We start from the raw sequence: 115,343 nt of genomic DNA, 5'->3' as shown, positions 1-115,343 counted from the left end.
TCCACGCGCTGACGTCCTTGATCGCCACCCGGTACATGCCACCCGTCTCCGGGATGCCGAAGCTGCCCTGGAGGATCCGGGCGAGGTGGAAGTGCAGATGCGTGGGCTCCTCGCCGCGCCCGGGCCGTCCCGCCCGCCGGTCGTCGGCGAAGACGTCGGCGAACGGGCCGAGGCGGTCCGATGCCTTCAGCACCTCCGCGACCCGCTCCCTCCACACCGCCTCGGGGGCCAGCCGGCCGGTGATGACGGCCCCGCCGACGACCACGGTCAGCGACATCTGATTGCTTCGCTCGTTCTCCACCGCGGCCGAGAGGGCCACGAGCATCTCATCCGGATTCGACACGGCCACGAATTCTATGCGAGCCGTCCCCCCTGGCGCTGGCCCGGGGCGCGAACCGGCTTCGCGCCGAGGCGGCGACTCCCGGCCCAACGGCAGGGGGCTCGGCGCGGAAGAAAATCTACCTTCGCCAGAGTAGACATTCTCATCCGGCGCGATTACGCTTCTTCCCGTAGACACGGTCGAAGAGACCCGGCAGAGACGAACTGGCGGGTAGCTGTACGGGAGGCGGCGGTGCGCACGTCGTGCGGCCGCCACCTCGACCAGTACCGATCAACCCAGTGATCGATTCGGAGAGAAACGGAGGAGCAGACGCCATCAGGACGCCCGGCCCGGGATGACTCGGCCCGGGTGCCGCGAGTTCCCGGAATGGAGTGTGGTTCCCGGTCAAGCAGCTGCGATCCCCCCGCGCCCCCTCCTCGAGACCGGGCGACGGAAGCAGAAGGCCGACGCGGCAGTAGCGCCGGCGGATGGTGTTCAATTCCTTCGGGGCCCTGGTGCCGTACGGCACCAGGGCCCCTCGACGCGTTGCACAGCGAGGTGACATGACAGCGGACAATCCCCTTGGCGATCGTCTGGACGACGACGACTACCCCGCCTACACGATGGGGCGGGCAGCCGAGATGCTCCGCACCACTCCGGGCTTCCTCCGGGCCATCGGCGAGGCCCGCCTCATCACTCCGCTCCGGTCGGAGGGAGGACACCGCCGGTACTCCCGCTACCAGCTGCGCATCGCCGCCCGCGCCCGCGAGCTCGTCGACAAGGGCACCCCGATCGAGGCCGCGTGCCGCATCGTCATCCTCGAGGACCAGCTCGAGGAGGCGCAGCGCATCAACGCCGAGTACCGCCGCGCGGCGAGCGAGGCGAGCGGGACGGCCGGCGGCTCCGTTCCCGGCTCCGGCTCCAGCTCCAGCTCCAGCTCCAGCTCCAGCTGAGGACTTACCGCCGCCCGGTGGCGAGAGGTCCGGCGACGCGGACGTCCGGGGAGGGAGCCTAGACGTCGCTCGACGGGCGTCCGCCCCCGTGGGGCGGCATCGCGGCCTCGGCCTCCGCCTTGGCGTCGTGGACCGCGGCGGCGGCCTGCCTCGCGGCCTCGCCGGTGGCGGCGGCGGCGTCGAGGGAGACCCCCGGGACCGCCGGGTTCCGGCCGGCATCGCCGACGTCCCCCGCCTCACCGGTGTCGCCGGTGTCGCCGACAGGGGCGGCCGGGACGGACCCGGGAGCGACTTCCGCCGCGTGGTCGCCGACCGCGCGGCTGACGGTGCGGACCGCCTCGGTCAGCTCACCGGGGATCACCCAGAACGTGTTGTTCTCGCTGCGCGCCAGCTGCGGGAGGGTCTCGAAGTACTTGTAGGCCAGCACCTTCGGGTCCGCGTTGTTGCGGTGGATGGACTGGAAGACGAGCTCGACCGACTTGGCCTCGCCGTCCGCCCGCAGGATCATCGCCTGCTGCGTGCCCTGGGCCTCCAGGATGTCCTTCTGCTTGGTGCCCTCCGCGGTGAGGATCTTGGCCTGCCGTTCTCCCTCGGCGTGCAGGATGGCCGCCCGCTTGTCCCGTTCGGCCCGCATCTGCTTCTCCATCGCCTCCTTGATGGTGTGCGGCGGGTCGATGGCCTTGATCTCGACGCGGTTGACGCGGATCCCCCACTTCCCCGTGGCGTCGTCGAGGACGGCGCGCAGCCGGGAGTTGATCTCCTCACGGGAGGTGAGCGTCTTCTCCAGGTCCATGGAGCCGATGACGTTGCGCAGGGTGGTCACGGTGAGCTGGTCGATCGCCTGGAGGTAGTGGGCGACCTCGTAGGCCGCCGCCCGCGGATCGGTGATCTGGAAGTAGAGCACCGTGTCGATGTTCACCACCAGGTTGTCCTCGGTGATCACCGGCTGGGGGGTGGACGAGTAGACCTGCTCGCGGACGTCGAGCTTGGTGTTGACGCGGTCCGCCACCGGGACGACCAGGTTGAGCCCCGGCTGCAGGGTCCGGCGGTACCGGCCGAACCGTTCGATGTTGTAGCGACGCGCCTGCGGAACGATCCGCACCGAGGCGGCCACGAGGAAGACGACGACGAGGGCCGCCACGAGGATGGGGACGACATAGGGATCCACAACGCCTCCGCTGCTGTGCTCAGCCGTTTCAGGGAAGGAGGTCGCGGGGGTGGACCACGGCCGTCGCGCCCTCGATCTCCATGACGTCGACCAGCGCTCCCACCGGGATCACCAGACTGTCGTCGAGCGCCCGGGCGGACCACTCCTCGCCGGAGAGCTTGACCAGGCCGTGGGTCCCGGTGACCTCCCGGACGACCTCGGCCCTCCTGCCGATCAGCGCGTCACTGCCCTCACGCACGACGGGCTGCCGTGCCATGTGCCGCAGCGCGACGGGCCGAACGCCGACGACTCCCGCCACCGCCGCCAGCCCGAACGCCAGCAACTGACCCGGCAGGCCGACGCCGATGCCGGCCACCACGGCGGCGACCAGCGCGGCGGCCGCGAGCAGCCCGAGGAACAGGGCGAGGGTGAAGAACTCCGCGGCGCCCAGCGCCACGGCGGCGAGCAGCCACACGTACCACGGCATCGCACTCCCCTCCTTCAGGGGCTGCCATTCCACGCTACCTCGGCGACCCTCCCAGCGGCCTCCGGCTACGCACCGCGGCGGTCGGGACCGTCCCGCTCGCTCCGGTCGTCCCGCTCGTCCCGGTCGTCCCACAGGCTCTCGACCACGCGTGACGGGCCGCCCGCTTCGCGGACCCGGTCCATCGCCACGCGGACGAACGCCCGCAGCCGGGCCGTCTCACGGCCGGTGGGCCACACGAAGGCGTAGTCGATGCCCGGTGCGTCCGTGAACGGCCTGAACACCAGGCCCGGCCGGCTGTAGTAGTGCGCGCCGGCCGCGGCCACCGGGGTCACGCCCTTGCCCGCGAGGACGAGGGAGAGCGCGTCCTCCCAGTGCGTCATGGCCTGCCCGTGCGGGATGGGCCGTCCCGAGGGGGTCAGCCGCGGGAAGTGGTAGTCCAGCCAGTGCCTCGGCGCGCTCCCGCCGACCGTCAGCAGTGTCGCCTCCGCCAGGTCCTCCAGGCTGACCGCCTCGCGTCGCGCGAACGGGTGCGCGGACGACATCAGCAGCATCCTCGGCTGGGACACCAGCACCGGGCCCAGCGTCAGATCGGGTTCGGTCATCGGCGGTTCGGTGATCTGGACCTCGACCTCCCCCGCCCGCAGCGGACCGAAGGGGTCCGATATCTGCACCTGCCGGATCTGCACGTCCACCCCTGGATGCCGGCGCCCGAACGCCTCGGCGACGCTGTGCAGCAGGTGGCCCGTGAACGCGCCCGAGAAGCCGATCCGCAGCGAGCCGGTGATCCCCCGCCCGGCCGCCATGGCCCTGGTGACGGCCTCCTCGACCGCCCGCCACGCGGGTGCGAGATCGGCCCTGAGCTGTTCCCCGATGGGGGTGACGGCGACCTGGCGGCTGGTGCGGTCGAACAGCCTGGCGCCGATGCGCCGCTCCAGCCGGGCGACGGTCCGGCTGACCCTGCTCTGGGAGACGCCCACCCGCTCAGCGGTCCGTCCGAAGTGCAGTTCCTCCGCGAGGGTCAGGAAGATCTCGATCTCCTGGCGTTCCATCTCCGCGTCTCCCGCGCCGTCGTCTCCGCGACCTCGAACGATGAGCCCGGCGAATCGATCGTTGCACAGACCGTCCTTGTTGCGCAGGTCTCCGCTCCCGAAGCTGGGCGGGTCAGCCGTATCGTCGACCTCAGGAAGGACAGCCGCATGGCCGTCACCGAGTCCTCTCCCCCCGCCCACGCCGCGGCCCCGCCCGGGGACGCCGCCGGCGTGGCCGCCTTCGCGGCGCGCGAGTGGCTGGTGCTGATCACCCTGTGCTGCGCCACCTTCATGTGCGGCCTGGACTTCTCCGTCGTCACCGTCGCCCTGCCCGAGATCGGCACCGCTCTCGGCTTCTCCTCGGCGGGCAGCCTGCAGTGGGTGGCCACCGCCAGCCTGCTGCCGTCGGCGAGCCTGCTCCCCCTGTTCGCCCGGGTCGCCGACCTGATCGGCCGCAAGCGGCTGTTCACCCTCGGCGTCGCCGTGTTCACCCTCTTCTCGCTCGGCGCGGCTCTGGCGGACAGCCCCGGCGTGCTCATCGCGACCCGGGTCGGCCAGGGCACCGCCGCCGCCATGATCGCGCCGGCCGCCATCGCCCTGCTGACCGGCTACTTCCGGGAAGGGCCCAAGCGCGCCCGCGCCCTGGGCCTCAACGGGGCCGTCATGTCGCTGGGCTTCGTGCTCGGCGCGCTCGGCGGCGGTGTCGTCACCAGCGGCCTCAGCTGGCGCTGGACCATGGTGGTGCTGTGCGTGATGGGCGCCCTGGCCCTGGCCGGCGCGCCGGCGCTCCCGTCGATCGAGGAGTCGGGCACCGCACGGCGGATGGACGTCCCCGGCGCGGTCCTGGCCACCTGTGGTCTCTTCGGCCTGGTCTACGGCATCTCCACCGGTGGCGACGAGGGCTGGAGCCGCCCCGGCGCCCTCGGTCCGATCGCCGGGGGTCTGGTGCTGCTGGCCCTCTTCCTGCTGGTCGAGCGGCGCCACCCGGAACCGTTGGTGCCGCTGTCGGTGCTGGGCCGGCCGTCCGTGAAGTGGTCGGGGCTGCTCGGTGTCATCACCTTCGGCATGTGTGCCGGCACGACGGTGCTGCTGAGCCTGTACATGCAGGACGTGCTGGGCTTCACCGCCCTGCAGGCGGGGCTGAGTTACCTCGGTGAGGGTGTGGCCGCCACACTCGGCGGCATGTACGTCGCCCGGCTCCTCGGCCGGTTCGGCGGCGTGCGGGTGCTCGCGGCGGGTCTGCTCGTCCAGGGCGTCGGGACGGTCGCGATGTTCGCCCTGCCCCAGGACGTGGACCTGGTCGCCCTGCTCGTCACCTCGTCCGTCATGGGCCTCGGCCACGTGTTCAGCGTCGTCTCCTTCATCACGGTGATGACCACGGGGGTGACCGAGGAGGACCAGGGCGTCGTCGGCGGTCTGTCGCAACTGCCGCAGTACGTCGCCGCGATCGGCGTCTCGGGCCTCGGCGCGATCGCCGCCGCCCGCACCGGCGCCCTCACCTCGGGCGCCACCCCGTCCCGCGCCGCCGTCCTGGGCGGGCTGCACGCGGGCATGGTCACGGCCGGTGTCGTGGCCCTGGTGGGCGCCGCGCTGACCGGTGTCCTCCTGCGCGGGCGGACCACGGCGTAGACCCGGCCCTCACCGCGGACAGCCGCGGCGCCGCCCGGCCCGGGCGGCGCCGGTCATGGCCGAGGACGGGACCTCAGGTCCAATGCCGGGGATCCAGGCCGAGCGGCCCCGGCTTCACGGACCGCACCGCGTCGGTGCGGAAGCCGGAGGTACCGCCGGGGATCAGCCAGAGGCCCGGTGTGCTCCTGACGTAGTAGCCGACGGCCCGGGCCACCACGTCGGCGTGCCGGTCGCCGTCGACGTCCAGCAGCGGGAAGGTGGCGGCGAAGTTGTCCCGGCCGGACGGGTACCGCTCGCCGGGGACGCCCGGGGTGTCCAGGTCGACGACAACGGCGCGGGAGGGGTCGGGACCCTCGGGGGTGCCCGGGACCAGCGTGACGCGGCCGCTCCTCCGGTCCTCCCCGGGGCTGTTGACGACCAGGTCGGGGTGGCCGTCCCCGGTCACGTCGCCGGTGCCGGCGTCGCTGCCGAAGCGGTCACCGTGCTCGGAGTCTCCGGGGACGCCGGGGGTCTCCTGGTCGAGGGTGACCGTCTTCCGGCCGGTGCCGAGGCCGCCCTCCGCGCCGTACACGACCGTCAGCCGCCCGGCGGTCGGGTGGCGGTCGTAGTCCACGCGCCGGTCGCCGTGGACGAGGAGGTCGGTGCGGCCGTCGCCGTCCACGTCGCCGGCGGCGGGAACGGTCGGCCCGTCGGCGACCTGGTTGTCCGGGTCCGGCGGGTACCGCGCCGGCTCCGGTCCGCCGGGGCCGCCGCGGAAGTAGGTGTCGACGGGCACGAACTCCGGCTCGTCCTGGTCGGGCACGGGCGTCTGGGTGGTGGTGAACAGCAGGTCGTCGTAGTCGTCGCCGTCGAAGTCGCCGGCGGTCAGGGCGCCCCCGACGGTGTTCCACTCCTGGCGGACCTCGCGCGCCGGGGCTCCGTCGCGGCCGAACGGGCCGTACGCGATCCGGCCGGGACGGGGCCGCACCCCGGGGTCGTGGGAGACGCGGCCGACGCCGCCGTCGATCAGGTCGGGGTGGTCGTCGCCGTCGACGTCGGCGACCGCGGCCAGGTGGAAGTCCCCCTCGGCCCGCACCGGCACCGGGTCGCCGAGGCCGTCGCGCCCGCCGTGCAGGATCACCGCCTCGCGCGCGCCGCCCGGCCCGGGGGCGCCGCCCGGGTTCGGGTCCCGGCGCGCGGCCAGGTCCGTGTAGCCGTCGCCGTCGAGGTCGGCGCGCAGCAGCGGGCCCTCGAGGCCCGCGAAGACGCGGTGGCGGGCGGTGTCCAGGCCTCGGCGTGAACCGGGGACCACCACCAGCCGGTGGCCCTCGGGCTCGCTCCGGAGCTTCGGGTCCTCCGCGACGACGGTGGTGGCGAAGTCGTCGTAGCCGTCCTTGTCGAAGTCCCCGAGGGACCGGTCGCCGTGGCCGTTCCGGTCCCGTGGGGCGGGAGGCCGCTGGTCGTCGTCGCCCCGGCACCCGGCGAGCGAGAACACCGCGACACCGGTCAGGGCGACGGCCGCGCGGAGGATCCGGCGGATCCGGCGGGTCCGGGGCGAGCGGCTCATGCGTGCCTCCTGGGAGATTGCCTGGCCGGAGTAACACCCGCCGGGCACGGCCGCCGGTTCCCGCCCGGAGATCACAAGTGGGTCCCGGAGAGCACCAGCTCCGGAGATCAGCAGACCCCGGGGATCAGCAGGTCCCGGGATCAGCAGGCCCCGGAGATCAGCAGGCCCCAGGGATCAGCAGGTGCCGGGGATCAGCAGGCCCCAGGGATCAGCAGTCGGTGAGGGGGGCGGCCACGGCGGCGGTCATCCGGGCGGCGAGTGCCGCGATCTCGGCCCGCAGCTCCTCCCCGCCCTCGACGCGGAAGGCGAACGGCACCCTGGCCAGCCACTCCTGCGCGTACATGGCCGGGTTACGCGTGCTGCCGACCAGGACGCACCCGTCGTCGTCCAAGGGCTCCAGCCTTCCCATCGGCGGGTGCACGAACGGGGCCACCTCGGCGAGGGGCGCGTCGAACACCACGCGGGTGGCGAACGCCCAGCCGACGCCCAGGTTCCGCTCCAGCACCGCCACCGGGTCGAGGTCCTTGGGCGGCGTGAAGGCGTGCCGGGTCCGCCGGACCGCGCGGATCCGGTCGACCCGGTAGGTGCGGACGGCGTCCGCGCGGTGGGAGTGGCACAGCAGGTACCAGCGCCCGTGGCGGACGACGAGGGCCCAGGGGTCCACCTCGGCCTCCCACTCGCGCCCCGACTCCCCGCGGTGGGTGAGCGACACCCGGTGCCGGGACACGACGGCGTCGACCAGTTCGCCCGAGACGGCCGGGTCGGGGCGGGCGGAGTACGGGTCCGGGGCGGCCGCGGCGTACTCCCGCAGCTGCGCCGCCTGCCTGCCGACGCCGTCCGGCAGCGCCTTGACGACCTTGCCCAGGGCGACGCCCACCAGGTCGTCCGCGTCGGCCGCCGCGGGCTGGGAGCCGAGCACCGCCATCACCAGGCCCAGGGCCTCGGCCTGCGTGAAGTGCACGGGAGGCAACCGGGTGCCGCGGCCGAGCCGGTACCCGCCGCCCGGTCCGCGGGCCGATTCCACGGGGACGCCCGCCTCCCGGAGGATCTCCACGTAGCGGCGCGCGGCACGTTCCGTGACGTGCAGCCGGGCCGCGAGTTCGGCGGCCGTGGTGCCGGGCCGGGCCCGCAGCATCTCCAGGGCGCGCAAGGCCCGCGCGGTGGGGCTCAGTTCATTCACCACACCGGCAGGCTAGTCCGGGGCCCGCACGCGCCCCCGTCCGGAGGGCCCGCGTGCGTCCGCCCGGCATACCGGCAGGGGAACGTCCGGATCTGCTCGTACGGTGACGTCGACGGCCTCGGGGACGACTTCCGCTAGGCCCGTGCGACCACCTCAGGGAAGGCACCCTTCATGGACATCCTGCTCATCGGCGGACTGTGGCTCGACGGCACCGCGTGGGACCGCGTCGCGGCGGAGCTGGAGGTGCTCGGCCACCGCGCCGTGCCGGTCACGCTCCCCGGCCAGGGGGACGGCGCCGCCTCCGCCACGCTGGACGACCAGCTGGCGGCGGTGCTCGCCGCGGTGGACGCGGCGCCCGGCCGGCCGTTGGTGGTGGGGCACTCCGCCGCCTGCACCCTGGCCTGGATGGCCGCCGACCGGCGGCCGGAGCGGGTGGCCCGGGTCGCGCTGATCGGCGGCGCCCCCACCGGCGACGGGCAGCCCTACGCCGACCTCTTCGAGGTGAGCGACGGCGTGGTGCCCTTCCCCGGCTGGGGCCCGTTCGACGGCCCGGACGCCGCCGACCTGGACGAGGAGGCCCGCAAGGCCTTCGAGGCGGCCGCGGTGCCGGTGCCCGAGGGCGTGGCCAAGGGTGTGGTGCGGCTGACCGACGAGCGGCGGTTCGACGTGCCGGTCGTGCTGGTCTGCCCGGAGTTCACCCCCGCGCAGGCGCGGGAATGGATCGACGCCGGCAAGGTTCCCGAGCTCGCCCGGGCCGGGCGGGTCGGCTTCGTCGACATCGACTCCGGTCACTGGCCGATGCTCACCCGGCCCGCCGAGCTGGCCCGCCTCCTGGCCGCGGAGGCCGCGAAGGCCGCGGAAGCCACGAAGGCCCTGGCTGCCACGGAGCCCGTGACAGCCACGGAGACCGTGACAGCCACGGAGACCGTGACAGCCACGGAGACCGTGGCCGGCACGGAGGCCGTGGCCGGCACGGAGACGGCGGCGGACACGGCCGGCTGACGAACGGGGCGGCCCGGCCGGTCGGAGCCGTCGGTCAGACCGCTTCCGGGTGCGGGGTCGAGGCCGGCCGGGGACGGGGGACGGACGGCGGCCCGCCCGCCGGGGGCGCGGCGGGCCCGGCCCACCGGCCGACGGTCCGGACGTAGCCGACGACCACCGAGGCCGTGACCAGCAGCAGGAGCGGTCCGGCGACCCACGGGTACGCGGCCATCTCCTCCGGCAGCCACCGGTAGGACACCAGGAGCGCGACGAAGACCGCGGCGCCGTGGACGGTCAGCCGGACGCCCGGCCGGCACCAGCCACGGTCGTGGGCCCGCAGCGCCGCCTCGATGGTGAGCGTGAACACCACGCCCGCGAGGAGGTCCACGCCGTAGTGGTAGCCGAACCCGAGCGTCGCGCAGAGCGTGGCGACCAGCCAGAAGGTCCCCGCGTACCGCAGGGTCCGCGGGCCCCGGCGGGAGTGGATGAAGATCGCGGTGGCCCAGGCGGTGTGCAGGCTGGGCATGCAGTTGCGCGGCGTGATGCCGTCGAACGGCATGGGCAGCGGGGAGCCGGTCGGCGGCAGCGTGCGCGGCCAGAGGTCGGCGACGGCCCAGGGCTCGCTGGGCGGCATGTGCGGCGCCCACAGGCTGACGGACTCCCAGTGCGCGGCACCGGTGCCGTAGGCGAAGACCGGGCCGACCACCGGGAAGATCATGTAGCAGGCCGGTCCGAGGAGGCCTATCACCGTGAACGTGCGCACCAGGTGGTGGCGCGGGAAGCGGCGCTCCACCGCGACCCGGCGCAGCTGGTACAGCGCGACGACGACCGCGGCCAGTGCCAGGTTGCCGTACACGAGCTCGAGGACGTTGAAGCCGACCGGGCCGGTCGCGGTCACCAGCCGTCCGGCCAGCCAGGACGGGTCGCCCAGCGCGTGGTCGGCGGCCGCCAGGTACTGGTCGAGGACCAGGGGGCGGGTCTCGGAGGTGATGAGCAGCCAGGTGTCCCCGGTCTTGCGTCCGGCGAGCAGCAGCAGTCCCAGCCCGACGCCCTTGAGCAGCAGGACCCGCTCCCGCCCGGTGCGGCGGGTGACCGCGACGACCGCGAGACCGAGGATCACCCACAGGGCGCCGTTGCCGAAGGGGTGGCCGCCGCTCGTGCCCGCGCCGACCGCCCAGCGCAGGACGAGCAGCACCACGTCGACGCCGACGGCCGCGCCGATCGCGACGAAACGTTCCCGCCAGGTCAGGACCACCAGCGTCAGCGCCAGGGCGGAGTAGAGCAGTCCGCCCGAGTCCGGTGGGTACACCAGCTCCCGTGCCTGGCTGGCGAGGGGCCCGGGTATGCCCAGGTGCCGGGCGGCGACCTCGAGGGCGACGAGGAACCCGAGGGTCACGACGGCGGCCACGCCCCAGAACCACGCCGGCGGCCGGCGCCGCCCCTCGACCTCGCCGCCGTCGGCTCCGCTGCCCAAGCCCCGAGACACCCTCACGCCCTCGCTCCGTCCCCCGTTACGTATCGCGCGAGCGAAGCACGGGCCATCCGCGCAGGTCAAGAGCGCCGCCGGTCGTGCTAGCTGTCCTCCACCGGCACGGCGTCGCGCCAGACGGTGACGTCCAGGGTGACGTAGTGGCTGGAGCTGCTGCTCGGCGACCGGCCGACGAAGGTCACCAGGGCGATCAGACCGCTCCGGGTGGTCGCGCACAGCTGCCTGCCGCGGGAGAGCCGGTCGACGGAGATCGTCTGCGGGAGGAAACGGGTGTCCGCCTTGCACGCCTCCAGGGAACCCTCCGTCTCCTTGTCCAGCAGGACGAGTTCGGTGGTGTAGTGCCCGAGGTGGCAGTCGGTGAACGAGCAGCCGAAGTACAGGTCGTCCTTGTTGTTGTACCGCGGGGCCAGCGGTTCGTCGCTGAACACGAGGTGGTAGCCCTCGGGCAGGTTCACCCCCTTGTGGACCTCCGGGTCCGGGGTGGTGGCCTCGCGCGGCGTCCCGTCCCGCGGGTCGGCGGGCGCGGTCGCCCCGCCGGACGCGGCGGCGGCGCCGGTGCGCTTCGGGCCGGCGTCGGTGGAGGGCGCGTCACCGCGCCCGAGGTAGCCGGCGAGCGCGGCGACGGCCAGGGCCAGGACCCCGCCGAGGACACCGAGGACGACACCCGCCCTGCGCCGTCGGGGCGGCGGACCGGTCACCCCCGGAGCGGAGGGCCCGGCCGGCCAGCCGGACCCGTGGGCGGGCGGCGGGGTGGGGGAGGCGCCGTGCGCCGGGGTGCCGGGTCCGGCGCCGTACGCGGGGGCGGTGACGGTCGGGCCGTACGCGGGTGCCGCGGCGGTCGGACCGTGCCCCGGGGCCGCGGCCGCGGGCGCGGGTGTGTGCGGTGCGTGCGGCGTGTGCGGGGCGGATCCGTACGCGGGGGCGGTCCCGGTCGGCGCGTAGGCGGAGCCCGCGGGCGGTGTGGCCGGCGCCTGGAGTCCGGCGGACACCGCGGTCGGCGGGTGCCGGGGCAGGTCGGGCGCCGTCACCGGGTGCTGCTCCGGGGCGGCGGAACGCCCGGACTCCCCGGCCGGCGCCGTCCCGGGTCCCGTCGAGGGCAGCGGTGCGGGGGCGGCGTAGTGCCGGTTGATGGCGGTGGTCAGGGGGCCCGGGAGCCAGTCCTCGGGGCGGCGGAGCTGGGTGAGGTCGGAGGCGGCGCTGCACAGGGCGAGGACCTCGGTGAGCGAGGGGCGCGCCTGTTCGTCCTTCGCGAGGCAGCGGCGGACGAGTTCGTCCAGTTCCCCGGGGAGCCCGGTGAGGTCGGCCTCCTCGTGCACGATCCGGTACAGCACCGCGTGCGACGGTCCCTCCCCGTGCGCGGCCCGGCCCAGCGCGGCGAAGGCCGCGACCTGACCGAGGGCGAACACGTCGGACCGCGGCCCCACGGTGCGGCCCGCCGCCTGCTCCGGCGACATGAAGGCGGGCGTTCCCACGGTGACGCCGCTGCCGGTCAGCGCGGTGCTGTCGGCGGCACGGGCGATGCCGAAGTCGATGACGCGGGGGCCGTCCCCGGCGAGCAGCACGTTGGACGGCTTGAGGTCCCGGTGCACGATGCCGGCGCCATGCACCACCTGCAGGGCCTCGGCGACCCCGGCGGTGAGCAGCAGCACGGTCGCGGCCGGCAGCGGCCCGTGCTCGGCGACGGCGGACGCCAGGGTGGGTCCGGGCACGTAGGCGGTCGCCAGCCAGGGCCGCGGGCCCTGGGTGTCGCTGTCGATCACGGGCGCCGTGTACAGGCCCTGCACCCGTTCGGCGGCGCGCACCTCCTGGGCGAACCGCCGCCGGAACTCGGGGTCCTCGGCGAACTCGGGCCGGATCACCTTGAGCGCCACGGGCCGGCCGCCCGGGGTGTGGGAGAGGTACACCTTGCCCATGCCGCCCGCACCGAGGCGGGCGGTCAGCCGGTAGCCGCCGACCGCTGTCGGGTCGTCCGCCTCCAGCGCCTTGAACATGCCGTCGGCGGATATGCCCGCACCGTTCATCGATCCCCCCGGAACGCCTGTCGCTCAGCAGCGGGGGCAGCCTAACGCGAAGCGGAACCCCGGGCACGGCCTCGGCGGAGCGGGCGGGAACCCCCTCGGGCGCGCGGAGCCCGCCAGTCGCGCGGGGCCCCTCAGGCTGGCGGGGCCCCTCAGGCGCGCGGGGCCCCTCAGGCGGGCGGTGCGGCCGGGTCGGCGGACGACGACAGGTGGCACAGCAGCAGGCAGACGTCGTCGTCGCGCTCGGAGTCGTGCAGGAGCGGCTTGAGCAGGGCGTCGGCCGCGGCCTCCGGATCGTGCTCCAGTTCCGGTGTGGTGAGGGTGCCCAGGGTGCTGCCGAGCCGGGCGATGCCCGGGTCGATGCCCTGGGAGCGGCGTTCGACCAGGCCGTCGGTGTACAGCGCCAGGGTCGAACCGGCGGGCAGTTCGGCCTGGTGATCCGCGTAGACGTAGGGCACCGGGATGCCCAGCATCACGCCCGGCTTGGCGTGCAGGACCCGCACGACGCCGTCGGGGTCGCGCACCACGGCGGGCGGGTGGCCGGCCGAGGCCCAGGTGATCTCCCGCTCACCGGGCCGGAAGCGGGCGATCATCGCGGTGGCGTACAGGTCCGGCTGCAGGTGCCGGAGCATGCCGTGCAGGCGCGTGAGGATCCCGGCGGGGCTCTCGTTCTCCACGGCGTAGGCGCGCAGCGCGGTGCGCAGCTGGCCCATGACGACGGCGGCGTGCAGTCCGTGCCCGGTGACGTCGCCTATGACCGTCAGCAGGCTGCCGTCGGGCTGGAGGAAGGCGTCGTACCAGTCGCCGCCGATGTTGAGACCGCTGGTGGCGGGCAGGTAGCGGGCGGCGAGCAGCATCCCGGGCGGGGAGGGCAGCTCGGTCAGCTGGGCGCGCTGCAGGGTCTCGGCGGTGTCGCGGTACTGCTCGTGACGGCCGGCGTTGTCGAGGGCGATGCCGACGCGGCGGGCCAGCTCGACCAGCATCACCGAGGCGTCCGGGTCGAAGCGCGGGCCCGGGCAGGTCAGGGTGAGGACGCCCAGCGGGTGGCGCGCGCCCAGGGGTATGGCGAGCAGCGGGCGGTGCGGGAACAGGGCGGACGGCGGGAGGTCGTCCACCCCGGGCAACCCGCCGGGATGCCCGGCGGCGTGCTGCGGGCGGCCGGTGCGGGCGGCGGTCACCGCGGCGGCGGGATGGTCCCGGATGCCGCGGGGGTGGTCGTCGTCGTTCTCCTCGTCGAAGAGCCAGACGTCGAGGTGGTCCGCGTGCTCGGGCACCAGCAGGTCGGACAGGCGGCGCAGGATGACGGTCCGGCTGAGCGACGAGGTGATGGCGGCGCTCGCGTCACCGAGGAAGGTCAGCAGGTGCCGGGCCCGCTCGGCCTCGGCCCGGGTGACCCGTTCGGCGTCCAGCAGGTCGCGCTGCGCCGTGGCGGCGGCCTCCAGGTCGGAGTGCAGCGCCACGACGCCGAGGTTGGTCCGCTCGAGCTCCTCCCGGTGCAGGCCGACGAGCTGTTCCTGTTCGTCCAGGAGGCGCAGGACCACCTCGGTGTCCTCGTCGGCGCTCAGCAGCGCCTCGGGCAGCGGCATCCCGTTCTGCGGGATGCCGTCGGCGGGCGGCCTGGGAAGCGGGCAGGAGACGGTGCACCCGTCGTCGTCCACCGGCGGCTCCGGGGAGCCCGACGGCCGCACGAACGCCTCCAGCCGGGCGGCCCCGTTCCCCTCGGCGAGGGCCCGGACGCGGAGCTGGAGTTCCCAGCCGCTGCCCTCGGCGAGACAGCGGCGCAGCCGGGCGGTCAGCTCGGTGACGAAACGGGCCCGGTCGCGCGGCGCAGCCCCCGCCTCCAGGGCGACGCCGGCGGCCGCGGCGCGGGCCAGCGCCGCGTCGGCGACGGAGGTGACCGGCCAGGTGTCCCGCCTGGCCGGCCCGGGCTTCACCGCGGCCTTCTTCCGCGGCGCCCCCTTCGGCCCCACGGCCTTCCCGGCGGCAGCCGCCTTCCGCGCGGAGGGCGGCGTGGCCGCCGGCTTCCGGGACGGTGACTCGGCCACCACGGCCTCCCCGCCCGAGGCCTGCGAAGCCGCCGCCTTCCGCGCGGAGGTCTGCGGAGCCGCCGGCTTCCGGGACGGTGACTCGGCCACCACGGCCTCCCCGCCCGAGGTCTGCGCGGCCGCCGCCTTCCGCGCGGAGGTCTGCGGAGCTGCCGCCTTCCGCGGGGAGGTCTGCGAAGCCGCTGCCTTCCGCGCGGAGGCCTGGGCAGCCGCCGGCTTCCGGGACGGTGACTCGGTGGCCACTGCCTCCCGGGCAGAGGGCTGCGAAGCCGCCGGCTTCCGGGCGGAAGGCTTCGGCTGCGCGGCTTTCCGGCCCGAGGGCTGCGAAGCTGCCGCCTTCCGGGCGGAGGTCTGCGCGGCCGCCGGTTTCCGGGACGGTGACTTGGCGGCCGTGGCCTTCCGACCCGGGGACTGCGGAGCCGCCGGCTGCGGAGACGGGGGCTCGGGGGCCGTAGGCTTCCGGGCCGGGGACGCCGGCGTCGTGGCCCTGCGGCCCGTACGCTGGGGAGCCGGCGGTTTCCCGGCGGAGGTCTGGTGGGCAGGAGCCTGCGGCGTCAGGGGAACCCGGGGCGACGGCAGACCCGCGGCTTCCGCGGCCGGCGGCCCCTTCTGCGGGCGGCCGGTCGTCATGCGCGCCCCCGGACCCGGGGACCCGGCCGGCAGACGGTCGGCTCGCGGCCCGCCCGTGCGGGGCTGTCGAGTTCCGCCACCTGCATCGTCTCCCTGCTGCGTACGACCATGGCCCGACCGGATGGCACACCGCAGACAATTATTGCCACAAGACAACTATCGACGCGAGTATCCGCACCGGGGACAACACCCGATCCTGCCCCCCGTAGGGGCCTGTGAATCACGCGTCCTCCTGCCTCCCGTGCCAGTCAAGACACACGATCAGGGCATCGTCGTCCGGCAGACGCTTGCCGCGGTGGCCGGTGAGCTCCCGCAGGATCGCCCGCGGCACCTCGGCGGCCGGCAGCAGCCGGGTGGACTGGATCGCTCCGGAAAGCGCCGCGTCCCCGTACGTCTCGCCCTTCGGGGAGGCGACCGCGTGCACCCCGTCGCTGACGAAGACCAGCCGGTCCCCCGGGAGCACCTGGAACTCCTGGGCGATGTAGTCGGTCTCCTCGAACATGCCCAGGGGAAGCTGCGCGTCGAAGGTCATGTGTTCCACGACGCCGTCCCGCAGCCGCAGCACCTGGGGCGAGCCGGCGTCCACGACCCGGGCCCGGCCGGTGGCCAGGTCGAAGTCGAGCATGAGGACGGACAGGTAGCAGCGTCCCTGGTAATGGGCGTAGACGGCGTGGTCGGCCAGGGCGGCCTGGTCGGCGATGTCGAGTCCGCCCCGGCGGGCGTTGCGCAGCGCGTTGATGGCCAGGTTCGTCAGCAGCGATGCCTCGATGCCCTCGCCCATGCCGTTGGTCACGTACAGCGTCAGACGGTCCGCGGTGGCCGACCAGTCGAAGTTGTCGCCGAAGATCGCGTAGGCCGGCTCCAGCTGGGCGCCCAGTTCGTACTCGGGCCGGGCGCAGGCCCGGCCGGGCAGCAGGTGCCACTGCATCTCGGCGGCCAGGGTCAGCCGGTCCTTGCGGCGTGCCTGCATGAACAGGTCGGTGTCGCGCTCGGCGACGATCACCTCGTGGCCCAGCACCTCGGCGATCTCGGTCAGTTCCTCCTCCCAACGACGGACGGCGTCGTCGTCGGGAAGGGTCACGGACAGCACTCCGAGGCGGTCACCGCGCACGCTGACCGGAAGGTGCAGGCGTCTTCGCCCGTCGCGCGCCTCCTCGCAGTACGGCCGCTGCGAGCCGAAGGCGCGACCGCCCGGACTGTTGTGCACCGGGACGGGTTCCAGCGTGTGCGGCAGGACCGACACCGGCTGCAGGACGCTCAGACCGTAGTCGGCCATGAACAGCTCGACGTCCAGCGCGTCGTACTGAGCCATCAGTACGCCCCGTGCGGCGTCGAGCAGCGCGTGCGGCTCGGCTCTTCGCAGAGCACGTTCAGCGGCCACAAATCTATGCATAGGGAGATGTTCACCAATCTTTCGCCGGACGGCACAACCGTCCTGCCCACGTGGCAGGGGTGGGATGGTCCTCTACGAGCCTGGTCGGTCACTGTGCGTCACGGGCGGCCGGTGGGCTCGCCTAGTACGCTGACAGGCACCCCAGTGCCTGCGAGAGTGTGACCGTGACTGCCTTCCGCCGCTGCCCCGAGCCCGACGAGGTCGCACGTGTGACCACGACGGCCGCAGAGCTGCTGGAAGTCGTGTGGGGCCGCGCTTCGACGGCGCCCACCTCCGCGTCCCAGCTGCGCGTGCTGCACATCCTCGAACACCACGACGGCGTCAAGCTGCGCACCCTGGCCGAGTACCTGGCGTCCACGCCGCCCTCCACCAGCCGGCTGTGCGACCGGCTGCAGGCGGCCGGATTCGTCGAGCGGGTGGCGAGCCCGGAGGACCGCCGGGAGGTGCGGCTGCACCTCAGCAGCCGCGGCCGGGTGTTCCTCGCCGAGCTGCGGGCCCGCCGGGAGCGGGAGCTGCGCACGGTGCTGGCGGACATGCCGGCCGCCAAGCGGATCGCACTGCTGGAAGGGCTGGAGGCGTTCTGCGCGACGGCGCAGACGCAGATCCTCGGCGACGAGGCCTCGGACTCCGGCGACAGCCGGACGGCCTGACGCGGCGTTCACCACATCGGCGCCGCGGTCGTCGTCGGCCCTCGGCGACGGTGCCCAGCACCCGGAGGCGATCTCCGTCCACCGGAGCATTCCAGGTCCTTCCCCGCGCACGTCCGACGCGATTACTCTGTTGCCTGGCGGCTATCATTGTCAAACGGCAACAATTCGTTCGACCGCCCTTACTTGACCCCTGATACCCCCTCTTGGGCCGTTATGACGGGGCCGTTCGGCCCCATCGGAAAAACCCCAGGTCACAGGCCTGGGGTCTCGGCGCTTCGGCCCGTGGTCCGGGCCGTCCACCGGGTGCCCGCCACCGCGCCCCGCCTCCCCGCGACGGCACGCAGGCACAGGAAGAGCAGCAGCCCGAAGGGGGACAACAGGACGGTGAGAACCAGCAGCGGTCCCATCAGCAGGGGACGCAGCCCCAGGCGCCGGCCCTCCAGGTACATCCACTGACCGATCAGCAGGTCCCAGGCGACGAGACGACGCGGACGGTCGGCCCCCAGGCCGGGGCGAGGATCATCAGCGCCCACACGGGCGCGGCCGGCCAGAAGGACAGCTCGAAGAGGACACCGGTCACGACGCGACCTCCTCGGGGGCCGAACCTGCCGTCGGGGCCCGGCCTTTCGCGGGGGCCGCCGGTGCCGCCTGCGCCCGTTTCGCCGGTGCCGCCTGCGCCCGCCCCGCTGGTGCCGCCTGCGCCGCCTGCGCCGCACGTCCCGCCGGTGCCGCCGCCCGCAGCGAGAGCACTCCCCCGATCACCACGGCGACCAGGACCGCCGCGGCCGCCGCCGACATCGCCCCGTCCGGCCGGAGCAGGGGCGGCCGGCCAGCGCCTGCCACAGCACCCGCAGGAGGACCGCCGCGTACGCCGCCGAGGCGAGCAGCACCAGGCGCATGCGGACCCGGTCGTCGGCCAGGCGGACGGACCGCGTGCCGCGCCTGAGCACCGGAGCGAACCCGGCCCGGCTGTCACGCCGGGAGCCGCCGGGCGCCCGATGCCGCCGGAGCGAGCCGGCCCACCGTGACGCCGGGAGCCGCGTGGGTCCGCCGGGGTGGTCGCGTCCGATGCGCCGCGGGGGCACAACCCTTTGGGCGTCGGGCACGTCGTACGTCACCGAGACACTCGGTAGGTACCCCCGACGGGAGCATGACCTTGCGTAGACGCACTTTCGCCGTTGCGGTGGCGGCCGCCGTGGCCGTCGCCGGACTGGCCGCGCCGTCCGCCGGCGCGGCGCCCTCCGGGCTGCGGGACGACTTCAACGGCGACGGGTACCGCGATCTGGCCATCGGCACGCCGAAGGCGGACGGCGGCACGGTCACCGTCGTCTTCGGCTCCTCCTCCGGCGTCGGCCCGGCCCGGTCGGTGAACGTCACCCAGGACACCCCCGGCGTGCCCGGCGCCTCGGAGTCGGTGGACCAGTTCGGTGAGAACGTCATCAGCGGCGACGTCAACCACGACGGCTACGCCGACCTGATCGTCGGCGCGCCCTGGGAGGAGGTCGCCGGCAAGCCGCGGGGCGCGGTGACCGTCGTGTGGGGCGGCGCGAAGCCGTTCACCTCCGGTGGCCTGATGCTCACCGCGCCGGACGCCACGGCCGACTTCTTCGGCACCGGCGCCGCCTTCGCCGACCTCGACGGGGACGGCAGCGACCAGCTGGTCGTCATCGGCGGCAACACCTTCTGGTACTACGGGGACGGGGGACCCACCCAGGACGGGGCGCTGGCCCCGGAGTTCGGGTTCCTGCCCGACGGCGTCGTCCTGGACGGCGTCACGGCGGGCCACTTCACCTCCAAGGACGTCAGCGACTTCGTCCTGAACGGCAGGCTCCAGGAGGACGGCGTGGGCGTCGGCTCCTACGTGGGCCTGCTCCACGGCGGTCCCGGCGACATCGGCCACCACTCGTCGGTCCTGGCGAGCGGTTACGGCCCCGGCGGGGCCTCATGGGACCGGGCCGCCGCGGCGGGCGACATCAACGGCGACGGGTACGACGACCTGGTGACCGGCTGGTCGGACACGCCGGAGGGCGGCTCCTTCACCGTGCGGTACGGCAGGTCGGGCAGCCTGTCCACGGGCACGACGTACACCCAGGCCACCGCGGGCGTCCCGGGGACGCCGGAGGCGAACGACCACTTCGGCGAGGCCGTCGCGGTGGGCGACGTGACGGGCGACGGCTACGCGGACGTCGCGATCGGCGCCCCGATGGAGGACGTCGGGTCCCACCGCAACGTCGGCAACATCGTGTTCCTCAAGGGCGGCCGCCCCGGCCTGACCACCAGCGGCGCCCAGTCCTTCCACCAGGCCACCTCGGGCGTCCCGGGCGCCGCGGAGGCCGGTGACCACTTCGGCTCCTCCGTGCGGCTGCGCGACATCAACGGCAACGGCCGCGCCGACCTGGCGGTGGGCGCGTACGGCGAGGACGTGGTGTCCGGCGGCTACGACGACGGCGCCGCGTGGGTCCTGCGCGGCACGGGCACCGGCCTGACGTCCTCCTACGCGACGGCCTTCAACGCCACCGACTTCGGCTACCGGACGGTCGTCGGCCGCAAGTTCGCCGACGTCCTCGGCCGCTGACCCACGACGACCACCCATCCCCTTACATCCGAAGGAGGCGCGAGGCATGCGCGACAGGATCCTTCCCACGGCGGTGATCTGCGCGACGGCCCTGCTGGGCCTGGCCGCGCCCACCGGCGCACAGGCCGCGGAACGGGCCGTTCCGCAGGGCGACCTCAACGGCGACGGCTACCCCGACCTGGCGGTGGGCGCGCCCTCCGCCCCGGTCGACGGCAAGGCCGAGGCCGGTTACGTGCACGTGCTGTGGGGCGGCCCCAACGGCCCCGGACGGCACGGCTCCGTCCGGATCACCCAGGCATCCCCCGGCGTTCCGGGCACGCCCGAGGCGGGCGACCTGTTCGGCTCCGCGGTGGCCGTCGACGACGTCGACGGTGACGGCATCGCCGACCTGGTGGTGGGCGCCTCCAGCGAGTCGCTGACCAGCGACAGGTACGCCGAGCACGGCACCGTCACGGTGCTGCCCGGTGGCGCTGCGGGCTTCCCGGCCGGATGGACGGTCGCGCGCGGCGCCGACGAGTACGCGCGGATCGGCTCGGTGCTCGCCGTCGGCGACGTGAACGACGACGGCGCCCCCGACCTGGCGCTCGGCCGCAGGGCGGAGGAGCACGGCGACGCGGTCCTGCGACCCGGCCCGCTCACCGCCGACTCGCCGGACACCCTGGGCGGCGTGATCGCCCGGGCGACGTTCGGCGGCGTGATCGCCCTCGCCACGGGCGACTTCGACGCGGACGGCGACGACGACCTCGCCGTCTCGGTGAAGGCGCTGGAGACCAGGTCCGTCGAGATCCACCGGTGGCAGGACGGCGTCCCGCAGCGGCTGTGGAGCACCCCGGCCTCGGCCGCCACGCTCGCCGTCGCCGACTTCGACGCGGACGGCGCGGACGACCTGGCCCTCGGCTACTGCTATCCGAACTACGAGTCCGACACCCCGGACTGCGCGGACACCTCCACGGGCCGCGCCGAGGTGTTCACCGGCGGACTGGTGAAGGTCGCCTACGGCTCGGCCACCGGCGGCTTCGGCGCCCGCACGCAGGAGATCCAGCAGGACACCCCGGGGATCCCCGGCACCGCCGAGGCCGACGACCGTCTCGGGACCGCGCTCGCCGTGGGCGACTCCGACGGCGACGGCCACCCCGACCTCGCGATCGGCGACGCGAACGAGGCGGTCGGAACGGCCAAGAACGCGGGCATGGTCACCGTCGTGCACGGCGGCCCCACCGGTCTGCTCGCGGCCGACGGCACGGCCCGCGCGGCCGGCTTCACCCAGAACGGCGCCGGGGTCCCCGGCACCGCCGAGGCGGGCGACCTGTTCGGCGCGTCCGTCCACCTCCAGGACCACGACGCCGACGGCCACGCGGACCTCACGACCGGCTCCCCCGGCGAGAACTCCGCCACCGGCGGCGTCTGGCTCCTCCCGGGCGCGGCCCAGGGCCCCACGGCGACGGGCTCCCGGGCGATGAGCCCCGGCGGCCTCGGGCTTCCGGCGTCCACCGCCCCGCGGTACGGGCAGGTCCTCGGGCAGAGCTGATCCACGCCCCCGAGCCCCGGGGCAGCAGGCGCGGGAGAGAGCCCCCGCACCTCCTGCCCCGGGGGTCCGCGACCCCGGGGTACCGGGCGGCCCGTGGATTGACTACCGTCCCGCCTACAACCTTTGCCACGCCTGCGCAGTCATGTACATGAGGCCGGGGGACATCGCGTGGGCGCACGCCTCGCGACCTGTCGGGGCGCCGGGCCTGCCGCGCCGTCCGTGCGGGGCCCAGGCCGCCTCCGTCCCCTGCCTCCTGCCGACGCACCAAGGCGTCGACATACGTGAGGTAGGAGCTTTGACACGTCGTACGACACACGCCTACCGCCCGCTGAGCATGAAGCGCAGAGCCTGGATCACCCTGGGCGCCGTGCTCCTCGGCGGCGGTGGCGTGGCCACTTACGCGATGGCCGACCCGCCGGCCGGCACACCGGCCGACGAGGCCCGCTCCAAACGCCCGGTGCGGGTCTACGACCTCTCGCTGCCGGGCCAGGGCCCCAAGAGGGAACTGCCGCGCACCTCGACCAAGCTCTTCTCGCTGCTGGGCGTCTCCTGGGACGCCGCCGAGAAGGAGCTCGAGGGCACCGCCCAGGTGCGCACCCGTAGCGCGGAGACCGGCACGTGGAGCGGCTGGAAGGACCTTGAGTTCCACGCCTCCCCGCCGGACGAGCCCACCGCCGAGATGCGCGGCGCCTCGGAGCCGCTCTGGGTCGGCCCGTCCGACGGCGTCGAGGTGCAGGTGGTCCGCGAGGACGGCAGCACCACGGCGATGCCCAAGGGCATGCAGGTCAACATGGTCGACCCGGGCGTCGTCACCACCGCGGAGACGAAGTCCACGGACGTCCTGATCGAGCCGGCCGCCTTCGCCGCGGCGAGCGACGAGAGCGCGACACCCACCCCGCCGGCCACCGAGCCCGCCCCCGGGGACACCGAACCGGCCCCCCAGGACACCGAGCCCGCTCCGGCGACCTCGGAGCCCGCCGGGGCAACCACCCCGCCGGCCACCGAGCCCACCGCGACCGGCTCGCCCTCGGCCACCCCGTCCGAGACGGCCCCGACGAAGCCGCCGGCGCTCCCCTCCACCGTCACGCAGCCCCCGATCATCAGCCGGGCGCAGTGGGGCGCGGACGAGTCGAAGGTCGAGGACCCGGCCGAGTACATCGAGAAGGTCCAGGCGGTCTTCATCCACCACACGGTGGGCTCGAACAGCTACAGCTGCGCGCAGTCCGCCTCGCTGGTGCGCGGCGTGATGGAGTACCACGTCAACATCGAGGGGTGGAACGACCTCGGCTACAACTTCCTGGTCGACAAGTGCGGCCAGGTCTTCGAGGGCCGCGGCGGCGGCGTCGACCTCCCGGTCATGGGCGCCCACACCCGCGGGTTCAACAGCTACTCCGCCGGCATCGCCTTCCTCGGCGACTTCGAGGGCGTGGACGGCAAGCCGGCCGGCAGGCCGACCCGGGCCGCCCTGGAGTCGGCGGCCCGCGTCGCCGCGTGGAAGCTCGGCCAGTACGGCGGCAACCCGACCGGCAAGGTCACCCTGGAGGCCGCAGCCGACACCGGCGTCTGGAAGAAGGGCGACCAGGCCACCCTCAACGTGATCTCCGGTCACCGCGACGCCTTTGCGACCCAGTGCCCCGGCGCCACCCTGTACTCCAAGCTCGGCGAGATCCGCCGCGTGGCGGCGAGCCCGCTGCGCAACGCGGCAGTCCCCACCGCCGACTTCAACCGTGACGGCGTCAACGACCTGGTGGCCGGCATCCCGCGGGCGTCGAGCTCCGCGGGCAACGTGGTGGTCGTCCCCGGGTCCACGGACGGTCCCGACGGGCCGCTGCGCAAGGTCCTCTCGCAGAGCTCCGCCGGCGTTCCCGGCGCCTCCGAGGCGGGCGACAACTGGGGCGCGGCCACTGCCTGGGGCGACGTCGACGGGGACGGCTACGCCGACCTCGTGGTCGGTGCGCCGGGCGAGGACGGCAGCGCCGGAGCGGACGCCGGCGCCCTCACCGTGCTGTACGGTCCCACGCTCACCCGGGGCGACTTCGTGGCCGACCCGGTCGCGAAGGCCGGCGCCAAGCTGGGCGGCACCGTCGCGGTCGGCGACTTCGACGCCGACGGCAAGGCGGACGTGTTCGCGGCCGGCGCCGGCAACGGCGGCGTCTGGAGCACCAGCCTGAGCGGCAAGGGCACCCAGAAGGGCACGCTCACCGCCTCCACCGGCTCCGTGGCCTACCTGGACTCGGCGACCGGCGACTTCAACCGCGACGGCTACGCCGACGTGGCGCTGAACTACCGTGACCAGTCCTCGATCGGCCGGGTCACCTGGTTCAAGGGCTCCGCGGCCGGTCTGGTGAAGGTCAGCGTCCTGTCCGTCAAGGGCGGCCGCTCCATCGCGGCGGGCGACGTCAACGGCAACGGCTACGACGACATCGTCATCGGCCAGCCGTACACGGCGGAGTCCGGCGCCAAGGCCGGCGGTCAGGTCACCGTCGTCCCCGGCACCTCCACCGGCTTCACCACCACCGGGATGAAGACCGTCCACCAGGACACCGCCGGCGTCCCGGGCACGGCCGAGAGCGGCGACGCCATGGGCTGGTCGGTGTCGGCGGGCGACTACAACCTGGACGGCTACGCCGACGTCCTGACGGGCGCGCCCCGCGAGGACATCACCCGTAGCGGCAACCGCGCCGACGCGGGCATGGTGTTCCTGCTGAAGGGCAGTTCCTCCGGCCTCACCGGCACCGGGGCGCTCGGCTACAGCCAGGACACGGCCGGCATCAGCGGCTCGACCGAGACCAACGACCGGTTCGGCTCCTCCGTGGTGCTCCAGGACCTGTCGGGCTGGGGCCGTGCGGACCTGGCCATCGGCGCGGAGGGCGAGGACGCCTACAACGGAACCGTCTTCCAGATGGACTCCGGCAGTTCCGGCGTCTCCACCGAGGGCGGCGTGTACTACGGCCGCTCCCTGCTCGGCACTCCTGCCGGCGGCTACCTGGGCCAGACCCTGCAGCCGTAGCGGTGACGGCGTCACGGTGTGAACCGTGGCGCCGCCCGCGCCGGGCCGGTGAGCGCTCCTCGGGGCGCTTCCCGGTCCGGCGCTTTTTATTCCACTTGCCGCATGAATTTCCGTACAGTTTTTCTTGGCACTTCCCGCGAGGACGGCTCGACTTTTCGCGGGAGTCCTGTGCTACGGTGGTGACCAGTTGCAGTTTTGGTTACCAGAGACTTCTTGAGTGCTCTCAGACGACCTTTACGTCTACGGAGCACTCTTTTGTATTTCCGGACATTGCCAGAGCAGCGACCCCGGGTCCACGAGGTGTGGGCCTGGAAACTGCCCAGAAGGAGATTCACATGGCATCCGGCACCGTTAAGTGGTTCAACGCGGAAAAGGGCTTCGGCTTCATCGAGCAGGACGGCGGCGGCGCCGACGTCTTCGCCCACTACTCGAACATCAACTCCTCCGGCTTCCGTGAGCTGCAGGAGGGTCAGCGCGTGAACTTCGACGTCACGCAGGGCCAGAAGGGCCCGCAGGCGGAGAACATCACCCCCGCCTGACGCGTACCGCGCTCCGCGCACCACGCATCGCAGGGCCGGGCCCGCACTCCTCGTGAGTGCGGGCCCGGCCTTTCGTGTGCCCGGCGGGCAGGGGATGCTGGTGCCATGCGCATGGTCGTGACCGGGGCCACCGGTAGCTTGGGCACGCTGGTGATCGAAGGACTGCTGGAGAGGGTTCCGGCGGACTCGGTGGTCGCGGTGGTGCGGGACAGGGAGAAGGGCGCGGCGCTCGCGGCGCGGGGCGTACGGCTGACGACGGCCGACTACGAGGCCCCGGACACCTTCCACGGCGTCTTCCGCGCCGGCGACCGGGTCCTGCTGATCTCCGGCAACGACGTGACGGCCGACCGGGTCGCGCAGCACCGCACGGTGGTCGACGCGGCCGCCGCGGCGGGGGTGGGGCTGCTCGCGTACACCGGGGTGCCCGGGGCGCTGCAGGCCCGCCTGGCCGACGCCCACCGGCGCACGGAGGGCCTGATCCTCGCCTCCGGCCTGCCGTACACGCTGCTCCGCAACAACTGGTACACCGAGGCGTACACCGAGCAGCTTCCGCTGGTGCTGTACCTGGGCGCCGTCGCCCGGGCCTGCGCGGACGGGCGGGTGGCCTCCGCCTCCCGCGCCGACTACGCCGCCGCGGCCGTGGCCGTGCTCACCGGCGCAGGGCACGAGAACCGGACGTACGAGCTCGGCGGCGACACCGCGTGGAGCCTGGCCGAGTACGCGGCCGAGGTGAGCCGCCGCGCCGGCCGGGAGGTCCCGTACCGGCCACTGACCTTCGACGGCTACCTCGCCCACCTGACCGCCGCCGGGGTGCCCGCGCAGGCGGCCGAGCTGCTGGCAGGCGCGGACGTCTCGGTCGCCCGCGGCCAGCTGGCCGCGACGCCCGGCACGCTGTCCCGGCTGATCGGCCGCCCGACCACCCCGATGCACCGTTCCGTCGCCGAGGCCATGGCGGGGCTCACCGCCGCAGGATGAGTGAGCGGGGCGGCAGCCGCCGGGCATCGGCCGAGGGGGTGCCGGTCGAACGGGCGCCGGCCGAACGGGCGCCGGCCGAGCGGGTGCCGATCGACGGGCGTCGGCCGGTCAGGTGCCGACTGCTCCTCCTGGGCCACGGGCGCGTGCTCACTCCCCTCTGACGCGCCGGGCCGGGAGCGGCGTTACGGACGGGACGCAGAAAACTCGCACCGGCCGGGCACAGCACCGCACATGCGGGACCACTGACCGGCGCACGCTGGCATTCGCGGCGGAAAGTGCCATAGGTTGACGCACATGCGTGAGTACTCCATGGCTCGGGCGGCCCGGTTGCTGGGGGTCAGTGCCGACACGGTGCGGCGGTGGGCGGACGCCGGGCGGCTGCCGACCCGGCGGGACGACGGGGGACGGCGGGTGGTGGACGGGCGGGACCTCGCGGCCTTCGCGGTGGAGCTGGCGCGGCACGGTGACGAGGAGCGCCCCGCGTACACCTCGGCGCGCAACGCGTTCGCCGGCATCGTGACCGGGGTGACGCTGGGCGACGTGGCGGCCCAGGTGGAGATCCAGGCGGGCCCGCACCGGCTGGTGTCGCTGATGACCCGGGAGGCCGTGGAGGAACTCGGCCTGGAGGTCGGCGTGGAGGCCACCGCCCGGGTGAAGGCGACCAGCGTGCACGTCGACCGGCCTGTGGAGCAGCGGTGAGGCGCGGGCGGCGGTGGGCCGGGGCGGCCCTGACTGCGGCCGTGGTCCTCTCCGGGTGCGGCACGCAGGAGGCGGAGCCGACGGTGACCGTGTTCGCCGCCGCCTCCCTCAAGGAGTCCTTCGGCACGCTGGGGGAGAAGTTCGAGGACGAACACCCGGGCACCAACGTCGAGTTCAGCTTCGGCGGCAGCGACACCCTGGCCGCGGGCATCACCGGCGGCGCACCCGCCGACGTGTTCGCCGCCGCGGACGAGGCCACCATGGCCCGGGTCACGCAGGCGGGCGAGGCGTCCGGCCGGCCCGAGGCGTTCGCCCGCAACCGGCTGGCGATCGTCACCCTGCCCGGCAACCCGCACGGCGTGCGGAGCCTGGGCGACCTGGCCCGCCCGGAGCTGAAGGTGGTGCTCTGCGACGTCTCCGTGCCGTGCGGCGCGGCGGCCCGCACGGTGCTGTCCACCGCCAGGGTCCGTGTCCGCCCCGCCTCCTACGAGCAGGACGTCAAGAGCGCGCTGACCAAGGTGCGGCTGAAGGAGGCCGACGCGGCGCTGGTGTACGCCACCGACGTGAAGGCGGCGGGCGACGCGGTGACCGGCGTGGAGTTCCCCGAGGCGGACACCGCGACGAACAGCTATCCCATCACCGTCCTGAAGAACGCGCCGCAGCCCGAACGGGCCGCCGAGTTCGTCGAGTTCGTCCGCTCGGCGCAGGGCCGCCGGGTGCTGCGCGAGGCGGGCTTCCTGGAACCGGGCCCGGGCGCGCGGTGAGCACCGCCCGGCCGGCCGCGCGCGCCCCGCTGGCCCTGCTGGTGCCCGCGGCGGCCGGTCTGGTGTTCCTGCTGCTGCCGCTGGCCGCGCTCCTGCTGCGCGCACCGTGGGCCGCCCTGCCCGCGCAGCTCGGCAGCCCCCGGGTCTGGGAGGCGCTGCGGCTGTCGCTGCTGACGGCGACCGCGGCGACCGCGCTGTGCCTGGTGCTGGGCGTGCCGCTCGCCTGGGTGCTGGCCCGCACCGACTTCCCCGGCCGGCGGCTGGTCCGCGCCCTGGTCACGCTGCCGCTGGTGCTGCCGCCGGTGGTCGGCGGTGTGGCGCTGCTGCTGGCACTGGGCCGGGACGGCCTGGTGGGCCGGCTGCTGGACGACTGGCTCGGCGTGACACTGCCGTTCACCACGGCGGGCGTGGTCGTCGCCGAGGCGTTCGTGGCGATGCCGTTCCTGGTGATCAGCGTGGAGGGCACGCTGCGCGCCGCCGACCCGCGGTTCGAGGAGGCGGCGGCCACCCTGGGGGCGTCCCGGTTCACCGCCTTCCGGCGGGTGACGCTGCCGTTGATCGCCCCCGGCGTCGCGGCGGGCGCGGTGCTGGCCTGGGCGCGGGCGCTCGGCGAGTTCGGGGCGACGATCACCTTCGCGGGCAACTTCCCGGGGCGCACGCAGACCATGCCGCTCGCCGTCTACCTGGCCCTGCAGAGCGACCCGGCCGCCGCCGTGGCGCTCTCGCTGGTGCTGCTGGCGGTCTCGGTGGCGGTCCTCGGCGCGATGCGGGACCGGTGGACGACGGGAGTGGGGGCGGCGTGACGACGGACGGACAGACGGCGGACCGTCCGCCGACGGGCCCCGCGGCGGAGAGTGCGGGGGCGGGGGGCGCGGTGACGGGAGGCTCACCGGCGGGAGGCGCTGCGGCCAGTGGCTTCCCGGCGGGAGACACTGCGGCGGAAGGTGCTGCGGCCGAGGGCTTCCCGGCAGGAGACGCTGCGGCGAAGGGTGCTGCGGGCGAAAGCACCCCTGCGGGCGGCGCCGCAGCCGCGGGTTCTGCGGCGGAAGGCTCCCCGGCGGGCGGCCCCGCGGCCGAACGCTCCCCGGCAGGAGGCCCCGCAGCCGAACGCTCCCCGGCAGGGGGGCTGGACGCCCGGTTGGTGGTGCGGCGCGGGGCGTTCCGGCTGGACGTGGCGCTGAGCGCCGCACCGGGCGAGGTCGTCGCGCTGCTCGGCCCGAACGGCGCGGGCAAGACGACCGCGCTGCGCGCCCTGGCCGGTCTCTCCCCGCTCGACGGCGGCCGCCTGCGTCTGGACGGCGAGGACCTCGCCCCGCTGCCCGCCGAGCGCCGCCCGGTCGGCGTCGTCTTCCAGGACCACCTGCTCTTCCCCCACCTGTCCGCGCTGGACAACGTGGCGTTCGGCCTGCGCTGCCAGGGCGTGCCGCGACGAGAGGCCAGGGCCGAGGCGGCGCGGTGGCTGGAGCGCGTGGGTCTGGCCGAGCACGCCGCGGCCCGCCCGCGGCGCCTGTCCGGCGGCCAGTCCCAGCGGGTCGCGCTGGCCCGCGCGCTGGCGACCCGCCCCCGGCTGCTGCTGCTCGACGAACCGCTGGCGGCACTCGACGCGCGCACCCGGCTGGAGACCCGCGCCACGCTGCGACACCACCTGGAGGAGTTCGAGGCGGTGGCCGTGCTGGTCACCCACGACCCGCTGGACGCCATGGTCCTGGCGGACCGGCTGGTGGTGGTGGAGGAGGGCCGCGTGGTCCAGACGGGCACCCCCGGCCAGGTCGCCCGCCGCCCCCGCACCGACTACGTCGCCCGCCTGGTGGGCCTCAACCTCTACCGCGGCACCGCCTCCGGCCACCGGGTGCACCTGGACGACGGCGCGGCCGTGGTCACCGTGCCGGAGGACCTGTCCGGCGAGGTCTTCGTGGCCTTCCCGCCGTCGGCGGTGACCCTGCACCGCGAGCGGCCGACGGGTCCCGCCGACGTGAGCAACGTGTGGCGGTGCCGGGTGGCCGGGATCGAGACGCACGGCGACCGCGTCCGCGCGGAGCTCACCGGCCGGCTGCCCCTGGCGGCCGACCTCACCACGGTCCGTGCCGCCGACCTGGGGCTCACACCGGGCGGCGAGGTGTGGGCCGCGGTCGAGGCCGGGCGGACGCACGCCTACCCGGTCGAGGCCGGGCCGACGCACGCCCCTCCGGTCGAGGCCGGGCCGACGCACGCCCCTCCGGCGTCATAACCGGTCGGTCGTCCGCTCGACCGCCTCGTTCTCCGTGGTCCCGGGACCCGGCGGCACCGCGGCGGACGGCCCCAGGTGGGCCGCCAGGACCAAGGCCGCCACCGTCACCAGCGCGGCACCCACGGCGCGCAGGTGGCGTGCGTGCGAACGTGCGATCAAGGCGACCTCGCCAAGTCCGGGAAACGACAGGTGAACGACGATCAACGTGCGGCTCAACCTAGGCCCGCGTCAGCCCGACGGCAAGGGGCTCAGGGGTGCGGGCACGTGGGCGGCTTTTGCGGACATGTCCGCGCGGCATGAACACGGTCGTCCACAGGTTGTGAAAAGTGGAGGGAGGTACGGGAGTACCGGAGCCGAGCCGCAGGAGTCGTCGTGACCGTCAGTCCCCCGCCCGAGCAGAACCCCGCCGAGCGCAGCGCCCCCGACCTGTCGTCCAGGGACCCCAACTGGTGGCGGCAGGCGGTGATCTACCAGGTGTACCCGCGCAGTTTCGCCGACGCGGACGGCGACGGGCTGGGCGACCTGCGCGGTGTCACGCGGCGCCTCGCCCACCTGGCCACCCTGGGCGTGGACGCGGTCTGGCTGAGCCCCTTCTACCCGTCGGAGCTCGCCGACGGCGGCTACGACGTCGCCGATTACCGCGACGTCGACCCGCGCCTTGGCACGCTGGAGGACTTCACCCTGATGGTGGCCGAGGCGCACCGGCTGGGTCTGAAGGTGATCGTCGACCTCGTCCCCAACCACACCTCCCGCCGGCACGCCTGGTTCGAGGAGGCGCTGCGGGCGGGCCCCGGCTCCCCGGCCAGGGACCGGTACGTCTTCCGTGACGGCCGCGGCCCCGGCGGCGAACTCCCGCCGTCCGACTGGCACTCGGTGTTCGGCGGCAGCGCCTGGGAGCGGGTGCCGGACGGCCAGTGGTACCTCCACCTGTTCGCCCCGGAGCAGCCGGACCTCAACTGGGACAACGAGGAGGTCCGCGCCGACTTCCGCACCACCCTGCGGTTCTGGTCGGACCGCGGCGTCGACGGCTTCCGGGTCGACGTGGCGCACGCCCTCGCCAAGGACCTCACCGAGCCGCTGCGCGATCTCGGCGACCTGGCGGCCGGCGGTGACGAGGCGCTGGAGGGCATGGCCCCGGGAGAACACCCGCTCTACGACCGGGACGAGGTGCACGAGGTCTACCGCGACTGGCGCAAGATCCTCGACTCCTACTCCCCGCCGCGGATGGCGGTGGCCGAGGCCTGGGTCCCGGGCGAGCGGCGGGTGCTGTACGCGCGGCCCGACGAACTCGGGCAGGCGTTCAACTTCGAGTACCTGCGGGCCCCGTGGGACGGCGAGGCGCTGCGCGAGGTGATCACCTCCTCGCTGGACCAGGCCCGCGCGGCGGGCGCCTCGGCGACCTGGGTGCTGTCCAACCACGACGTCATCCGGCACGCCACGCGCCTCGCCCTGCCGCCCGAGGTGGACCCGGACGCCTGGCTGCTCTCCGACGGCCGTGAGCCGGCCGTCGACGTGGAGCTCGGGCTGCGGCGGGCGCGGGCGGCCACCCTGCTGATGCTGGCGCTGCCGGGTTCGGCCTACCTGTACCAGGGCGAGGAACTGGGCCTGCCGGAGGTCGCCGACCTGCCCGCCGAGGCGCTGCAGGACCCGATCTGGGAGCAGACGGGGCACACCCGCAAGGGGCGCGACGGCTGCCGGGTGCCGCTGCCGTGGACGCGGGGCGGCGCGGGCTTCGGGTTCGGTCCCGCGTCCGGCGGAGGGTCCGGCGGCGGGCCGGGCGGCGGCTCGGGTGGGGCGTCGGGCGGGGCGTCGGGCGGCGGACTGCCGTGGTTGCCGCAGCCGGAGCACTTCGCCGAGCTGTCCGTGGAGGCGCAGGACGGGGTGGAGGGCTCCACGCTGGAGCTTTACCGGGCGGCACTGCGCGTCCGCCGCGGGCTGCTGAGCGCGGACGAGTCCCTGACCTGGCTCGACGGCTCGCCCCCCGGCGTCCTGCACTTCGCCCGCCCGGGTGGCTGGCAGGTCGTCGCCAACACCACTCCTGCGGCGGTCCCGCTCCCGGCGGGGCGCGTCCTGCTCGCCAGCGGCCCGCTGAACTCCTCGGGCGCCGAGCTCCCGGCGGACACCACGGTGTGGCTGAAGGCCTGACACAGAGCGGGCCGCCGGCACGGGTCCGGCAGGGCGCGCAGCACGGGTCCGGCAGGGCGCGCAGCACGGGTCCGGCAGGGCGCGCAGCACGGGTCCGGCAGGGCGCGCAGCACGGGTCCGGCAGGGCGTGTGACGCGCTCCATGCCCGGCAGGGCCCTGCGGGAGGCGGGCCCCCGCCTACCGTGGGGGCATGTCCCCGCTGGCCCGGATCGCCCATACCTTCACGCCGCGTTTCGCCGAGTTCGCCTTCGAGCCCGGCTTCACGGCGGCCGTGGACCAGCACGTGGCGGAACTGCGTGACCGGCTCGGCACCGCCGGCCCGGCCGCGGGCCTCACCCCGGCCGCGCCGGACCCGGCCGACCTCACGGACTACGCCCTCGGCTTCCTCGACGCGCTCGACGACCTCGACTGGCGCGAGCCCCCGGGTCACGACTACGCCGTCTGCCGCCTCACCGCCATCACCTGGTTGGTCCACCACCACGACCTCCTCCCACCCCCCGCCACGCCCTGAACCGCACCCACCCCCGGCCCACCGGGCCGGAGGCGGTCCGCCGGGCGGGGCGGCGGCCCACCGGGCCGGAAGCGCACCGGGCGGGGGACCGCCCACCGAGCCGGGAGTCGGGCCACCGGGCCGGGCGGCGGCCCACCAAGCCGGAAGCGCCCACCAAGCGGGGGACTGCCCACCGAGCCGGAGGCACCCCACCGGGCTCGTGAGGCTACCCACCGGGCGGGGCAGCGGCCCCCCAGGCCGGAAGCGCCCCCCAGGCGGGGGACCGCCCACCGAGCCGGAGGCACTCCACCACGTCGGAAGCGCCCCACCATGCGGAGACGGCCCACCGCCAGAGGCGCTCTCAACGGCCGGAAGCGCCCCCACCGGGCCGGAAGCGCCCACCAGGCGGGGGACCGCCCACCGAGCCGGAGGCGGACCACCCGGCCGGAAGCGCCCCACCGGGCCCGGGAGCGCCCCACCGGGCCGACGAGGTGTCACCCCTCCCGGGGGTGGCGCTCGCCCTCGGGACGGCCCGTGCCGTCCCCTTCCCCCTCCCGTTCCGCCCGGTACGCCGCCACCCCGCTCCGCGCCGCCGCGACCTCCTGCTCCGCCCGCGTCAGCCACCGCTCCCACCGCGACCGCATCGGCCCGATCAGCCCGCCCCCGACGCCCACCACCGCGATGCCTCCCACCGTCGCGAGCCCCGCGTACAGCACCGGGAGGACCACCCCCGTCGCGACCCCCGCCTGGCTCGCCGCCGCGACGAACCCCAGGAGCAGGACGACCGCCCACAGCACCCTCGCCACCGCGCCCCCGTACGCGGCGGACGCGAGCACCGAGCCCACCACCCTCCGCACCGCGTCCGCGACCGCCAGCGTGACCACGACCAGCAGCACCGCCACGATGCCGCGCGGCAGCCACGCCACCACCCCGTCGACCACCGCACCGACCGGGTTCGGCCCGAACACTCCCAGCGCCAGCCGCAGCACCGCCAGCATCAGCAGGTAGAACACCAGCCGGCTGATGATCCCGGTCAGGTCGTGCGGTGAGTCCCGCAGCAGCAGCCGTACCCCCGACCGCGCCGCCGGCCTTTCCGAACCGGCCCTGCGCAGCATCCGTTCCAACACCTTGGCGGCCGTCCTGGCGACGACCCACCCGACGACCAGCACCACCAGGAAGACCGCCAGCCGCGGTACGAACGCGACGACCTCCGACCAGGCGTCGTCCAGCCCTCCGGTGAGGTCCACGGCCAGGCGTCGACGGACCATCGGCGGACCCCTTCCTCAGCACGCACCCTGCCGGTGCCCTCACCACGTTCACCACTCCCCCGCACCGCTGCGGCACGCCCGCGCGGCAGGTCCGCCCGCCGACGCCCGTCCTCATCCCTGCTCGGTCACCCGCCCCCGGCGCCACGCCCGGACCCGCGGCGCACCGGCCGCGGCAGCCGGAACGGCACCGGCCCGAGACGGACCCGCCCCTGCGGATGCGTCACACCGCCCACGTCCTCGGCGTCGGGGCCGGGGCCGGGGCCGGGGTCGGGGTCCGCGTCGAGGTCGGGCTCGGGGTCGTCCAGCGACCTCGCCGGCTGACACCACGGCGGCGGCTCCTCCGGTCCGGGTCGCCGGACACAGAAGATCGTCGTGTCGTCCTCCAGGTGGTCGTCGGAGTGCAGCAGCACCCCGTCACGCACGAACCGGGCGATCCCCCGCGGCCTGCGCAGCGTGGGGCTCCGGGCGGCCGCGCGGGCGACCTCCTTCCGGAGCGGGTAGAACTCCCCCGCCTTGTTCCGCGCCTCCGTCACCCCGTCGGTGGTGAGCAGCAGGGTGGAACCCACCGGCACGGTGGTCCGCACCATCGGCGGTGGCTGGTCGGCGATGTCGCTCAGCCCCAGCGGCAGGCCGTGCGCGCCGGGCAGGGGAGCGCACTCCCCCGAAGGGCTGATCAGCAGCGGCGGTTCGTGACCGAAGTTGACGATGTCGACCACGTCCGGCTCGTCGGCCGGGAAGTCGAGCATCACCGCCGTGGCGAACCGGTCGCGGTCCTGCTCGGCTCCCAGGTCGAGGCGGTAGGCGACCTGTCTCTTCAGCCGGATCTCCAGCCGGGAGGCGATCACCGACAAGGACCGCTCGTGGTACGCGGCCTCCCGGAACGTGCCGAGCAGGGCCGCCGCCGTCTCGACCACCTCCAGCCCTTTGCCCTGCACGTCGCCGATGAGCACCCGCGTGCCCCAGGGGCTGGGCTGGATGTCGTAGAAGTCGCCGCCGACCCGCGCCTCGCTGTTGGCCGGCAGGTAGAGCGCCGCGTGTTCCAGCCCGCCCAGCCCTGGCGGGAAGGGCCGCAGGACCGCGCGGCGCGTGGTGTCGGCGACCACCGACATCTGCCGGAGCTTGTCGGCGTGGGCGACGCGCACCGCGCAGGCGAGGACGGAGAACGTCCCGCCGATGATCAGCAACACGAGGACCGGCCACACACTGACCATCGGCCGGGAGACCAGGGTGACCAGCCCGTACGCGGCCAGCGCCAGCACCGCGAGGACGGCCGTGGCCCGCACGCTGCACAGCGCCGCGGCCACCCCGGGGACCAGCACCAGCCAGGAGGCGGCCCGGAACCAGTCGGGCGTCGACACCTCCGCCACGATGCCGATCACTCCGATCAGCACCGGGAGCACCCAGTTGACCGCGTGGCCGCGCCAGTACAGGAGGCGCTCCACCCCGGCCTCGCGCACGAACACGGCACGCGGCGCCGCCGGATCGTGGACCGGGCCTCCGGTGGCGCTTCTCCCGGCAGGGGGCGTGGGCTGCATGTTTTCAGCGAAACACGGGCCTGGGACGCCTGCATCCGGTCGTGGACACAGGCGCGTTCCCGAGTTGCCCGTTCACTCGTACGGGTGTCCGCTGGATATCGGAGCCGGGCTTTGTCCACAGGCCGCCGCAGGACCGCGGCGTTCGTTGCATGCTCGGGGTCCGGCTCGACGACCGCCCGGTTTCCGGCGGAGAGGAGCGTTTCCATGACGTACGCGCCACACGCCCCCCGGGGCTCGCTGTCCCGGCGGCCTCCCGGCACCTGGCACGAGGGCGCCGACTCGCGCCCGCAGGCCGACACGCGGCTGCTGGGCGACCGCGGGACGAAGGCCATGAAGACGGTCGCGACCGTGGGGTCCGGGCTGATCTACGGCTACTGGGCCGCGGCCAACACCCGCGACGGCGGCCCGATCACCGGCTGGAACACGTTCTACGGCTTCATGACGGCGCTGGCCTTCATGCTGGCGCTCGCGGCGATGCTGGCGCTCACCCCGCGGTTGTCCCGCGGCATACGCGCCGTGGCCTGGGCCGCCTTCACCGGCGTCGCGCTGGGCTTCCTGGTGAGCACCACCGACACCAGCGTCATCCGCTCCGTCGTCCTGGGCGGAGCCCTGGCGGTGGGCGTCTTCGTCTCCGCCCTGTACCGGATACAGACCCGCCCGAGGCCCGGGGACGCCCGGACGGGCGACCCCGGCTACCCGGTCACCGACCGGCAGGACGCACTGCGTGTGGAGGAGTACGGGCAGGAGTCCTTCACCGCCCGGACGGCGCGGGAAGCCGTGGGGCCGGCCGCCTCCACCGCGCCGGCCGCGCCCGCGTCCCCCACGGCCCCCGCCTCCGCGGGGCGGCCCGCGGACCACGGCACGGTCGGGCACCGGCAGTTGCGGCGGCGGCGCGGCGGCGGCAAGGTGCGGCTGCTGACGCGCAGGCGCAGGATGGCCCGTTCCATCCGCCGGCACCACTGATCCGGGCTCCGCGGGGCCGGGCCGACGGCCCGGCCCCGGTGGCCGCCGCCTCACCCGGTCGGACGCGCGTCGCTCGCCCCGGCCGGACGGGCGGCGTCTCCTGGGAGGGTGAGTCCCCGCACGCGCCGTCTCCGTGACGTGCTGTCGGCGGCCCTGACCGTCGCGGCGTGCCTTCTGCTGCCGTTCGGCGCGCTCGCCGCCTGGGCGGTGCACCAGGTCGCCGACACGAGCAGGTACGTCGAGAGCATGGCGCCCCTGTCCTCGGACCCCGCCGTGCGCGGGGTGATCGCCGACACGGTGGGCGCCGGGATCGTGCACGAGCTGACGGACCGGCGCGACCTGCCCCCTTCGGCGGCGCCCTTCGTCCACAGCGCCGTGGACTCCTTCACCCGGACCGCGGCGTTCCGGGCCGTCTGGGACGCCGGCAACCGGGCCTCCCACGAGGCGGTGCTGAAGGCCCTGCGCGAGCGGGGCGACGGCCCGGTCACGGTGGACCTGGCGCCGATCACCGAGCGGGTGCGGCACGAGCTGGCCGACGAGAACGTGCCGCTGGCCGGCAGCATCCCCGTCCGGCACGCGCGGGTGGCGGTGCTGGAGCCGCAGGAGCTGCGGCGGCTGCGGGGCGGGCTGCGCACCCTGGAGGTCGCCGGGGTGTGGCTGCCGGTGTCGGCGGGGGTGCTGGCGGTGGCCGGCATCGCGGTCGCGGTCCGGCGCCGCCGCGCCGTCACCGCGACGGCCCTCGGCACGGCGGTCGGCGGCGCGGTGCTGGTGGTCGCGCTGCTGGTGGGGCGGGCCGCGATCCTCGCCGACCTGCCGCCCGGCGTCTCCCGCGCGGCGGCGGCCGCGGTGTACGACGCCCTGACCACGACCCTGCGGCAGGTCGCCTGGTCGCTGCTCGGCCTCGGCCTCCTGGCGGCAGCGGGCACCTGGCTGACCCGTCGCCGGTTCCTGGCCCGCCTGCCGCGCCGCTCGGCCGAGCCTGCCGCGGCCGCTTCCGTCACGTCCGTCACACCCGTCACACCCGTTCCACCCGCCGCCCCGGGGACGGCAGCCCCGGGCACGGCTGCCCCGGGGGCGGCGGCGCCGGGGACCGGAGAGGCCCGCTCCGCCAACCCGTCGCTTCAAGGACGCGTCGTTGACTAGTCTTTGCGGCATGTACGGCTACGACCCGAACGCCGGCGCCCAGCAGCAGTACGCCCCGCCGCCGCAGCAGCACCAGCAGCAGTCGATGGGCGGCATGAGCGGCGGTTACGGTCAGCCGCAGCAGCCGCTCTATCCCGAGCCCTCGACGGCCGCGCCCCCCACGCTCGCCGAAGCGGTGCGCGCCTTCACCACCGGCACGATGACGGCGGAGGACTTCCACCAGGTCTTCGCCACGTCCAAGGTCTACTGCCCGCGCGGCGACAACCCGGGATTCCTGGCGCTGCACAACACGCAGCAGCCGGTGATCCCGATGTTCACCTCGCTCAAGGAGCTGCGGCGGTACGCGGGCAAGGAGTCGAAGTACTTCGTCATCACCGGTTCCGAGGTGCTGGACCTGCTGCCCTCGGGGTACGGCTTCGTGCTGGACATGGAGGGCGAGCACCGCATGGTCTTCGACGCCCAGACCGTCGAGCAGATGGTCGACTACGCCATGCGGCGCATGTACACCTGAGCGCCGGCGCCCCGCCGCGGGGAACCACAGGGAACCACAGGCCCGGAGGACCTCCCTCCGGGCCTCACGTGTGCGCCCGCGAGCCTGCGGACACCGCCCGACCGAGAAAGTTGAACTCTCAACTAGCGGAAAGTTCAACAATCAACTAATCTCTTCCTCGAGGATGCAGCCGCCCTGGTTGCCGCCGCACAGGAGGTACACCGCCATGCCCGCCGTGACCGTCGAGAACACCCTGGCCCTGCCCCGCGTCACCGCGCCCGCCGAGGCCGTCGCCCGTCCCGTGCTGACCGTCACCACCGCGCCCAGCGGGTTCGAAGGTGAGGGCTTCCCGGTGCGGCGCGCCTTCGCCGGCATCGCCCACCGTCACCTGGACCCGTTCATCCTGATGGACCAGATGGGTGAGGTGGAGTACGCCCCGGGCGAGCCGAAGGGCACCCCCTGGCACCCCCACCGCGGCTTCGAGACCGTCACGTACATCATCGACGGCGCGTTCGACCACCAGGACAGCCATGGCGGAGGCGGCTCGATCACCAACGGCGACACCCAGTGGATGACGGCGGGCAGCGGCCTGCTGCACATCGAGGCGCCGCCGGAGCAGCTGGTGATGTCCGGCGGCCTCTTCCACGGTCTGCAGCTGTGGGTGAACCTGCCGGCCAAGGACAAGATGATGGCCCCGCGCTACCAGGACATCCGCGGTGGCACGGTCAAGCTGCTGACCTCCCCCGACGGCGGCGCGCTGATCCGCGTGATCGCCGGTGAGCTGGACGGCCACCAGGGCCCGGGCATCACCCACACCCCCATCACGATGATCCACGCGACCGTCGCCCCGGGCGCCGAGATCACGCTGCCCTGGCGCGAGGACTTCAACGCCCTGGCCTACGTGCTGGCCGGCCGCGGGTCGGTGGGCACGGAGCGGCGCCCGGTGCACACGGGTCAGGCTGCCGTGTACGGCAAGGGCTCCTCGCTGACCTTCCGGGCGGACGAGCGGCAGGACGGGAACACCCCCGACCTGGAGATCGTCCTGCTGGGCGGCCGGCCGATCCGCGAGCCGATGCAGCAGTACGGGCCGTTCGTCATGAACACCCGCGACGAGCTGGTGCAGGCCTTCGAGGACTTCCAGAAGGGGCGCTTCGGGCAGATCCCGGCGGCGCACGGGATGACGGCGTCCGGCCCGCAGGCCTGACCGCAGACCGGACGGGGGCCTGACCGCAGGCCGACGGAGGCCTGACCTCCAGCCGGGGCGGCGGGGCACCGCCGCCCCGGGGCCCGCCGCAGGAGCCGGACGCGCCCGAGCCGGTCAGTCCGGCTCGGGCGCCCGCTCCGGCTCGGGCCCGGGCTCGACCCCCGGCCCCGGCCCCCGCTCCCGCCCCGGCTCGACCTCAGGCCCAGACCCCGGCTCAGGCCCAGACCCCGGCTCCGGCCCCGGCTCGACCTCAGGCCCAGACCCCGGATCCGGCCCAGGCCCCGGTTCAGCCGCGCGCCCCGGCTCGACTCCCGCCTCGACCTCCGGCTCGGACCCCGGCTCGTGCAGCTCGAACCAGATGGTCTTGCCCACCCCGCGCGGATCGACCCCCCACGCCATGGCGAGTTCCTCGATGAGGAACAGACCGCGGCCGGAGGACGCCATCTCCCCCGGGTCGCGCCGGTGGGGCAGGGCCTCGGCCAGGTCGGTGACCTCCACCCGCAGCCGGCGCCGCCCCTCCGGCCCGATGACCCGGGCGAGCAGGGTCGCGTCCGCGTCGGTGTGCATCAGGACGTTGGCGATCATCTCGGAGGTCAGCAGCACCGCGGAGTCGATCTGGTCCGGGTCCCGCCAGTCGTGCAGCAGCTGCCGCAGCTCGGCCCGGGCGTCGCGGATCCGGTCGGCCTCGTCCTGGGCGACCGTCGCCGCCATCTGGCGCGTCGGCTTCAGCAGGGCGCCGCTCGCGTCGCGGGCCGTCCCGTGCCCGGGGACCCGGTGCAGCAGGACCAGCGCGATGTCGTCCTCGCGGCGGTCCGGCAGCGGACCGACGTGCCGGTGCGACGCGGGTCCCACCACCATGGAGATGAAGGCGTCGGCGAGGCCCTCCATGTCGTCTCCCTGGTACGCCTCGAACACGTCGCGCACCCGCTCCCAGCCGGTCAGCAGGTCGTGGCCGCCGGTCTCCGCCAGGCCGTCCGTGCACAACAGCAGCGTCTCCCCGGGCGCCAGCGTGAACTCGGTGGTGGGGTAGTCCGCGTCGGGGACGATGCCCAGCGGCAGCCCGCCCGCGGTGGGCCGCAGCAGGACGGTTCCGTCCGCCAGGCGGATCACCGGGTCGAGGTGGCCGGCCCGGGCGATGACGAGCGCGCCGCTGTCCGGGTCGACCTCGATGTAGAGGCAGGTCGCGAACCGGGGGTCGTCGGCGCCCTCGGCGTCGTTGACGCCGTGCAGGAAGCGGGAGGCGCGGGAGAGCACCGCGTCCGGGGTGTGCCCCTCGGCGGCGTAGGCGCGCAGTGCCATGCGCAGCTGGCCCATCAGGCCCGCCGCCCGCACGTCGTGGCCCTGGACGTCGCCGATGACCAGCGCGAACCGGCCGCCCGGGCCGAGGGCCGAGGCACCGCCGGGCAGCCGGATCATGTCGAACCAGTCCCCGCCGACCTGCAGTCCGCCGCCGGTGGGCACGTAGCGGCCGCTGATCTCCATCCCGGGGATCTCCAGGCCCAGGCGCGGCATCATCGAGGCCTGCAGGCCCTCCGACAGTTCGCGCTCGGTCTCCGCGGTGCCCGCCCGGGACAGGGCCTGCGCCAGCATCCGGGCCACCGTGGTCAGCACCGAGCGTTCGTCGGAGGTGAACTTCACCGGATGGCCGAACCCGGCCATCCACGCCCCCATGGTCCGGCCCCCCACCACCAGGGGGAGGAAGGCCCAGGACTTGCGGTGGTAGGGCTCGGCCAACGTCCAGCCGGTCGGGTAGCGCGAGCGGTACTCCTCGGGCGAGCGGAGGTAGACGGCCCGGCCGGTGCGGACGACCTCGGCGGCGGGGTAGTCCGCCTGCACCGACATGCGGGCGAACGGCTTCTCGTCCCCGCCCGGGTACCCGTGGTGGCCGATCAGCGTGATCCGCTCCCCGTCGGTGCCGAACACCGCGAGGCCGTTCGGGGAGAAGCCCGGCATGGCCAGCCCGGCGGCGACGCGCAGCACCTCCTGGGTGGAACCGGCCTCGGCCAGCGCGCGGCCGGCGTCGAGCAGGAACGCCTCCCGGCTGCGCCGCCAGTCGCCGATCACCGGTCCGTGCGAGGCGGGGCCCGAGGTGGGATCGCCGACCTCCTGGATGATGCCGACGACCTCGTAGGAGTCGCGCTGCTCGTTGTAGGACGGCCGGCAGCGGGAGCGCACGAGCCGCAGGACCCGGCCCTGGCCGTCCATCACCCTGGCCCGCACCTCGGCGAGGGTGTCCTCGGCGAGCGCCAGCTGGACCACGCCGAGCATCTCGCTCCAGTCCTCCGGATGGAGCCGGGCGCGCACCTGCGCCTCACGCAGCACCGTGGGCTCGGCCGGCAGGCCGAGCTGACGGGCGGTCTCGGCGTCGGCGGTGATCCGGTCCCCGGCGGTGTCCCACTGCCAGAGGCCGACCGACAGAACCGACAGGACCTCCGTGACCTTCTCGGCCGGCAGGTGCTCGTCGTGGCGCATTGCTCCACTGTAGGAAGACGGTGACCCAGCCTGCCATCCGAAGCATGCGCATATGTTCCGTTCGTCAGCGCCTCCCGGGGCCCGGGAAGCCGGGGAAACCAAGGGGAAGGGGCGACAGCACGACCGGTACCCTGGGAGGGCCCGGCCGAGCCATGCCGGGAGACCCCACCTCCACGAAGACTGGATGAACGACGATGCATCGGTACAGGTCCCACACCTGCGGCGAGCTCCGCGCCTCTGACGTCGGCACCGACGTCCGGCTGAGCGGCTGGCTGCACAATCGGCGCGACCTGGGCGGCATCCTCTTCATCGATCTGCGCGACCACTACGGCATCACCCAGCTGGTCGCCCGTCCCGGCACCGCCGCGTACGAGGCGCTGGACAAGATGTCCAAGGAGTCGACCGTCCGGGTGGACGGCAAGGTCGTCTCCCGCGGCGCGGAGAACGTGAACGCCGACCTCCCGACCGGTGAGGTCGAGGTCGAGGTCGGCGAGGTGGAGCTGCTCGGCGCGGCCGCCCCGCTGCCGTTCACCATCAACGCCGAGGACGGGGTGAACGAGGAGCGCCGTCTGGAGTACCGCTTCCTCGACCTGCGCCGCGAGCGGATGCACCGCAACATCATGCTGCGCACCGCCGTCATCTCCGCCATCCGGCACAAGATGACCGCGCTCGGCTTCAACGAGATGGCGACGCCGATCCTCACCGCCACCTCCCCCGAGGGCGCCCGCGACTTCGTCGTGCCCTCGCGCCTGAACCCGGGCCGCTTCTACGCGCTGCCGCAGGCGCCCCAGCAGTTCAAGCAGCTGCTGATGATCTCCGGCTTCGACCGCTACTTCCAGATCGCGCCCTGCTTCCGCGACGAGGACGCCCGCGCCGACCGTTCGCCGGGCGAGTTCTACCAGCTCGACGTCGAGATGAGCTTCGTCGAGCAGGAGGACGTCTTCCAGCCGATCGAGAAGCTGATGACCGAGCTCTTCACCGAGTTCGGGGGCGGCCGCGAGGTCACCTCGCCCTTCCCGCGGATCCCGTTCCGCGAGTCGATGCTGAAGTACGGCTCCGACAAGCCGGACCTGCGCGCCAAGCTCGAGCTGGTCGACATCACCGACGTCTTCGAGGGCTCCGACTTCAAGGCGTTCGCCGGCAAGCACGTCCGCGCCCTGCCGGTGCCGGACGTCGCCGCCCAGCCGCGCAAGTTCTTCGACCAGCTCGGCCAGTTCGCCGTCGACCTGGGCGCGCAGGGCCTGGCCTGGGTCCGCGTCGCCGAGGACGGCTCGCTGACCGGCCCGATCGCCAAGTTCCTCACCGAGGAGAACGTCGCCGAGCTGACCAAGCGCCTCGGCCTGGCCGCCGGCCACGCCGTCTTCTTCGGCGCCGGCGAGTTCGACGAGGTCTCCAAGATCATGGGCGCGGTCCGCGTCGAGGCCGCCAAGCGGGCCGGCCACTTCGAGGAGGGCGTCTTCCGGTTCTGCTGGATCGTCGACTTCCCGATGTACGAGAAGGACGAGGAGACCGGCCGGATCGACTTCTCGCACAACCCGTTCTCGATGCCGCAGGGCGGCATGGACGCGCTGGAGAACCAGGACCCGCTGGACATCCTGGCCTGGCAGTACGACATCGTCTGCAACGGCGTGGAGCTGTCCTCCGGCGCGATCCGCAACCACGAGCCGGAGATCATGCTGAAGGCGTTCGAGATCGCCGGCTACGACGCCGAGACGGTCGAGCGCGAGTTCGCCGGCATGCTGCGCGCCCTGCGCTTCGGCGCCCCGCCGCACGGTGGCATCGCCCCGGGCGTGGACCGCATCGTGATGCTGCTGGCCGACGAGCCCAACATCCGCGAGACCATCGCCTTCCCGCTCAACGGCAACGCCCAGGACCTGATGATGGGCGCGCCGACCGAGCTGGACGAGGCCCGCCTGCGCGAGCTGCACATCTCGGTGCGCAAGCCGCAGCCGAAGTAACCGCCCGACAGCACCACAGGGGCCCGGCCCCGGAGTCGTTCTCCGGCGCCGGGCCCCTGCCTTTTCCGCTCAGAAGAGCCCCTTGTACCCCTGCCAGCCTGTGGTGATCCTGGTCCTGGAGGAGAACGACCCCTTGCCGTCGCCGTTGTTCCGCCAGACGTTGCCGGAGGTGTCGCGGCAGACCAGGTCGGCCCTGCCGTCCCCGGTGATGTCGCCCACGCCGACGACCACGTTGTACGACGCGCCCCAGTCGGTGAAGACCTTCACCCGGTTCTTGAACTGGCCGCTCGCGGTGCCGTCGTAGCGCCACAGCTCGTTCGACTTGTCCTGCGCCAGCAGGTCACCGAAGCCGTCGCCGTTCAGATCGCCGGCGCCCAGGATCTTCTTGTAGGTCCATCCGGAGCGGATCTTCACACGTGCCGACAGCTTGCCGGTGCTGGTGGCCTTGTGCAGGTGGATGTCCCCGGTGGAGCTCTGCCGGGTGATCAGGTCGGCCCGGCCGTCACCGCTCAGGTCGCCCGGCGAGGTCAGCACGTCGTACTGGTTCCAGCCCGTTCCCAGCGAGGTGGAGGCGGTGGACGGGGTCACGGCCGAGGCACAGCCGGGGCGGTAGGCCCGCAGTTCCCCACTGCTGTGCCGGACCAGCATGTCGTTGCACCGGTCGCCGTCCAGGTCGCCGAACGGCACGGGACGGACCGTGGTCGCCCATCCGGAACCCGAGCGCTTGCCGCTGAAGGTGCCGGTGCCGTTCCCGTACTGGTACGTCAGACCGCCCGAGCTGTTCAGCGTCACCAGCTCGCCGAAGCCGTCGGAGCCGACGAAGTCGCGCGGCACAGGGGTGGCGCCGGTGACCTTCAGCGTGCCGGTCCGGGTCAGCGCGGCACCCTGGCCGTCGGCCGGGGTGGCGGTCAGCGTCCAGGTGTGGGCGCCGTTGGGCACCAGTCCGCCCGCGCTGTCCTTGCCGTTCCACGACGCCTGGACGGTGGACCGTGCGCCGGTGCCGGTCAGGGTGCGGACGGTGGCGCCGGTGGCCTTGTTCCTGATCACCAGCTTCCAGGAGGCGGCCTGCTTGGAGAGCCACCAGCGAGGGCTCCACAGCGAGGCGCCGCCCTTCACGTCGACGGAGCCGGCGACGGAGGAGTCGGTCTGGGCGAGCGGGGAGAGGGGGATGCCGCTGGGCACCAGGTGGATGTTCTGCCTGCCGTCGACGTGCGCGATCAGACCGGTGTACGGGTCGACGTCCCACGGCAGCCCTGACTGGAAGGCGCCCAGCGTGTGCGTCTGGGGCGTGCCGGTGCGGAAGTCCGTCACCGTGAGCGTGCCGTCCTCGTCCGTGACGACGAAGCCGTCACCGAGCTTCGCCGGCGGCAGATCACGCCCGGGGTCCTTCTCGAGGGTGAGGTTGGTCTTCGTCACGGTGTCGTAGACGCCGCGGGTGTCGGCCGACGATCCGAGGCACGTCCACAGCAGCCAGCGGCCGACGGCCTGCAGGTCGCCCGGCACGCAGCCGCCGCGGGCGGCACTCCACCGCACCGCCTCGCCGGCCTGCCCGGTGGACAGGTCGACCGGCACGACGCCGTTGCCGGCGGTCTCCCCCACCCACACGGTGGTTCCCCACATCGCCATGGCGTGGCTCGCCGAGGTGACCACGGTGCGGCCGGTGTCCGCGTCGACCACCCGGGTCTCCGCGGGGACCTCCGCGGTGTTCTCGGTGGCCATCGCGACGTGGCGGCCCGCTGCCTCCAGGACGCGGACGTAGGTGCGGGAGGCGTCGACGGGCCTGCCCGGCAGGGACTCCGCCGGGCCGATCACCCGTGGCACACCGTCCGACGGCCACGGCTCGGAGATCACCGTGCGCCCGTCCCCGGTGTCCGTGATCTCCGCACGGTCGGTGGCGGCGCCGCGGAAGACACGCGCGCCGACGGTCGAGGTGCCGGCCGTCCGCGTGTACATGTGCACGCGTTCGTATTCGGCGTTCCACTCCAGCACGCTCAGCCGGCCGTCGGTGAGGGCGAGGTCCCTGATCGGACGGGTCACCGTCTGCAGTTCACCCGCCGCCACCCGCCGGGTGCCGAGCGTGCCGTCGGAGCCTTCCGTGATCAGGTGCACGCCCCACCGGGTGAGGTCGTCCCCCGCGCCCGGGATCAGCAGCCCGCCGTCCGGGGTGGCCATGCCGAGGCCCAAGTTCCGGGCCAGCACCGTTCCCGTCGTCGATCCGTCGGCGGCCAGCGACTCCAGGCGCCACACGGCGGCGGAGGAGCCCGCCGCTCCCAGCGAGGGGTCGACCCGCGAGACGAGGAGCGTGTCGCCGATCATGCCCGCCAGCATGGTCTTTCCGTCGTTCTCCAACGGGACCCTGCGGACGGGCGTGCTCAGGTCGTCACGGGAGTAGACGGACACGGTGTCGCTCCCGTCCCACGCCGCCAGGTGCGTGGTGCTGAGGAACGACCTGCCCGTCATGTTCACCGTCACGTGACCGGGCAGTTCGGTCAGCCGGCCTTCCACGGCGTCGAGCCATCCCGTCCGGGCCGCCCCGTCCCGGTAGTACTGCACCACTGTGCCGCGCGTGTCGGCCACCGGCGCGATGGCGGTCATCACCGAGGTGATGCCCGCCGGTACGCCGGCCACGGCGCGCTCCCGCAGGGTGCCGTCGTCGCCGGTGTCGAGCAGACGCCACGTCCAGGCGCCGTCGACGTACCGGGTCGTCAGCACGGTCCGCCCGAGGGTTCCCTCGTACTCGTGTCCCGTGGGAAGGACGAGTGTCGAGACGGCGCCCCCGGCAGCCATGTCCCGCAGGGACACGGTGCGCGTGCCCTCGTCGTAGCGGACGACGACGTCCGAACCGGCACCGAGATCCGATGTGCCCGGGGTGGAGTCCCCTGAGGCGTCGACCACCGTGTCGTGACCGTCGTACGTGGTCCACAGGTGGCCGCGTCCGGGTTCGTACCGCAGGAAGCCCGACGGTCCGGCGCCCAGCACAACAGTGCCCGGCCGCTGGTAGGTCTCCGCGGGGACGATCACCTCCGCGGTCTCGTCGGCCTGGGCCGTCCCTACGACGACTCCCGCACCGAGGGCCAGGGCCAGCGAGGTGGTGACGGCGACGGCAACACGTATGAGGGCAGGTCTGCCCACTCGATTCCTCCACTGCTGTGCGAGTAAGGGAGGTTCACGCGGCGGAGGAGCGACGGCAGCCGGTACGTGCCGCGGACTGTTCAATCCTCAACAGCCATGTGGAACAGCCGGATCGTAACAGCGGGACCGCTGCGCGCTCCATCGTGATGTGCCCCCTCGCGTGGTCCCGCAGGAGCACCGCTGCCAGGGTGTCCGCCGCGGGGCTGCCGAGCGCCTGGCACTCACGCGGCCTCCCCGCGATCGGCGCGGCAGTCGCGGCAGTGGCCGGGCTCCGGTGCGCGGAAGGCGCGGTCGCAGGACTCGCAGGTGTGGAGGGGGTGCCGGGGGTCGGGCGCCGGGGCGGCCGCGGGCCGGTCGGACGGCAGGGGCGGCAGGGGTGGGAGCTGGGCGGACAGGCGGTGGGCGAGGAGAGCGGCCGGGCGGGCCAGGGGCTCGGCGGGCAGGTTCTCGGTCAGGGCACGGCGCACGGCGGAGGGAGGGACGTCCCGCTCCAGCCAGGCGGCGACGCCCGGCGCGAGGTGTTCGGCGTCGGTGGCCGACAGGAGGAGGCGCGGGTCGTGGCGGCGCAGGCCGGCCAGGACGTCGACGGCCGCCCGCAGGAGGACGGGGGCGGGGAAGGCCGGCTGGGGCACGGCGGGGAGGCGCTTGCGTGGCGCGGGCTCGTCCGGGGTGGTGCGCCGGGCCGGACGCCGGGCGGCCGTCTCCCGGGCGGCGCGATGACCGGGCCTGTTGCAGGAGACCGTGCGGGTGACGACCCGGCCGGTGGACGTCCGCTCGCGGGTGCGGCGCAGGTAGCCGTGGGCCTCGAGCTCGCGCAGGGCGGCGGCGATCCGGGCGGTGCCCTCGGGGAAGCGGGCGGCGAGCGTCTTGATGTCGACGGCGGTGCCGGGCCGCACGGACTGGATGTAACAGGCCAGCCCGATGGCCAGCAGCGACAGCTCCCGGTGCTGGGCCAGGTCGTTGCCGATCACCGTGAAGTTCTCGGTGTGGCGGACGTGTTCGTGGACGACGCCCGCGAGCGACGGCCCGGCGGGGTGGTTTGTGCCGCGGTTACGGGACCGGGCGCGCGAGGGCGCGCTAGGGTCTTCGGTACCCATCGGGAAGCCCTTTTCTTCCTCGGTGGTCAGGCCCTCGCACTGGGATGCCAGTCCCGGCGGGGGCCGTCACATGTCTGCGGTGGTGTCGCGCTGAGCGTAAGGCAGGCAACCGGGGTCAAATCCAGCCCTCCCGGGCATATTCACTCGCGGGAGTGAGTCGCGCCCGACGGGCGGGAGGGGTGGGGTTTGGTGGGGTGTTTTCTCCGCAGTGGGTAGTTCATAGGGAGCGCAGGTAGGACCGGGGACCGGCCCTCCGGGTTCCGGTGCGCCGCCCACTCCGACAGCAGGGCCCCGCCGTCAGCGCGACCAGTCCTTGAGCGGCTCGGTGTCCAGCTCGATGCCGACGGGGCCGGGCAGCGTCACCGTCTTCCCGTACGGCACGACGACCTGCCGCGTGTACCGGCCGTTCTCCGGCTCGGAGTGGACCTTGACCTCGCAGGAGTCGCGGTCGATGAGGAGGAACACGGGGATCCCGGCGCCGGCATAGGCGCGGGGCTTCTCGACGCGGTCCCGGGCGTTCGTGTCGCGGTCGTGGGACGTCACCTCGACCACCATGAGCACGCCGTCCGGGCTCGCCCATTCACCTTGGCCCGCGAAAGTGCCCGTCGGAGCCAAGGAACCGTCAGGGCGGGCGTTGCCCTGACGGTACCCGTCGACACGGAGGCCCTGATCGGAGTAGAGCCACCAATCCGTTCGCGCCTGCATGCACAGGCGGCTCAGCCACTCGATGATCGTGCTGTGGTCACCGTCAGGCATCGGCTTCTCCAGGACGCGCCCCTCGAGGAACTCCAGCCGCAGCGCCTCGTTGACCCGGTCGGCCATCCTGGCCAACTCCTCGAACTCTTCCTGGTTCAGCACGCTCGGGCGTTCCTCGGCGGCGCTCACGTCTGCCTCCTCGTGGGTAGGTGACGTTTTCAGCGTACGCAGGGCGGTCGCCATGGGCACTCCTTCCGCTGTGCGCTCCATCGATTCGGGCATCGGTCATACGGCCGAACGTAGAGGCGGCGGACCCGGGGAACGTCCGGTTCGCCCGGGCCTCACACGATCAGGGAGCGGCGAGGGCGCGGAGGTGACGGCGGTGGGCGTCAGGCCTCGTGGGCGCCGTTCCACGGGGGGCCGAAGCCGAGGCGGTCGGGGTGGAGTTCGGTCCACTCGTCGCCCTCGTCCTCGGACTCGACGAGGAGGCCGAAGAGGACCCCGTCGACGGTGCGGCGGAAGGGACGGACCGCGATGTCGCCGTAGGAGCGGGAGGGCAGGGTCTCCAGCAGCTTGGTCAGGTGGGCCTCGGCCTGGCCGAGGACCGCCGGGTCGCTCCGCTGGTCGGCCCAGGTGCCGCCGAACCAGACGTCGGTGTCCCGGTGGACGCCGTCCGCGTCGAAGGTGTGCAGGACGGCGTAGAGCCGGCGCTGCCGCTCCCACCCGTCGTCGGGGCGGTACCCGACGGGGTACGCGTACGTCACCGACGCCAGGAACTGGCCGCCGGCGTAGCGGCCGATGGTGGCCGTACGGCCGTCCGGCTCATGGGCGATCGGAATGACCTGGGGAATTGCCATGAGCGGCAACCTAAGGCCCAACGCCCCCCGTTGCGAAGCCGGGCGGCCGCAACGCCCGGGATGCGCGGATTCCGCACCCCGGCGCGGCGGTTCAGCCGGCTACGTACTGCGTGAGGATCGCCTGGACCTCGTAGATGTCGACGCCCTTGGTGAAGGTCTTCTGGATCGGCATCGAGGAGCCGGACACCCAGATCTTCAGCTCCGCGTCCAGGTCGAACGTGCCGGCCGTCTCCACCGCGAAGTGCGTGATGGAGCGGTACGGGATCGAGTGGTACTCGGTCTTCTTGCCGGTGATGCCCTGCTTGTCCACCAGGATCAGACGGCGGTCCGTGAGCATGATGGTGTCGCGGATCAGCAGGTACGCGGCCCGCACCTGCTCGCCCTGGCCCATCAGGCGGGCGTACTCCTGCTGCGCCTGGGCCGGGTCGATCGGGTGCGCGTTGCCGAACAGAGCCATGTGGTCCCCCCACGTGTGGTGTTTCCACCGGTCAGCGGCGTGACCGGTGTGTCCGGGAAGACGCGCGGGGCCCGGGAACGGTTGCGTTCCCGGGCCCCACCTCACGTGGCGTCACCGCCGGCACGGAGGTCGCGGCCGGCAAAGGGGGTCACTCGCCGCCGAAGCGCTCCTTGTAGGCCTCGAGGTCGTCCTCGGTCAGCTTGGCGAAGAGCACCGGCGGCACCGTGAACGGCGTGCCCACCGGCAGGAACGCCAGCGCGCGCGCCTCCTCGGCCGACACCCACGTGGCCGTGTCACCGTCGAGCTGGAACGCCTGGCGCATCGCCGCCGCGCTGGCCGGGATGAACGGCTCGGAGACGATCGCGTACAGGTGGATCAGGTTCATCGCCGTGCGCAGGGTCAGCGCGGCGCCGTCCTTGTCCGTCTTGATCTCCAGCCAGGGGGCCTTCTCCTCCAGGTAGGAGTTGCCCGCCGACCACAGCGCGCGCAGCGCGGCCGCGGCCTTGCGGAACTGCAGGGCCTCCATCTGGGTCTCGTACTCGGCCAGCAGCGCGGCGATCTGCTCGCCCAGCTTCGCCTCGGCCTCGCCCGCCTCGGCGCCCGCCGGGACCTCCTCGCCGAAGCGCTTCTTCGAGAAGGACAGCACCCGGTTCACGAAGTTGCCGAGGGTGTCGGCCAGGTCCTTGTTGACCGTCGCCGTGAAGTGCTCCCAGGTGAACGACGAGTCGTCGGACTCCGGGGCGTTGGCGATCAGGAAGTAGCGCCAGTAGTCGGCCGGCAGGATCTCCAGCGCCTGGTCGGTGAAGACGCCGCGCTTCTGCGAGGTGGAGAACTTGCCGCCGTAGTACGTCAGCCAGTTGAACGCCTTGACGACGTCGACCTTCTTCCACGGCTCGCGCACGCCCAGCTGGGTCGCCGGGAACATCACCGTGTGGAACGGGACGTTGTCCTTGGCCATGAACTGCGTGTAGCGGACGGTCTCGTCGGCCTCGTACCACCAGGACTTCCAGTCCCGGCTGTCCGGGTCCACGTCCGCCCACTCCTTGGTGGCGCCCAGGTACTCGACCGGGGCGTCGAACCAGACGTAGAAGACCTTGCCCTCGGCGGCCAGCTCCGGCCAGGTGTCGGCCGGCACCGGCACGCCCCAGTCGAGGTCACGGGTGATCGCACGGTCGTGCAGGCCCTCGGTCAGCCACTTGCGGGCGATGGAGGACGACAGGTGCGGCCACTGCTCCTCGTGGGCGGACACCCACTGCTCGACCTCGTGCTGCAGCTTGGACTGCAGCAGGAACAGGTGCTTGGTCTCGCGGACCTCCAGCTCGGTGGAGCCGGAGATCGCCGAGCGCGGGTTCACCAGGTCGGTCGGGTCCAGGACGCGGGTGCAGTTCTCGCACTGGTCGCCGCGGGCCTTGTCGTAGCCGCAGTGCGGGCAGGTGCCCTCGACGTAGCGGTCCGGGAGGAACCGGCCGTCGGCCGGGGAGTAGACCTGGCGGATCGCCCGCTCCTCGATGAAGCCGTTCTCGTTCAGCTTCCGGGCGAAGTGCTGGGTGATCTCGACGTTCTCCTGCGAGGAGCTGCGGCCGAAGTGGTCGAAGGCGAGGGCGAAGCCGTCGTAGACCGCCTTCTGGGCGTCGTGGGCCTGGGCGCAGAACTCGGCGACCGGCAGACCCCGCTCCTTCGCCGCCAGCTCGGCGGGGGTGCCGTGCTCGTCGGTGGCGCAGATGTAGAGGACGTCGTGACCGCGCTGGCGCAGGTAACGGGAGTACACGTCGGCCGGGAGCATGGACCCCACCATGTTGCCCAGGTGCTTGATCCCGTTGATGTACGGAAGGGCGCTGGTGATGAGGTGTCGAGCCACGGGGCTGCTCCCAGGTCGCAATGTCTTCGAACCTTGAAATCGTAGCCGACGCGGGGGTGCCGCCCGCCTCCCGTTTTGACCAGTGGGAGGAGGGCGGCACCGTTGATCTTGCGGGCCCGGGCGTCCGGGCCGGGGGCCCGGCGGCGGACCTACTTGGAGGCGGGCTCCCAGTCGGCGAGGACGCCGTCGTAGAGCTCGCGGTCGGTGAGCTCCAGCGGGGTCGGGCCGGCGTGGAAGAACGCGGTGTTGCCGGTCTTCAGCTTCCGCGCGTAGTCGAACGCCTTGTTGTCGTGCTCGCCGAACGCGACGAGGGAGAAGAACACGGCCGGGTGCGAGGCGGCGGCGTCGGTGAACGCCTGGGTGGCCGGGGTCTTTGCGTCGGGTGCGCCGTCCGTCTGGAAGACGACCAGGGCGGGCGCCTTCGGGTCCGTCGAGGCGTCGTGGAGGCGGAGCACCTCTTCGACGGCGGCGTGGTAGCTGGTGCGGCCCATCCGGCCGAGGTCGGCGTGCAGGTCGTCGATCTTGTTCTCGAATTCGGCGAGGGTGAGTTCGCCGGTGCCGTCGATCTCGGTGGAGAAGAACACGACGGGGAGGACGGCCTTCTCGACGCCCTCGGGGGCGAGGTGGGCGGCGAGGGCGAGGGCCTGCTCGCCGAGCGCCTGGGCGGAACCGTCCTTGTAGAACGGGCGCATCGAGGCGGACCGGTCGAGCACCAGGTACACGCGGGCCCGGGCCTTCGCGAGACCACGTGCCTCGAGGGCGGCGGAGGCGGCGGAGTACGCGGGGGCGAGCGTCGCGGGCACGGCCCCCGCCTCGTCCCGGTCCCCCGCGACGACCCCAGCCGCGTCCCCGTCGGCCTCGGCGTCGGCCTCCGTCCCCTCCGCGTCGACCTCGGACTCGGCGTCGTCGGCGTCGGCGGCGTCCGCCTGCGCGTCGGACTCGGCGTCGGCGTCGGCCTGCGCGTCGGACTCGGCGTCGGCGTCGGCCTGCGCGTCGGGCTCGTCGTCGGCGTCGGCGGTGGCCTGCGCGTCGGACTGGGCGTCGGCGGTGGACTGGTCCTGGTCATCGGCGGCGGGCTCGTCGTCGGCGGGCTCGTCGTCGTCGGCGGCGTCGGCCTGCGCGGCGGGCTCGGCCTCGGCCTCGGCGGGCTCGTCGGCATCCGCCTGCGGCGCAGCCTCGTCGACGGCCGGCTCGTCCTCGGCGGCGGCCTCGTCAACGTCGGCGGACTCGTCCTGAGCAGCGGGCTCGTCCTCGGCGGCGTCGGCCTTCACGTCGTCGGCGGGCTCGTCCTGAGCAGCGGGCTCGTCCTCGGCGGCGTCGGCCTTCACGTCGTCGGCGGGCTCGTCCTGAGCAGCGGGCTCGTCATCGACGTCGGCCTCGGCGGGCTCGGCCTCGGCCTCCGGGGCGGACTTGTCGGCGGCGGTGTCGGACTCGGTCTCGTCGCCGGTCTCGTCGTCGGCGGGCGCCGCAGCGGCCTCCGTCTCGGCGGAGTTCGCGTCCTCGGCAGAGGTCTCAGCGGCGGCCTCGGCGTCATCGCCCTCGGCACCGGCGTCGGCCTGCGGGGCGGCGTCGGTCTCGTCCTGCGCGGCGGACCCGTCCGTGGAGGCGTCCTCCGACGCGGCCTCGGCAGCGGGCTCCTCGTCGGCGGCGGGCTCATCGACCGTGGTCTCGGCCTGCTCGCCGGACTCCTTGGTGGCGGCGGGGTCATCGCCGTCGACCTCGGCGCCGGCTTCGACGGTGGGCTCCGTCTCCGGCTCGTCCTGCGCAGCGGAACCCGCAGGCTCCTCGGCCTCGGCCTCGGCAGCGTCCGCCTTGGCAACGGCCTCGGCGGCATCGGCAGCGTCCGCCTTGGCGGCGGCCTCAGCGGCGTCGGCGGCGTCATCGTCGGCGGCGTCGTCAACGTCGGCGGCGTCGGCGGCGGCGTCGGTCTCGCCGGCCCCCTCCTCCTTCGCCTCCTCGATGCGGGCCTCGATCTTGGCCTCCGCCTCGGCCAGGTCCTCCGGCTCGGCCACGGCCTGCGGCACCGGGGCGCCGTCGGGGCCCTCCCCGTCGGCGGCGGACTCTCTTGCCGTCGGAACCGCGTCGTCGCCCGGCGCGGCGGGGGACGGGATGGCGACGCCGTCGAACGCGGCGGACACCAGCTCGTGCTCCGTGTCCCCCTTCGGCTGCTCGGGCGAGGAGGCAGGCGCCGGCACCTTCGCCGCGCCGTCGGACTCGGCGGCCGAGGAGGCACCGGAAGCGGACGAAGAGGAGGAAGCGGGGGTGGAAGAGGAGGAGGAAGAGGAGGAGGACGCCTCGTCCGGGGCGCCACCCTGCGCCGGGACCGTGGGCTCCGGCTCGGCGGCACGTTCCTTCCGCGCCTTCCCGAACTTGTTCCGCAGGAGAGAGAAGATGCCCATGTGTCGCTACCCTTCGGAGGAGCTGAAGCCCGTCGAACGCTGGCCAGGACGGACACGTAAGGTTAGCGGCCCCCTTGGGGCCACTCGGTAAGGGGCGCACGCCCCGCGCCCCCGGCCGCACCCGACCGGACGCGTCCCATCGGGTGCACCCATGCCCCGACGGGGTCGGAGGACACCGGCGAAGCCCGCCCCGCGCCTCAAGACCCGTATCGCTGCCGTCGGTTCAGCCTCCGTTCACCCGGACGATCCGTCCCGGCACGTCTTCCTCCCTAGCGTCACGCCCACACCTAGGGCACAAGGGGAGAAACGAAGTGCGCAAACCGCTGCCGCTCATCGGAACGCCGTCCGCCGCTCACCCCGGCGGCCGGTCCGCACTGACCTGTCGCTTCCGGTGCGGTGACGCCTGCTTCCACGCGGTCCCGAACACCAGCGGCAACGAGTACATCGGCGACATCGTGGCCGGCGCCGTCAGCCGCCGCTCGGTGATGCGCGCCGCCGCGGTGGTCACGGTCGCCGCGGCTGCGGGCACCGCGACCGCCGTGGGAGCGGCCCGGCCCGCTCAGGCCGCACCGGCCGCCGGGGCCGGCCACGACCACGCCGGAAGGCCCGGCAAGCCCGGGCGGCCCGGCAAGGTGGACGGCGCCCGCGGCCTGCGCTTCACGCCGGTCGCGCCGAACACCGCGGACCAGGTCACCGTCCCCGACGGCTACGGCCAGAACGTGGTGATCCGCTGGGGCGAACCGATCCTGCGTGGCGCCCCGGAGTTCGACCCGGAGCACCAGAGCGCCGCCGCCCAGGCAGGCCAGTTCGGCTACAACAACGACTTCCTGGCGCTGCTCCCGCTGCGCGGCGAGCCGCACCGCCAGATCCTCGTCGCCAACCACGAGTACACCGACGAGATCCTGATGTTCCGCGACTACGACGCCGCGAACCCGACGCGCGACCAGGTGGAGATCGCCTGGGCGGCGCACGGCCTGTCCGCCGTGGTCGTCGAGGAGGACCGCCGCACCGGGGCGCTGCGCCCGGTCCGCCGGCACCGCCTCAACCGCCGGGTCACCGCCACCACGGAGTTCCGCCTCACCGGTCCCGCGGCGGGCTCGGACCTGCTGAAGACCTCCGCCGACCCGACCGGCCGCAAGGTGCTCGGCACCCTCAACAACTGCGCGGGCGGCGTCACTCCGTGGGGCACCACGCTGCACGGCGAGGAGAACTTCAACCAGTACTTCGCCCACGCGAGCCGCCCCACCGACGCCCGCTACGGCATCGGCACCGGCGCCACCGAGCGCAAGTGGGAGCGCTTCGACAAGCGCTTCGACCTCGCGCAGGAGCCCAACGAGGTCCACCGCTTCGGCTGGGTCGTCGAGTTCGACCCCACCGATCCCGACTCGGTTCCGCGCAAGCGCACCGCGCTGGGCCGCTTCAAGCACGAGGCCGCGACCGTCCGCCTCACCGACGACGGCCGCCCGGTGATCTACTCCGGCGACGACGAACGCTTCGACTACGTCTACAAGTTCGTCGGCTCCAAGCGGATGGCGCGGGGCAACTCCCGGGCCGCGCGTGAGCACAACCTCACGCTGCTCGACGAGGGCACCCTCTACGTGGCCCGCTTCACCGGCGACTCCCCCACGGCCGAGATCGACGGCACCGGGAAGCTGCCGTCGGACGGCGAGTTCGACGGCAGCGGCGAGTGGATCCCGCTGGCCACCGCGACCGCCGACGGCGCCGTCTCGCACGTGCCGGGCATGACGGCGGAAGAGGTCTTCGTCTTCACCCGGCTGGCCGGCGACAAGCGCCAGGCGACCAAGATGGACCGCCCGGAGGACGTCGAGCCGAACCCCCGCACCGGCAAGGTCTACGTCGCCCTGACCAACAACAGCAACCGCGGCAAGAGCGCCGATCACCCCGCCGCGGACGAGGCCAACCCGCGCAACCTCAACAAGCACGGCCAGGTCCTGGAGCTCACCGAGGCCCGCAACCGGGCCGACTCGGTCAGCTTCGCCTGGAAGCTGTTCCTGGTCGCGGGTGACCCGAACGACCCGGCCACCTACTTCGCCGGCTTCCCCAAGGAGAAGGTCAGCCCCATCTCCTGCCCGGACAACGTGGCCTTCGACCCGCACGGAAACCTGTGGATCTCCACCGACGGCAACGCGCTCGGCAACCACGACGGCCTGTTCGGCGTCGCGGTGACGGGCGAGCGGCGCGGTGAGCTGAAGCAGTTCCTGACGGTGCCGAAGGGTGCCGAGACCTGCGGTCCGCTCGTGCAGGACCGCCGGGTCCTGGTGTCCGTGCAGCACCCGGGCGAGGTCGACGGGGCGGACGTCGCCAACCCGGCCTCGCAGTGGCCCGACGGGCCGGGCACCTACGTCCGGCCCGCCGTGGTCGCGGTGTGGCGCAAGGACGGCGGGGACATCGGCGTCTGACGCCGGGAGCGAAGCGTCAGCGGTGGAGGGCGAGGGTCACCAGCAGGGCACGGTGGTCCGAGCCCTCCATCCGCAGGAAGCGCGCGTCGCGGGCGGTGAAGGCGGCCGAGACCAGCACGTGGTCGATCTGGACGCCCGGCGTCGGCCCGCCGGTCACCGGCCAGCTGGACGTGCGCGCGGCGCCGGCCAGGGCGGCCGCGTCGCCGAGGCCGCCGTCGTGCAGCAGGCGGCGGAAGGCGGCGTGGTCGCGGGAGGCGTTGAAGTCGCCGGCGACGATCACGGGGGTGTCCTCGGCGGCCGCACCGCCCTGGACCGCCCGCTCCCCGGGCCCCTGCCCCCGGACCGCCCGCTTCCCGGGCCCCTGCTCCCGGGCCGCCCGCTCCCCGGGCTCCTGCTCCCGGGCCCAGCGGCGCAGGCCGTCCAGCTCCGCGCGCCAGGCGGCGAGCCGGCCCGGGGTCGGGGGAGAGGGGTGGGCCAGCTGGAGCCGCACCCGGTGGCCGTCCGCGTCGACGAAGGCGCCCGGCTGCCCCATCTCCGCCGGAACTCCCTCGGCCGGCGTCAGGGGCCACCGGGAGAGGATCACCGAACCGGCCGGGCCCCGGGCCTCCACCGCGTGGTGGTGCGGGTGGGTGCCGGCGAGGGCGGCGCCCAGCTCCCGCACGCAGTGGGGGTCGCACTCCTGGACGAAGACGAGGTCCGGCTCCTCGCGCCGGACGAGGTCCACCAGGGCGCCGGCGGCCCGGCCGAACTGCAGGTTGGCGGTCAGCACCCGCAGTGCGGCCACGGGAGCCCCCTCGGCGGGGCGGGCGGCGCCGGGCGCGGCCGTGTACCAGGTGAGGAGCGCTGCCAGCCCCGCTCCCCAGACCGCCAGGGCGGGGCGCCGGGCGGGCAGCGCGCACAGCAGCCCCAGACCGGCCGGGACCAGCAGCCAGGGCAGGAACGCGAGCAGTTGCGGCACCGGGGTGGGTCCGTCGGCGTCGGCGACCCGGAACGCGGCCACGGCGGAGGTCCCGGCCAGGAGCGCCGCGGACCCCCAGGTGGCGACGGTACGGCCGGCGCCGCGGCGTCCCCCGCCGGGCGCCTGCTCCTGGTTCGTGGTGGCCACAGCCCCATCGTGCCGTGACAGCAGGGGTACTCGCCCGTACGGGCCGGAAATTTCCCTCCCGCGGACGGAGCACCGGAGGCCCGACGGGGCTACCGAAGGTAACCCCGACTGACACCGCAACCCGTCCTGACCAGGCAGAACGCGGGCCGGACGGGAGTCCTCGGTCACAGATGCCGCGGGCGGGGTTGCGGCTTATTACCGACGGGTAGCATCATCGTGGTTACCTGCCGGTAGACCGCCGGAATCCGCCACCTGATCCCTTACGGAGCCGTCGATGGGGCACTACAAGTCGAACCTCCGCGACATCGAGTTCAACCTCTTCGAGGTTCTCGGGCGCGACAAGCTGTACGGCACCGGCCCGTTCGCGGAGATGGACGTCGACACCGCTCGCAGCATCCTCGAAGAGGTGACCCGCCTCGCGGAGAACGAGCTGGCCGAGTCCTTCGCCGACGCGGACCGCAACCCCCCGGTGTTCGACCCCACCACCAACACCGCGCCCGTCCCGGCGTCCTTCCGGAAGAGCTACCAGGCCTTCATGGACTCCGAGTACTGGCGCCTCGGCCTCCCCGAGGCGATCGGCGGCACCCCGGCGCCGCGCTCCCTCATCTGGTCGTACGCGGAGCTGCTGCTCGGCTCGAACCCGGCCATCTGGATGTACGCCTCCGGCCCGGCCTTCGCCGGCGTCCTCTTCGACGAGGGCAACGAGGTCCAGAAGAAGATCGCGGAGATCGCCGTCGAGCGTCAGTGGGGCGCCACCATGGTGCTCACCGAGCCCGACGCGGGCTCCGACGTCGGCGCCGGCCGCACCAAGGCGGTCCAGCAGGCCGACGGCTCCTGGCACATCGAGGGCGTCAAGCGCTTCATCACGTCCGGCGAGCACGACATGTCGGAGAACATCCTCCACTACGTGCTCGCGCGCCCCGAGGGCGCCGGCCCCGGCACCAAGGGCCTGTCCCTCTTCCTCGTCCCGAAGTACGAGTTCGACTTCGAGACCGGCGAGCTGGGCGAGCGCAACGGCGTCTACGCCACCAACGTCGAGCACAAGATGGGCCTCAAGGCCTCCAACACCTGCGAGATGACCTTCGGCGACAAGCACCCCGCCAAGGGCTGGCTGGTCGGCGACAAGCACGACGGCATCCGCCAGATGTTCCTCATCATCGAGTTCGCCCGCATGATGGTCGGCACGAAGGCGATCTCCACCCTCTCCACCGGCTACCTCAACGCGCTGGAGTACGCCAAGGAGCGCGTCCAGGGCAACGACCTGGCCGGCGGCAAGGGCTCCCCGAAGGTCACCATCACCCACCACCCCGACGTCCGCCGCTCCCTGCTGACGCAGAAGGCGTACGCCGAGGGCATGCGCGCCCTGGTGATGTACACCGCCTCCGTCCAGGACGCCATCCAGGTCAAGGAGGCCAACGGCGAGGACTCCTCCGCCGAGCACGCCCTCAACGACCTGCTGCTCCCGATCGTCAAGGGCTACGGCTCCGAGAAGGGCTACGAACAGCTCGCCCAGTCCCTGCAGACCTTCGGCGGCTCCGGCTTCCTGCAGGAGTACCCGATCGAGCAGTACATCCGGGACTCCAAGATCGACACCCTCTACGAGGGCACCACGGCGATCCAGGGCCAGGACTTCTTCTTCCGGAAGATCGTCCGCACCGGCGGCGCCCCGCTCACCGCGATCGCCGAGGAGATCAAGGCCTTCATCGGCCAGAACATCGGCGGTGAGGACCTGGCCGCCGCCCGCGAGCAGCTCGGCCGCGCGGCCGGCGAGCTCGAGGCGATCGTCGGCCAGCTGCTGAACGACCTGATGGCCTCCCAGGAGGACGTCAAGAACATCTACAAGGTCGGCCTCAACACCACCGGCCTGCTGATGGCCGCCGGTGACGTGATCGTCGGCTACCTGCTGCTCAAGGGCGCGGCCGTGGCCGTCGAGAAGCTGCAGACCGCCACCGGCAAGGACGTCGCGTTCTACACCGGGAAGATCGCGGCCGCGAAGTTCTTCGCGAAGACCGTCCTGCCGGGCGTCACCTTCGCCCGCAAGGTCGCCCAGAGCGTCGACCTGGACATCATGGAGCTGCCCGAAGAGGCCTTCTGATCCCCAAACGTCCTCGCTCGTCCCGGACGTGTGCGACACGGCAGGGCGGGACGGTGCTCCGGCACCGTCCCGCCCTGCCGTTTCCGGCGCGTCACCTGGTTCTAGGCTGGCTCCCATGAGCGCACCCCTCCGCTTCGACCGCGGCCACACCGACGACCTCATGACCTACCTGGCGGCCTCCCCGTCCCCGTACCACGCCGTGGCGAACGCCGCCGCGAAGCTCCGGGAGGCCGGGTTCCGCGAGTTGTCGGAGACGGACGCCTGGGACGCGTCGGCCGGCGGCCGTTACGTCGTCCGCGGCGGCGCGCTGATCGCCTGGTTCGTGCCCGAGGGCGCGGACCCGCACACCCCGTTCCGCATCGTCGGCGCCCACACCGACTCCCCCAACCTCCGCGTCAAGCCGCTGCCCGACACCGGGTCCCAGGGCTGGCGGCAGGTGGCGGTCGAGGTCTACGGCGGCCCGCTGCTGAACTCCTGGCTCGACCGCGACCTCGGCCTGGCCGGCCGGCTGACCCTGCGCGACGGCACCACCCGCCTGGTCAACGTCGACCGCCCGCTGCTGCGCGTCCCGCAGCTCGCCATCCACATGGACCGCTCCATCCACGCCGACGGCCTCAAGCTGGACCAGCAGCGCCACATGCAGCCGATCTGGGGCCTGGGCGACGACGTCGCCGAGGGCGACCTGATCGCCTTCCTGGAGGACGAGGCCGGCCTGGAGAGCGGCTCGGTCGCCGGCTGGGACCTGATGACCCACTCCGTGGAAGCGCCCGCCTACCTGGGCCGCGACCGCGAACTGCTCGCCGGACCGCGGATGGACAACCTGCTCTCGGTGCACGCCGGGACCGCCGCACTGGCCGCCGTGGCAGCCGTCGACGACCTGCCGTACATCCCGGTGCTCGCCGCCTTCGACCACGAGGAGACCGGCTCGCAGTCCGACACCGGCGCCGACGGCCCGCTGCTCGGCACCGTGCTGGAGCGCTCCGTGCTGGCCCGCGGCGGCTCCCTGGAGGACCGGGCCCGCGCCCTCGCCGGCACCGTCTGCCTGTCCTCCGACACCGGCCACTCGGTGCACCCCAACTACGCGGAGCGGCACGACCCGACGCACCACCCGCGCGCCGGCGGCGGCCCCATCCTCAAGGTGAACGTCAACAACCGCTACGCCACGGACGGTTCGGGCCGCGCGGTGTTCGTCGACGCCTGCGAGCGGGCCGGGGTGCCGTTCCAGTCCTTCGTGTCCAACAACTCGATGCCCTGCGGCACCACCATCGGCCCGATCACCGCCGCCCGCCACGGCATCCGCACCGTCGACATCGGCGTGGCCATCCTGTCGATGCACAGCGCCCGCGAACTGTGCGCCGCCGACGACCCGTTCCTCCTCGCGGGCGCGCTGGCGGCGTTCCTGCGGGGGTAGCGGCAAGGTGGCGGAACCCTTGTGACACATGGGCTGCAGCCGCCCGGGTATCCGGAGTTGACGAAGAATCCTCACGAAGGAGACACAACTCATGGGACTGGGTGGCTGCATCGTCCTGATAGCGGTGGGAGCGATTCTCACCTTCGCCACCGACTGGGAGATGAGCGGCGTCAACGTCGACCTGGTCGGCATCATCCTGATGCTCGTCGGCCTGATCGGCGTGGCGACGTTCACCAGCATCGCGCGGCGCCGCCGCGTCGTCATGCCGCCGACCGCGCCGGTCATCGAGGAGGAGCCCCGCCGCCCGTACTGACGGGGACCGGACTCCTCCTCGCACGGCGCGTCGTTACGCGTCCAGCCCGGCGAGCACCAGCGGCAGACGGCTCACTCCGTCGGCCGTGAGGCGGACCGGGACACCCCAGTCCTGCTGGTGCACGTGGCAGGCGGGGTACTCGTTCGCCGGATCGTCGTCGCACGAGGCGGCCATCGCGGAGACATGGAGCACGCCCTCCGCCACAGCGGGGTTCAGCTCCAGCGCACGGCTCAGATCGGTGTCCGCGCCCTCGCCCGCGAGCAGCAGCTCGGGCGGGGTCGAGGAGACCAGCAGCCGGGTCGACGGCCCGTACCGGGTGTCCAGCTTCTGGCCCGCGGGAGCCTGGAAGATCACGTCCAGCTCCAGCCTTCCCGGGGCCACCTCGGTCGCCGCACGCCGCGTACGGTGCGCGACCGACTCCACCCGCACCGCCTCCTCCGGCAGCCGCAGCCGGGTCAGCCGGTGCCGGGCCGACTCGACGACCACGATGTCCCCGCCCACCAGCACCGCGTCGCTGGGCTCGCGCAGATCGGTGGCGAGCGTGGTGACCTCGCCGGTGGCGGGGTCGAAGCGGCGCAGCGCGTGGTTGTAGGTGTCGCTGACCGCGACCGAACCGTCGGGCAGCGGGGTGACGCCCAGCGGGTGCTGCAGCAGCGCCTGGCCCGCCTCGCCGTCACGGTGGCCGAAGTCGAAGAGCCCGGTGCCGACCGCGGTGTGCACCGCGCCGTCGCCGTCCACCCAGCGCAGCGCGCTGGTCTCGGAGTCGGCGAGCCACAGCCGCTCGCCGTCCGTGGACACCGCGAGGCCCGAGGGCTGCGCGAACCACGCCTCCGCGCCGGGGCCGTCGACCAGGCCCTCGTTGGTCGTGCCGGCGGTCACCTCGACCGTGCCGGCCGCCGGGTCCCACGCCCACAGCTGGTGGACGCCGGCCATCGCGATCCACACCTTGCCCCGCCAGTGGGCGACGTCCCACGGCGAGGAGAGGCTGACCTCACGGGCCGCGCCCGAGGCGGGCTCGCCCTGCATCCACTGCCGCCCGGTGCCGGCCACCGTGGTGACCTCGCCGGTGGCCAGGTCCAGGCGGCGCAGCGCGTGGTTCACGGTGTCCGCGACCACCACGGTGGCGTCGTCCAGCAGCGCGAGACCCTGGGGCTCGCTGAACAGGGCGGTGTCCGGGCCGCCGTCGGCCAGGCCGCGCGAGCCGCCGCCGATGCGGCGCACGACGCTCTCGCCGTCCGCGTCGAGCTCCACCAGCTGGTGCCGGGTGGTGTCGCTGACCAGGAAGTTCCCGCTCGGCAACAGCAGCGCCTTACCGGGGAAGCGGAGGGTGGTCGGCTCCGGCTCCGGGGCCACGTAGGGGCCGTCACCGCGACGCAGGGTGCCCTTCGCCTCGTGCTCGGCCTCCAGCTCCTCCACCAGCTTCTCGATGGCGTGCGCGTGGCCCTCGCCGGCGTGCTGGGCGACGACGTAGCCCTCGGGGTCGATGACGACCAGCGTCGGCCAGGCCCGGACGGCGTACTGCTTCCAGGTGGCCAGCTCCGGGTCGTCCAGCACGGGGTGTTCCACGCCGTACCGCTCGACCGCGTCGACCACGGCCTGGTGCTCGGCCTCGTGGACGAACTTCGGCGAGTGCACGCCGATGATCACCAGGGTGTCCCGGTGCTTCTCCTCCAGCTCCCGCAGCTCGTCCAGGACGTGCAGGCAGTTCACACAGCAGAAGGTCCAGAAATCGAGAACGACAATGCGTCCTCGCAGGTCGGAAAGGGTGTACTGCTTACCGCCCGTGTTCAGCCAGCCGCCCTTGCCGATCAGCTCGGGGGCGCGAACGCGGGCGCGACGGGGCGCGGAGTCGTTCATCCCTCAAGGGTGCCACGGGGGTGTCCGGTGCTTGTGGGCACCGTCCCTTCACTGCCCCGGGGGCTCGTCGGCGACGAAGCTTCCTCGGGCCGGCCGGGTGACCACCAGCCCGGCGTCCCGCAGGATGGCCAGCGCGCGGCGGACGGTCCCCGGGCCGACACCGTAGTGGTGCGTCATCGCCAGCTCCCCCGGCAGACGCGTCCCCGGCGGGTACTCGCCCGACCTGATCTTCGCCTCCAGTATCGAGGCCAGCTGCTCGTAGACGTACTGGGGCGAGTCGGGATTGATCTTGTCCACGCGGTGACCGTATGCGACCGTGCACCACTACGCATTACCCACCACCACTACCCACCACTACCTATTGCCACCATGTGTCGTTGTCACGGCGTACCGACGTGAGGAGCGCACCGTGACGGACGAACCCACACCCTTGCGGCGGCTGCCGTGGACGGAGGACGGGAGGCCGGCGTTCCTGTCGGGGGACGACGGACCCGTCTCGCGGCTCGCGGACGCCGTGGAGGCGCAGCAGCTGGACACCGCCGCCACCGTGCTGGCCCTCGCCCGCGAGACGCTCGCCTCCGGCCGGATGACCCTGCTGGAGGCCACCTGGGTGAACCGCCGCCTCACCGAGTGCCTGCACGACGCCCTGCACGTGGCCGAATCCCGCGGCGCGCGTCTGGGACTGTGACCGCCGTTCGGTCTACCCACCGCGTCCGGAGCCCTCCCGTGGGGAACTCCATCACCCATGAGACTCGTGGTGCGCGAACGCATGGTCGCCGTGGGCGACGACTACTGGATCGAGGACGAGAACGGCAACAAGATCTACCTGGTCGACGGCAAGGCCATGCGGCTGCGGGCCACCTTCGATCTGAAGCACGGCCGCACGGACAAGGTGCTGCTCCGCATCCATCAGAAGGTGGTGGCCCTGCGCGGCACGATGGTGATCGACCGGGACGGCGAGACGCTGGCCACCGTGCGCCGCAAGCGGCTCTCGCTGCTGCGGAACCACTACACGGTCACCATGGCGGACGGCACGGAGCTGAACGTCAGCGGCCGGATCGTCGACCGGGAGTTCGCCGTGGAGCACCGGGGCGAACTCCTCGCGGTGGTCTCCCGCCGCTGGCTCACCCTGCGGGACACCTACGGCATCGACATCGTCCGTGAGGACGCCGACGCGCCGCTGCTGGTCGCGGTGGCGATCTGCGTGATCCAGCTGGCGGAGAAGGACCGCGCGGGCGGGGACGGCTAGGCCGTCCCCTTCAGGTGCCGACGGGGGCCGGCCAAGGGGCGCCGACGTTGTCCCAGGAGCATCCTGGGGGCACGGGCAATCGCTGGGGCAGCCGACGAGAAGGGCCGGTCGTGAGGATGGGGTCACAGGACGTTACGGTCGTGACTCTCCTGGCGGATCCGGACGCGCCGACGGAGGTCGCTCAGCGCGTGGCCCCGGTACTCGCTGCTCGGCTCGCCGACAGGTCGGGCCCGGGGAGACAGTTCGACGTCCAGGTGGTCAGTGAGCCCTTCACCGCGGGGACGGAGGACCTGCCCACGTTGACGCGCCGGATCACGGACCGCGCACGTGCGCAGCACGGGGACATCGTCGTGGCCCTCACCGACCTTCCGTTGCACTCGCACGGGCGCAAGATCGTGGTGGATCTGAGTCATGAACACGGCTGGGCCCTGCTGTCCCTTCCGTCGCTGGGAAGCCTGGGTTTCCACAGAAGGGTCCGGCGGACGGTCGAGGAAATCGTGCTCGGCTTGGCGGGTGCGCGAGCCACTGGAGGTGAGGAGCCCTCTCAGCGGCTTCCACTGGGACGTTCCGCCGGTCGTCTTGCGCCTGTTCGGCCGGACCCGACCGGTGAGGAGGAGACCGCTGACCGCCGGTACGTCGTCAGCGGGCCGCGCGGTTATCTGAGGGTGCTCTTCGGCATGGTTCGCGCCAACCGGCCGTGGCGGTTGGTCCCGGGTCTCTCGAAGGCCCTGGCGGCCGCACTCGCCACAGGAGCGATCGCCACCGTGAACTCCACCCTGTGGAGTCTGGCCGCGTCCCTGGGCACACCACGCCTCGTGATCGCCATGGTCGGTTCCGTCGTTCTCATGATCGGCTGGCTGATCGTGGATGCGCGTCTGTGGCACCGGTCGACGGATCCCTCGCCCGAGGAGAGGAAGAGGACCGTCCTCTACAACGCGTCCACGGTCATGACCGTGGGTATCGGGGTGATCGTCTGCTACGCGGGTTTGCTGGTCGTCAACTTGATGTGGGCGCTCTTCATCCTCAACGACCGAGTCTTCACCTCCATGACACGGACCCCGCTGCAGGCCTCGGAGTACTGGACACTCTCCTGGTTCGTCGCTTCGGTCGCCACGGTGGGTGGCGCGTTGGGATCGGGCTTCGAGAGCGACAAGGCGATCCGGGCAGCCGCCTATTCCAAGCGCGAACAGGAACGTCGCCGCATGCTCGAGCAGGACCAGGATTAGCCGGTGGCCCGGGCCGGCGGGCCGGATGTCGAAGTCCGCCGATCGATCGACGGATGACCGTTTCGCGCCGAAGGCCGACGGGGACCCGGCTGGTGCGTCGCGGGAATGCCGGAGTTCCGTCCGGTGGGCTGACGGCGTCGCCGTTCCGTCCGATCCGGGGGAACGGTCCGCGGAGACGGCCGGAGCCGGCCCCTGCGCACCCACTCCGGGGGTCTGTCGCTCTGTGGGCGGTCTCATCACCGCCGTGCCGGGGTCATGGCGTGGCACCAAGGGAAGTCATCATGAAGGCAGCGGTATATGAAGGTCCGCGAACGGTCACGGTGAAGGACGTACCGGACGCGAAGATCGAGCATCCCTGCGACATCATCGTCAAGATCACCAGTACCAACATCTGCGGTTCGGACCTGCACATGTACGAGGGCCGTACCTCCTTCGAGTCCGGCCGCACCCTGGGACACGAGAACATGGGCCAGGTCGTGGAGGTCGGCTCGGCCGTTCGCAAGGTCCAGGTCGGCGAGTACGTGGTTCTGCCCTTCAACATCGCCTGCGGCTTCTGCAAGCAGTGCGAGCGCGGGCTGACCAACTACTGCCTGACCATGCAGCCGGATCCGTCCCTCGCCGGAGCCGCCTTCGGTTTCGCCGAGATGGGCCCCTATCAGGGCGGCCAGGCGGAGCTGCTGCGTGTGCCCTACGGCGACTTCAACGCGCTGCGTCTGGGCGAGGACGCCGCCGAGCGGCAGACCGACTACGTGATGCTCGCCGACATCTTCCCCACCGGCTATCACGCCACCGAGATGGCCCATGTGAAGCCGGGCGACCAGACCGTCGTCTTCGGGGCCGGCCCCGTCGGGCTCATGGCGACGTATTCCGCCCTCCTCAAGGGCGCCGGCCGCGTCTGGACGGCCGACCACCAGCCCGACCGGCTCCGCAAGGCGGAGGAGCTCGGAGCCATTCCCATCAACACCGCCGAGCAGAACCCGGCAGAGGTCGTCAAGGAGGCCACCCTCGGTCTGGGCGCCGACAACGGGTGCGAGTGCGTCGGCTACCAGGCACACGACCCCCAGGGACACGAGGACGCCAGCCTCACACTCAACGGACTGATCGACTCGGTGAGGTTCACCGGCGACATCGGCGTGGTGGGCGTGTTCCTGCCCCAGGACCCCGGCGGCGCGGAGGCGCAGGGCGAACTGGAGGCACAGGGCAAGGTTCCGATCGACTTCGGCATGATGTGGTTCAAGGGTCAGCACATGGGCACCGGGCAGGCGCCGGTGAAGAAGTACAACCGGGCGCTGCGGGACCTGATCGCCGGCGGGAAGGCGAAGCCGAGCTTCATCGTCTCCCACGATCTCGGCCTGGACGAGGCTCCCACCGCCTACGAGCACTTCGACACCCGCGACGAAGGCTGGACCAAGGTGGTCCTGCATCCCGACGGACACGGCAACGGCCACAAGCAGTAGGACTCCTGAGGCCGCCGGCCCGGCCGTGTCCCCGGACCGGACCGACCGCGTGCCGGCGCCGTCGGTCCCCTCCGTCCGAGCCGGCGGACCGAGGACGCCTTCCTTCCCGTTCACCTCACCGCACGTGGGGAGCACTCATGCAGACAGACATCCGCTCCGCCTCCCGGCTCCGGCACGATCCGCTGGTACGCGGTCTCGGCTGGGCCAGCGCGCTCCTCGGCGTGCCCCAGGTCATCGCCCCGACGGGCTTCGCCCGGACCGTGGGCGTGGACGGCACTCCCCGGCACCGCTCGGCCACGACCGCGGTCGGTGTGCGTGAACTGGCGGCGGCGACCGGGCTGCTGGGGCGGCCGCATCCCGCCTGGCTCTGGGCCCGCGTCGGTGGCGACCTCATGGATCTGGCGATGCTGACCCGGGCCTTGAAGAACCACGACGGTCGCGGCCTCGGCCGCACCGTCGTGGCGACCGCCGGGGTCACCGCCATCACCGCCACCGATGTCTACGCGGCCGTGACCCGCACCCGTAGGAGCACCCCGATGGAACTGACCGCGGCCACCACCGTCACCCAGCCCTCGGACGAGGTGTACGCCCTCTGGAGGGACCTGGAGCGGTTGCCGGACTTCATGGTGCACCTGGACGAGGTGCGCGTCACCGGCCCGCGCACCAGTCACTGGCGGGCCGGCGCGCCGTTCGGCAAGGCGGTCGAATGGGACGCCGAGACCACCCAGGACGTCCCCGGCCGTCTGCTCGCCTGGCGGTCGGTGGACGGTGCCGACATCGCCAACTCCGGGGAGGTGCGCTTCGCGCCTGCCCCCGGTGGCCGGGGCACGGAGATCAAGGTGACCCTGCGCTACGAACTGCCCGGCGGAGCGCTGGGCAGGACCGTGGCGCGCTACTTCGGCGAGGAACCGCACCAGCAACTGGACGACGACCTGCGCCGCTTCAAGCAGATCGCGGAGACCGGTGAGGTCGTCCGCTCCGAGGGCGCCCCCGGCGGCAAGCGGGCACGGGGAGAGTTCCCGCAGCACCCGGCCCGACCGCTGACCGAGGACGAACTGAAGGAGGCCCTGGCATGAAGGCGAACTGCTGGACGGGACGCAACTCGGTCGAGGTGCAGGACGTCCCCGACCCGTCGATCCTGAACAGCCGCGACGTCATCGTGAAGATCACCGCGACGGCGATCTGCGGCTCCGACCTGCACCTGGTCGACGGCTACGTCCCCACCATGGAGAAGGGCGACATCCTGGGACACGAGTTCATGGGAGAGGTCGTCGAGGTCGGCCCCGGCATCAGCGACGGCGGACTGCGCGTCGGTGACCGGATCGTGGTGCCCTTCCCCATTGCCTGCGGGGCTTGCGCGTCCTGCCGCGCGGAGCTGTACTCGTGCTGCGAGAACAGCAACCCCAACGCCGGCGTCTCGGAGGAGCTCTTCGGTCACCCCACCGCCGGCATCTACGGCTACTCCCACCTCACCGGCGGCTTTGCCGGCGGCCAGGCCGAGTACGCCCGGGTGGTGCTCGCCGACGCCAACGCACTCAAGATCGAGTCGGACCTCGGCGACGAGCAGGTGCTGTTCCTGTCCGACATCCTGCCGACCGGGTACATGGGCGCGGACATGTGCGACATCCACGATGGTGATGTCGTCGCGGTCTGGGGCGCCGGTCCGGTCGGCCAGTTCGCCATGGACAGCGCCCGCGTCCTGGGCGCGGACACGGTGATCGCGATCGACAAGGAGAACTACCGGCTCGACATGGCCGCCGCCCAGGGTTACACCACCATCGACTTCGAGGACACCGACGTGCGGTCCGCACTGCTGGAACTCACCGGCGGCCGGGGACCCGACAAGTGCATCGACGCGGTCGGCCTGGAGGCCACACACGGCGCCTCCCACGTTCACCTCTACGACCGCGCCAAGCAGGCGGTCCGCTCCGAGACCGACCGGCCACACGCCCTGCGCCAGGCGATCCTGTCCTGCCGGAGCGGCGGCGTGGTGTCGGTCATCGGCGTTTACGGCGGGTTGATCGACAAGTTTCCGGCGGGTGCCTGGATGAACAGGTCCCTGACCCTGCGCACCGGGCAGTGCCACGTGCAGAAGTACATGGAACCGCTGCTGGGGCTGGTCGAACAGGGCGCGATCGACCCCACCCGGGTCATCACCCACCGGATGCCCTTGGCCGAGGCGCCGACCGGTTACGACCTGTTCAAGAACAAGAAGGACCGCTGCGAGAAGGTCGTCCTCACACCGTGAGGACTGCACGGACACAGTCGAACGACCCGCACGAAACGGCCCGGAAGGGCGGATGCCGCCCTTCCGGGGGAGGTGTGACGAAGGCGCGAGGTTTTCGCGAGGAAACCCGGTTCTCCGTTGTCGCAGGCACGTCATATGCTGCCCTCGGCAGTCGCGCCCCGCGTGCAACCCGCCCCACTCGGAGGGCGGCCCCACGCGTGCGTTGTCGCGCGATCCTCGCGCCCGGCGATCACCGGGTTTTCTGGGGGGTACACCACCTGTGCGCAGGCGCAGCATCTCCACCGCGACGGCTCTGGCCGTCCTCTTCAGCTCGGCGGCACTGACCGTCACCGCGGCCGGCACCGCCTCGGCCGCCGCCTCCGTCGCCACGCCCGGCGGCATCGTGGCCCACGCGGGCCTCCAGCGTGTCTTCGTCGCCGACCGGAGCGGCGGGACCATCACCGCCGCCGACTGGTCCGGCGGATTCATCAAGAAGGTCTCCGGCGTTCCGGGCGTCTCCGGTCTGACGCTCTCCGACGACGGTTCCACCCTCTACGCCGCGGCGGAGGGCAGCCACGAGGTCGTGGCCTTCGACGCGGGCACCCTCGCGGTCACCGACCGCTGGACCATCGACACCACCGAGGGTCCCCGGGGCATCGCCTTCACCGCCGGCAAGGTCTGGTTCAGCTACGGCAACCAGTGGTCCGGCAACCTCGGCTCGATCGACCCGGACTGGACGGCGCCGGAGCCGCCGGTCGAGCCGACCGAGCCTCCCGTGGAGCCCACCGAGCCTCCGGTGGAGCCGACGGAGCCTCCCGTCGAGCCCACCGAGCCGCCGGCCGAGCCCACGACGGAGCCCACCACCGAGCCTTCGGGCGAGCCCGGCACCGAGCCGACCGAGCCCGTCGTGGAGCCCACGACCGAGGTGCCGGCCGAGCCGACCACCGAGCCCGCCGCGGGCGGCTTCTCCACGGCCTCCGAGGAGGACGGCCAGGTCAGGATGGGGCTCTCCCCGCACGGCGGCATGTGGTACTCGCCGGCCGACCTGGACACCGACCCCGCCTCCCCCGGTCTGCTGGCCATGGGCGAGATGGGCATCAGCACCGGTTCCCTCTCGGTGCTGGACGTCTCCTCGGGCGACCCCGAGGTCGTCGCCTACCACAACGGCGACTACTCGCTGAACTACGGCGTCAGCGACGTCGACCTGGTGCCGGGTGGCTCACAGATCCTCGTCAACGGCACCCAGCGGCTGTCGTACGCGAACGGCACGTTCACCACCGCCGGCACGTACTCGGCCGGCGGCCCCAACGCCGAGGTGCACAAGGACGGCACCGTCGCCGCCTTCGGCGGTGAGACCGTCTCCGTCTTCGCGCCGGGCGGCACCAAGCCGCTGCGCACCCTCTCGACCGGCGGCGCCACCGCCGACGTCGCGTGGGCGCCGGACGCCTCCCGGCTGTTCGCGCTGGTCGGCTCGAACGGGACCTACACCCTGAAGGCCTTCACCGGCCCCAAGCTCAACGTCCCGACCCTGACCGTCAGCGCCCCCTCCAAGGGCACCCGGGGCACCAAGCTCACCGTCACCGGCAAGATCACGGCGACCGTGCCGCTGCCGTCCGGGGTGCAGCTGAAGGTCGCGCGCATCGACGTGTCCAGCCCCAGCGGCAAGGCGCTGCCGACCGTGACGGCCAAGGCGGACGGCACGTTCAGCTTCACGGACACGCCTCCGGCCGGCGGTGACGTGGTCTACCGGGTCACGTACTCGGGCGACGCCAAGCACACCTCGGTGGTCAAGTCGGACACCGTGGTCATCCCGCGCTACGCGACCTCGCTGACGCTGAACAACAACGGCAAGGTCTACTCGTACGGCAAGGACGTCACGTTCACCGCCCACCTGGGCACGACGTACACCAACCGCACGGTGGAGATCTGGGCCGACCCCTACGGCTCGGACAAGCCGAAGAAGCTGCTGAAGTCGGGCAAGGTCAACTCCAGCGGCAACATCTCCGCGGTCGTGGACATGAAGCGCGACACCACGGTGACCGCCGTCTTCAAGGGCGACGCCAAGTACGCGTCCAAGACGGTGAAGTCGGTCGGCTACGCCAAGGTCAGCATCTCCAACAGCGTCTCCGGCCACTACAAGACCGGTTACGTCGGCTCGCACAACTACTACTGGTTCCGCAAGACCAAGGACCCGCTCGTCAGCACCACGATGAGCTACTACCCGGGCCGCAGCACCCGTTACGACCTGCAGGTCTACTACGACGGCAAGTGGTACAGCGGTGCCTCGCAGTACTTCGAGCTCAGCAGCACCGGCAAGGTCACGGTGAACCTGGGCGCGGCCGGCGAGGCCGGGATCAAGGCCCGCGTGCGGTCGAACTACATCAACAGCTCGTCCGGCGACAACGTGAACAGCACGACGTACGGCTCCTGGAAGTACCTGTACTTCACCAACTGACGCCCGTCACGCCACGACGCCGCGTCCCGGATCTCCGGGGCGCGGCGTCGTGCTGTCCGGGGAGCCGCCCGCTGTCGGGCGGACGGCGGTCAGGCGGCCCGCGGTCAGGCGGGCGGCGGGCAGACGGCCGGCGGTCAGGCGGCCGGGCGGGGCGGCTTCGGCAGGCCCAGCAGGCGGTCCTTGAGGGCGGGGAACTGCTCGCGCGTCGCGGCGACCCGCGCGGGGTCGAACTCCACGGCGAGGACCTCCTCCTCGGCACCCGCCTCGGCGAGGACCTCGCCCCACGGGTCCACCACGATCGAGTGACCCGCCTGCGGAACTCCGGCGTGCGTGCCCGCCGTTCCACAGGCGAGGACGAAGCACTGGTTCTCGACCGCCCGCGCGCGGGCGAGGAGCGTCCAGTGCGCGCGCCGCCGCTCCGGCCACCCGGCCGGCACCACCAGCGTCTGCGCACCGGCGTCCACCAGTCCGCGGAAGAGCTCGGGGAAACGGAGGTCGTAACAGGTGGCGAGCCCCAGCGTGGTCTCCGGCAGTTCCACGGTGACCAGGTCGCCCCCCGCGCCCATCAGCACGGCCTCGCCCTTGTCGAAGCCGAAGCGGTGGATCTTGCGGTAGGCGGCGGCGAGGTCGCCCGAGGGCGCGTACACCAGCGAGGTGTTGAACAGCGTGCCGTCGTCGGCTCGTTCGGGGATCGACCCGGCGTGCAGCCAGACGCCGGCGTCGCGCGCGGCCTCGGACATGGCCTCGTGGGTGGGCCCCTTCAGCGGCTCGGCCCAGGCGTCGAAGTCGTCGAAGGCGAAGGCCCCGGTGGTCCACAGCTCCGGCAGGACGACCAGGTCCGCCCCGGCCTGCTCGCGCACCAGTGCGGATGCCCGTGCGCGGCGCCGCTCGACCGATTCGCTCCCGTCGACACGCATCTGGAGAAGAGAGGCGCGCACCGTACCACCGCCTTGGCCGTCGAGTTGTCCGCCCAGCTCTACGATCGTCACACGAAAGCTCTGCCGGGGTACCTCCCCGCAGCGTAACTTAGCTTTCCAAGACGCTGGCACTGCCCGAGTTCCAACCGCCCGAGGGGTCCCGTTCCGTGAGTCTGCATCCTGCCCTTCAGCCCTACGCCGACGCCTGGACTCACTCGATCGAGGCGATATCCGAGCTGGTGCAGCCCCTCGTGGAGGGCGAGTGGAACCGGCGGACGCCGTGCCCGGGATGGTCCGTCCGTGACGTCGTCTCCCATGTCATCGGACTGGACTGCGAGATGCTCGGCGACCCCCGGCCGTTCCACTCCCTGCCGCGCGACCTCTATCACGTCACGACCGAGCACCAGCGGTACATGGAGATCCAGGTCGACGTCCGGCGTCACCACACGGCGCCGGAGATGACCAGCGAGCTGGAATACACGGTGATCCGCCGCAACCGGCAGCTGCGCAACGAGAGCCGGCAGCCGGACACGGTGGTGCGCGGTCCCCTCGGGCGGGAGATCACGCTGGAGGAGTCGATGCGCTACCGCGCCTTCGACGTCTGGGTGCACGAGCAGGACCTGCGGGCCGCGCTCGGCGTGCCGGGGAACCTCGACTCGCCGGGCGCCCAGGTGGCGCGCGACCACCTGCTGGACGCGCTGCCGGAGGTGGTCGCCGGGCGGGCGGGCGCGCCGCGCAGCTCGGCCGTGGTGGTGGACGTGCACGGTCCGGTGGAGTTCCTGCGCACGGTGCGGGTCGACATCCGAGGCCGCGGCACGGTGGAGACGGCGCCGGCGCTGGGTCCGGCGGCGACGCTGACGCTCGACTGGGAGACGTACGTGCTGCTGGCCTGCGGCCGGGTGAAGCCGGCGGCGGTGCTCGACCGCGTCAAGCAGGAGGGTGACCTCGACCTGACCGCGGCGATTCTGCACAACTTCACCGTCACCCAGTAGCCGGCCGCGGGAGGAGCGCGGCGGTCCGCCCGGGGCGGCCGCCCGAGCGGCCCTCCGACCGGCCCTCCGACCGGACGCGCCGCCGGCCGTCCCCCGTTCCTGTCGCCGCGCGGCGGCTCACGGTTTGTGTACCGCCGCGACCCGCCCCGGGACCACGACCCGCTCGCGCTCCCGGCGCACCGTCGGCCGCCACAGGCGCACCATCTGCGAGGCGCCGAGCAGCTGCACCGCGAACACCACGCAGAACGCGACCCGGTAGTCGTCGCCCGTGGCGTCGAGCAGGACGCCGATCCCCAGCAGGGTCGTCATCGACGCGGTGAACCCGCCGATGTTGGTGATGCCGGACGCCGTGCCCTGGCGCTCCGCCGGGTTGGCCGGGCGCGAGAAGTCGAACCCGATCATCGACGCCGGTCCGCACGCGCCGAGCACCAGGCACAGCAGCGCGAAGACCGCCAGCGGCGCCCGCCCCGGCCAGGCCAGCAGCACCGCCCACACCACCGCGGTGGCTCCCACCGTGCCGAGGGCGATCGGCATCCGCGCGCCGTGGCGGCGGCCGATGATCTGCCCGTAGACCACGCCGATCATCATGTGGGCCAGCACGATCGCGGTGAGCAGCGTGCCCGCCCGGGCCCGCTCCATCCCCTGGTCCTCGACCAGGAACGGCATGCCCCACAGCAGCAGGAAGACCATGCCGGGGAACTGCGTGGTGAAGTGCGTCCACATGCCCAGCCGGGTCCCCGGCTCCCGCCAGGACTCGGCGATCTGCCTCCGGACGTACGCCACGCCCCGGTGCGGGGCCGGCGCGGTGCCGTGCCCGTCCGGGTGGTCCCTGAGGAAGAGCAGGGTCAGCACCAGCACGACCACGCCGCACAGGGCGCTGCCGACGAACGACGCCGTCCACCCGAACTGGGTGAGCGCCCGGGAGAGGACCAGGGTGGACACCACGTTGCCGCCCTGCCCGATGAGACCGGCGAGCTGCCCGACCAGCGGCCCGCGCCGCGCCGGGAACCAGCGGGCGCCCAGCCGCAGCACGCTGAGGAAGGTGAGCGCGTCGCCGCAGCCGAGGAGCGCGCGGGAGACCAGCGCCATGCCGTACGAGGGCGCCAGCGCGAACCCGAGCTGGCCCAGCGTGAACAGCACGCAGCCGGCGACCAGGACCTTCTTGGTGCCGAACCGGTCGACCAGCAGGCCCACCGGGATCTGCATCGCCGCGTAGACCAGCAGCTGCAGCATGGAGAAGGTCGAGAGGGCGGAGGCGCTGACGTGGAAGCGCTCCACCGCGTCGAGGCCGGCCACGCCCAGCGAGGTGCGGAAGAGGACGGCCACGAAGTAGACGGACAGGCCCACCGCCCAGACGGCGACGGCCCGCGCCCCGCCCGGCGGGTCCAGCGGCGGAAGGGCGTCCCCGGCCCGCGGCGCGTCGGCGGCCCGCGCGGCCGGCTGCTCGCTCATCGGGCCTCTCCACGCGCCAGGTGGGAGAACCAGCTCACGTGTCCGTGCACGACCGCGACCGCACGGTCGGCGTCGCCGGCGCGCAGCGCCTCCAGGATCTCCCCGTGCTCGGCCAGCGTCTTGGCGGCGCGGTCGGGGTGCGAGTGCATCACGGCGACGCCCATCCGCAACTGCCGGTCGCGCAGCTGGTCGTAGAGGTGGGAGAGGATCACGTTCCCGCCGCTGCGGACGATCTCGGCGTGGAAGCAGCGGTCGGTGACCGCCGCGGCGGCGTAGTCGCCGGCGGCGGCCTGCTCGCGCTGCCGCTCCAGCAGTTCCTCCAGGCGGGCGATCAGCTGCGGGGAGGCGGGGACCGCCTTGCGGGCCGCGTGTTCCTCCACCAGCAGCCGGGTCTCCACCACGTCCGCGATCTCCTGGGCGGTGACCGGCAGGACCAGCGCGCCCTTCTTCGGGTAGAGCTTGAGCAGCCCCTCCACCTCGAGCCGCAGCAGCGCCTCCCGCACCGGGGTGCGCGACACCCCCACCGCCTCGGCGAGTTCGCCCTCGGTGAGGAGGCTGCCCCCCTCGTACGTCCGGTCAAGGACTGCCTGCTTGACGTGGGCGTACACCCGCTCGGCGGCGGGCGGCTGCTTCAACGGCACGGTCATGCGAACAGCATAGATACAAGTAAGGCGCATCCTTCGCCCGCATCCGGCATGCGGACGGACGGCTCCCCGCCACCGGTCACCGGGAATCCAGAAAATTCACCCCCGTCCCCGGCGCAACCCTTGGCCCCCGCCGGTCGTCGGACATCACGCACCGCCGTATCCCGCGGCGGCGCCCTGCCCCGGGGACAGTTCAGGGGCACATCACATCCGGGGGTTCCCTACGTGAAGACCGGCATCAGGAGCCGTCGCCCGCGCAGAGCCGTGGTCTCGCTCGTCACCGGGGGCGCGATGCTCCTCGGCGGGACGCTCGCCTCGGCGCCCGCGCATGCCGCCGCCGCGCCGCCGCTGAAGAAGGTGGCCTCGCCGTCCATCGCCGCCAAGGGCGGCTTCGTGATGGAGACCGAGTTCGGGCGCACCACCTACAGCAAGAGCGCCGACACCAAGCGGCCCACCGGCTCCACCACCAAGATCATGACCGCCAAGGTGGTGCTCAGCCAGTCGAACCTGAACCTCGACGCCAAGGTGACCATCGCCCAGGACTACCGGAACTACATCGTCAACAAGGGCGCCTCCACGGCGAACCTGGTGGTCGGCGACAAGGTGACCGTCCGGCAGCTGCTCTACGGGCTGATGCTGCCGTCGGGCTGCGACGCGGCCTACGCGCTGGCCGACAAGTTCGGCACCGGCACGACGCGGTCGGCGCGGGTGAAGTCGTTCATCGGCAAGATGAACTCCACCGCCAAGAGCCTCGGCATGACGAACACGCACTTCGACTCGTTCGACGGCATCAGCAACGGGTCGAACTACTCGACGCCGCGGGACCTGACCAAGCTGGCCCGCAGCGCGATGAACAACACGACCTTCCGCACCGTGGTGAAGACGAAGTCGTACACCGCGAAGACGGTCACCAAGAGCGGCTCCACCCGCACCATGGGCACCTGGAAGAACACCAACCCGCTGCTCAGCAGCTACAGCGGAGCCACCGGTGTGAAGACGGGCTCGGGCCAGGTCGCCGGCTACTGCCTGGTGTTCGCGGCCACCCGCAACGGGAAGACGGTGATCGGCACGGTGCTGGCCTCGACCTCGTCGTCCCAGCGCACCACCGACGCGACCCGCCTGCTCAACCACGGCTTCGCCCGCATCGGCTGAGCCGCCCGAACCGCTCGGACACGGGACGGGCCCGCCGCGCTCTCGCGCGGCGGGCCCGTCCGTCGTGTGCGGCCGGCCGTCAGGCCCAGGTGACCAGACGCCGCGGCTGCTCCAGGACCGCCGCGATGTCCGCGAGAACCTTGGAACCGAGCTCCCCGTCGACCAGCCGGTGGTCGAAGGAGAGCGCCAGGGTGGTGACCTGACGCGGCTTGACCTTGCCCTTGTGCACCCACGGCTGCAGCTTGACCGCGCCGAAGGCGAGGATGGCGGCCTCGCCCGGGTTCAGGATCGGCGTGCCCGTGTCGACGCCGAAGACGCCGACGTTGGTGATGGTGACCGTGCCGCCCTGCATGTCGGCAGGGGAGGTCCGTCCCTCGCGGGCCGTGGCGACCAGGTCGCCCAGCGCCCCGGCGAGCTCCGGCAGGGTCTTGGCGTGCGCGTCCTTGATGTTCGGCACGATCAGACCGCGCGGGGTGGCGGCCGCGATGCCCAGGTTGACGTAGTGCTTCTCGACGATCTCCTGGTTGGCCTCGTCCCAGGACGCGTTGATCCCCGGGTTGCGCCGGATCGCGACCAGCAGCGCCTTGGCGACCAGCAGCAGCGGGTTGACCCGCAGCCCCGCCATGTCCGGGTCCTGCTTGAGTTCCTGGACCAGCTTCATCGTCCGCGTCACGTCGACCGTGACGAACTCGGTGACGTGCGGGGCGGTGAAGGCGGAGCCGACCATCGCGGCCGCGGTGGCCTTGCGGACGCCCTTGACCGGGATCCGCGTCTCCCGCGCGCCCTCGGACACCGCGGCGGGCGCCGAGACGGCCGTGGCGGCCTCCGCGGCCGGAGCGGGCTGCGGGGCGGGAGCCACCGGGGCCGGCGCCTGCGCCTCGGGCGCGGCGGCGGCGGCCGCCTGCACGTCCGCCCGGGTGATGATCCCGTCGGGACCGGTCGGGCGGACCGACCACAGGTCGACCCCGAGGTCCTTCGCCAGCTTGCGCACCGGCGGCTTGGCCAGCGGACGCTCCGGCCCGCCGGGGACGGCCGGGGCCGCGCCGTTGCCGTTGCCGTTGACCGCGGCGGGCGCCGGGGCGAAGACCTCGGCCGGGGCGGTGGTCACCTCGACGGCGGCGACGCCTCCGGCGGGGGCCGTGCCGTTCCTGCGCGGGCGGCGGCGCGTGGAGGACTCCACCACGCCGTACCCGACCAGCACCGGCTGCCTGCCCTGCGGCTTGGCCTCCTCGCCCGCGGCCGGAGCCGGGGCTGCGGGGGCAGCGGCGGGCTGCTCGGCGGCCGGGGCCGCCTGGGGCTCGGCCGGCGCGCCGCCGGCCACGTCCACGGCGATGATCGAGGTGCCCACGTCGACCGTGACGCCCTCCTCGAAGTGCAGCGCGCGCACCACCCCGTCGTACGGGATGGGCAGCTCCACGGCCGCCTTGGCGGTCTCGACCTCGCAGACGATCTGGCCGTCGGTGACGGTGTCACCAGGCTGGACGTACCACTTGAGGATCTCGGCCTCGGTGAGGCCCTCCCCCACGTCGGGCATCTTGAACTCGCGCACGGAGGTGCTCATGTTCCGGCCTCCTCTCAGTACGCGAGCGCGCGGTCGACGGCGTCGAGCACACGGTCCAGGCTGGGCAGGTACTCCTCCTCCAGGCGGGCCGGCGGGTACGGGGCGTGGTAGCCGCCGACCCGCAGCACGGGCGCCTCGAGGTGGTAGAAGCAGCGCTCGGTGATCCGGGCGGCGATCTCCGCGCCGGAACCGAAGAAGACCGGCGCCTCGTGCACCACGACCAGCCGGCCGGTGCGCTCCACCGACGTCTGGATCGCGTCGAAGTCGAGCGGGGAGACGGACCGCAGGTCCAAGACCTCCAGCGAGCGGCCCTCCTCGGCGGCCACGTCGGCGACCTCCTGGCACAGCTTCACCATCGGGCCGTACGCCACGAGGGTGAGGTCGCTGCCCTGGCGGACCACCTGGGCCTTGTGCAGCGGGCCGGGGATGGCCTCGGTGTCGACCTGGTCCTTGTCCCAGTAGCGGCGCTTGGGCTCGAAGAAGATGACCGGGTCGTCGCTCTCGATCGCCTGCTGCATCATCCAGTAGGCGTCCGCGGCGTTCGACGGCGTGACGATCTTCAGGCCGGCGACGTGCGCGAACAGCGACTCCGGCGACTCGCTGTGGTGCTCGACCGCGCCGATGCCGCCGCCGTAGGGGATGCGGACGACGACCGGCAGCTTGACCTTGCCCAGCGAGCGGGCGTGCATCTTGGCGAGCTGGGTGACGATCTGGTCGTAGGCGGGGAAGACGAAGCCGTCGAACTGGATCTCCACGACGGGCCGGTACCCGCGCAGCGCCAGACCGATGGCGGTGCCCACGATGCCGGACTCGGCGAGCGGGGTGTCGATGACCCGCTCCTCGCCGAAGTCCTTCTGCAGGCCGTCGGTGACGCGGAAGACGCCGCCGAGCTTGCCGACGTCCTCACCCATGATCACGACCTTGGGGTCGGTCTCCAGGGCCTTGCGCAGGGACTCGTTGATCGCCTTGGCGATCGCCAGCGTCTTCAGGGACTCGCGCGCCTTCACGGACTCAACAGCCATGGTCAGACCCCCTCACCGTCGGAGAACGACGCCTGGTAGGCGGCGAACTGGGCACGCTCCTCGTCGACGAGCGCGTGTCCGTCGGCGTAGGCGTTCTCGAAGATCGCGAACTTGTCCGGCTCGGGCATGGAACGGACCGCTTCGCGCACCCGCTTGCCCAACGCCTCGCTCTCGGTCTCGAGTTCCTCGAAGAATCCCTCGTTCGTGTCGGTTTCGGCGAGGAGGTACGCGCGCAGGCGGGCGATCGGGTCCTTGGCCTCCCAGGCCGCCCGCTCGTCGTCACCGCGGTAACGGGTCGGGTCGTCGGAGGTGGTGTGGGCGCCCATGCGGTAGGTGAAGGCCTCGACCAGGGTCGGACCCTCGCCGCGGCGGGCCCGCTCCAGGGCCTGCTTGGTCACCGCGAGGCACGCCAGGACGTCGTTGCCGTCGACGCGGACGCCCGGGAAGCCGTAGCCCTGGGCGCGCTGGTACAGCGGCACGCGGGTCTGGCGGTGGGTGGGCTCGGAGATCGCCCACTGGTTGTTCTGGCAGAAGAACACCACCGGCGCGTTGTAGACGGCCGAGAAGGTGAAGGCTTCCGCCACGTCGCCCTGGCTGGAGGCGCCGTCGCCGAAGTAGGCGATGACCGCGCTCTCGGCGCCGTCCTTGGCGACGCCCATGGCGTAGCCGGTGGCGTGCAGGGCCTGCGAGCCGATGACGATCGTGTACAGGTGGAAGTTGTTGCTGTTGGGGTCCCAGCCGCCGTGGTTCACGCCGCGGAACATGCCCAGCAGGTTGGCCGGGTCGACCCCGCGGCACCAGGCGACGCCGTGCTCGCGGTAGGTCGGGAAGACGTAGTCCTCGTCGTTCAGCGCGCGCCCGGAGCCGATCTGCGCGGCCTCCTGGCCGAGCAGCGAGGCCCACAGGCCCAGCTCGCCCTGGCGCTGCAGGGCGGTGGCCTCGGCGTCGAAACGCCGGGTCAGCACCATGTCCCGGTACAGCCCGCGCAGCTCGTCGGGGGTGATGGAGGCGACGTAACCGTCGTACTCCGGGTTGCTCACCCGCTGCCCCTCGGGAGTCAGCAGCTGTACGAGCTGGGGCTCCGCCGGAGCGGAGTCGGCCGCCTGGGCGGTCTTCTTCGCCGCCGTCCGGCCACGGGACGTCCCGGCCTTGCCTGAGGCGGCGCTGCGTCGCTGGGTGCGCGCGGCGGTGCTCTCCACGGTCACGTTGCTCCTCCGTCGTCCGGTCCCCGGGGTTGCCGGGTGACCTGGGGTGCCCCCCTCGCCCTTTGGGACGCGGGGTAACAGTTCCGCCTGGCCCCGACAGCGCGCACGGGGTGGGTGCCCTCGGCCGGGAGCAGGCGTGACAGTGCCCCGGCGAGCGCCCTACGAGAAATCACGTTACCCGCGGCTCCTCAATTCTGGGAAACCGCGCCTGACCTGGGATTTTGATTGGATTTCCAAGTAAAAGAACTCGGAAGCCCGACCATCTCCCCCTGGCCCGGAAGAACCGCTGGTGGCAGCCTTGGAACGGCCCGCAGGTGGCCGGAACATCGCGCACCGTATAACGGACACGGGCCTCATGGAAGACTCCGTACGGCTCTTTTTCTCCTCATTCGTGCCAGCCTTTCCCGGATCGCACGAAGCTCCCTAGGGAAAAGATGGAGGGGCGGAGGAGCACATGCGCTCCTCCGCCCCTTTTTCTGTACCGGGCGGTCAGCTCGGTCAGCCCGTCCCGCCGGTCAGCGAGCCGAGGCTGGTGGTGCCGTCCGTGGTGCCGCCGTCGTCCGTACCGGCGGTGGTTCCACTGTCCGTGGTGCCGCCGTCGTCCGTACCGGCAGTGGTTCCGCCGTCCGTGGTACCGCCGTCGTCCGTACCGGTCGTGGTCCCGCTGTCCGTGGTGCCGCCGTCACCGGAGCCGGTGGTGTCACCACCCGAGGTGGTACCGCCCTTGCTGCCGCCCCCGCTGTTCTTGCCGCCGGTGCTCGGCGTCCCGGCGTCGTCGGGGGGCTCCGGGGACTGCGACTGCGGGGACGAGTCGCCCCAGCCGCCGCCGGTGCTGGTCTCCGTGGTCTCCTCCTCGTGGGTGGAGGTGTCGTCCGGCGCCTCGGACTCCTCCTCGGAGGCGGAGGGCTGCGACGACGCGGGAGGCTTCTTCTCGTTCTTGTCGGCCGTGCTGTCCTTGACGTTGTTCATGGCCAGCGCGACGCCCGCCACCACGGCGATCACCGCGAGCGCTGCCATGAGCAGCAGCTTGCCCCGGCCGCCGCCGGATCCGCCCGAGCCACCGGTGTAACCGCCGTCGTCACCCGGGTTGTACGAGGGGATCATCGGCTGCGGGATCTGCGTGGTCGACGAGCCGGCACCCGGGCCGCCGGGCTGCGGGAGCATCGCCGTCGCCGCGGTCGCGCCGGCGCCACCGCGCGGGCCCCCGTTGGCGAGGACCGGGCCGGTGTTCCAGGTGCCGGTGTAGCCGCCCTGCTCGTAGAGCATCTCCAAGGCGTACTGGACCAGCCCGCGCATCTCCTCGGCCGTCTGGAACCGGTCGTCCGGGTCCTTGGCGAGGGAGCGCATCACCAGGCCGTCGAGCTCCGGCGGCACCTGGTTGCTCACCCCGGACGGCGGCAGCGGGATGTCCTGGACGTGCTGGTAGACCACCGACAGCGGCGTCTCGCCGGTGAAGGGCGGCCGCAGGGCCAGCAGCTCGTACAGCAGGCAGCCCGTGGCGTACAGGTCGGAGCGGTGGTCCACGGCCTTGCCGAGGGCCTGCTCCGGCGACAGGTACTGCGGGGTGCCCATCACCATGCCGGTCTGCGTCATGGTCGACTGCGCGCCGTGCAGGGCGCGCGCGATGCCGAAGTCCATGACCTTGACCGCGCCGTTGTGCGTGATGATCACGTTGGCCGGCTTGATGTCGCGGTGCACGATGCCGTGCTGGTGCGAGTACGCCAGTGCCTCGAGGACACCCGAGACGATGATCAGGGCCTGCTCGGGGCCGGGCGCCTCGGACTCGATGAGGAGCTCGCGGATGGTGCGGCCCTCGACCAGCTCCATCACGATGTACGGGACGGAGGACCCGTCCAGCCTGTCCTCGCCCGAGTCGTACACCGCGACGATGGCGTGGTGGTTGAGCCCGGCCACCGACTGGGCCTCGCGGGTGAAACGCGCCTTGGACACCGGATCCTCGGCGAGGTCGGCGCGGAGCAGCTTCACCGCCACGGTCCGGCCGAGACGCACGTCCTCGGCGGCGAACACCTCGGCCATACCGCCGCGCCCGAGTCTGTGGGTCAGCCGATACCGTCCGTCGCCTACCAGTCCGCCGTTGCCCCAATTATCCGGCGCGTCAGACATGCCGCCGCCGGCCGCCTCGGGATCGGACGGGCCCTGAGCGGGATGCTGCTGTGCCATCAGTCCTCGCCGTCTTTCTGCCCGCGGTGCGTGCAGTGTTGTTGCGGTCTCCGTCAGCCACGCTACAGCCTTCCCGCACCCCTCCGTCCGGGGTCGGACCCAGGTTCCGGTCGGGGAGTGACCCCGCCGGCCCGGCCGGAGACGGACCGGTCATCAAACCCCGTGGGCGGCCTGGCGTGCAAATTCCCGGTTACCGGCCCGAAGATCGAGTAACGCTTCCGCGACGCTTCCTTCGCGTACGGTCACGGAACGGGCACCACGCTTGACGTGTCTGTGCCCTACGGCAGACTTGGCCGGTAAGACACGGTCGATCACGATCGACACCCACTCGCGGGAGGGCCCAGGTCGCTGCCGCCGTGCCGAATCCGATGGGGGACGCACACAGATGAGCCAGGACGGCGCACAAGGACATGGCCGGTTCACGGGTCAGTCGCTCGCGGGCGGCCGCTACCAGCTCCGCGACCTCCTGGGCCAGGGCGGCATGGCCTCGGTGCACCTCGCCTACGACTCCGTGCTGGACCGCCAGGTGGCCATCAAGACGCTGCACAGCGAGCTGGGCCGCGAGCAGGCCTTCCGCGAGCGCTTCCGCCGCGAGGCGCAGTCCGTCGCCAAGCTGGCCCACACCAACATCGTCTCGGTCTTCGACACCGGCGAGGACGTCCTCGGCGACCTGACCACCCCCTACATCGTCATGGAGTACGTCGAGGGCCGTCCGCTCGGCTCGGTGCTCCAGGCCGACATCGACCAGCAGGGCGCCATGCCCGCCGACAAGGCGCTGAAGATCACCGCCGACGTCCTGGCCGCCCTGGAGATCAGCCACGAGGAAGGGCTGGTCCACCGCGACATCAAGCCCGGCAACGTGATGATCACCAAGCGCGGCGTGGTCAAGGTCATGGACTTCGGCATCGCCCGCGCCATGCAGTCGGGCGTCACCTCCATGACGCAGACCGGCATGGTGGTCGGCACGCCGCAGTACCTGTCGCCCGAGCAGGCGCTGGGCCGCGGTGTGGACGCCCGCTCCGACCTCTACTCGGTCGGCATCATGCTCTTCCAGCTGGTCACCGGCCGGCTGCCGTTCGACGCCGACTCCCCGCTGGCCATCGCCTACGCGCACGTCCAGGAAGAGCCGGTCGCCCCGTCGTCGATCAACCGCTCGCTGCCCCCGGCGGTGGACGCACTGGTCGCCCGGGCCCTGCGGAAGAACCCGAACGAGCGCTTCCCCAGCGCCGTCGCCATGCGCGACGAGTGCCTGCGGGTGATGCAGTCGCTGCAGCAGGTCGCCCCCAGCATCGTCCCCGGCACGCAGGCACAGAGCGGCGCGGGCGTCGGCTCGGCGGTCTTCCCGCCGGTCGGACAGCAGACGCCGCCGCCCGCGGACGTGCACACGCCCTACCAGCCGCCGACGCCCACGCCCGGTCCGTACGCGACCCCGCAGGCGGGCTACGGCTATCCGCACTCCGGCGGCTACCAGCAGCCGCAGCCGGGCTACCCGACGCCGATGGCCACCGGTCCGGGCTACCACCCCACCGGCCCCGCGACCGCACCGACTCCGGCGCCCGGCGGCCGGGGCGGGAAGAACCGGACCGTGCTGATCGCCGCCGCGGTCGCCGTGCTGGTGGCCGGCGGCGTGGGCACCGCGCTGTCGCTCCGGAACGACGACGACAGGACGCCCACCGGCGGCGGGGACTCCACGGCCTCCGCGTCCGCCGACCCGGCCGACGACTACAAGGGGCCGGAGAAGGAGAAGACGATCGACCCCGCGGAGTGCAGCGAGCCGGACGAGGCCTACAACGACGAGAACAAGATCGTCATGCCGGACTTCCGGTACAAGTACTGGCCCTCCGTGCAGGCCTGCCTCCAGGAGGGCGGCTGGAACTACGATCGTAAGGACGTCGCAGACGCCACCTGGGGCGAGGACATGATCGTCCGCCAGTTCCCGGCGCCGGGCACCGCGGTCGACGAGGACGACGTCAACGTCGAGCTGGAGATCTCGACCGGCCGCTCCCAGTAGGAACGAGCCGGGCCCGCGGGGCGTGGCTCGTCGAGGGGAACGACACGCGGGCGCGGACAGGAAGTGAACCGGAACGGGCCCGGAGCAGCGCCTTGTGCGCCGCTCCGGGCCCGTTCCCGCTCCGTCCGGCTCTCCGTCCGGAGCGGGGTCGTCGGGGCAGTCGGTCAGGTGTGGCCGACCCGGGTCAAGGCAGGGGCCGGGTCACAGCCACCCGGGTCACAGGTAAGGGCCGCCCGAGCGGCCGGTGGCGCGGGCGTCGTCCCCGTCCCCGGCGACACCCGGCGGCAGCGCACGCCGCATCTGCTCCAGCTGGGCCCGCGCGGCCATCTGCTGGGCGAAGAGCGTGGTCTGGATCCCGTGGAAGAGCCCTTCCAGCCAGCCCACCAGCTGGGCCTGGGCGATCCGCAGTTCCGCGTCGCTCGGCGTGCCCTCGTCGGTGAAGGGCAGCGAGAGCCGCTCCAGCTCCTCGACCAGCTGCGGGGCCAGCCCGTCCTCCAGCTCCTTCACCGAGCTGGCGTGGATCTCCTTCAGGCGCACCCGGCTCGCCTCGTCGAGGGGAGCGGCACGCACCTCCTCCAGCAGCTGCTTGATCATGCTGCCGATCCTCATGACCTTCGCAGGCTGTTCCACCTGCTCGGTCACGGGTGTCTCACGGGACTCGTCGTCCCCGCCTCCGCCGAGCGCCATGCCGTCCTGGCCCACGACCAGGATCTGCGGGTTCTCGGGCGACCTCTCGTTCCTCGGCATCTCCATGCCGCCATTCTCTCGCACCTGTTGTCCCAACACGGTCAATACCGTCCTTGCCCGATGAGTCTGCTGATCCACCGTCCGGATGTCCCGGGGTGCCGCGGTCAGGGCCGCGTGTGAGGCTGGGACCGTCGCATCCGGGCTCCGACCCAGCAGGGGGTCATCGGTATGGCCACCCAAGGCCGACGGGCACTCACGTCCGCACTGCTCCTGCCCGGGCTCCTCATTCCCATGCCGGCCGTGGCCGTCGTCATGGCGGCCACGCCACCGGGGACGCCGTCACCGGGCGCCGCGTCGCCGTCACGGGCGGGCAGCGTGGTGGGCGACGGGCAGGAGCGGCCCGGTCGCAGTGCGTCGCCGACGCCGTCCGCCGTCCCGTCCTCGCTTCCGCCGGGTCCCACCCGTTCGGCCTCCGCGTCGGGCACGGCCCCGGGCTCCTCCGTCTCTCCTGGGGCGCCCGTCCCGCCCGGGGCCACGACGAGGCCCGGCCACCCGAGCGGAGCGGCCACACGACCCGGCCGTCCGCCGCGTCCGCCCGGGACGGCCACGCGCCCGGGGGACCGTCCGGAGCCACCCGTCGAAGCCGAGGAGCCCGCGCCGGACGAGCAGGGGCTGGACGAGCCGGGGCTGGACGAGCCGGGGGCGGACGAGCCGGGGCCGGACGAGCCAGGGCTGGAGGAACCGGCGCCGGAGGAGTCCGCTTCCGAGGGCCCCGTACCCCCACCCTCCTGGTGGGTCCCTGGGCCGTCCGCCTCCCTGGGCGCGGGTGTTCCCGGCGTCACGCCACCGGTCCCGAGCTCCATGCCGCCCGCCCTGGTCCCACCCGACGTCGCCGACGCCGGCCCGTCCGGCGACCAGGCCGCAGCACGCACCGGCTCCGGAACGCGCAGCACGGCCCCCCTCGGCGTCGGCCTCATCCTCACCGGCCTCGCCCTGGCCCTGACCTTCCAGGCCCTCCGCCTGCGCCAGTCATGACCCGCGGACCGGTCACGCGGTCGCGGCGGGGGCGAGGAGAAGGACCTTGCCGATGTGGTCGCTGGACTCCAGGGTCTGGTGGCCCTTCCCCGCCTCGGCGAGCGGCACGGCCCGGTCGACCACCGGCCGCACGTGCCCGTCGGCCACCAGCGGCCACACGTGCTCCCGCACCGCCGCCACGATCGCCGCCTTCTCGCTCAGCGGCCGCGCCCGCAGCGAGGTCGCACTGACCGCCGCGCGCTTGTTGAGCAGCATCGCGATGTTCAGCTCGCCCTTGATGCCGCCCTGCATCCCGATGATCGCCAGACGCCCGTTGACCGCCAGCGCCCGCACGTTGCGGTCGAGGTACTTGGCTCCCATGTTGTCGAGGATGACGTCCGCCCCGGCGCCGTCCGTGGCCTTGGCGATCTCCTCGACGAAGTCCTGCTCGCGGTAGTTGATCAGGATGTCCGCGCCGAGCTCGGCGCAGCGGTCCAGCTTCTCCCGGGTGCCCGCGGTCACCGCCACCTTGGCGCCGACCGCCTTGGCCAGCTGGATCGCCATCGTGCCGATGCCGCTGGACCCGCCGTGCACCAGCAGCGTCTCGCCCGGGCGCAGGTTGGCGACCATGAAGACGTTCGACCAGACCGTGCACGTCACCTCGGGGAGCGCCGCCGCGTCCCGCAGCGACACCCCCGCCGGCACCGGCAGCAGCTGCCCGGCGGGGACGGCCACCTTCTCGGCGTAACCGCCGCCGGACAGCAGCGCGCACACCTCGTCGCCGACGCTCCACCCGGACACCCCCGGGCCGAGGGCGGCGATGCGGCCGGAGCACTCCAGCCCGGGGTAGGGGGACGCGCCCGGAGGCGGGTCGTAGAACCCCTGCCGCTGCAGCAGGTCGGCGCGGTTGACCGCCGCCGCCACCACCTCGACCAGGACCTCGCCCTCTCCGGGCACCGGATCCGGCACCTCGGCCCACACCAGAGCCTCGGGTCCGCCGGCCTCGGGAATCGTGATCGCATACATGCGAACGACGCTACTCCCTCACCGGGCGAAGCCCCAGGCATGCCGCCGCCCGACCCACCGAGCGGCGGCGAACAGCCGGCAGGCCCCTCTCAGGCCACCTTCAAGCCACCTTCGCGCCACCGTCAGGGGCGGTCGATGGTCCCCGACTGCCGGTCCGGATGCGGCAACGGCCGCATGTCCGGTGCGACCTGACGTGCTTGCGAGGAACGCACGATGCAGATGACCCGGTCCGCGATCTGCAGCGTGCCGAGCGAGGCGTCGTCGAACCCGAGTACCCGGTGGCCACGCACCACGCTGATCACCATGTCGTCCAGCTCGCGGGGCTTCTTGCCCACCTCGGCCTTTATGACCGGCCGTTCGGCGATGTCGAGTCCGCTGCCCTGCTGGATGAGGTCCTCCATCACCATGCCGGCGGCAGGGCTCAGCACCGAGAGACCCAGCAGACGGCCCGCGGCGCTCGCGCTGGTGATCACCGCGTCGGCGCCCGACTGCCGGAGCAGCGGCGCGTTCTCCTCCTCGCGGACCGCCGCCACGATCTTGGCGCCCCGGTTGAGCTGGCGGGCCGTCAGCGTGACCAGCACCGCGGTGTCGTCACGCTGGGTGGCGATGATGATCTGACGTGCCCGCTGGGCCTCGGCGCGCAGCAGCACGTCGCTCCGGGTGGCGTCGCCCACCACGCCCGCGTAGCCCTCGGCCGCGGCGGAGTCGATCGCCTTGGCGCTGGGGTCGACCACCACGATCTGCTCCGCGGGGACACCCGAGGCGCAGACCGTCTGCAGGGCCGAGCGACCCTTGGTGCCGAAGCCGACGACGACGGTGTGGTCCCGCAAGGTGTGCCTCCAGCGGTTCAGGCGCAGTTCTTCCCGCGTGCGCTCGGTGAGCGCCTCGAGGGTGGTACCGACGAGAATGATCAGGAACACCACGCGCAGGGGCGTGATGACGAGGATGTTGGTCAACCGGGCGCTGTCGCTGGCCGGGGTGACGTCACCGTAACCCGTGGTGGAGAGGGTGACGGTGGCGTAGTAGAAGCTGTCGAGCAGGTCGAGCCCGCCGCCGGCGTTGTCGTTGTAACCGTCCCTGTCCAGATAGACCACCAACGCGGTCGCCACCAGCACGGCCAGGGCCATCAGCAGACGCTTGCCGACCTGACGCAGGGGGTGCGGCACCTCTTTCTGCGGCAGCTTCACCCGGTAGGTGGCCAGACGTTCGCCCGCCTGTCGGGCGATGGCGTCCTGTCCCGGCAGTTTCACGTGAAACACACTCCCGTTCCGGCGAGCGTCCAGGGGAGGTCCAGGAGCTCGCTTTCGTCTCCCGGCCGCAGCCCGCCCGGCGGGATCACGGCGAGGGCGTCGGCCGCCGCCATGCCGCGGAGCATGGCGGGGCCGGTGTAGTGCAGCGGATGGGCCCGGTCCGCGCGCAGCACCACCGGCACCAGCCGGGTGTCGTGCGGATGCCCCTGGACTCCTTCGGCCAGCGGCAGGGCGTAGGGCTCCGGCGCCGGATGCTCGCCTAGGGCACGCAGCAGCGGCTGGGCGAGCGTCAGCAGACCGGAGACGGCGGCCAGCGGGTTGCCCGGCAGACCAACGAGGTGGCGCCCGTCCCCCAACCGGGCCAGCAGCATGGGGTGGCCGGGGCGGACCTGGACGCCGTCCACCAGGAGGTCGGCGCCGGTCGCGTGCAGGATCGGGTGGACGTGGTCGACCGGCCCGGCCGCGGTGCCGCCGGTGGTGACGATCAGGTCGGCCTCGCTGTCGACGACCGCGCGGCGCAGCGCCTCGGCGTCGTCGCCCAGACGGCGGACGGCGGTGACCTCCGCGCCGAGGACCCGCAGCCACGGCGGAAGCATAGGGCCGAGGGCGTCCCGGATCAGCCCGTCACGCGGGCGCCCAGCGGTAAGGAGTTCGTCGCCCAGGACCAGGATCTCGACGCACGGCCGGGAAGCGACGGCGAGCGTGTCGTACCCGGCCGCGGCGGCCAGGCCGAGGACCGGCGGGGTGACAGGCGTCCCGGCGGGCAGCAACTGGTCCCCCGAACGGCACTCCTGGCCGCGGAGGCGGATGTCCTGGCCGTAGCCGGTCTCCCGCTGGGCGTGCAGGCGGCCGGCCTGGTCGGGGCGGCCGTGCTCGGTCCGCAGCACCGCCGTGGTGTCCCGGGGGACACGGGCGCCGGTGGCGATGGGGGCCGCCTCGCCGTCGGCCAGCGGCGCGGGTTCCGAGTCGCCGGCCAGGACCTGGTCCTCCCGCACCTGCCAGGGGCCGGGGCCGGCGACGGCCCAGCCGTCCATGGCGGAGGTGTCGAACGGTGGCAGGTCGGTGAGCGCGGTGAGCGGAGCGGCCAGCACCCGGCCCAGCGCGGCGTCGAGCGGCACCTGGGCGGGCGTGCGGGAACGGTGGCGCGCGGCACGGGCGGCGCGGCCCGCCCGGTCGGCCACGGCACGCGCCTGCCGCCAGGGCAGGCCGGTGTGCCGGTGGCCGGCCCGGCTGCCCTCCGAGGCCGGCGGGGTCTGCGGGGTATGCAGGACCTGCGGGGCCTGGGCGGTTCCTGGGGTTCCTGCGGTACCTGGGGTTCCTGCGGTACCTGGGGTGTCCAGGGCGCTCGGGGTGCCCGAGGCCGCCGGGGTCTCCGAGGCCGCCAGGGTCTCCGCCCGAGGACGTCCCGGGGCGAACACGCCTGCGGTCCTGCCCTCGTTGACGAGGGTCAGCGCCTCCTGGATGCCGAGGTCGTCGAAGCCGTCGAGGTCGTCGAGACCTTCGGTGGAACCGCCGTCGACGGGGAGGCGGCCCACCGGGTTGCCTGGCTCGGTCATCCGGCGTCCGCGGGCGTCACGGGGTCGGCAGCGGTGCCGGGGGCGCTGCCGGGGGTGCTGCGCGGTGCGGCGGCGGGGCCGGAAGCGGCGCCCGGGGTGGCGTCGGGGACGGCGTCCGAGGCGGCTCCCTTCGCGGCGGCGGCCTCGTCGGCCCAGCGCAGGGCGAGGGCGACGGCCTTGCGGGTGGCCTCCGCAACCTCCTCGGGACCGCCGCCCGCACGGCCGGCCGCGTAACCCACCAGGAACGTGGTCAGCGGTGCCGCGGGGCGGGCGACACCGTGCGCCGCGTCGCGGGCGAGGTCGAGGAGCAGGGTGGTGTCGACGTCCAGGTCGATGCCCAGCTCGTCCTTGGCTGCGGTGATCCATTCATCCAACACGTGCTCATGCTCCCTGATACGCGCGCGGGCGGTGTCGATGTCGTCCCAGGTGTCGCAGTCGAAGGACGCGGCGGGGTCGCTGATGAGTGTGACCCGAAGCGACTCGGTCAGTCGTCGCAGGGGCAGCCCGTCGAGCCCACCGTTCGCCTCCGCGACCGCCGCGAGTACGCGCCGCAGCGGCTCGGCCCGGTAGGCCGCCACCAAGGGCTGCCGCCGCCCTTCCCCGTCCACGACCAGCACGGCGTCGCACATGGCGTTGCCGTCGCCCGGGGGGACGACCACGCCGGAGCCGCCTTCACGGCGGCCGCCATCACGGGCGGGGCCGCCATCACGGGCGGGGTCGGTTCCACGGGCGCGGTCGCTCGGTGCGGCGCGGTCAGCCGGGTCGGCGAGGCCAACCGGGTCGGAGGCACCGGCGGAACCGGCGTTGGCGGCTTCGGCCCCCTCAGCGGCGCCGGCGGCCCTCCGGGTGTCGGCAGCACCCGGGGCGCCCAAGGTGTCGGAGGGGGTGAAGGACCCGGCAGCAGCTTGAGCACTCGCGGCACGGTCACCCACAGCATCAGCGGCGCCAAGGTCGTCACCGGAGGCGACAACGGGCACGGCAGCGGCAGCTCGGGCACTCGCCGCACGATCGGGCCTAGCGACCGCGCCCGTTGAGGCGTCGGCGGCGGTGTCCGCAGCGTGAGCAGTCCTGGCGGCGTCGGCGGCCGAGTCTGCGGCATGAGCAGACCCAGCGGCGTGAGCGGCACGATCCGCAGCGCGTGCAGCCCCGGTGACCCGGGCGGCAGTATCCGCGGCATGGGCGGCGGACGGGGGTGTGGTCAGCGTGCTCACGAGGCGGTGGACGGTGGCGGCGTCGAGGAAGGGGAGGTCCGCGGAGAGGACCACGACGACGTCGGCGGCGGTCTGCTCGAGGCCCGCCGCCAGGGCGGCCACCGGACCGCCCCCGGGCGGCTCCTCCCGCGCCCACCGCACCGGCCGCCCGGTCGACCGGGGGTCGGCCACGACGACGGTGCGCCCGGCGTCGGAGCAGGCGGCCAGGACCCGGTCGAGCAGGGCCCGGCCGCCGACCCGCACACCCGGCTTGTCGGCGCCGCCCAGCCGGCGGGCGGCACCGCCGGCGAGCACCACGGCGTCGAAGCCGTGGTGCCCGTCGCCCCGCACGGCGGGGGAGCTGCTGTGGTCGATCACCCCCCGAGTATGGAGGGCGCCGCGATCACAGGGAACGCAGGAGTACCGCAGGCTGCTCGATGCAGTCGGCCACGTACCGCAGGAAACCGCCCGCGGTACCGCCGTCACAGACCCGGTGGTCGAAGGTGAGCGACAGCTGCGTCACGTGACGCACCGCCAACTCGCCCTGATGCACCCACGGCTTGGGCGTGATGCGCCCCACGCCCAGCATGGCCGCCTCGGGATGGTTGAGGATCGGGGTCGAACCGTCGACGCCGAACACCCCGTAGTTGTTGAGGGTGAAGGTCGAGCCGGAGAGCTCGGCGGGCCGCAGCCCGCCGGACCGCGCCGACTCGGTGAGCCGCGAGAACTCCCCGGTCAGCGACTCCGCGTCGCGCCGGTGGGCGTCGCGGACCACGGGCACCACCAGCCCCCGCGGGGTCTGCGCCGCGAAGCCGATGTGCACCTGCCCGAACCGCACGATCTCCCGCGCCTCGGTGTCGACCGTGGCGTTGAGCTCCGGGAAGCGGTCCAGGGCGGCGACGCAGATCCTCGCCAGCAGGGCGATCAGCGAGATCTTCGGCCCCGGCCCGGCGTTCATCGCCGCGCGGGCGTTCAGCAGCTCCGTGGCGTCGGCGTCCACCCAGCAGGTGGCGTCCGGTATCTCGCTCCGGCTCCGGGTGAACTTGTCGGCCGCCGCGCCCAGCAGTCCGCGCAGCGGGATCCGCGTCTCGCCGGCATCGGCCGCCACGGGCGCGTCCACCGGGCGCAGGGGGGACACGGTGGCCGTGTCCCGGTGGTCCTGCGCCTGGTCCCGGGACGCCATGGCCCGCAGCGCGTACTCGACGTCGGCGCGCAGGATCAGACCCTCGGGGCCGGAACCGTTGATCTCCCGCAGATCCAGGCCGTTGTCCCGGGCGAGGCGTCGCACCAGCGGGGAGATGACCGGGACCGGGCCGTCCTGCGAGGACGCGGCGCCCACGCCGTCCGCGGCCCGCCCCGCCCGGACGGGAGCGGCCGTGCCGTTCACGGAGGAGGGAGCGGCAGCCGCCGCGGCCTCCGGCGAGGAGGACCGCGCCGAGTCGGCACCCACCGGACCGGATCGCGCCTCGGCCGCTCGCGAACCGGCCGGCTCTGCCGGAGAGGACTCCGACGGCTGCCGCGGCCGGCCGCGGACCGGGGACGGCGGAGGAACCCTGCGGCGGCGGGCCGGCGGCGCCGAGGTGCCGTAGCCGACCAGCACGTTCCCGGAACCCTCCGCGCCCTCGACGGCCGTGCCGTTCACCGTGCCGGCCGCCGTGCCGGAGACACCCGCGCCGGTCTCGCCCAGGGACAGGTCGCCCGGGGCCGCGCCCACCGCGACCGTGATCAGCGGGGCGCCCACCGGAAGGGACCCCCCTTCCTCGCCGTACCGCGCGGTGACGACCCCGCCGTAGGGGCAGGGCACCTCCACCATCGCCTTGGCCGTCTCGACCTCGACGACGGGCTGGTCGACGGCGACCACGTCGCCCACCTCGACCATCCACTGCACGATCTGCGCCTCGGTCAGCCCTTCGCCCAGGTCCGGCAGCTTGAACTCGAATACCTCGGCCATCAGTCGCCCGCCTCCCACTGCAGCCGTCCCACCGCGTCCAGAATCCGGTCCACGCCGGGCAGGTGATGCCGCTCCGCCATCGGCGGAGGATACGGGATGTCGAATCCGGCGACCCGGAGAACGGGAGCCTCCAGATGGTGGAAGCAGCGCTCGGTGATCCGGGCGGCGATCTCCCCGCCCGGTCCGCCGAAGCCGCCCGACTCGTGCACCACGACCGCGCGGCCGGTGCGCCGCACCTCGGCGCAGACCGTCTCGTCGTCGAACGGCACCAGCGACCGCAGGTCGACCACGCCCAGGTCCCAGCCCTCGGCCCGGGCCGCCTCCGCCGCCTCCAGGCAGACCGGCAGCGACGGGCCGTAGGTGATCAGCGTGGCGCTGCGCCCGGTCCGGCGGACCACGGCCTTGCCGATCGGCTCGACCGGTGCCGGGTCCTGGGGGTCCCAGGCGTCCTTGCCCCAGTAGAGCCGCTTGGGCTCGAGGAACACCACCGGGTCGTCGGAGGCGATGGCCTGCCGCAGCATGCCGTAGGCGTCGGCCACCGTGGCCGGCGTGACCACGTGCAGACCCGGCGTCGCCATGTAGTACGCCTCGGAGGAGTCGCTGTGGTGCTCCACGCCGCCTATGCCGCCGCCGTAGGGGACGCGCACGGTGATCGGCAGGGGCATCGCGCCGCGGGTGCGGTTGCGCATCTTCGCGACGTGCGAGATCAGCTGCTCGAAGGCCGGGTAGGCGAAGGCGTCGAACTGCATCTCGACCACCGGCCGCAGGCCGTACATGGCCATGCCGACGGCGGTGCCGAGGATCCCCGCCTCGGCGAGCGGGGTGTCGGTGCACCGGTGGTCGCCGAACTCGGCCGCGAGGCCGTCGGTGATCCGGAAGACACCGCCCAGGGTGCCCACGTCCTCGCCCAGGACATGGACGGACGGGTCCTCGGCCATGGAGTCCCGCAGCGCGCGGTTGAGCGCCTGCGCCATGGCCGTCTGCTGGACCGCCACGGCGCTGTCGACGGCAGTGCCGAGAGAGGTGCCGGTGGTCATCGGGCCGTGCCTTCCTGCTGCGGGTGCGCCTCAGCCTCCAGCTCGGCCCTGAGCATCGCCTGCTGCTCCAGCAGCTGGGGCGTGGGCTCGGCGTAGACGTGCGCGAAGAGTTCCATGGGGTCGATCTCGGGGTCCTGGTTCATCCGGGCCCGCAGGTCGGCGGCCATCGCCTCGGCGTCCTCGCGGACCGCGCCGATCGCGTCCTCGTCCAGCACGCCGCGCGCGGTCAGCTCCCGCTCGAGCAGCAGCACCGGGTCGTGGTCACGCCAGGCGTCCACCTCGGAGGACTCCCGGTAGCGGGTCGCGTCGTCGGCGTTGGTGTGGGCGTCCAGACGGTAGGTGATCGCCTCCACCAGCACCGGGCCGTTGCCCTCCCGGGCGTGCCGGACGGCCTCGCTCAGGACCTGGTGGACGGCGACGGCGTCGTTCCCGTCCACCAGCCGGCCCGGTATGCCGTACCCGACGGCCTTGTGGGCCAGGGAGGGGGCGGCTGACTGCTTGGCCAGCGGGACGGAGATGGCGAAGCCGTTGTTCTGGACCAGGAAGACGACGGGGGCCCGCCAGACGGCGGCGAAGTTGAGCGCCTCGTGGAAGTCGCCCTCGCTGGTGCCTCCGTCGCCGATCATGGCGAGGGCGACCACGTCGTCGCCCTTCAGGCGGGCGGCGTGGGCCAGCCCGACCGCGTGCGGCAGCTGGGTGGCCAGCGGGGTGCTCAGCGGGGCGACCCGGTGGGCGTAGGGGTCGTAGCCGGTGTGCCGGTCGCCGCGCAGCAGGGTCAGCGCCTCCACCGGGTCGACGCCGCGGCCGACCACGGCGAGGGTGTCCCGGTAGCTGGGGAAGAGCCAGTCCTGGTCGGCGAGGACCATGGCGGCGGCCACCTCGCAGGCCTCCTGGCCGGTGCTGGACGGGTAGACGGCGAGGCGGCCCTGCTTGGTCAGGGCGGTGGCCTGGGCGTTGTAACGGCGGCCGCGCACCACCTCGGCGTACAGGCGGCGCAGCAGGCCGGGATCGGCCGCGGCGGCCTCGTCGGCGGCCGGTGTCCCGAGGACGCGGTAGGGCTCGGCGTCGGGCAGCAGGGGCGCGGGGTCCGTGCGCGGCTGCCAGGCGGGCGGCGGGGCGGGGCGGTAGGTGTCCCGCTGCTCCATCACCGTCATGACGGCACCTCCTCGTGGGAGTGGCTACGAGGACGCCGGGTGTGACGCGCCTCACCTACCGATTGTTCGGTCGTTGGCGAATTTTGGCTACAGGCGGCGTCAGCCTGTGGACAAACGGTTCTCCACAGCCTGAGATGGAGGCACGGTGTCCAGGGGAGGGAGGCGGGGAAGCATGCGACCTGAACAAATGGCCGACGGCCCGGAGAAGGGTGTCGTGCCGGCGCCCACCGGCGCCCGCCCGCTGCCGCCTCCCAGGGTGCTGGACGCCATCGACCAGGACATCCTCGGAATGCTCCAGAAGGACGGCCGCGCGTCCATACGGTCGGTGGCCGAGCGGGTGCACGTCTCCCGGGCCAACGCCTACGCGCGGATCAACCGGCTGATCGAGGACGGCGTGATCCGCGGCTTCGGCGCCCGGATCGACCACGAACGGGCCGGTCAGGGCACCTCCGCCTACATCACGCTGAAAATCGTCCAGAACTCCTGGCGCACGGTGCGCGAGCAGCTGCGGGCCCTGCCAGGGGCCTCGCACCTGGCCCTGGTCGGAGGCGACTTCGACGTGCTGATGCTGGTGCACGCCCCCGACAACCGGGCGCTGCGCGAGCTGGTGCTGACCCGGCTGCACTCCATGCCGGAGGTGCTCTCGACCCGGACCCTGCTGGTCTTCGAGGTGGAGGACATCGAGATCCCCGACGGCACGGACGGCCCGAGGCGTGCGGACGCCCCGGACGTCCCGGGCAGCCGGGAGGTCCCGGGCAGCCGGAGCGTTCCGGGCAACGCCGGCGCCGCGGGCAGCCCGGTCTGAGCCACATCCGGCGAGCCTGCCGTCAGCCCCGCAGGCCCGTGAGGACCAGCTTGACCACCGCGTCGGCGATCTCACGGCGGGCGCCCGTGCCACCGTCGGGGCGGTACCACTCGACGATCGAGTTGATCATGCCGAACACCAGGCGGGTGGCCAGGCGCACCTCGACGTCACCCCGTACGTCGCCCTCCGCCGCGGCGTTCTTCAGCAGGTCCGCGACCCGGTGGTCGAACTCGCGCCGCCGCTCCAGCGCCCACCGCTCGGTGCCGGTGTTGCCGCGCACCCTCAGCAGCAACGTCACGTAGGGCAGCTCCGCGATCAGCACCTCGACCATCCGCCGCACCACGTACTCCAGGCGGCCTGCCGCGCCGCCCTCCTTGGCCGGCGGCTCGTCGAGGATGCCGAAGAGTCCTTCGAGCGCCCGGCTCACCGCACGCCGGAGAAGTTCCTCCTTGCCCGAGACATGGTGGTAGATGGACGACTTGGAGATCCCTGCCGCCTTGGCCAGGTGCTCCATCGACGTGCCGTCGTATCCGCGCTCGTTGAACACCTGGACGGCCACCTGGAGCAGTGAGTCCGGCGTGTAGGTGTCACGCTTGGGCGTGGTCATGGCAGCGGCTCCCCCCGTCACTTCGCCGCGGCGAAGGCGTGCCGCAGCAACGCCAGGGACGGGGCGCAGCGGCCGGACGGTTCCCGCTCGTGCACCGCGTCCAGGACGCCGTAGGCCCAGTCGTCGCCGAGCCGGCGGCTCCACTCGAAGGGACCCAGGGGGTAGTTGACGCCCAGCCGCATGGCGGTGTCGACGTCCTCCTCGCCGGCCACGCCGCGCGCCACCGCGTCGAAGGCGAGGTCGATGATCCGGGCGACCGTGCGCGCGACGATCATGCCGGGAACGTCGCCCACGACGCTGACCTTCTTGCCCAGCGCCTGGAACAGGCCCACCGCCTCGGCGAGGGTCTCCGGCGAGGTGACCGGGGAGGCCGCCAGCGCGATCCGGGTGGCCGCCCGGTAGTCCAGCGCGAGGTCGAAGGAGACCAGGTCGGGCCCGTACTCCCCGACCGTCTCCCCGTCCGCCAGGACCAGCGTGCCGCCGCCCGGCAGCACCAGACGGCCCTTCTCCTCGCCCTCCGCGGCGAAGCCCTCGTCCTCGACACGCAGGTCGATGCCGGATTCACGGATCAGCTCGACGAGGCCCGACGCGGGACCCAGGTCACCCAGCAGAGTGACGTGGCCGGGCGCCTGCTCCGGGGCGGCGGTGTGCGGCTCCGGCCGCCCCGCGCCCTCTTCACCCCCGTAGGGGAACCAGCCGTGACCGGACTTGCGCCCGAGCCGTCCGGACTCGACCAGACGGCGCTGGGCGAGCGAGGGCCGGAAGCGCACGTCCTGGAAGAAGGACTCCCACACCGAGCGGGTGACCGCCTCGTTGACGTCCTGGCCGATCAGATCGGTGAGCTCGAAGGCCCCCATCCGGAAGCCGCCGCTCTCGCGCAGCACCGCGTCGATGGTGGCCGGGTCCGCGGCGCCGAGCTCGTACAGCTCGAAGGCCTCCGCGTAGAACGGCCGGGCGATCCGGTTGACGACGAAGCCGGGCTGGTCGGCGCAGGAGACCGGGGTCCTGCCCCAGGCGCGCACCGTCTCCAGCGCCCGGTCCGCGGCCTCGGGGTCGGTGGCGAAGCCGGAGACGACCTCGACCAGCGGCATCAGCGGCGCCGGGTTGAAGAAGTGCAGTCCGAGGAACCGGCCGGGCAGGCGCAGAGCGCCGCCGATGGCCGTGACGGAGAGGGAGGAGGTGTTGGTGGCCAGCAGGCAGTCCTCGCCGACCACCTCCTCGAGCTCGCGGAACAGCTGCTGCTTGACGTCGAGGCGCTCCAGGACCGCCTCCACCACCACGCCGCATCCGGCCAGGTCGGAGAGGGCGCCGGCAGGCGTCAGCCGCTCCCGGGCGGCGTCGCGGTCGGCGGCGGTGAGACGGTCCTTCTCGACGAGCCGGTCCAGGCGGGCGACGATCGCGGCCGCGGCCTCGCCGGCCCGGCCGGGGGCGGCGTCGTAAAGCCGAACGGGGTGTCCGGCGACCAGAGCGACCTGGGCGATGCCCTGGCCCATGGTGCCGGTACCGACTACTGCCACGGGGCTTTTCAGGTCGAGTGCTGTCATGAACGCGATCCTCCCGCACGGGGTTTTCCACAGGCGCGGCGGACCCCCTTGTCCCGACCGATCGTTCGGTTACTCTAGCCCTGTCCTTCTGTTCCTGCCCAGCGTGCCGGTTCGACGAGGAGCCGGTCCGAGGAGGAGGTGGGTCCACCCATGGCCACCGCACCGACCGCGCACGTCCCCGCCACGTCCCCGTCCGCCGACGGCGGCCTGACCGCCGCCGAGCTGACCGACCGCCACCAGGCCACGCTGGACCAGGCGCTGGAGGCGATCACGACCCGCGCCTATTGGTCACCCCACCCCGAGCACCCCAAGGCCTACGGGGAGAATGGCACGCAGTCCGCCGAGGAGGGCCAGGCCGCCTTCCAGGCGCTGCTGGGCCGTCCCTTCGAGCTGGACCAGCCGGGCACCGACGAACTGGTCGGCGGCGAGGTGTCCCCCTACGGCATCGAGCTGGGCGTCACCTACCCCCACCCGGACATCGACGTGCTGCTCCCGGCGATGCGCTCGGGCATGCGCGGCTGGCGTGAGGCCGGCCCCCGGCTGCGGGCCCTGGTCTGCCTCGAGATCCTCCGGCGGATCAACGCCCGCACCCACGAGTTCGCGCACGCGGTCATGCACACCAGCGGCCAGGCCTTCGTCATGGCCCTGCAGGCCGGCGGACCGCACGCGCAGGACCGCGGCCTGGAGGCGGTCGCGTACGCCTACCAGGAGCAGACCCGGGTCCCGGAGACCGCGGACTGGAGCAAGCCGCAGGGCAAGCGCGACCCGCTGCGGCTCACCAAGGAGTTCACGGCCGTCCCGCGCGGCGTCGCGCTGATGATCGGCTGCAACACCTTCCCCACCTGGAACGGCTTCCCGGGCCTCTTCGCCTCGCTGGCCACCGGCAACCCGGTCCTGGTCAAGCCGCATCCGCGGGCCGTGCTGCCGCTGGCCCTCACCGTCCGGATCGCGCGCGAGGTGCTCGCCGAGGCCGGCTTCGAGCCGAACCTGGTCGCGCTGGCCGCCGAGCGGCCGGGCGAGGGCCTGGCGAAGACGCTGGCGGTGCGCCCGGAGATCCGCATCATCGACTACACCGGCTCCACGTCCTTCGGCGACTGGTTGGAGACCACCGCCCGCCAGGCGCAGGTCTACACCGAGAAGGCCGGTGTCAACACGGTGGTGATCGAGTCGGCCGCCGACTACCGCGGCATGCTCTCCAACCTGGCCTTCTCCCTCTCCCTGTACAGCGGCCAGATGTGCACCACCCCGCAGAACCTCCTGATCCCCCGGGACGGCATCGACACCGACCAGGGCCACCGCACCTTCGACGAGGTGACGGCCGACCTGGCCGCCGCCGTCTCCAAGCTGCTGGGCGACGACGCCCGGGCGGCCGGGCTGCTCGGCGCGATCGTCAACCCGGACGTGAAGGCGCGGCTGGATGCGGCCGCCGAGCTGGGCGAGGTCGTGCTCCCCTCCCGCGAGGTGGCCCACCCGGACTTCCCCGACGCGGTCGTGCGCACGCCGGTCATGGTCCGGCTCGACGCCGCCAAGTCCGAGGAGGACCCGGCCTACCTGGAGGAGTGCTTCGGCCCCGTCTCCTTCGCCGTCGCCGTCGACTCGGCCGCCGACGCCGTGGAGCTGCTGCGACGCACGGTCCGTGAGAAGGGCGCGATGACGGTCGCCGCCTGGACCACGAACGCCGAGGTGGAGCAGGCCGTCGAGGAGGTCTGCCTGGAGGAGTGCGCCCAGCTCTCCCTCAACCTGACCGGCGGGGTCTTCGTGAACCAGACGGCCGCCTTCTCCGACTTCCACGGCTCGGGCGGCAACCCGGCGGCCAACGCGGCGCTGTGCGACGCCGCCTTCGTCGCCAACCGCTTCCGCACGGTGGAGGTCCGCCGGGAGGCGTGACCGGCGCCTGTCAGTCCTCCGCGGGTGTCCCGGTCGCCGCCGGGGCGCCGGCGGGGGACTGCGAGCTCCAGTGGTAGAGCGTCATCGCCACGCTGGTCGCCAGGTTGTAGCTGGACACCTGCGGGCGCATCGGCAGGGACAGCAGCCGGTCGGCCCTGTCGCGCAGCTCGGGCGTGAGCCCGCTGCGTTCGGACCCGAAGGCCAACACGGCGTCGTCCGGCAGCCGGACCCCGCGGATGTCCTCGCCCTCCGCGTCCAGGGCGAACACCGGCCCGGGCGGGAGATCCGGCACGTCCAGCCGCTCCACGACGGTCGCGAAGTGCAGCCCCGCCCCGCCGCGCACCACGTTGGGGTGCCAGGGGTCGAGCGGCCCCGTGGTGACCACGCCGGTCGCACCGAACCCTGCCGCCAGCCGGACCACCGCCCCGGCGTTGCCGAGGTTGCGGGGCTGGTCCAGCACGACGACGGGAGCGGTGCGGGGGAGCGCGTCCAGGGTCCGCAGCGCCGCCTCACGGTCCGGGCGCTCGGCCAGCGCCGCGACCCCGGTGGGGTGAGGGCGGGGGACCAGCTGCCGGTAGGCCGCCTCGTCCACCTCGGTCAGCAGCCCGTCCAGCACTGCGCCCACGTCCGGGGCCAGCTCCTCGGCGAGGGCGAGCGTCGCGGCCCGGTCCGTCGCGACGGCCAGCGGCACGGCGGCCCCGAAGCGGAGGGCGTGCTTGAGCGCGTGGAACCCGTCCAGGAGGACGGCGCCGTCGGCTAGGGAGCGCCAGGCACGCGTGATGTCGGGGAAGGCGGTCACGGACCGAAGCCTAGGCGGCCCGGCCCCTCCCGATCACTTCCGCGGCCAGGCATCCCGCACGGCCGGGGACTCCCGCCCCGGAGGCGTCCCTCACGTCCGGGCACTCCCGCCCCCGGAGACGTCCCTCACGGACGGGTGCTTCCGCCCCCGGAGGCGCCGGTGCCGGAGGTCTCGCTGCCATGGGAACCCGCCCCGCCCGCGTCGGTGCCTGCGGCCCCGGTCTCGGCCTCCGCTTCGGCCTCGGCTTCGGCGGCGGTCCCGGCGACAGCGCCGGGGGCAGCCGCCCCGGGCTCCCCACCGTGCTTCGCCCTCTCCGCGGCCCACCCCGGGCCGCCCTGGGCGGGCACCCACGCGGAACCGGTCGCGCCCGGTCCCGTCCCGGCCGGCGCCGTGGCCGACGCGAGGCCGCTCTGGCCGTCCGGGCGGAACCGTCCGGTCAGCCGTCCGGCGGCGTCGCCCACCCGCCGCAGGAAGGTGGTCGGCAGGAACACCGAGTCGGCCACGATCATCGCCATCGAGAAGAACGGCAGGCCCAGCACGACCGCGATCGCCAGGTGCTCCGTGATCATCAGGGCGAGCAGGACGTTCTTCACCCTGCGGTTGAAGAGGGTGAACGGGAAGGCCACCTGCACGGCCACCGTGCCGTAGGTGATCAGCATGACCATCGTGGCGTTGGACGCCAGCAGGTCCGCCAGGCCCGGCCACGGGGAGAAGTAGTCCAGGTGCAGCGGATAGTGCAGCGCCGTGCCGTCCTGCCAGCGCGAACCCTGAATCTTGTACCAGCCCGCCGTGGCGTAGATCAGGCACGCCTCGGCCATGATCACCAACAATGCGGTGTTGTGGACGATGTTGCCCACCACGTCGAAGAGGGCACGCGCGTCGGAGCGCGGGGCGACCCGTCCCACCAGCCACCACGCACCGAGCGCGGCCCACACCGTCCACAGCAGCACCGGGACGAACGGATCGGGGGTGGTGGTACCGCTCAGCGACACCGCGAGCAGCCCTCCCGCCGAGAGGGCCCACAGGACGGGTCCCACGACGTCGGCGCGCTCCTGTTCGCCGCCGGCCGCTTCCCGTCGCCGTGCCCGGCGGGCGTCCAGCGACCAGACCTGACCGCACCGGGTGAACACCAGGTAGACGGCCATCAGGTGGATCACGTTGTCGCCGCCGTCGCCCATGAAGACGCTGCGGTTCTGCAGCGAGAGCACGCCCACCATGAAGAAGACGGACACGGCGCGGGTGCGCCAGCCCACCGCCAGCAGCAGGCTCGCCAGGACGGCGAAGACGTAGACGACCTCGAACCAGAGCTCCGAGTCGGTCCACAGCAGCACGGTGAAGGCCCCGTTGTCCGACACCAGCCGCTCCCCGAGCTCCCAGCTCCACGGGCTGTCGGGCCCGTACAGCTCGTGCCGGTGGGGGAACTCACGGAGCAGGAAGAGCAGCCAGGTGGCCGCGAAGCCTATGCGTATCACCGCGCTCTGGTACGGACCGAGCGCGGAGTCGGTGACCTTCGAGACCAGCTTCCCCAGGGCGATCGCCGAACGATTCACCGGGCGCCTCCCCGGGCCCTGCCGGACGCGGCGAACCCGGCGGAACCTCCGGACTCCCCGGCGGCGGCGTCCGACTCGTCGGGTACGAGCCACCAGGGCAGCACCCGGTAGCGCGGTTCGGCCGACGCCTTCTCACCGCTCCAGGCGGGCGGCTGCACCTGCAGGGTCCGTGACCGTATCTGTATCCGCTCGACCTCGGCCCCGTGGGCGCGGCCCAGCCGCATCACCACGATGCGCCGCAGGTACTCCTCGGAGATCCGGCCACGCGAGCCCACCGGGCGGTTCTCCTCGTCGTGCGAAGAGGTGAAGAAGTCCCAGGCGCGGCGGAGTTCGTTCTGCTGGGTGTGGCTGGGGGCCGGATTGCCGTCGATGGCACGGCCGTCCTCCGCGGAGAGGTCGGTCCAGCCCACCGAGCGGGTGCGACCGTCCTCGGTGCGTATCTCCGCCCGGACCTGCACCGCGATGTTCTGCTGCAGCGGGTTGGGGGCGAAGAGCTTCCAGTTCTGCTCGAACTCGGGGTAGACCCAGCGGTCGATGGCCTCGGCGTGCTGCTTGCTCAGGGTGTTCGACGGGGCGAGGTGCAGGAAGACCATGCCCAGGTGCACGCAGGCGACACCCGCCACCGCCGCCAGCGCGAAGGCCGCGGCGATCCGGCAGGGGAGGCCCAGCGCGGCCACTCCGGTCGGGGGATGTGTCTCCTCGGGTGGAGACCCGCCCTCGTGTGCTTCCATTCGCGCCCCGTCTCGCCCGTTCCGGTCCTTCGCACGCACCGTACTGAGTCCCGGCAGCCCCGGCACACCCTTGTGGACAACAGGGCTCCACGAGCTCCGGGGTTTTCCACAGCGGTGGACACCCTACGGCCCGCGAGGCACGGTCGACCGGGCAGCGTGCGGGCGCAAAACGCCTCAGACGACCTGTCCCGGCTTGCCCTCGTCGTCCACCACCGGCCGTCCCGCGGCGGCCCAGGCGCCCATGCCGCCGTCCACGTTCGCGGCGTCGACGCCCTGCTGCACGAGGTACATGGTCACCTGCGCGGACCGCCCGCCGGAGCGGCAGATCACGTTCACCTGGCCGTCCTGCGGCGCGGCCTCGGTGAGCTCGCCGTAACGGGCCACGAACTCGCTCATCGGGATGTGCAGCGCCCCGGCGGCGTGGCCCGCCCGCCACTCGTCGTCCTCGCGGACGTCCAGCAGGAAGTCGCCGTCCGCGAGATCCGTGACCTGCACCGTGGGCACACCAGCTCCAAAGTTCATGCGCCCGACGCTACCCGACCGCACCCCGCCACCCCGGGTCCCCGGCCCGGCCGCCCCGCGTCCCAGGGCCAGCCACCCCCGGTCTCTGCCCAGCCACCCGGGTCCCCGGCCGGCCGTCCCAGGTCCCCGGCCCCGCCGCCCCCGCTTCCCGGGCCAGCCGTCCCCGCTGCCGGGCGGCACCGACCGCCCTCGCCCGGTGACCCCTATCCCTGGTGCAGAGCCGCCAGCTCGGCCTCGCGCTCGGCGATCTCGCCGGCGAGCTTGCCCGCGATGTCGTCCAGCAGCCCGTCCGGATCGTCCGGCGCCAGCCGCAGCATGGAGGCGATGGCGCTCTCCTCCAGCTTGCCCGCCAGCTCGGTCAGCAGCTCCTTGCGGGCCGCGAGCCACTCGAGACGGTCGTACAGCTCGTCGGCGGGGGTGGGGCGTCGCTCGGGCACCGGCCCGGCCGCCCACTCCTCCTGCAGCGCGAGCAGCTTCGACTCGTCACCCAGCGCGTAGGCCGCGTTCACCCGGGAGATGAACTCGTCACGCCGCTTGCGCTCCCCCTCGTCCTGCGCCAGGTCCGGGTGGGCCGCGCGGACCAGCTCGCGGTAGAGGCGGCGCGCCTCCTCGCCCGGCCGCACCCGCGGCGGCGGCTGCACACTGCGCTCGGTGAGCATCGCCACCGACTCCGGGTACAGCCCCTGCCCGTCCATCCAGCCGTGCAGCAGCTCCTCGACACCCGGGATGGGCGTCAGGCGCGCCCGGGCCTCCTGGGCCCGGCGCAGGTCCTCCGGGTCACCGGTGCGGGCGGCGCGCGCCTCGGCGATCAGGGCTTCCAGCTCCTCCAGCCGCGCGTACAGCGGGCCGAGCCGCTGCTCGTGCAGCCGGGAGAAGTTCTCGATCTCGACGCGGAAGGTCTCCACGGCGATCTCGAACTCGATCAGCGCCTTCTCGGCGGCCATGACGGCGCGCTCCAGACGCTCCTCGGGGCGGGGAGGGGCTCCGGCGGAGCCCTCCGGGGGCTCGGGCGGGGTCCGATCAGCTTCCGGGGTGGTCATCCGCCCAGCGTAGGCCACCCGCCAAGTCCCGTACCTTCCATGACGATCAAGGACCGGTCACGCTCCCGTCTCGGCCTCGATCCGCCCCGACCGCACGGCGGCCACCAGGTCGGCGTGGTCGGCCTCGGTGCGGTCGGCGTAGGCGACCGCGAAGGACGCCACGGCCTCGTCCAGCTCCTCGTTCCTGCCGCAGTAGCCGGTCAGCAGCCGCGGGTCGGCGCTGTGACTGTGCGCACGGGCCAGCAGCGCGCCGGTCATCCGGGCGTAGTCGTCGATCTCACCGGCCGGCAGCGCGGCGGGGTCCACACTTCCCTTGCGGTTGCGGAACTGACGCACCTGGTAGTGCCGCCCCTCGACCGTGGTCCAGCCGAGCAGGAAGTCGCTCACCACCTGCATGTGGCGTTGCCCGAGCACCACCCTGCGGCCCTCGTGCTCGACCGGCGGTGTGGCGATGCCCACGGTCGCCAGGTGCGGCAGCAGCGCCGACGGCCGGGCCTCCTTCACCTGGAGGACGAGCGGCTCGCCCCGGTGGTCCAGCAGCAGCACCACGTAGGAGCGGGTGCCGACGCTGCCCGTGCCCACCACGCGGAACGCCACGTCGTGCACCGCGTACCGGGCCAGCAGCGGCAGCCGGTCCTCCGGCAGGGTCGCGGTCCAGCTCTCCAGCGACAGGGCGACCGCCGCGGCCTCCGCGTCCGGCACCCGCCGCAGCACCGGGGGCGCCTCCACGAAGCGCCGCCCGCCGTCCGGGCCCTTCTCGGTGGATCTGGCGGCGAAGCGGCCGCTGGTGTTGGAGCGCGCCTTCGCGGACACCTTCTCCAGCGTGCCGAGCAGGTCGCGGGCGTCGGCGTGCGACACGAGCCGCTCGTCCGCGATGGCGTTCCACGCCTCGGCGGCGGGCATCTTCGCCAGCACCCGCAGGGTGCGCCGGTAGGAGCCCGCGGCGTCCAGGGCGGCCTTGCGGCACTCGTCCTCGTCGGCGCCCGCCTCGCGCCCCGCGAGGACCAGGGAGGTGGCGAGCCGCTTCAGGTCCCACTCCCACGGGCCCCGCACCGTCTCGTCGAAGTCGTTGAGGTCGATCACCAGGCCGCCGCGGACGTCGCCGTACAGGCCGAAATTGGCCGCGTGGGCGTCGCCGCAGATCTGCGCCGTGACTCCTGTCACAGGGGTGCGGGCCAGGTCGTACGCCATGAGGCCGGCCGTCCCCCGCAGGAAGGCGAACGGGCTCGCGGCCATCCGCCCCACCCGCAGCGGGGTCAGCCGGGGTATGCGGCCGCGGCCGGACTCCTCGACGGCCGTCAGCACGTCGGGCCGGCCGGGGTCGAGGTCCAGGCGGGCGTGGTCGGCGCGGGGCGTCGACCGGCGCAGTGCCTTGCCGCGGGCCTTCGCCCCGGCTCCGCCGCCGGAGCCCGAGCGGGGCGCGAACCCCCGCACCACGGGCAGCCGCGGAAGGCCGCCGTCGGGCTCCCGGCCACCCCGGCGCTGCCCGGGCGGCACAGCCGCGCGTGTTCCCGTCCCCACCCCGGTATCAGCCACCGGACCGCCTCCCCCGCGCCGACCGACAAGCGACTGGCGCCGACGTTATCCCCGTCACCGTCCGCGCGACAGAGCGGGGCGGCTCCTCCCGGGGTACAGAACCTGGGGCGCGGCCCCTGGGGCACGGACAACGCGAAACGGCCGCCATCGTTTTCACGATGACGACCGTTCGTCGTTGTGCGCGAGGGGGGAGTTGAACCCCCACGCCCTTGCGGGCACTGGAACCTGAATCCAGCGCGTCTGCCTATTCCGCCACCCGCGCATTGGGTGTGTCTTCCGGTTCGGCCCCTTTTCGGTGCCGCGCCCTTCCGACATGCAGAACATTAGCACGCCCCACGGGGTGGATTCACATCCCTTTCCTCGCATGATCACCAGCCGCTTCCCGGCCGTCCCGCACACCCGCGTGGCGGACCTCCGCCCGCCCGGGGCGAGCCCGGGACGCCGGCCCGGGCACTCCGCCGCACGCCGCCCGGTCACCGCACCGCCTCCCCCCGCGGCCCACACCGACCGCCGCCGGCCGCCGCCCCGGCCCCTCCACACCACCCACCACCACGGCTCCGCACCGTGACTCCGCCCACAGACCCGCCCACCAGCCAATCACCAGTCATACGGGCTGGTTTACGTATCAACCTTGTACCGGTCCGCGCACTCCTCCCCCAAGAGGAGACCGGTCCGTCCACAGGTGCGGGACACTGGTCGGGGGCCGCCCGTACGATCCTGGGACGGCGCCCGGCGGCGACGACGAACAGCAGGAGGCGGGAACACCCGCCGAGCAAGTTCGAAGGCGCACTTCGCAGGGAACCTTCGCAGTCAGCGCACCCGGCCGAAGCGGCCGGAGGCGGGGACGGTCCGGTGGCCACACGTGGGCCGACAGGGGGAACCAGGCGATTCACGGCCGCGTGGATACGATCAGTAAGCAGTACCGCGAGCAGTACCCCGGGCGACACACCCGGTACGGCAAGGACAGGGACGGAGGAGGTGCCCCATGGGAGTCCTGAAGAAGTTCGAGCAGCGTCTCGAAGGTCTGGTCAACGGCACCTTCGCCAAGGTGTTCAAGGCCGAGGTCCAGCCCGTGGAGATCGCCGGAGCGCTGCAGCGCGAGTGCGACAACAACGCCACGATCTGGAACCGCGACCGCACGGTCGTGCCCAACGACTTCATCGTGGAACTCAGCACACCCGACCACGAGCGGCTGAGCCCGTACTCGGGGCAGCTGGGCGACGAGCTGGCCGGAATGGTGCGTGACTACGCCAAGCACCAGCGGTACACGTTCATGGGCCCGATCAAGGTCCACCTGTCCAAGGCCGACGACCTGGACACGGGGCTCTACCGGGTCCGCAGCCGCACGCTCGCCGGGTCCACGGACCAGCAGGGCGCCCAGCCGTACCCGAACGCCGCCGGTGGTTCCGCGCCGGGCGGCTACGGCTACCCGGGCCCGGCCGCGGGCCGGCCCGGAGCGGCGGCCCCGCCGCCCCCGATGCCCAGCACCCCGCCCGGCATGGGCGCCCCCGGCGCCCCCGGCGGTTACGGATACCCGCCCGCGGCCGGACGCCCGCCGGCGCCCGGCGGTCCGGCAGGCCCGGCGGCCGGCGCCCGCACCCGCTTCTGGATCGAGGTCAACGGCAACCGCCACCAGATCTCCCGGCCCTCGCTGGTGCTCGGCCGGTCCACCGAGGCGGACGTGCGCATCGACGACCCGGGCGTCTCGCGCCGCCACTGCGAGATCCACACGGGGAGCCCGTCCTACGTCCAGGACCTGGGATCCACCAACGGCATCGTGGTGGACGGACAGCACACCACCCGCGCTACGCTCCGCGACGGCTCGCGGATCGTCGTGGGCAGCACCACCATCATTTACCGGCAAGCCGAAGGGTGAAGCGGGGGCAATGTCAGAGCTGACCCTCACGGTCATGCGGCTGGGTTTTCTGGCCGTCCTGTGGCTGTTCGTGATCGTGGCCGTGCAGGTCATCCGCAGCGACCTCTTCGGTGTGCGCGTCACCCAGCGCGGAGCGCGCCGGGAGGCCGGCAGGACCGCCGAGCGGCCCGGCCGCCAGGCCGCCGCACCGCAGCCCCAGGGCCGCCAGGCCGCGTCGGGCGGCCGCCGCGGCCGCAACACCCCGACCAAGCTGGTGGTGACCGAGGGCACGCTGACGGGGACCACCGTCGCGCTCCAGGGGCAGACCATCACCCTGGGCCGCGCCCACGACAGCACCATCGTGCTGGACGACGACTACGCGTCCAGCCGCCATGCCAGGATCTACCCGGACCGCGACGGCCAGTGGATCGTCGAGGACCTCGGATCCACCAACGGCACGTTCATGAACCGGAACCGGCTGACGGCCCCCGTGCCGATACCGCTGGGCGCGCCGATCCGCATCGGCAAGACCGTCATCGAGCTGCGGAAGTAGTACGAGAATGAGCGAGCGGAGCGAGCACGCGGCACCAGTCCCCACCCAGGACGCCGGCGCGCTCCCGACCGGAGGGTGGGCAGGGTGGCTCGACACGACCGGCTGCGGCTTTCCCCGCAACAGCCGACGGAGCAGCAGCCGACGGGCGAGGTGCGCATGAGTCTGTCACTGCGCTTCGCCGCCGGGTCGCACAAGGGGATGATCCGGGAGGGCAACGAGGACTCCGGCTACGCCGGTCCGCGCCTGCTCGCCATCGCCGACGGCATGGGCGGCCAGGCCGCCGGTGAGGTCGCCTCCTCCGAGGTGATCTCCACCATCGTCGCCCTCGACGACGACGTCCCCGGCTCCGACATCCTGACCTCCCTCGGCACGGCCGTGCAGCGCGCCAACGAGCAGCTGCGCGTCATGGTCGAGGAGGACCCCCGCCTGGAGGGCATGGGCACCACGCTCACCGCCCTGCTGTGGACCGGCCAGCGCCTGGGCCTGGTCCACGTCGGCGACTCCCGCGCCTACCTCCTGCGTGACGGCGTCCTCACCCAGATCACCCAGGACCACACCTGGGTGCAGCGTCTGGTCGACGAGGGCCGGATCACCGAGGAGGAGGCCACCACCCACCCGCAGCGCTCCCTGCTGATGCGCGCGCTGGGCAGCGGCGACCACGTCGAGCCCGACCTGTCGATCCGCGAGGTGCGGGCCGGCGACCGGTACCTGATCTGCTCCGACGGCCTGAGCGGCGTGGTGTCCCACCAGACCCTGGAGGACACCCTCGCCAGCTACCAGGGCCCCGAGGAGACCGTCCAGGAGCTGATCCAGCTCGCCCTGCGCGGCGGCGGCCCGGACAACATCACCGTGATCGTGGCCGATGTCCTCGACCTGGACACCGGCGAGACCCTCGCCGGGGCGCGCCTGTCCGACACCCCCGTGGTCGTCGGCGCGGTCGCCGAGAACCAGATCACCGACGACAACGGCGCGATGCAGACTCCCGCGGGCCGCGCGGCCGGTCTCGGCCGTCCCGCGCCCGCGCCGGGCGGCGAGGGCCAGTTCGGCCCTCCCGGCAGCGGCGACACCGGCTTCATGGCCGGCGGCGAGAACTTCGGCGACTGGACCGACGAGGACTTCACCAAGCCCCGCAAGGGGCGCCGCTGGCTGAAGAGATCGTTCTACACGGTGCTGGCCCTGGGCGTGATCGGCGGCGGCCTCTACGGCGGCTGGCGCTGGACGCAGACCCAGTTCTACGTCGGCACCAACGACGAGCACGTCGCGCTGTACCGGGGCATCAGCCAGGACCTGGGCTGGGTGTCGCTCTCGAAGGTGGAGAAGGACCACCCCGAGATCGAACTCAAGTACCTGCCTGCCTACCAGCAGAAGAAGGTCAAGGCGAACATCGCCCAGGGTGGCCGCGGCGAGGCGGTCGAGAAGATCGAGGAGCTCAAGGTCCAGGCCTCCGCCTGCCGCAAGGACGCCGAGCGGCAGGCCGCCGAGAAGCAGAACCCCAAGCCCAAGAAGCCCGCGGACAACGCCGAGGCCACCAACCCGGACGCGGTGGGCCAGAACGCCGCCCCGTCCAAGACCACGACGTCCGCTCCCAGCCCCGGCCCCAGCCTCTCCGAGGAGGAGAAGAAGCTGGTCTCGCTGTGCGGCGATCAGTAGGCAAGCCGTGAGGGGCCCGGAACACGATGAGCAGTAGTACCCACCAGACGTCCACCATCGGCGCCGTCGGCGCGCCCAGCCGCCGCAACACCGAGCTCGCGCTGCTGGTGTTCGCGGTGGTCATCCCGGTCTTCGCCTACATCAACGTGGGCCTGGCCATCGACGGGTCGATCCCGGCGGGGCTCGCCACGTACGGCCTGAGCCTGGGCGCCATGGCGGCGCTCGGCCACCTGGCCGTGCGCAAGCTGGCGCCCTACGCCGACCCGCTGCTGCTGCCGCTGGCCACGCTGCTCAACGGCCTGGGTCTGGTCGCCATCTGGCGGCTGGACCAGTCCGAGCGGCTGCAGGCGCGCAGGGAGTTCTTCGAGCAGGCACCCAACCAGCTGCTCTACTCGGGCCTGGGCATCGTGTTGTTCGCGCTGGTGCTGTTCCTGCTGAAGGACCACCGTGTGCTGCAGCGCTACACCTACATCTCCATGCTGGCGGCCCTGGTCCTTCTGCTGCTCCCGCTGGTTCCCGGCCTGGGCAAGGATCTGTACGGTGCGAAGATCTGGATCAGCGTCGCCGGTTTCTCCATCCAGCCCGCCGAGTTCGCGAAGATCGTGATCGCGGTCTTCTTCGCCGGCTACCTGATGGTGAAGCGGGACGCGCTGGCCCTCGCCAGCCGCCGCTTCCTCGGCCTCTACCTGCCGCGCGGCCGCGACCTGGGCCCGATCCTGGTGGTCTGGGCGGTCTCCATCCTGATCCTGGTCTTCGAGACCGACCTCGGCACCTCGCTGCTGTTCTTCGGCATGTTCGTGATCATGCTGTACGTCGCCACCGAGCGGACCAGCTGGATCGTCTTCGGTCTGCTGATGTCCGCGGTCGGCGCCGTGACGGTGGCCACCTTCGAGTCGCACGTCCAGCAGCGCGTCCAGGCCTGGCTCGACCCGATGAACGAGTGGAAGCTCAGCCGCCAGGGCGTCACCGGTCACACCGAGCAGTCCCAGGAGGCCCTGTGGGCCTTCGGCTCCGGCGGCACCCTGGGCAGCGGCTGGGGCCAGGGTCACTCCGACCTGATCGGCTTCGCCGCCAACTCCGACTTCATCCTCGCCACCTTCGCCGAGGAGATCGGCCTGACCGGTGTGATGGCGATCCTGCTGCTGTACGTGCTGATCGTGCAGCGCGGCATCCGCACAGCCCTGGCCGCCCGTGACCCGTTCGGCAAGCTGCTGGCGGTGGGCCTGTCCGGCGCCTTCGCACTCCAGGTCTTCGTGGTGGCCGGCGGTGTGATGGGCCTCATCCCGCTGACCGGTATGACCCTGCCGTTCGTCGCGGCCGGTGGTTCGGCCGTCATCGCCAACTGGGCCCTCATCGGCGTGCTGCTGAGGATCAGCGACACCGCCCGACGGCCCGCGCCCGCACCGGCACCCAATCCCGACGCCGAGATGACCCAGGTGGTCCGTCCGTGAACAAGCCCCTGCGCCGGATCGCGATCTTCTGCGGCCTGCTGATGCTGGCCCTGCTTCTGCGCGACAACTGGCTCCAGTACGCCCAGGCCGACTCGCTGGCCAAGGACTCCGACAACCGCCGGGTCCGCATCGAGCGCTACTCGATACCGCGTGGCGACATCATCGTCGACGGCAAGGCCATCACGGACTCCAAGGAGACCGACGGCGAGTTCCAGTACAAGCGCACCTGGAAGAACGGCCCGATGTGGGCGCCGGTCACCGGCTACTCGTCGCAGGCCTTCGACTCCAACGCCCTGGAGAAGATCGAGGACGGCATCCTCACCGGCAACGACGACCGGCTCTTCTTCCGCAACACCCTGGACATGCTCACCGGCAAGGAGCGCCAGGGCGGCAACGTCGTCACCACGCTGAGCAGCGCTGCCCAGAAGGCCGCCTGGAACGGGCTCAAGGGCAAGAAGGGCGCCGCCGTCGCGCTCGACCCGGCCACCGGCAAGATCCTCGCCATGGTCTCCGCGCCGTCCTACGACCCGGGCAAGTTCGCCGGCAGCATGGACTCCGACGCCAAGGCGTGGAACTCCCTGCAGAAGAAGAACAACCCCGACGACCCGATGCTCAACCGGGCGCTGCGCCAGACCTACCCGCCCGGCTCCACCTTCAAGGTGGTCACCGCCGCCGCCGCGCTGGAGGAGGGGCTGATCGACGACATCGACGCCTCCACCGACAGCCCGGACCCGTTCCCGCTGCCGCAGTCGACGACCAAGCTCACCAACGACCACGGCGTCTGCAAGGACGTGAGCCTGCGCGAGGCGCTGCGGATCTCCTGCAACACGGTCTTCGGCAAGATCAGCGACGAGCTCGGCAACAAGACGATGATCGAGCACGCCGACAAGTTCGGCTTCAACGAAGAGGTCTTCACCCCGGTCCGCGCCGACGCCAGCATCTACCCGAAGGACGTCCCGCCGCAGAACGCCATGGCGGGCATCGGCCAGGCGTCCAACCGCGCCACCCCGCTCCAGATGGCCATGGTGGCCGCCGCCGTCGCCAACGACGGCAAGCTGATGAAGCCGTACTCGGTCGCCCAGCTGCGCTCCGCCAACCTGGACGTCATCGAGGAGACCGAGCCGGAGGAGCTCTCCCAGGCCGTCTCCCCGGAGAACGCCCAGAAGCTGCAGGAGATGATGGAGACCGTCGTCAAGGACGGCACCGGTCAGACCGCGCAGATCCCCGGCGTCACCGTCGGCGGCAAGACCGGTACGGCCCAGCACGGCGAGAACAACGAGAAGAACCCGTACGCGTGGTTCATCTCGTACGCCAAGGACTCCAACGGCAAGTCGGTCGCCGTGGCCGTGGTCGTCGAGGACGGCTCCGCGGTCCGTGAGGACATCTCCGGCGGTGGTCTCGCGGCCCCGATCGCGAAGGACATCATGAAGGCCGTGCTGAACAAGTGACGACCGGGAAGTGACCTCCGCGGCTCCTCCGTCACACACCGCGATGCTCTCCCGGGCCGTCGATACCGGTCGTGTATCGGGTGACGGGCGTGGCCCGGCGGGGCGCCGTGGGGCGGGTACGGTATGCCCGGACGGCACGCCGCCGAATCCACGAAGGGTGCGGTCGGTACCGACGGAGAGGGCTGGTAGGTAGCTATGGAAGAGCCGCGTCGCCTCGGCGGCCGGTACGAGCTGGGCCACGTGCTCGGCCGTGGTGGCATGGCCGAGGTCTACCTCGCGCAGGACACCCGGCTCGGCCGCACCGTGGCGGTGAAGACGCTGCGGGCCGACCTCGCACGTGACCCCTCGTTCCAGGCCCGGTTCCGCCGTGAGGCCCAGTCGGCCGCCTCGCTCAACCATCCCGCGATCGTGGCGGTCTACGACACGGGCGAGGACTACATCGACGGGGTCTCGATCCCGTACATCGTCATGGAGTACGTCGACGGCTCGACGCTGCGTGAGCTGCTCCACAGCGGCCGCAGGCTGCTGCCGGAGCGGTCCATGGAGATGACCATCGGCATCCTCCAGGCCCTGGAGTACTCGCACCGGGCCGGCATCGTCCACCGCGACATCAAGCCGGCGAACGTCATGCTGACGCGCAACGGCCAGGTCAAGGTGATGGACTTCGGCATCGCCCGTGCCATGGGCGACTCCGGCATGACCATGACCCAGACGGCCGCCGTGATCGGCACCGCCCAGTACCTCTCCCCGGAGCAGGCCAAGGGCGAGCAGGTCGACGCGCGTTCCGACCTGTACTCCACCGGCTGCCTGCTCTACGAGCTCCTCACCGTCCGTCCCCCGTTCGTGGGTGACTCCCCGGTCGCCGTCGCCTACCAGCACGTGCGCGAGGAGGCCCAGCCGCCGAGCGTCTTCGACCCCGAGATCACGCCCGAGATGGACGCGATCGTGCTGAAGGCGCTCGTCAAGGACCCGAACTACCGCTACCAGTCGGCCGACGAGATGCGCGCCGACATCGAGGCCTGCCTCGACGGCCAGCCGGTCGCCGCCACCGCGGCGATGGGCGCGGTCGGCTACGGCGCGGGCTACGGCGGCTACAACCAGGGCTACGGCGACGACCAGGCCACCACCGCGATGTCCCCGGCAGGCGCCACCTCGATGCTGCCGCCGACGAACCCGGACGACGGCGGCTACGGCTACGACGGGGACCGCCCCGACCGGCGACGGCAGAAGAAGAACCAGCAGTCGACGATCCTGCTGATCGCGGCCGCGGTGCTGGTGCTGATCGGCGCCATCCTGATCGGCCGGTGGATCGTCAGCGGCGACGACACCCCGGACCGCGCGACGGTGCCGTCCTTCGTCGGCAACACCAAGTCGGACGCACAGGACCGGGCCGCGCGGGTGGACCTGAAGGTCTCGTTCTCCGAGCGGGAGTGCGCCGACCAGCCCAAGGGCAAGGTCTGCAGCCAGGACACCGCGAAGGGCACCGAGGTCGACAAGGGCGAGACCATCGGGCTGGTCCTCTCCACCGGGGCTCCGAAGAAGGAGATCCCGGACGTCGTCGGCATGTCCGAG

At 73.0% G+C, this 115,343-nt stretch carries 89 protein-coding genes, 1 tRNA gene and 4 pseudogenes (2 of these 94 running past the window's edge); 43 read left to right on the top strand and 51 right to left on the bottom strand.

The genetic code is table 11. The features are described 5' to 3' along the window. Positions 1–343: the 5' portion of a GvpU-like protein gene (locus Sfr03f_RS26075; RefSeq protein WP_108956664.1), read on the bottom strand. It extends 32 nt beyond the left edge of the window; the window shows 343 of its 375 coding nt (coding positions 1–343); it begins with the start codon at positions 341–343; its stop codon lies beyond the left edge, outside the window. A gap of 539 nt (positions 344–882) precedes the next feature. On the opposite strand from Sfr03f_RS26075, the gene Sfr03f_RS26070 reads away from it, so the two are divergent. Next, the gene (locus Sfr03f_RS26070) at positions 883–1,272 is read left to right on the top strand and encodes a MerR family transcriptional regulator (protein ID WP_108956601.1); all 390 of its coding nucleotides are present in this window, start codon (positions 883–885) and stop codon (positions 1,270–1,272) included. Positions 1,273–1,330: 58 nt separating this feature from the next. Here the strand turns inward: Sfr03f_RS26070 and Sfr03f_RS26065 are convergent, their stop codons facing one another. The 3 genes from Sfr03f_RS26065 to Sfr03f_RS26055 form a co-directional block, all read right to left on the bottom strand. Further along, on the bottom strand, positions 1,331–2,440 hold the full coding sequence (locus Sfr03f_RS26065; RefSeq protein ID WP_108956600.1) for an SPFH domain-containing protein: 1,110 nt from the start codon (positions 2,438–2,440) through the stop codon (positions 1,331–1,333). Between the two features lie 28 nt (positions 2,441–2,468). After that, positions 2,469–2,906 carry an NfeD family protein gene (locus Sfr03f_RS26060; RefSeq protein ID WP_108956599.1) on the bottom strand — a complete coding sequence of 146 codons (438 nt, stop codon included), beginning with the start codon at positions 2,904–2,906 and terminating at the stop codon, positions 2,469–2,471. Between the two features lie 65 nt (positions 2,907–2,971). After that, positions 2,972–3,955, bottom strand: a complete 984-nt coding sequence (locus Sfr03f_RS26055; protein ID WP_170145158.1) for a LysR family transcriptional regulator — start codon at positions 3,953–3,955, stop codon at positions 2,972–2,974. A 147-nt stretch (positions 3,956–4,102) separates the two neighbouring features. Here Sfr03f_RS26055 and Sfr03f_RS26050 point away from each other — a divergent pair, with 147 nt between their 5' ends. Further along, on the top strand, positions 4,103–5,563 hold the full coding sequence (locus Sfr03f_RS26050; protein ID WP_108956598.1) for an MFS transporter: 1,461 nt from the start codon (positions 4,103–4,105) through the stop codon (positions 5,561–5,563). A 73-nt stretch (positions 5,564–5,636) separates the two neighbouring features. On the opposite strand, the gene Sfr03f_RS26045 is transcribed toward Sfr03f_RS26050, so the two are convergent. Both Sfr03f_RS26045 and Sfr03f_RS26040 read right to left on the bottom strand, forming a co-directional pair. Then, positions 5,637–7,109 (bottom strand): FG-GAP repeat protein, encoded by a 1,473-nt coding sequence (locus tag Sfr03f_RS26045; protein ID WP_108956597.1) that lies wholly within the window; start codon positions 7,107–7,109, stop codon positions 5,637–5,639. A 208-nt stretch (positions 7,110–7,317) separates the two neighbouring features. Beyond that, the gene (locus tag Sfr03f_RS26040; protein ID WP_108956596.1) at positions 7,318–8,292 is read right to left on the bottom strand and encodes a helix-turn-helix transcriptional regulator; all 975 of its coding nucleotides are present in this window, start codon (positions 8,290–8,292) and stop codon (positions 7,318–7,320) included. Positions 8,293–8,460: 168 nt separating this feature from the next. Between Sfr03f_RS26040 and Sfr03f_RS26035 the strand changes: the two are divergent. Beyond that, positions 8,461–9,144: pseudogene (locus Sfr03f_RS26035) on the top strand (alpha/beta fold hydrolase); the annotation flags it as partial. A gap of 181 nt (positions 9,145–9,325) precedes the next feature. Here the strand turns inward: Sfr03f_RS26035 and Sfr03f_RS26030 are convergent. The 4 genes from Sfr03f_RS26030 to Sfr03f_RS26005 form a co-directional block, all read right to left on the bottom strand. Then, positions 9,326–10,678 carry a phosphatase PAP2 family protein gene (locus Sfr03f_RS26030; protein WP_108956662.1) on the bottom strand — a complete coding sequence of 451 codons (1,353 nt, stop codon included), beginning with the start codon at positions 10,676–10,678 and terminating at the stop codon, positions 9,326–9,328. 164 nt (positions 10,679–10,842) lie between these two features. Further along, a complete protein-coding gene (locus Sfr03f_RS26025) occupies positions 10,843–12,780 on the bottom strand; it encodes a serine/threonine-protein kinase (protein ID WP_108956594.1) in 1,938 nt (645 codons plus the stop codon). Positions 12,781–12,947: 167 nt separating this feature from the next. Beyond that, the gene (locus tag Sfr03f_RS26020) at positions 12,948–14,711 is read right to left on the bottom strand and encodes a PP2C family protein-serine/threonine phosphatase (RefSeq protein ID WP_108956661.1); all 1,764 of its coding nucleotides are present in this window, start codon (positions 14,709–14,711) and stop codon (positions 12,948–12,950) included. A 961-nt stretch (positions 14,712–15,672) separates the two neighbouring features. After that, positions 15,673–16,845 carry a PP2C family protein-serine/threonine phosphatase gene (locus tag Sfr03f_RS26005; RefSeq protein ID WP_108956593.1) on the bottom strand — a complete coding sequence of 391 codons (1,173 nt, stop codon included), beginning with the start codon at positions 16,843–16,845 and terminating at the stop codon, positions 15,673–15,675. Between the two features lie 158 nt (positions 16,846–17,003). Here Sfr03f_RS26005 and Sfr03f_RS26000 point away from each other — a divergent pair, with 158 nt between their 5' ends. Beyond that, complete coding sequence (locus tag Sfr03f_RS26000) at positions 17,004–17,495, top strand: MarR family winged helix-turn-helix transcriptional regulator (RefSeq protein WP_245967754.1); 492 nt, start codon at positions 17,004–17,006, stop codon at positions 17,493–17,495. Between the two features lie 251 nt (positions 17,496–17,746). On the opposite strand, the pseudogene Sfr03f_RS25995 reads toward Sfr03f_RS26000, so the two are convergent. Together Sfr03f_RS25995 and Sfr03f_RS30405 are read right to left on the bottom strand one after the other, a co-directional pair. Continuing rightward, positions 17,747–18,075, bottom strand: a pseudogene (locus Sfr03f_RS25995) (abscisic acid-deficient protein Aba4 family protein). Between the two features lie 178 nt (positions 18,076–18,253). Continuing rightward, positions 18,254–18,445, bottom strand: coding sequence for a hypothetical protein (locus Sfr03f_RS30405; RefSeq protein ID WP_159105735.1), 192 nt, complete (start codon positions 18,443–18,445; stop codon positions 18,254–18,256). Positions 18,446–18,645: 200 nt separating this feature from the next. On the opposite strand from Sfr03f_RS30405, the gene Sfr03f_RS25985 reads away from it, so the two are divergent. The 9 genes from Sfr03f_RS25985 (at position 18,646) to Sfr03f_RS25945 (ending at position 29,812) form a co-directional block, all read left to right on the top strand. Then, complete coding sequence (locus Sfr03f_RS25985; protein WP_108956591.1) at positions 18,646–20,070, top strand: FG-GAP and VCBS repeat-containing protein; 1,425 nt, start codon at positions 18,646–18,648, stop codon at positions 20,068–20,070. Between the two features lie 46 nt (positions 20,071–20,116). Then, complete coding sequence (locus Sfr03f_RS25980; protein WP_108956590.1) at positions 20,117–21,598, top strand: FG-GAP and VCBS repeat-containing protein; 1,482 nt, start codon at positions 20,117–20,119, stop codon at positions 21,596–21,598. Between the two features lie 334 nt (positions 21,599–21,932). Then, positions 21,933–24,608 carry an FG-GAP-like repeat-containing protein gene (locus tag Sfr03f_RS25975; protein WP_108956589.1) on the top strand — a complete coding sequence of 892 codons (2,676 nt, stop codon included), beginning with the start codon at positions 21,933–21,935 and terminating at the stop codon, positions 24,606–24,608. A 335-nt stretch (positions 24,609–24,943) separates the two neighbouring features. Continuing rightward, positions 24,944–25,147, top strand: a complete 204-nt coding sequence (locus Sfr03f_RS25970; protein WP_043247736.1) for a cold-shock protein — start codon at positions 24,944–24,946, stop codon at positions 25,145–25,147. A 105-nt stretch (positions 25,148–25,252) separates the two neighbouring features. Further along, positions 25,253–26,122, top strand: a complete 870-nt coding sequence (locus Sfr03f_RS25965; RefSeq protein WP_108956588.1) for an NAD(P)H-binding protein — start codon at positions 25,253–25,255, stop codon at positions 26,120–26,122. A 294-nt stretch (positions 26,123–26,416) separates the two neighbouring features. After that, entirely contained in the window at positions 26,417–26,821 is a 405-nt protein-coding gene (locus Sfr03f_RS25960) for a TOBE domain-containing protein (protein WP_108956587.1), read from the top strand. 29 nt (positions 26,822–26,850) lie between these two features. Beyond that, complete coding sequence (gene modA / locus Sfr03f_RS25955; protein ID WP_245967771.1) at positions 26,851–27,585, top strand: molybdate ABC transporter substrate-binding protein; 735 nt, start codon at positions 26,851–26,853, stop codon at positions 27,583–27,585. Continuing rightward, positions 27,582–28,388, top strand: coding sequence for an ABC transporter permease (locus tag Sfr03f_RS25950; protein WP_108956585.1), 807 nt, complete (start codon positions 27,582–27,584; stop codon positions 28,386–28,388). The genes modA and Sfr03f_RS25950 overlap by 4 nt, the downstream gene beginning before the upstream one ends. A gap of 335 nt (positions 28,389–28,723) precedes the next feature. Continuing rightward, positions 28,724–29,812: an ABC transporter ATP-binding protein gene (locus Sfr03f_RS25945; protein ID WP_372514208.1), complete on the top strand. Its 1,089-nt coding sequence runs from the start codon at positions 28,724–28,726 to the stop codon at positions 29,810–29,812. On the opposite strand, the gene Sfr03f_RS30400 is transcribed toward Sfr03f_RS25945, so the two are convergent. After that, positions 29,807–30,016 (bottom strand): hypothetical protein, encoded by a 210-nt coding sequence (locus Sfr03f_RS30400; protein WP_159105734.1) that lies wholly within the window; start codon positions 30,014–30,016, stop codon positions 29,807–29,809. The two genes, Sfr03f_RS25945 and Sfr03f_RS30400, sit on opposite strands and share 6 nt — an antisense overlap. Before the next feature lie 168 nt (positions 30,017–30,184). Here Sfr03f_RS30400 and Sfr03f_RS25940 point away from each other — a divergent pair, with 168 nt between their 5' ends. Together Sfr03f_RS25940 and Sfr03f_RS25935 are read left to right on the top strand one after the other, a co-directional pair. Beyond that, entirely contained in the window at positions 30,185–31,957 is a 1,773-nt protein-coding gene (locus tag Sfr03f_RS25940; RefSeq protein ID WP_108956583.1) for a glycoside hydrolase family 13 protein, read from the top strand. A gap of 190 nt (positions 31,958–32,147) precedes the next feature. Then, positions 32,148–32,468 carry a DUF6401 family natural product biosynthesis protein gene (locus Sfr03f_RS25935; RefSeq protein ID WP_108956582.1) on the top strand — a complete coding sequence of 107 codons (321 nt, stop codon included), beginning with the start codon at positions 32,148–32,150 and terminating at the stop codon, positions 32,466–32,468. Positions 32,469–32,941: 473 nt separating this feature from the next. Here Sfr03f_RS25935 and Sfr03f_RS25930 read toward each other — a convergent pair whose 3' ends face one another. Both Sfr03f_RS25930 and Sfr03f_RS25925 read right to left on the bottom strand, forming a co-directional pair. Next, a complete protein-coding gene (locus tag Sfr03f_RS25930) occupies positions 32,942–33,715 on the bottom strand; it encodes a mechanosensitive ion channel family protein (RefSeq protein ID WP_108956581.1) in 774 nt (257 codons plus the stop codon). Positions 33,716–33,840: 125 nt separating this feature from the next. Then, on the bottom strand, positions 33,841–35,250 hold the full coding sequence (locus Sfr03f_RS25925; RefSeq protein WP_108956580.1) for a PP2C family protein-serine/threonine phosphatase: 1,410 nt from the start codon (positions 35,248–35,250) through the stop codon (positions 33,841–33,843). Positions 35,251–35,454: 204 nt separating this feature from the next. On the opposite strand from Sfr03f_RS25925, the gene Sfr03f_RS30835 reads away from it, so the two are divergent. From Sfr03f_RS30835 to Sfr03f_RS25905, 4 genes are all read left to right on the top strand, one after another. After that, positions 35,455–36,213 carry a hypothetical protein gene (locus tag Sfr03f_RS30835; RefSeq protein ID WP_174721654.1) on the top strand — a complete coding sequence of 253 codons (759 nt, stop codon included), beginning with the start codon at positions 35,455–35,457 and terminating at the stop codon, positions 36,211–36,213. A gap of 108 nt (positions 36,214–36,321) precedes the next feature. Next, positions 36,322–37,356 (top strand): hypothetical protein, encoded by a 1,035-nt coding sequence (locus Sfr03f_RS25915; RefSeq protein WP_174721653.1) that lies wholly within the window; start codon positions 36,322–36,324, stop codon positions 37,354–37,356. Positions 37,357–37,366: 10 nt separating this feature from the next. After that, positions 37,367–37,867 (top strand): SseB family protein, encoded by a 501-nt coding sequence (locus tag Sfr03f_RS25910; protein ID WP_108956579.1) that lies wholly within the window; start codon positions 37,367–37,369, stop codon positions 37,865–37,867. A gap of 205 nt (positions 37,868–38,072) precedes the next feature. Continuing rightward, complete coding sequence (locus Sfr03f_RS25905) at positions 38,073–39,050, top strand: pirin family protein (RefSeq protein ID WP_108956578.1); 978 nt, start codon at positions 38,073–38,075, stop codon at positions 39,048–39,050. A 114-nt stretch (positions 39,051–39,164) separates the two neighbouring features. Here Sfr03f_RS25905 and Sfr03f_RS25900 read toward each other — a convergent pair whose 3' ends face one another. After that, on the bottom strand, positions 39,165–41,522 hold the full coding sequence (locus tag Sfr03f_RS25900; RefSeq protein WP_108956577.1) for a SpoIIE family protein phosphatase: 2,358 nt from the start codon (positions 41,520–41,522) through the stop codon (positions 39,165–39,167). 194 nt (positions 41,523–41,716) lie between these two features. Here Sfr03f_RS25900 and aspS point away from each other — a divergent pair, with 194 nt between their 5' ends. After that, entirely contained in the window at positions 41,717–43,480 is a 1,764-nt protein-coding gene (gene aspS, locus Sfr03f_RS25895) for an aspartate--tRNA ligase (protein ID WP_108956576.1), read from the top strand. A gap of 69 nt (positions 43,481–43,549) precedes the next feature. Here aspS and Sfr03f_RS25890 read toward each other — a convergent pair whose 3' ends face one another. The 7 genes from Sfr03f_RS25890 to Sfr03f_RS31390 all read right to left on the bottom strand — a co-directional run bounded on the left by Sfr03f_RS25890 (position 43,550) and on the right by Sfr03f_RS31390 (position 53,976). Next, complete coding sequence (locus tag Sfr03f_RS25890) at positions 43,550–46,612, bottom strand: FG-GAP-like repeat-containing protein (RefSeq protein WP_108956575.1); 3,063 nt, start codon at positions 46,610–46,612, stop codon at positions 43,550–43,552. A gap of 221 nt (positions 46,613–46,833) precedes the next feature. After that, positions 46,834–47,709, bottom strand: coding sequence for a helix-turn-helix domain-containing protein (locus Sfr03f_RS25885; protein ID WP_108956574.1), 876 nt, complete (start codon positions 47,707–47,709; stop codon positions 46,834–46,836). 297 nt (positions 47,710–48,006) lie between these two features. Continuing rightward, on the bottom strand, positions 48,007–48,594 hold the full coding sequence (locus tag Sfr03f_RS25880; RefSeq protein WP_108956573.1) for a Uma2 family endonuclease: 588 nt from the start codon (positions 48,592–48,594) through the stop codon (positions 48,007–48,009). Between the two features lie 200 nt (positions 48,595–48,794). Further along, positions 48,795–49,262, bottom strand: a complete 468-nt coding sequence (locus tag Sfr03f_RS25875) for a hypothetical protein (protein ID WP_108956572.1) — start codon at positions 49,260–49,262, stop codon at positions 48,795–48,797. A 91-nt stretch (positions 49,263–49,353) separates the two neighbouring features. Continuing rightward, positions 49,354–49,719 (bottom strand): PH domain-containing protein, encoded by a 366-nt coding sequence (locus Sfr03f_RS25870; RefSeq protein WP_108956571.1) that lies wholly within the window; start codon positions 49,717–49,719, stop codon positions 49,354–49,356. A gap of 148 nt (positions 49,720–49,867) precedes the next feature. Beyond that, positions 49,868–51,577: a methionine--tRNA ligase gene (gene metG / locus Sfr03f_RS25865; protein ID WP_108956570.1), complete on the bottom strand. Its 1,710-nt coding sequence runs from the start codon at positions 51,575–51,577 to the stop codon at positions 49,868–49,870. 149 nt (positions 51,578–51,726) lie between these two features. Then, complete coding sequence (locus Sfr03f_RS31390) at positions 51,727–53,976, bottom strand: VWA domain-containing protein (RefSeq protein WP_245967753.1); 2,250 nt, start codon at positions 53,974–53,976, stop codon at positions 51,727–51,729. 311 nt (positions 53,977–54,287) lie between these two features. On the opposite strand from Sfr03f_RS31390, the gene Sfr03f_RS25845 reads away from it, so the two are divergent. Further along, the gene (locus Sfr03f_RS25845) at positions 54,288–56,396 is read left to right on the top strand and encodes a PhoX family protein (protein WP_108956569.1); all 2,109 of its coding nucleotides are present in this window, start codon (positions 54,288–54,290) and stop codon (positions 56,394–56,396) included. A 16-nt stretch (positions 56,397–56,412) separates the two neighbouring features. Here Sfr03f_RS25845 and Sfr03f_RS25840 read toward each other — a convergent pair whose 3' ends face one another. Beyond that, positions 56,413–57,501, bottom strand: coding sequence for an endonuclease/exonuclease/phosphatase family protein (locus Sfr03f_RS25840; protein ID WP_245967752.1), 1,089 nt, complete (start codon positions 57,499–57,501; stop codon positions 56,413–56,415). A gap of 274 nt (positions 57,502–57,775) precedes the next feature. Between Sfr03f_RS25840 and Sfr03f_RS25835 the strand changes: the two genes are divergently transcribed. From Sfr03f_RS25835 to Sfr03f_RS25825, 3 genes are all read left to right on the top strand, one after another. Beyond that, positions 57,776–59,596 (top strand): acyl-CoA dehydrogenase, encoded by a 1,821-nt coding sequence (locus Sfr03f_RS25835; RefSeq protein ID WP_108956568.1) that lies wholly within the window; start codon positions 57,776–57,778, stop codon positions 59,594–59,596. Between the two features lie 115 nt (positions 59,597–59,711). Then, positions 59,712–61,007 (top strand): M18 family aminopeptidase, encoded by a 1,296-nt coding sequence (locus Sfr03f_RS25830; RefSeq protein ID WP_108956567.1) that lies wholly within the window; start codon positions 59,712–59,714, stop codon positions 61,005–61,007. A gap of 91 nt (positions 61,008–61,098) precedes the next feature. Further along, a complete protein-coding gene (locus Sfr03f_RS25825) occupies positions 61,099–61,320 on the top strand; it encodes a DUF6458 family protein (RefSeq protein WP_108956566.1) in 222 nt (73 codons plus the stop codon). Positions 61,321–61,353: 33 nt separating this feature from the next. Here the strand turns inward: Sfr03f_RS25825 and Sfr03f_RS25820 are convergent, their stop codons facing one another. Beyond that, the gene (locus tag Sfr03f_RS25820; RefSeq protein WP_108956565.1) at positions 61,354–63,177 is read right to left on the bottom strand and encodes an NHL domain-containing thioredoxin family protein; all 1,824 of its coding nucleotides are present in this window, start codon (positions 63,175–63,177) and stop codon (positions 61,354–61,356) included. 48 nt (positions 63,178–63,225) lie between these two features. Beyond that, positions 63,226–63,474 carry a GntR family transcriptional regulator gene (locus Sfr03f_RS25815; RefSeq protein ID WP_108956564.1) on the bottom strand — a complete coding sequence of 83 codons (249 nt, stop codon included), beginning with the start codon at positions 63,472–63,474 and terminating at the stop codon, positions 63,226–63,228. A gap of 112 nt (positions 63,475–63,586) precedes the next feature. Here Sfr03f_RS25815 and Sfr03f_RS25810 point away from each other — a divergent pair, with 112 nt between their 5' ends. From Sfr03f_RS25810 to Sfr03f_RS25775, 7 genes are all read left to right on the top strand, one after another. Continuing rightward, entirely contained in the window at positions 63,587–63,865 is a 279-nt protein-coding gene (locus tag Sfr03f_RS25810) for a hypothetical protein (RefSeq protein ID WP_108956563.1), read from the top strand. A 57-nt stretch (positions 63,866–63,922) separates the two neighbouring features. Continuing rightward, positions 63,923–64,426: an LURP-one-related/scramblase family protein gene (locus Sfr03f_RS25805; protein WP_108956562.1), complete on the top strand. Its 504-nt coding sequence runs from the start codon at positions 63,923–63,925 to the stop codon at positions 64,424–64,426. A 140-nt stretch (positions 64,427–64,566) separates the two neighbouring features. Then, positions 64,567–65,652, top strand: coding sequence for a hypothetical protein (locus tag Sfr03f_RS25800; protein ID WP_108956657.1), 1,086 nt, complete (start codon positions 64,567–64,569; stop codon positions 65,650–65,652). Positions 65,653–65,933: 281 nt separating this feature from the next. Continuing rightward, positions 65,934–67,109 carry a glutathione-independent formaldehyde dehydrogenase gene (locus Sfr03f_RS25795; protein ID WP_108956561.1) on the top strand — a complete coding sequence of 392 codons (1,176 nt, stop codon included), beginning with the start codon at positions 65,934–65,936 and terminating at the stop codon, positions 67,107–67,109. 137 nt (positions 67,110–67,246) lie between these two features. Continuing rightward, positions 67,247–68,185, top strand: a complete 939-nt coding sequence (locus tag Sfr03f_RS25790; protein WP_108956560.1) for an SRPBCC family protein — start codon at positions 67,247–67,249, stop codon at positions 68,183–68,185. Then, positions 68,182–69,357 carry a zinc-dependent alcohol dehydrogenase gene (locus Sfr03f_RS25785; protein WP_108956559.1) on the top strand — a complete coding sequence of 392 codons (1,176 nt, stop codon included), beginning with the start codon at positions 68,182–68,184 and terminating at the stop codon, positions 69,355–69,357. The genes Sfr03f_RS25790 and Sfr03f_RS25785 overlap by 4 nt, the downstream gene beginning before the upstream one ends. 259 nt (positions 69,358–69,616) lie before the next feature. Next, entirely contained in the window at positions 69,617–71,791 is a 2,175-nt protein-coding gene (locus Sfr03f_RS25775) for a YncE family protein (protein ID WP_159105733.1), read from the top strand. A 134-nt stretch (positions 71,792–71,925) separates the two neighbouring features. Here Sfr03f_RS25775 and Sfr03f_RS25770 read toward each other — a convergent pair whose 3' ends face one another. After that, positions 71,926–72,729 carry a carbon-nitrogen family hydrolase gene (locus Sfr03f_RS25770; RefSeq protein WP_108956557.1) on the bottom strand — a complete coding sequence of 268 codons (804 nt, stop codon included), beginning with the start codon at positions 72,727–72,729 and terminating at the stop codon, positions 71,926–71,928. 146 nt (positions 72,730–72,875) lie between these two features. Between Sfr03f_RS25770 and Sfr03f_RS25765 the strand changes: the two genes are divergently transcribed. Then, positions 72,876–73,700, top strand: coding sequence for a maleylpyruvate isomerase family mycothiol-dependent enzyme (locus tag Sfr03f_RS25765; RefSeq protein WP_108956556.1), 825 nt, complete (start codon positions 72,876–72,878; stop codon positions 73,698–73,700). Positions 73,701–73,817: 117 nt separating this feature from the next. On the opposite strand, the gene Sfr03f_RS25760 is transcribed toward Sfr03f_RS25765, so the two are convergent. Together Sfr03f_RS25760 and Sfr03f_RS25755 are read right to left on the bottom strand one after the other, a co-directional pair. Then, complete coding sequence (locus tag Sfr03f_RS25760; protein ID WP_108956555.1) at positions 73,818–75,152, bottom strand: MFS transporter; 1,335 nt, start codon at positions 75,150–75,152, stop codon at positions 73,818–73,820. Then, a complete protein-coding gene (locus Sfr03f_RS25755) occupies positions 75,149–75,799 on the bottom strand; it encodes a GntR family transcriptional regulator (RefSeq protein WP_108956554.1) in 651 nt (216 codons plus the stop codon). Before Sfr03f_RS25755 ends, Sfr03f_RS25760 begins: the two co-directional genes overlap by 4 nt. A 222-nt stretch (positions 75,800–76,021) precedes the next feature. Between Sfr03f_RS25755 and Sfr03f_RS25750 the strand changes: the two genes are divergently transcribed. After that, positions 76,022–76,948 carry a D-alanyl-D-alanine carboxypeptidase family protein gene (locus tag Sfr03f_RS25750; protein ID WP_170145156.1) on the top strand — a complete coding sequence of 309 codons (927 nt, stop codon included), beginning with the start codon at positions 76,022–76,024 and terminating at the stop codon, positions 76,946–76,948. Between the two features lie 79 nt (positions 76,949–77,027). On the opposite strand, the gene Sfr03f_RS25745 is transcribed toward Sfr03f_RS25750, so the two are convergent. From Sfr03f_RS25745 to Sfr03f_RS25730, 4 genes are all read right to left on the bottom strand, one after another. Beyond that, entirely contained in the window at positions 77,028–78,509 is a 1,482-nt protein-coding gene (locus Sfr03f_RS25745) for a dihydrolipoamide acetyltransferase family protein (RefSeq protein ID WP_108956553.1), read from the bottom strand. Positions 78,510–78,523: 14 nt separating this feature from the next. Beyond that, the gene (locus Sfr03f_RS25740) at positions 78,524–79,531 is read right to left on the bottom strand and encodes an alpha-ketoacid dehydrogenase subunit beta (RefSeq protein WP_108956552.1); all 1,008 of its coding nucleotides are present in this window, start codon (positions 79,529–79,531) and stop codon (positions 78,524–78,526) included. A 2-nt stretch (positions 79,532–79,533) separates the two neighbouring features. Beyond that, positions 79,534–80,736 (bottom strand): pyruvate dehydrogenase (acetyl-transferring) E1 component subunit alpha, encoded by a 1,203-nt coding sequence (gene pdhA / locus Sfr03f_RS25735; protein ID WP_108956551.1) that lies wholly within the window; start codon positions 80,734–80,736, stop codon positions 79,534–79,536. Positions 80,737–81,234: 498 nt separating this feature from the next. Further along, positions 81,235–82,917: a protein kinase domain-containing protein gene (locus Sfr03f_RS25730; RefSeq protein ID WP_108956550.1), complete on the bottom strand. Its 1,683-nt coding sequence runs from the start codon at positions 82,915–82,917 to the stop codon at positions 81,235–81,237. Positions 82,918–83,302: 385 nt separating this feature from the next. Between Sfr03f_RS25730 and Sfr03f_RS25725 the strand changes: the two genes are divergently transcribed. Continuing rightward, on the top strand, positions 83,303–84,928 hold the full coding sequence (locus Sfr03f_RS25725) for a protein kinase domain-containing protein (protein WP_108956549.1): 1,626 nt from the start codon (positions 83,303–83,305) through the stop codon (positions 84,926–84,928). 216 nt (positions 84,929–85,144) lie between these two features. Here Sfr03f_RS25725 and Sfr03f_RS25720 read toward each other — a convergent pair whose 3' ends face one another. Further along, complete coding sequence (locus Sfr03f_RS25720; protein WP_108956548.1) at positions 85,145–85,681, bottom strand: bacterial proteasome activator family protein; 537 nt, start codon at positions 85,679–85,681, stop codon at positions 85,145–85,147. A gap of 795 nt (positions 85,682–86,476) precedes the next feature. Here Sfr03f_RS25720 and Sfr03f_RS30395 point away from each other — a divergent pair. Next, the gene (locus Sfr03f_RS30395; RefSeq protein ID WP_159105732.1) at positions 86,477–86,650 is read left to right on the top strand and encodes a hypothetical protein; all 174 of its coding nucleotides are present in this window, start codon (positions 86,477–86,479) and stop codon (positions 86,648–86,650) included. Positions 86,651–86,662: 12 nt separating this feature from the next. On the opposite strand, the gene Sfr03f_RS25715 is transcribed toward Sfr03f_RS30395, so the two are convergent. The 8 genes and pseudogenes from Sfr03f_RS25715 to pdhA (Sfr03f_RS25680) form a co-directional block, all read right to left on the bottom strand. Next, entirely contained in the window at positions 86,663–87,655 is a 993-nt protein-coding gene (locus Sfr03f_RS25715) for an NAD(P)H-quinone oxidoreductase (protein ID WP_108956547.1), read from the bottom strand. Positions 87,656–87,777: 122 nt separating this feature from the next. Then, the gene (locus Sfr03f_RS25710) at positions 87,778–88,905 is read right to left on the bottom strand and encodes a potassium channel family protein (protein WP_108956546.1); all 1,128 of its coding nucleotides are present in this window, start codon (positions 88,903–88,905) and stop codon (positions 87,778–87,780) included. Then, entirely contained in the window at positions 88,902–90,461 is a 1,560-nt protein-coding gene (locus Sfr03f_RS25705) for a molybdopterin molybdotransferase MoeA (RefSeq protein ID WP_108956545.1), read from the bottom strand. The genes Sfr03f_RS25710 and Sfr03f_RS25705 overlap by 4 nt, the downstream gene beginning before the upstream one ends. Then, positions 90,458–91,438, bottom strand: coding sequence for a DUF6457 domain-containing protein (locus Sfr03f_RS31385; RefSeq protein ID WP_245967769.1), 981 nt, complete (start codon positions 91,436–91,438; stop codon positions 90,458–90,460). Before Sfr03f_RS31385 ends, Sfr03f_RS25705 begins: the two co-directional genes overlap by 4 nt. 222 nt (positions 91,439–91,660) lie before the next feature. Beyond that, positions 91,661–91,966: pseudogene (locus Sfr03f_RS25695) on the bottom strand (NTP transferase domain-containing protein); the annotation flags it as partial. Between the two features lie 88 nt (positions 91,967–92,054). Next, positions 92,055–93,602, bottom strand: a complete 1,548-nt coding sequence (locus tag Sfr03f_RS25690; RefSeq protein WP_108956544.1) for a dihydrolipoamide acetyltransferase family protein — start codon at positions 93,600–93,602, stop codon at positions 92,055–92,057. Continuing rightward, a complete protein-coding gene (locus Sfr03f_RS25685; RefSeq protein WP_108956543.1) occupies positions 93,602–94,639 on the bottom strand; it encodes an alpha-ketoacid dehydrogenase subunit beta in 1,038 nt (345 codons plus the stop codon). Before Sfr03f_RS25685 ends, Sfr03f_RS25690 begins: the two co-directional genes overlap by 1 nt. Then, complete coding sequence (pdhA, locus tag Sfr03f_RS25680; RefSeq protein ID WP_108956542.1) at positions 94,636–95,793, bottom strand: pyruvate dehydrogenase (acetyl-transferring) E1 component subunit alpha; 1,158 nt, start codon at positions 95,791–95,793, stop codon at positions 94,636–94,638. The genes Sfr03f_RS25685 and pdhA (Sfr03f_RS25680) overlap by 4 nt, the downstream gene beginning before the upstream one ends. A gap of 187 nt (positions 95,794–95,980) precedes the next feature. On the opposite strand from pdhA (Sfr03f_RS25680), the pseudogene Sfr03f_RS25675 reads away from it, so the two are divergent. After that, a pseudogene (locus tag Sfr03f_RS25675) lies at positions 95,981–96,478 on the top strand (Lrp/AsnC family transcriptional regulator); the annotation flags it as partial. A 142-nt stretch (positions 96,479–96,620) separates the two neighbouring features. On the opposite strand, the gene Sfr03f_RS25670 reads toward Sfr03f_RS25675, so the two are convergent. Further along, positions 96,621–97,205, bottom strand: coding sequence for a TetR/AcrR family transcriptional regulator (locus tag Sfr03f_RS25670; protein ID WP_108956539.1), 585 nt, complete (start codon positions 97,203–97,205; stop codon positions 96,621–96,623). 17 nt (positions 97,206–97,222) lie between these two features. Continuing rightward, positions 97,223–98,749 carry a 3-hydroxyacyl-CoA dehydrogenase gene (locus tag Sfr03f_RS25665; RefSeq protein WP_108956537.1) on the bottom strand — a complete coding sequence of 509 codons (1,527 nt, stop codon included), beginning with the start codon at positions 98,747–98,749 and terminating at the stop codon, positions 97,223–97,225. 150 nt (positions 98,750–98,899) lie between these two features. On the opposite strand from Sfr03f_RS25665, the gene paaN reads away from it, so the two are divergent. After that, positions 98,900–100,636, top strand: coding sequence for a phenylacetic acid degradation protein PaaN (paaN, locus tag Sfr03f_RS25660; protein WP_108956536.1), 1,737 nt, complete (start codon positions 98,900–98,902; stop codon positions 100,634–100,636). Positions 100,637–100,646: 10 nt separating this feature from the next. Here the strand turns inward: paaN and Sfr03f_RS25655 are convergent, their stop codons facing one another. From Sfr03f_RS25655 to Sfr03f_RS25625, 7 genes are all read right to left on the bottom strand, one after another. Then, a complete protein-coding gene (locus Sfr03f_RS25655) occupies positions 100,647–101,435 on the bottom strand; it encodes a TrmH family RNA methyltransferase (protein ID WP_108956534.1) in 789 nt (262 codons plus the stop codon). 125 nt (positions 101,436–101,560) lie between these two features. Next, positions 101,561–102,985, bottom strand: a complete 1,425-nt coding sequence (locus Sfr03f_RS25650; protein WP_108956532.1) for an HTTM domain-containing protein — start codon at positions 102,983–102,985, stop codon at positions 101,561–101,563. Next, complete coding sequence (locus tag Sfr03f_RS25645; RefSeq protein ID WP_174721650.1) at positions 102,982–103,716, bottom strand: DUF5819 family protein; 735 nt, start codon at positions 103,714–103,716, stop codon at positions 102,982–102,984. Before Sfr03f_RS25645 ends, Sfr03f_RS25650 begins: the two co-directional genes overlap by 4 nt. Before the next feature lie 174 nt (positions 103,717–103,890). Beyond that, entirely contained in the window at positions 103,891–104,220 is a 330-nt protein-coding gene (locus Sfr03f_RS25640; protein WP_108956531.1) for a rhodanese-like domain-containing protein, read from the bottom strand. Positions 104,221–104,441: 221 nt separating this feature from the next. Beyond that, positions 104,442–105,278 carry a hypothetical protein gene (locus Sfr03f_RS25635; protein WP_108956529.1) on the bottom strand — a complete coding sequence of 279 codons (837 nt, stop codon included), beginning with the start codon at positions 105,276–105,278 and terminating at the stop codon, positions 104,442–104,444. A gap of 57 nt (positions 105,279–105,335) precedes the next feature. After that, entirely contained in the window at positions 105,336–106,775 is a 1,440-nt protein-coding gene (locus Sfr03f_RS25630; RefSeq protein ID WP_108956528.1) for a DUF2252 domain-containing protein, read from the bottom strand. A 217-nt stretch (positions 106,776–106,992) separates the two neighbouring features. Further along, positions 106,993–107,076: transfer RNA gene (locus Sfr03f_RS25625), tRNA-Leu, on the bottom strand. A 723-nt stretch (positions 107,077–107,799) separates the two neighbouring features. Between Sfr03f_RS25625 and Sfr03f_RS25615 the strand changes: the two genes are divergently transcribed. The 6 genes from Sfr03f_RS25615 to pknB form a co-directional block, all read left to right on the top strand. Next, entirely contained in the window at positions 107,800–108,690 is an 891-nt protein-coding gene (locus Sfr03f_RS25615; RefSeq protein WP_108956524.1) for an FHA domain-containing protein, read from the top strand. 10 nt (positions 108,691–108,700) lie between these two features. Then, positions 108,701–109,222, top strand: coding sequence for an FHA domain-containing protein FhaB/FipA (locus Sfr03f_RS25610; RefSeq protein WP_108956522.1), 522 nt, complete (start codon positions 108,701–108,703; stop codon positions 109,220–109,222). 156 nt (positions 109,223–109,378) lie between these two features. Next, complete coding sequence (locus Sfr03f_RS25605; RefSeq protein ID WP_108956520.1) at positions 109,379–110,872, top strand: Stp1/IreP family PP2C-type Ser/Thr phosphatase; 1,494 nt, start codon at positions 109,379–109,381, stop codon at positions 110,870–110,872. Positions 110,873–110,898: 26 nt separating this feature from the next. Next, positions 110,899–112,323, top strand: coding sequence for an FtsW/RodA/SpoVE family cell cycle protein (locus Sfr03f_RS25600; RefSeq protein WP_108956518.1), 1,425 nt, complete (start codon positions 110,899–110,901; stop codon positions 112,321–112,323). After that, positions 112,320–113,771, top strand: a complete 1,452-nt coding sequence (locus tag Sfr03f_RS25595) for a peptidoglycan D,D-transpeptidase FtsI family protein (RefSeq protein ID WP_108956516.1) — start codon at positions 112,320–112,322, stop codon at positions 113,769–113,771. The genes Sfr03f_RS25600 and Sfr03f_RS25595 overlap by 4 nt, the downstream gene beginning before the upstream one ends. 195 nt (positions 113,772–113,966) lie before the next feature. Next, positions 113,967–115,343, top strand: the 5' portion of a protein-coding gene (gene pknB, locus Sfr03f_RS25585; RefSeq protein WP_108956514.1) for a Stk1 family PASTA domain-containing Ser/Thr kinase. It continues 570 nt past the right edge of the window; only the first 1,377 of its 1,947 coding nucleotides appear in the window; its start codon is at positions 113,967–113,969; its stop codon lies off the right edge, out of view.

The organism is Streptomyces fragilis (assembly GCF_003112515.1).
Taxonomy (GTDB): Bacteria; Actinomycetota; Actinomycetes; order Streptomycetales; family Streptomycetaceae; genus Streptomyces; species Streptomyces fragilis.
The sequence above is the reverse complement of the archived record's forward strand: the minus strand, read 5'-3'. Positions and strand labels throughout refer to the sequence as shown.

Bases quoted from the DNA above. Each gene is read 5' to 3' on its own strand.
- Sfr03f_RS25720 (WP_108956548.1), bottom strand. From the start codon at position 85,681: ATGGAGATGCCGAGGAACGAGAGGTCGCCCGAGAACCCGCAGATCCTG.
- Sfr03f_RS31390 (WP_245967753.1), bottom strand. From the start codon at position 53,976: ATGGGCATCTTCTCTCTCCTGCGGAACAAGTTCGGGAAGGCGCGGAAG.
- Sfr03f_RS25985 (WP_108956591.1), top strand. From the start codon at position 18,646: ATGACCTTGCGTAGACGCACTTTCGCCGTTGCGGTGGCGGCCGCCGTG.
- aspS (WP_108956576.1), top strand. From the start codon at position 41,717: ATGCATCGGTACAGGTCCCACACCTGCGGCGAGCTCCGCGCCTCTGAC.
- Sfr03f_RS25740 (WP_108956552.1), bottom strand. From the start codon at position 79,531: ATGGCTGTTGAGTCCGTGAAGGCGCGCGAGTCCCTGAAGACGCTGGCG.
- Sfr03f_RS25965 (WP_108956588.1), top strand. From the start codon at position 25,253: ATGCGCATGGTCGTGACCGGGGCCACCGGTAGCTTGGGCACGCTGGTG.
- Sfr03f_RS25715 (WP_108956547.1), bottom strand. From the start codon at position 87,655: ATGTATGCGATCACGATTCCCGAGGCCGGCGGACCCGAGGCTCTGGTG.
- Sfr03f_RS25975 (WP_108956589.1), top strand. From the start codon at position 21,933: ATGAAGCGCAGAGCCTGGATCACCCTGGGCGCCGTGCTCCTCGGCGGC.
- Sfr03f_RS25925 (WP_108956580.1), bottom strand. From the start codon at position 35,250: ATGCAGCCCACGCCCCCTGCCGGGAGAAGCGCCACCGGAGGCCCGGTC.
- Sfr03f_RS25830 (WP_108956567.1), top strand. From the start codon at position 59,712: ATGAGCGCACCCCTCCGCTTCGACCGCGGCCACACCGACGACCTCATG.
- Sfr03f_RS25635 (WP_108956529.1), bottom strand. From the start codon at position 105,278: ATGACCACCCCGGAAGCTGATCGGACCCCGCCCGAGCCCCCGGAGGGC.
- Sfr03f_RS26025 (WP_108956594.1), bottom strand. From the start codon at position 12,780: ATGAACGGTGCGGGCATATCCGCCGACGGCATGTTCAAGGCGCTGGAG.
- Sfr03f_RS25935 (WP_108956582.1), top strand. From the start codon at position 32,148: ATGTCCCCGCTGGCCCGGATCGCCCATACCTTCACGCCGCGTTTCGCC.
- Sfr03f_RS25930 (WP_108956581.1), bottom strand. From the start codon at position 33,715: ATGGTCCGTCGACGCCTGGCCGTGGACCTCACCGGAGGGCTGGACGAC.
- Sfr03f_RS25755 (WP_108956554.1), bottom strand. From the start codon at position 75,799: ATGACCGTGCCGTTGAAGCAGCCGCCCGCCGCCGAGCGGGTGTACGCC.
- Sfr03f_RS25820 (WP_108956565.1), bottom strand. From the start codon at position 63,177: ATGAACGACTCCGCGCCCCGTCGCGCCCGCGTTCGCGCCCCCGAGCTG.
- Sfr03f_RS25885 (WP_108956574.1), bottom strand. From the start codon at position 47,709: ATGGGTACCGAAGACCCTAGCGCGCCCTCGCGCGCCCGGTCCCGTAAC.
- Sfr03f_RS25670 (WP_108956539.1), bottom strand. From the start codon at position 97,205: ATGACCACGCCCAAGCGTGACACCTACACGCCGGACTCACTGCTCCAG.
- Sfr03f_RS25760 (WP_108956555.1), bottom strand. From the start codon at position 75,152: ATGAGCGAGCAGCCGGCCGCGCGGGCCGCCGACGCGCCGCGGGCCGGG.
- Sfr03f_RS25610 (WP_108956522.1), top strand. From the start codon at position 108,701: ATGTCAGAGCTGACCCTCACGGTCATGCGGCTGGGTTTTCTGGCCGTC.
- Sfr03f_RS26050 (WP_108956598.1), top strand. From the start codon at position 4,103: ATGGCCGTCACCGAGTCCTCTCCCCCCGCCCACGCCGCGGCCCCGCCC.
- Sfr03f_RS25730 (WP_108956550.1), bottom strand. From the start codon at position 82,917: ATGGCACAGCAGCATCCCGCTCAGGGCCCGTCCGATCCCGAGGCGGCC.
- Sfr03f_RS25910 (WP_108956579.1), top strand. From the start codon at position 37,367: ATGTACGGCTACGACCCGAACGCCGGCGCCCAGCAGCAGTACGCCCCG.
- Sfr03f_RS25600 (WP_108956518.1), top strand. From the start codon at position 110,899: ATGAGCAGTAGTACCCACCAGACGTCCACCATCGGCGCCGTCGGCGCG.
- Sfr03f_RS25690 (WP_108956544.1), bottom strand. From the start codon at position 93,602: ATGGCCGAGGTATTCGAGTTCAAGCTGCCGGACCTGGGCGAAGGGCTG.
- Sfr03f_RS25825 (WP_108956566.1), top strand. From the start codon at position 61,099: ATGGGACTGGGTGGCTGCATCGTCCTGATAGCGGTGGGAGCGATTCTC.
- Sfr03f_RS25795 (WP_108956561.1), top strand. From the start codon at position 65,934: ATGAAGGCAGCGGTATATGAAGGTCCGCGAACGGTCACGGTGAAGGAC.
- Sfr03f_RS26005 (WP_108956593.1), bottom strand. From the start codon at position 16,845: ATGCATAGATTTGTGGCCGCTGAACGTGCTCTGCGAAGAGCCGAGCCG.
- Sfr03f_RS25705 (WP_108956545.1), bottom strand. From the start codon at position 90,461: ATGACCGAGCCAGGCAACCCGGTGGGCCGCCTCCCCGTCGACGGCGGT.
- Sfr03f_RS25970 (WP_043247736.1), top strand. From the start codon at position 24,944: ATGGCATCCGGCACCGTTAAGTGGTTCAACGCGGAAAAGGGCTTCGGC.
- Sfr03f_RS25785 (WP_108956559.1), top strand. From the start codon at position 68,182: ATGAAGGCGAACTGCTGGACGGGACGCAACTCGGTCGAGGTGCAGGAC.
- Sfr03f_RS25790 (WP_108956560.1), top strand. From the start codon at position 67,247: ATGCAGACAGACATCCGCTCCGCCTCCCGGCTCCGGCACGATCCGCTG.
- Sfr03f_RS30395 (WP_159105732.1), top strand. From the start codon at position 86,477: ATGCCGCCCGCCCTGGTCCCACCCGACGTCGCCGACGCCGGCCCGTCC.
- Sfr03f_RS26045 (WP_108956597.1), bottom strand. From the start codon at position 7,109: ATGAGCCGCTCGCCCCGGACCCGCCGGATCCGCCGGATCCTCCGCGCG.
- Sfr03f_RS25870 (WP_108956571.1), bottom strand. From the start codon at position 49,719: ATGGCTCTGTTCGGCAACGCGCACCCGATCGACCCGGCCCAGGCGCAG.
- Sfr03f_RS25805 (WP_108956562.1), top strand. From the start codon at position 63,923: ATGAGACTCGTGGTGCGCGAACGCATGGTCGCCGTGGGCGACGACTAC.
- Sfr03f_RS25875 (WP_108956572.1), bottom strand. From the start codon at position 49,262: ATGGCAATTCCCCAGGTCATTCCGATCGCCCATGAGCCGGACGGCCGT.
- Sfr03f_RS30835 (WP_174721654.1), top strand. From the start codon at position 35,455: ATGACGTACGCGCCACACGCCCCCCGGGGCTCGCTGTCCCGGCGGCCT.
- Sfr03f_RS25645 (WP_174721650.1), bottom strand. From the start codon at position 103,716: ATGGAAGCACACGAGGGCGGGTCTCCACCCGAGGAGACACATCCCCCG.
- Sfr03f_RS25960 (WP_108956587.1), top strand. From the start codon at position 26,417: ATGCGTGAGTACTCCATGGCTCGGGCGGCCCGGTTGCTGGGGGTCAGT.
- paaN (WP_108956536.1), top strand. From the start codon at position 98,900: ATGGCCACCGCACCGACCGCGCACGTCCCCGCCACGTCCCCGTCCGCC.
- Sfr03f_RS25615 (WP_108956524.1), top strand. From the start codon at position 107,800: ATGGGAGTCCTGAAGAAGTTCGAGCAGCGTCTCGAAGGTCTGGTCAAC.
- Sfr03f_RS26070 (WP_108956601.1), top strand. From the start codon at position 883: ATGACAGCGGACAATCCCCTTGGCGATCGTCTGGACGACGACGACTAC.
- Sfr03f_RS25665 (WP_108956537.1), bottom strand. From the start codon at position 98,749: ATGACAGCACTCGACCTGAAAAGCCCCGTGGCAGTAGTCGGTACCGGC.
- Sfr03f_RS25980 (WP_108956590.1), top strand. From the start codon at position 20,117: ATGCGCGACAGGATCCTTCCCACGGCGGTGATCTGCGCGACGGCCCTG.
- pdhA (WP_108956542.1), bottom strand. From the start codon at position 95,793: ATGACGGTGATGGAGCAGCGGGACACCTACCGCCCCGCCCCGCCGCCC.
- Sfr03f_RS25835 (WP_108956568.1), top strand. From the start codon at position 57,776: ATGGGGCACTACAAGTCGAACCTCCGCGACATCGAGTTCAACCTCTTC.
- Sfr03f_RS25745 (WP_108956553.1), bottom strand. From the start codon at position 78,509: ATGAGCACCTCCGTGCGCGAGTTCAAGATGCCCGACGTGGGGGAGGGC.
- Sfr03f_RS26060 (WP_108956599.1), bottom strand. From the start codon at position 2,906: ATGCCGTGGTACGTGTGGCTGCTCGCCGCCGTGGCGCTGGGCGCCGCG.
- Sfr03f_RS25725 (WP_108956549.1), top strand. From the start codon at position 83,303: ATGAGCCAGGACGGCGCACAAGGACATGGCCGGTTCACGGGTCAGTCG.
- Sfr03f_RS25900 (WP_108956577.1), bottom strand. From the start codon at position 41,522: ATGCGCCACGACGAGCACCTGCCGGCCGAGAAGGTCACGGAGGTCCTG.
- Sfr03f_RS25605 (WP_108956520.1), top strand. From the start codon at position 109,379: ATGAGTCTGTCACTGCGCTTCGCCGCCGGGTCGCACAAGGGGATGATC.
- Sfr03f_RS25905 (WP_108956578.1), top strand. From the start codon at position 38,073: ATGCCCGCCGTGACCGTCGAGAACACCCTGGCCCTGCCCCGCGTCACC.
- Sfr03f_RS25685 (WP_108956543.1), bottom strand. From the start codon at position 94,639: ATGACCACCGGCACCTCTCTCGGCACTGCCGTCGACAGCGCCGTGGCG.
- Sfr03f_RS26055 (WP_170145158.1), bottom strand. From the start codon at position 3,955: ATGGAACGCCAGGAGATCGAGATCTTCCTGACCCTCGCGGAGGAACTG.